The sequence below is a fragment of the Flavobacterium sp. GNP011 genome, assembly GCF_056428925.1.
In genome coordinates, this window is sequence record NZ_JBWJVJ010000003.1 from 1 (window position 1) to 115343 (window position 115343).

General features: G+C 36.5%; 79 protein-coding genes and 1 pseudogene. 34 read left to right on the plus strand and 46 right to left on the minus strand.

Features of this window, described 5'->3' with window-relative positions; translation table 11 throughout:
* The 7 genes and pseudogenes from AC061E_RS04015 to AC061E_RS04045 all read left to right on the plus strand — a co-directional run.
* Window positions 1-1037: pseudogene (locus tag AC061E_RS04015) on the plus strand (PorP/SprF family type IX secretion system membrane protein); the annotation flags it as partial.
* Between the two features lie 148 nt (window positions 1038-1185).
* Window positions 1186-26082 (plus strand): T9SS type B sorting domain-containing protein, encoded by a 24897-nt coding sequence (locus AC061E_RS04020; RefSeq protein WP_478285116.1) that lies wholly within the window; start codon window positions 1186-1188, stop codon window positions 26080-26082.
* Between the two features lie 39 nt (window positions 26083-26121).
* The gene (locus AC061E_RS04025) at window positions 26122-27084 is read left to right on the plus strand and encodes a PorP/SprF family type IX secretion system membrane protein (protein WP_478285117.1); all 963 of its coding nucleotides are present in this window, start codon (window positions 26122-26124) and stop codon (window positions 27082-27084) included.
* Window positions 27085-27323: 239 nt separating this feature from the next.
* Entirely contained in the window at window positions 27324-28508 is a 1185-nt protein-coding gene (locus AC061E_RS04030; RefSeq protein WP_478285118.1) for a phosphoglycerate kinase, read from the plus strand.
* Between the two features lie 297 nt (window positions 28509-28805).
* Window positions 28806-30818 (plus strand): lytic transglycosylase domain-containing protein, encoded by a 2013-nt coding sequence (locus AC061E_RS04035; RefSeq protein WP_478285119.1) that lies wholly within the window; start codon window positions 28806-28808, stop codon window positions 30816-30818.
* Window positions 30819-30865: 47 nt separating this feature from the next.
* Window positions 30866-31849 (plus strand): DUF4837 family protein, encoded by a 984-nt coding sequence (locus AC061E_RS04040; protein WP_478285120.1) that lies wholly within the window; start codon window positions 30866-30868, stop codon window positions 31847-31849.
* Between the two features lie 29 nt (window positions 31850-31878).
* Window positions 31879-32325, plus strand: coding sequence for a GNAT family N-acetyltransferase (locus AC061E_RS04045; protein ID WP_144893566.1), 447 nt, complete (start codon window positions 31879-31881; stop codon window positions 32323-32325).
* Window position 32326: 1 nt separating this feature from the next.
* On the opposite strand, the gene AC061E_RS04050 is transcribed toward AC061E_RS04045, so the two are convergent.
* Genes AC061E_RS04050 through rnpA form a run of 3 tightly spaced genes read right to left on the minus strand, consistent with a single transcriptional unit; the run spans window position 32327 to window position 35219 of the window.
* The gene (locus AC061E_RS04050) at window positions 32327-33964 is read right to left on the minus strand and encodes a S41 family peptidase (protein ID WP_478285121.1); all 1638 of its coding nucleotides are present in this window, start codon (window positions 33962-33964) and stop codon (window positions 32327-32329) included.
* Between the two features lie 4 nt (window positions 33965-33968).
* Window positions 33969-34796, minus strand: coding sequence for a DUF4349 domain-containing protein (locus AC061E_RS04055; protein ID WP_478285122.1), 828 nt, complete (start codon window positions 34794-34796; stop codon window positions 33969-33971).
* Between the two features lie 42 nt (window positions 34797-34838).
* Window positions 34839-35219, minus strand: a complete 381-nt coding sequence (gene rnpA, locus AC061E_RS04060) for a ribonuclease P protein component (RefSeq protein WP_478285123.1) — start codon at window positions 35217-35219, stop codon at window positions 34839-34841.
* 115 nt (window positions 35220-35334) lie between these two features.
* Here rnpA and AC061E_RS04065 point away from each other — a divergent pair, with 115 nt between their 5' ends.
* From AC061E_RS04065 to AC061E_RS04075, 3 genes are all read left to right on the plus strand, one after another.
* On the plus strand, window positions 35335-36069 hold the full coding sequence (locus AC061E_RS04065) for a lysophospholipid acyltransferase family protein (RefSeq protein ID WP_478285124.1): 735 nt from the start codon (window positions 35335-35337) through the stop codon (window positions 36067-36069).
* 10 nt (window positions 36070-36079) lie between these two features.
* Window positions 36080-37069, plus strand: coding sequence for an acyl-ACP desaturase (locus AC061E_RS04070; RefSeq protein ID WP_478285125.1), 990 nt, complete (start codon window positions 36080-36082; stop codon window positions 37067-37069).
* An 89-nt stretch (window positions 37070-37158) separates the two neighbouring features.
* Window positions 37159-37812: an HD domain-containing protein gene (locus AC061E_RS04075; RefSeq protein ID WP_478285126.1), complete on the plus strand. Its 654-nt coding sequence runs from the start codon at window positions 37159-37161 to the stop codon at window positions 37810-37812.
* A 139-nt stretch (window positions 37813-37951) separates the two neighbouring features.
* On the opposite strand, the gene AC061E_RS04080 is transcribed toward AC061E_RS04075, so the two are convergent.
* From AC061E_RS04080 to AC061E_RS04110, 7 genes are all read right to left on the minus strand, one after another.
* Entirely contained in the window at window positions 37952-38356 is a 405-nt protein-coding gene (locus AC061E_RS04080; protein WP_086452792.1) for a hypothetical protein, read from the minus strand.
* A 145-nt stretch (window positions 38357-38501) separates the two neighbouring features.
* Window positions 38502-39284, minus strand: a complete 783-nt coding sequence (locus AC061E_RS04085) for an enoyl-CoA hydratase/isomerase family protein (RefSeq protein ID WP_478285127.1) — start codon at window positions 39282-39284, stop codon at window positions 38502-38504.
* 9 nt (window positions 39285-39293) lie between these two features.
* Complete coding sequence (locus AC061E_RS04090) at window positions 39294-40766, minus strand: ATP-binding protein (RefSeq protein WP_370628696.1); 1473 nt, start codon at window positions 40764-40766, stop codon at window positions 39294-39296.
* Between the two features lie 53 nt (window positions 40767-40819).
* Window positions 40820-41368 carry a CopD family protein gene (locus AC061E_RS04095; protein ID WP_478285128.1) on the minus strand — a complete coding sequence of 183 codons (549 nt, stop codon included), beginning with the start codon at window positions 41366-41368 and terminating at the stop codon, window positions 40820-40822.
* Between the two features lie 7 nt (window positions 41369-41375).
* Window positions 41376-42710, minus strand: coding sequence for an MATE family efflux transporter (locus tag AC061E_RS04100; RefSeq protein ID WP_478285129.1), 1335 nt, complete (start codon window positions 42708-42710; stop codon window positions 41376-41378).
* Window positions 42711-43760 carry a ferrochelatase gene (hemH, locus tag AC061E_RS04105; RefSeq protein ID WP_478285130.1) on the minus strand — a complete coding sequence of 350 codons (1050 nt, stop codon included), beginning with the start codon at window positions 43758-43760 and terminating at the stop codon, window positions 42711-42713.
* Between the two features lie 98 nt (window positions 43761-43858).
* The gene (locus tag AC061E_RS04110; RefSeq protein WP_478285131.1) at window positions 43859-44734 is read right to left on the minus strand and encodes a helix-turn-helix transcriptional regulator; all 876 of its coding nucleotides are present in this window, start codon (window positions 44732-44734) and stop codon (window positions 43859-43861) included.
* A gap of 227 nt (window positions 44735-44961) precedes the next feature.
* Between AC061E_RS04110 and hemA the strand changes: the two genes are divergently transcribed.
* The 14 genes from hemA (at window position 44962) to AC061E_RS04180 (ending at window position 57066) form a co-directional block, all read left to right on the plus strand.
* The gene (gene hemA, locus AC061E_RS04115; RefSeq protein WP_478285132.1) at window positions 44962-46218 is read left to right on the plus strand and encodes a glutamyl-tRNA reductase; all 1257 of its coding nucleotides are present in this window, start codon (window positions 44962-44964) and stop codon (window positions 46216-46218) included.
* Window positions 46219-46282: 64 nt separating this feature from the next.
* Window positions 46283-47203, plus strand: a complete 921-nt coding sequence (hemC, locus tag AC061E_RS04120) for a hydroxymethylbilane synthase (RefSeq protein ID WP_478285267.1) — start codon at window positions 46283-46285, stop codon at window positions 47201-47203.
* Window positions 47203-47883 (plus strand): uroporphyrinogen-III synthase, encoded by a 681-nt coding sequence (locus AC061E_RS04125; RefSeq protein WP_478285133.1) that lies wholly within the window; start codon window positions 47203-47205, stop codon window positions 47881-47883. The genes hemC and AC061E_RS04125 overlap by 1 nt, the downstream gene beginning before the upstream one ends.
* Before the next feature lie 55 nt (window positions 47884-47938).
* Window positions 47939-48964 carry a uroporphyrinogen decarboxylase gene (gene hemE, locus AC061E_RS04130; RefSeq protein ID WP_478285134.1) on the plus strand — a complete coding sequence of 342 codons (1026 nt, stop codon included), beginning with the start codon at window positions 47939-47941 and terminating at the stop codon, window positions 48962-48964.
* Window positions 48965-48968: 4 nt separating this feature from the next.
* Window positions 48969-49313 (plus strand): 5-carboxymethyl-2-hydroxymuconate Delta-isomerase, encoded by a 345-nt coding sequence (locus AC061E_RS04135; RefSeq protein WP_478285135.1) that lies wholly within the window; start codon window positions 48969-48971, stop codon window positions 49311-49313.
* A gap of 19 nt (window positions 49314-49332) precedes the next feature.
* Window positions 49333-49869 (plus strand): GNAT family N-acetyltransferase, encoded by a 537-nt coding sequence (locus AC061E_RS04140; RefSeq protein ID WP_478285136.1) that lies wholly within the window; start codon window positions 49333-49335, stop codon window positions 49867-49869.
* Window positions 49859-50764 carry an oxygen-dependent coproporphyrinogen oxidase gene (gene hemF, locus AC061E_RS04145; RefSeq protein ID WP_478285137.1) on the plus strand — a complete coding sequence of 302 codons (906 nt, stop codon included), beginning with the start codon at window positions 49859-49861 and terminating at the stop codon, window positions 50762-50764. Before AC061E_RS04140 ends, hemF begins: the two co-directional genes overlap by 11 nt.
* 231 nt (window positions 50765-50995) lie before the next feature.
* The gene (gene tnpA, locus AC061E_RS04150; RefSeq protein ID WP_478285138.1) at window positions 50996-51454 is read left to right on the plus strand and encodes an IS200/IS605 family transposase; all 459 of its coding nucleotides are present in this window, start codon (window positions 50996-50998) and stop codon (window positions 51452-51454) included.
* Between the two features lie 99 nt (window positions 51455-51553).
* Window positions 51554-52552 carry a porphobilinogen synthase gene (gene hemB, locus AC061E_RS04155; RefSeq protein ID WP_478285139.1) on the plus strand — a complete coding sequence of 333 codons (999 nt, stop codon included), beginning with the start codon at window positions 51554-51556 and terminating at the stop codon, window positions 52550-52552.
* A complete protein-coding gene (locus AC061E_RS04160; RefSeq protein ID WP_478285140.1) occupies window positions 52552-52938 on the plus strand; it encodes a c-type cytochrome in 387 nt (128 codons plus the stop codon). The genes hemB and AC061E_RS04160 overlap by 1 nt, the downstream gene beginning before the upstream one ends.
* A gap of 169 nt (window positions 52939-53107) precedes the next feature.
* Window positions 53108-53578, plus strand: a complete 471-nt coding sequence (locus AC061E_RS04165) for a methylated-DNA--[protein]-cysteine S-methyltransferase (RefSeq protein WP_478285141.1) — start codon at window positions 53108-53110, stop codon at window positions 53576-53578.
* Window positions 53579-53659: 81 nt separating this feature from the next.
* Entirely contained in the window at window positions 53660-54373 is a 714-nt protein-coding gene (locus AC061E_RS04170; RefSeq protein ID WP_478285142.1) for a 3'-5' exonuclease, read from the plus strand.
* 127 nt (window positions 54374-54500) lie between these two features.
* Window positions 54501-55940, plus strand: a complete 1440-nt coding sequence (locus tag AC061E_RS04175; RefSeq protein WP_478285143.1) for a spore maturation protein — start codon at window positions 54501-54503, stop codon at window positions 55938-55940.
* A gap of 202 nt (window positions 55941-56142) precedes the next feature.
* On the plus strand, window positions 56143-57066 hold the full coding sequence (locus AC061E_RS04180) for a DUF4240 domain-containing protein (protein WP_478285144.1): 924 nt from the start codon (window positions 56143-56145) through the stop codon (window positions 57064-57066).
* Window positions 57067-57392: 326 nt separating this feature from the next.
* Here the strand turns inward: AC061E_RS04180 and AC061E_RS04185 are convergent, their stop codons facing one another.
* On the minus strand, window positions 57393-60149 hold the full coding sequence (locus AC061E_RS04185; protein ID WP_478285145.1) for a M4 family metallopeptidase: 2757 nt from the start codon (window positions 60147-60149) through the stop codon (window positions 57393-57395).
* Window positions 60150-60697: 548 nt separating this feature from the next.
* On the opposite strand from AC061E_RS04185, the gene AC061E_RS04190 reads away from it, so the two are divergent.
* Entirely contained in the window at window positions 60698-62299 is a 1602-nt protein-coding gene (locus tag AC061E_RS04190; RefSeq protein ID WP_478285146.1) for a fumarate hydratase, read from the plus strand.
* Between the two features lie 120 nt (window positions 62300-62419).
* Here AC061E_RS04190 and AC061E_RS04195 read toward each other — a convergent pair whose 3' ends face one another.
* The 17 genes from AC061E_RS04195 to AC061E_RS04275 all read right to left on the minus strand — a co-directional run bounded on the left by AC061E_RS04195 (window position 62420) and on the right by AC061E_RS04275 (window position 83785).
* Entirely contained in the window at window positions 62420-63079 is a 660-nt protein-coding gene (locus AC061E_RS04195; protein ID WP_478285147.1) for a 3-oxoacid CoA-transferase subunit B, read from the minus strand.
* Between the two features lie 98 nt (window positions 63080-63177).
* The gene (locus AC061E_RS04200; protein ID WP_221915978.1) at window positions 63178-63876 is read right to left on the minus strand and encodes a CoA transferase subunit A; all 699 of its coding nucleotides are present in this window, start codon (window positions 63874-63876) and stop codon (window positions 63178-63180) included.
* 160 nt (window positions 63877-64036) lie between these two features.
* A complete protein-coding gene (locus AC061E_RS04205) occupies window positions 64037-66346 on the minus strand; it encodes a penicillin-binding protein 1A (protein ID WP_478285148.1) in 2310 nt (769 codons plus the stop codon).
* Between the two features lie 9 nt (window positions 66347-66355).
* A complete protein-coding gene (locus AC061E_RS04210) occupies window positions 66356-66835 on the minus strand; it encodes a gliding motility lipoprotein GldH (protein ID WP_478285149.1) in 480 nt (159 codons plus the stop codon).
* Window positions 66819-68168 (minus strand): PSP1 domain-containing protein, encoded by a 1350-nt coding sequence (locus tag AC061E_RS04215; RefSeq protein WP_478285150.1) that lies wholly within the window; start codon window positions 68166-68168, stop codon window positions 66819-66821. Before AC061E_RS04215 ends, AC061E_RS04210 begins: the two co-directional genes overlap by 17 nt.
* A 186-nt stretch (window positions 68169-68354) precedes the next feature.
* Complete coding sequence (trhO, locus tag AC061E_RS04220) at window positions 68355-69722, minus strand: oxygen-dependent tRNA uridine(34) hydroxylase TrhO (protein ID WP_478285151.1); 1368 nt, start codon at window positions 69720-69722, stop codon at window positions 68355-68357.
* 407 nt (window positions 69723-70129) lie between these two features.
* Complete coding sequence (locus AC061E_RS04225) at window positions 70130-71608, minus strand: serine hydrolase domain-containing protein (RefSeq protein WP_478285152.1); 1479 nt, start codon at window positions 71606-71608, stop codon at window positions 70130-70132.
* Between the two features lie 106 nt (window positions 71609-71714).
* Window positions 71715-72278, minus strand: a complete 564-nt coding sequence (locus AC061E_RS04230) for a helix-turn-helix domain-containing protein (protein ID WP_478285153.1) — start codon at window positions 72276-72278, stop codon at window positions 71715-71717.
* A 215-nt stretch (window positions 72279-72493) separates the two neighbouring features.
* Complete coding sequence (locus tag AC061E_RS04235) at window positions 72494-72904, minus strand: BrxA/BrxB family bacilliredoxin (protein ID WP_086452817.1); 411 nt, start codon at window positions 72902-72904, stop codon at window positions 72494-72496.
* A 100-nt stretch (window positions 72905-73004) separates the two neighbouring features.
* Complete coding sequence (locus AC061E_RS04240) at window positions 73005-74156, minus strand: lycopene cyclase family protein (RefSeq protein WP_478285154.1); 1152 nt, start codon at window positions 74154-74156, stop codon at window positions 73005-73007.
* Between the two features lie 89 nt (window positions 74157-74245).
* Window positions 74246-74761 (minus strand): fasciclin domain-containing protein, encoded by a 516-nt coding sequence (locus tag AC061E_RS04245; protein ID WP_478285155.1) that lies wholly within the window; start codon window positions 74759-74761, stop codon window positions 74246-74248.
* Window positions 74762-75018: 257 nt separating this feature from the next.
* Window positions 75019-77280 carry a TonB-dependent receptor gene (locus AC061E_RS04250; RefSeq protein WP_478285156.1) on the minus strand — a complete coding sequence of 754 codons (2262 nt, stop codon included), beginning with the start codon at window positions 77278-77280 and terminating at the stop codon, window positions 75019-75021.
* Between the two features lie 151 nt (window positions 77281-77431).
* The gene (locus AC061E_RS04255) at window positions 77432-78784 is read right to left on the minus strand and encodes a DUF3526 domain-containing protein (RefSeq protein WP_478285157.1); all 1353 of its coding nucleotides are present in this window, start codon (window positions 78782-78784) and stop codon (window positions 77432-77434) included.
* 1 nt (window position 78785) lies between these two features.
* On the minus strand, window positions 78786-80234 hold the full coding sequence (locus tag AC061E_RS04260) for an ABC transporter permease (protein WP_478285158.1): 1449 nt from the start codon (window positions 80232-80234) through the stop codon (window positions 78786-78788).
* Window positions 80235-80243: 9 nt separating this feature from the next.
* Window positions 80244-82697 carry a TonB-dependent siderophore receptor gene (locus AC061E_RS04265; RefSeq protein ID WP_478285159.1) on the minus strand — a complete coding sequence of 818 codons (2454 nt, stop codon included), beginning with the start codon at window positions 82695-82697 and terminating at the stop codon, window positions 80244-80246.
* A 13-nt stretch (window positions 82698-82710) separates the two neighbouring features.
* The gene (locus AC061E_RS04270; RefSeq protein ID WP_478285160.1) at window positions 82711-83406 is read right to left on the minus strand and encodes an ABC transporter ATP-binding protein; all 696 of its coding nucleotides are present in this window, start codon (window positions 83404-83406) and stop codon (window positions 82711-82713) included.
* Window positions 83399-83785: a MerC domain-containing protein gene (locus AC061E_RS04275; protein ID WP_478285161.1), complete on the minus strand. Its 387-nt coding sequence runs from the start codon at window positions 83783-83785 to the stop codon at window positions 83399-83401. Before AC061E_RS04275 ends, AC061E_RS04270 begins: the two co-directional genes overlap by 8 nt.
* An 87-nt stretch (window positions 83786-83872) precedes the next feature.
* On the opposite strand from AC061E_RS04275, the gene AC061E_RS04280 reads away from it, so the two are divergent.
* The 4 genes from AC061E_RS04280 to AC061E_RS04295 all read left to right on the plus strand — a co-directional run bounded on the left by AC061E_RS04280 (window position 83873) and on the right by AC061E_RS04295 (window position 86326).
* Window positions 83873-84271, plus strand: coding sequence for a Fur family transcriptional regulator (locus AC061E_RS04280; protein ID WP_478285162.1), 399 nt, complete (start codon window positions 83873-83875; stop codon window positions 84269-84271).
* 124 nt (window positions 84272-84395) lie between these two features.
* The gene (locus AC061E_RS04285; RefSeq protein WP_478285163.1) at window positions 84396-85043 is read left to right on the plus strand and encodes a metal-dependent transcriptional regulator; all 648 of its coding nucleotides are present in this window, start codon (window positions 84396-84398) and stop codon (window positions 85041-85043) included.
* A gap of 2 nt (window positions 85044-85045) precedes the next feature.
* Window positions 85046-85864 carry a ZIP family metal transporter gene (locus tag AC061E_RS04290; RefSeq protein WP_478285164.1) on the plus strand — a complete coding sequence of 273 codons (819 nt, stop codon included), beginning with the start codon at window positions 85046-85048 and terminating at the stop codon, window positions 85862-85864.
* 45 nt (window positions 85865-85909) lie between these two features.
* Complete coding sequence (locus tag AC061E_RS04295) at window positions 85910-86326, plus strand: hypothetical protein (RefSeq protein ID WP_478285165.1); 417 nt, start codon at window positions 85910-85912, stop codon at window positions 86324-86326.
* A gap of 223 nt (window positions 86327-86549) precedes the next feature.
* Here AC061E_RS04295 and AC061E_RS04300 read toward each other — a convergent pair whose 3' ends face one another.
* The 4 genes from AC061E_RS04300 to AC061E_RS04315 form a co-directional block, all read right to left on the minus strand.
* A complete protein-coding gene (locus AC061E_RS04300) occupies window positions 86550-88778 on the minus strand; it encodes a TonB-dependent receptor family protein (protein ID WP_478285166.1) in 2229 nt (742 codons plus the stop codon).
* A gap of 100 nt (window positions 88779-88878) precedes the next feature.
* Complete coding sequence (gene feoB / locus AC061E_RS04305) at window positions 88879-90978, minus strand: ferrous iron transport protein B (RefSeq protein ID WP_478285268.1); 2100 nt, start codon at window positions 90976-90978, stop codon at window positions 88879-88881.
* The gene (locus AC061E_RS04310) at window positions 90978-91217 is read right to left on the minus strand and encodes a FeoA family protein (RefSeq protein WP_478285167.1); all 240 of its coding nucleotides are present in this window, start codon (window positions 91215-91217) and stop codon (window positions 90978-90980) included. The genes feoB and AC061E_RS04310 overlap by 1 nt, the downstream gene beginning before the upstream one ends.
* A gap of 146 nt (window positions 91218-91363) precedes the next feature.
* Window positions 91364-92029 (minus strand): SCO family protein, encoded by a 666-nt coding sequence (locus tag AC061E_RS04315; protein ID WP_478285168.1) that lies wholly within the window; start codon window positions 92027-92029, stop codon window positions 91364-91366.
* Window positions 92030-92256: 227 nt separating this feature from the next.
* Between AC061E_RS04315 and AC061E_RS04320 the strand changes: the two genes are divergently transcribed.
* On the plus strand, window positions 92257-94320 hold the full coding sequence (locus AC061E_RS04320; RefSeq protein WP_478285169.1) for a M13 family metallopeptidase: 2064 nt from the start codon (window positions 92257-92259) through the stop codon (window positions 94318-94320).
* A gap of 124 nt (window positions 94321-94444) precedes the next feature.
* On the opposite strand, the gene AC061E_RS04325 is transcribed toward AC061E_RS04320, so the two are convergent.
* The 6 genes from AC061E_RS04325 to AC061E_RS04350 are packed head-to-tail and all read right to left on the minus strand — an operon-like array spanning window position 94445 to window position 100921.
* Window positions 94445-94846, minus strand: coding sequence for a hypothetical protein (locus AC061E_RS04325; RefSeq protein ID WP_478285170.1), 402 nt, complete (start codon window positions 94844-94846; stop codon window positions 94445-94447).
* A 28-nt stretch (window positions 94847-94874) separates the two neighbouring features.
* A complete protein-coding gene (locus AC061E_RS04330; RefSeq protein ID WP_478285171.1) occupies window positions 94875-95804 on the minus strand; it encodes a DMT family transporter in 930 nt (309 codons plus the stop codon).
* Between the two features lies 1 nt (window position 95805).
* On the minus strand, window positions 95806-96609 hold the full coding sequence (locus AC061E_RS04335) for an SDR family oxidoreductase (protein WP_478285172.1): 804 nt from the start codon (window positions 96607-96609) through the stop codon (window positions 95806-95808).
* A gap of 10 nt (window positions 96610-96619) precedes the next feature.
* The gene (locus tag AC061E_RS04340; RefSeq protein WP_478285173.1) at window positions 96620-99013 is read right to left on the minus strand and encodes a M28 family peptidase; all 2394 of its coding nucleotides are present in this window, start codon (window positions 99011-99013) and stop codon (window positions 96620-96622) included.
* A 31-nt stretch (window positions 99014-99044) separates the two neighbouring features.
* A complete protein-coding gene (locus AC061E_RS04345) occupies window positions 99045-99395 on the minus strand; it encodes a hypothetical protein (protein ID WP_478285174.1) in 351 nt (116 codons plus the stop codon).
* Window positions 99392-100921 (minus strand): GNAT family N-acetyltransferase, encoded by a 1530-nt coding sequence (locus tag AC061E_RS04350; protein ID WP_478285175.1) that lies wholly within the window; start codon window positions 100919-100921, stop codon window positions 99392-99394. Before AC061E_RS04350 ends, AC061E_RS04345 begins: the two co-directional genes overlap by 4 nt.
* 185 nt (window positions 100922-101106) lie before the next feature.
* On the opposite strand from AC061E_RS04350, the gene AC061E_RS04355 reads away from it, so the two are divergent.
* Entirely contained in the window at window positions 101107-101430 is a 324-nt protein-coding gene (locus AC061E_RS04355; RefSeq protein WP_144893463.1) for a single-stranded DNA-binding protein, read from the plus strand.
* Window positions 101431-101549: 119 nt separating this feature from the next.
* Here the strand turns inward: AC061E_RS04355 and AC061E_RS04360 are convergent, their stop codons facing one another.
* The 6 genes from AC061E_RS04360 to metG form a co-directional block, all read right to left on the minus strand.
* The gene (locus tag AC061E_RS04360) at window positions 101550-102449 is read right to left on the minus strand and encodes a histone deacetylase family protein (RefSeq protein ID WP_478285176.1); all 900 of its coding nucleotides are present in this window, start codon (window positions 102447-102449) and stop codon (window positions 101550-101552) included.
* Window positions 102450-102499: 50 nt separating this feature from the next.
* Window positions 102500-103129, minus strand: a complete 630-nt coding sequence (locus tag AC061E_RS04365; RefSeq protein ID WP_478285269.1) for a CatA-like O-acetyltransferase — start codon at window positions 103127-103129, stop codon at window positions 102500-102502.
* 141 nt (window positions 103130-103270) lie between these two features.
* Window positions 103271-104527 (minus strand): OmpA family protein, encoded by a 1257-nt coding sequence (locus tag AC061E_RS04370; RefSeq protein WP_478285177.1) that lies wholly within the window; start codon window positions 104525-104527, stop codon window positions 103271-103273.
* A 232-nt stretch (window positions 104528-104759) separates the two neighbouring features.
* A complete protein-coding gene (locus AC061E_RS04375) occupies window positions 104760-105449 on the minus strand; it encodes an HAD family hydrolase (RefSeq protein ID WP_478285178.1) in 690 nt (229 codons plus the stop codon).
* Between the two features lie 122 nt (window positions 105450-105571).
* Window positions 105572-107011 carry a hypothetical protein gene (locus AC061E_RS04380; RefSeq protein ID WP_478285179.1) on the minus strand — a complete coding sequence of 480 codons (1440 nt, stop codon included), beginning with the start codon at window positions 107009-107011 and terminating at the stop codon, window positions 105572-105574.
* 115 nt (window positions 107012-107126) lie between these two features.
* On the minus strand, window positions 107127-109184 hold the full coding sequence (gene metG, locus AC061E_RS04385; RefSeq protein ID WP_478285180.1) for a methionine--tRNA ligase: 2058 nt from the start codon (window positions 109182-109184) through the stop codon (window positions 107127-107129).
* Between the two features lie 459 nt (window positions 109185-109643).
* Here metG and AC061E_RS04390 point away from each other — a divergent pair, with 459 nt between their 5' ends.
* From AC061E_RS04390 to AC061E_RS04400, 3 genes are all read left to right on the plus strand, one after another.
* A complete protein-coding gene (locus AC061E_RS04390; RefSeq protein ID WP_478285181.1) occupies window positions 109644-110774 on the plus strand; it encodes a mycothiol transferase in 1131 nt (376 codons plus the stop codon).
* Between the two features lie 77 nt (window positions 110775-110851).
* A complete protein-coding gene (locus AC061E_RS04395) occupies window positions 110852-111022 on the plus strand; it encodes a hypothetical protein (RefSeq protein WP_478285182.1) in 171 nt (56 codons plus the stop codon).
* A gap of 105 nt (window positions 111023-111127) precedes the next feature.
* The gene (locus tag AC061E_RS04400; protein WP_478285183.1) at window positions 111128-111667 is read left to right on the plus strand and encodes a DMP19 family protein; all 540 of its coding nucleotides are present in this window, start codon (window positions 111128-111130) and stop codon (window positions 111665-111667) included.
* 107 nt (window positions 111668-111774) lie between these two features.
* Here the strand turns inward: AC061E_RS04400 and AC061E_RS04405 are convergent, their stop codons facing one another.
* Both AC061E_RS04405 and AC061E_RS04410 read right to left on the minus strand, forming a co-directional pair.
* Window positions 111775-113382, minus strand: a complete 1608-nt coding sequence (locus AC061E_RS04405; RefSeq protein ID WP_478285184.1) for a T9SS type A sorting domain-containing protein — start codon at window positions 113380-113382, stop codon at window positions 111775-111777.
* Window positions 113383-113394: 12 nt separating this feature from the next.
* Window positions 113395-115215, minus strand: a complete 1821-nt coding sequence (locus AC061E_RS04410; protein WP_478285185.1) for a DUF1800 domain-containing protein — start codon at window positions 115213-115215, stop codon at window positions 113395-113397.
* Window positions 115216-115343: the final 128 nt, after the last annotated feature.

Genomic DNA, 115343 nt, shown 5'->3' on the forward strand with positions numbered 1-115343 from the left:
AATTAGCTGCCGATGCTAAAGCAAAAGCAGATGCAGAAGCGGCCAAACAAGCTGCTGATGCCAAAGCTAAAGCAGATGCAGAAGCTGCAAAACTGAAATTAGCTGCCGACGCTAAAGCGAAAGCAGATGCAGAAGCGCAAGCTAAGTTGGCTGCTTTGAATAAGCCAAAGGATGAAAATTCTAAATCAATGGATAAAATTGCAGAAACTCTTGACATAGCAGGTAAAACTCAGCAACAATTATTATCTCAATTGAACGAGAAAGTAAAACTGAAAGAAAAAGAACTTCAGGATTTAAAAACGGAAAACGATTTAAGTGATAAAGGAATTGCAAGTGCGCCAAAACCGTTTAAGAGTGCTGCTGCTCAAAATGCTGAGCTTGATAACTTAAAAGCAGAAATTGCAATAGTAAATCAAAATCAGAATCAATTATTGAGTAACTTTAAGGCATTGTATGAGGAGCGAATTAAAAAAGTGCCAAACAAGAACGATGCCCTTACTTTAAGCTACTTGCAAAGTATAGAGCAATTAAAAGCAGAGCAAGCGAAAGCGGAGTTGTCTAACAAAAACTTGTTAGCCACATTAGAACAAATTAAAGTAGATACAGAAATAGAGAAAAAACGCCGTATCAAGCGTGCGAATTTCCAAAATGAAGACGATCGTTTTGCCAAAGATCAGGAAACCTTAAAACGTATTAAGGAGACTACTAAAATCAGTGCAACACCATTGAAACCAGAAGATTTTGATTTTGGTAACGAGCAGTTGAACATGCAGATTATCAAGAACATTAAAAATGTTGAAACAGGATATTATATAGTATATGCGGTTCATGCAGACGTTGCAAAACGTGATGCTTTCTTAACCAAAACGGTTGCAGCAGGTGAAAATAAGGTGAATTTCTTCTTTGACGTGAAGTCTTCTAATTATTTCATTTATACCACACGTTTTGATAATTTGGATGAGGCAACTAAAACAATTGAGTCAAGAGGAAGTAAGCCGTACAATGCAAAAATGGTAGTTATAAAAGTTGAAAATTAATCGTAAATGAAGATTGGGATCTTTGGTTAGTAGAACAAATTAACTACCGTTAGAACATATTAAATTGGAATTTAAAAATAAATTCGAAGAATCAGTCTAGTAGCTTTCCCCAGAGCACTAGATTGATACTTTATCAAATACCACAGCCATGAAAAAAACTACTTTTTTAAAAGTAATCCTACTTACTTTTATGTTTTTGCAAAGTTTTTTGTCTATTTCTCAAAACGTAGTTCCTTTTACACGTCGATTTGATCAAGACATCAAAGGGGATATGTTACTGATTGGTAATAGTATTTTGAACCGCAACGATGGGAATAATAGAAGACCCAACAACGCATACAATGGCACTGGTTTAAATTCATCTTTTAGTATGGAGTACATCAACATTGATAATGGGGCTACTCCAGGAATTTTTAATTCTAGTAGTGCTAATCTAGTTGTTCCAAATCCCGTTGCTACTTCTGCGCCTTGTTATAAAATTGTATACGCTGCTTTATATTGGGGTGCTGTAACACAAGGAACTACTCCGGTAACCAATGTGAGATTTAGAATGCCAACAGGAGGTTACAATGATGTTGTAGGAACCGTTATTCATAATTCAACTACACCTATAGGAACCAGTTTGCCATATGCCTGTGTGGCTGATGTTACTAGCTTAGTGACTGGAACCGGTAATCCAAATCCAGAGGGGACTTATACATTAGCAAACGTTTCTACAGCTCAAGGTACAAATGGTGGTACAGGACTTTCGGCAGGTTGGTCTTTATACATTGTATATGAAGATCCTAAACTGCCTGCAAAATCCATCACTTCTTACGATGGATTTAGTGCGATAAGTAGTACGGTGAACCTAGATATTGCAGTTACTAATTTTAGAACAATCCCAGCGGGCCCAGTTCGAGGTAAATTTGCTTTCTCCGCTTTAGAGGGTGATGGTAATATTGCAGGAGATAACCTTTCTATAAATGGTACTCTTTTATCAGCTGCAAATAGTGTACCAACCGATATTCGTCCTAACAATAACTTTTTTAATAGCTCAGTAACTTTTATTGACCCAGCAACAGGGACCACTGAAAATTATCTCAATAGAACCCCCAACAGCTCCAATACGCTGGGTTATGATGCGGGTATTTTGAATATACCTAACAATGGAAATGTAATAATCAAAAATAACGACATCAATGCAACCATAGGTCTCAGGAGCAGTCAAGATGTGTATTTTTATTACTTTAATGCTATTGCCTTAGATATTATTGCGCCAAACATTGTTTTGACCAAGCAGGTGTTTAGTGATGCCTCTTTAACCAACGATGTTGGTAATCAAAGTGTAACTAGAGGTCAAGAATTGCATTATGCAATTGGTTTTCAAAATATAGGAAACGATAATGCCGAAAATTTTACTATTACTGATATATTACCTATAAATATCAATTTTGATCCAAATGACATTGTAGTACCTAATAATTCTGGAATTACTTATGTTTATACCGCTGCAACAAGAACTATTGTTTTTACAGTTCCTAAAAATTTAGTCGTAGTTAGTGCACCTAGATACAGAATACGTTTTAAAGTTCGTGTAGTAACAGAATGTAATGAATTAAGTGATGTATGTTCTAATTCAATTCAAAATCAAGCATTTGCTGATTATCAAGGAGAAGCCAGTGGTATTAGGGTTGACGATCAAAGAAGTTTAGCTACTTTTGGAGCTTGTTTTTTAGGAACTCCAGCTCCAACCAATTTCTTGGTAGGTCTTGATGATTGTATATACACAAGAAATTACCAGTTGTGTGGTGCCAGTGTAGTACTAACTGCAGCCAACGGATACGATGCTTATTCTTGGTCAACTAGTTCAACTGGAACTCCAGTTATAGGAACTACGCAATCTATTACAGTAACACAAACGGGAACGTATTATGTAACTAATTTTGCTACTGCTCCGTGTAGAACCATACGTCAAGTGGTTACGGTTTCTCCTGCAGGTTCAGCAGTTACTAATCCTGTAATTCCTTTTGCTACACAAACAGTAACCTGTCCTAACAACGGTAAACTTTTACCTAAAATATTTTTGTGTGGAGCCAATGCCAGCCGTTTAATCACTACAGGAGTTTCCGATGCTATTTCCATTCAATGGCAACGCTTGAACGAAGCCAGTTGTCCTCCCGTGGGTTCAGATGATTGTGCCAATGAACAAACCAGTTGTACTTGGACCACAGTAGCTTCAGGACAGAATTATACTGCCGATACTTCAGGGCAATTTAGGGTGGTATTTAATTATGCAGGAGGATGTTTTAATATCTTTTATTTTAATGTTTTTAAAAACTTATTAGATCCAACTGCAAATTCTAGAGATATAATTTGTAATACCACAGGACAAATTACGGTGGGGGGTGTTCCTGTTACGGGTTATGAATTTAGTTTAAATGCAGCAGGTCCATTTCAAACCAGTAATGTATTTCCAATTTCTACTCCTGGAGCTTACACCGTTTATATCAGACAACAAGGTGTGGTAACAAATCCATGTTTGTTTTCGGTACCAGGTATTGATGTTAGAAGACGTAATTTCACGGTTAGTGAGTTTGTAACGCAACCCCTTTGTAATGGAGATCGTGGAACCATAAGATTAGCTGCTAATGATGTGCGAGGACAATATTCATATATCTTAAGAAGGAATGGAACTATTGTAAACTCTTCTATTTTAACTAATAGTAACTTTTTTGATTTCCCTAATTTAACGGCAGGTACTTACACCTATGAAGTTACAACAGAGGATGGTTGTCGTGGGACTGGATCTATAGAAATAAGAGAGCCAGATATCTTAACAGCAACAGTTAGCCTTACTAAATCTCTTACTTGTGAATCAGGTGAGATTACCGTTGCACCAGTAGGAGGAACTTTACCTTATGCTATATATGTAAATGGGGCTACTACTCCACAATTTGCTTATCAAATAAATACGCCTACTGCGGGATTATATGATATATTGATTATAGATGCAAACGGCTGTAGAACCACAACCTCTATAACTGTTGCAAGAGTTCCTACACCAGTGTACAACACAGTAGGTACAAATGTAAATTGTTATGGTGATACCACTGGTGTTATTAATTTTAATATGACTGCTGACAATGGGTATACCGTAACCTATAGTATTGATAATGGTTTAAATTATTTAACTTCAGGACTAATTTCTGGTTTAGCTGCAGGGACTTACAATACCATCTTAAAATATACTTTAAATGGGGTAGATTGCGTGGAGCCTATGAGAACTATTATCATTACCCAACCAGCAGCAGCGCTAACCGCATCTGCAGGAGTATCTGAATTAGCAGGTTGTGGACCAAATGGAGAAGGAAGAGTGCGTATCACGAATCCGCAAGGAGGAGTTGCGCCATATGAGTTTAGTTTTGACAACCAAGGATCTTGGACCACTGTAAATAATGCTTTGAAATTGCCAGGCAGTTATATTTTGTATGTAAGAGACCGAAACAATTGTATTTTTCAAGCTCCTGTTACGGTTGATTCAGCTCCACCTGCACCGGCAATTAATGTAGCTACTCCTGTTGATTTTAATTGTGATGGTACAGCAACAAGTACAGTAACGGTTAATAATCCTGGTGGTATAAGTTATACATATGACTATTTTATTGATGGAGTAAGAAATACAAACACCCCAAGTAATGTTTTTCTAAACGTTACCCCAGGAACTCACGCTGTAAGAGTAGAGTATAATTTGAATACCGTAACAACATTCAGTAATTTATTGAATGAAAATTTTGGAAGAGGTGCTGATACTACTTCACCGGGTATTAACGCTGCTTACTGTTGGGAAAAACAAGATAATGTCCCTGATTGTATTCGTATCCCTGCTGATTGGCGACCATGGTTGATGAATGATGGAGATTATGTGGTAACTAGTGCATTACACCCAGACCATTTTGATAGTTTTAATTGGATTTTACCACAAGATCACACTAAGGTTTTAAACAATACCCCATCAATCACAGATGGAAGATTTTTTGCTGTAAATATTGGTTCAGCCATTCCAGTAGGTGCTGTGTTATATAGTATGCCAATAAACGATGTTATACCGAATCAGCCAATAAATGTGTCTTTGTACATGTTAAATTTATTAAAGAGTACTAATAATTTACCATCACCACAACTTACTATTCAATTATCTGTTGGAGGAAGTGTTATAGCTTCTCAGGTGATGCCAAGTATTCCAAGAGATGAAATTTGGCATTCTTCAACGGATTTAGCAGGAGGAACCGTTTTTACTTTAAATCCAGGTAACAATACATCTTTAAATTTCCAAATTGTCTCAAATAGTACTGTTATCAATGGTAACGATCTTGCTATTGATGATATTAGTGTTTATCAATTACCGCGTACTTGTATTTCTACTAGAGATTTTACTATCGAAGTACCTACAGGTCGTGCGTTTGAAGCTCAAGTTAATGGACAACGCAATGTGTCTTGTGCAGGAGGTGCTGATGGCGGATTTACCATCACGGCTCAAAATTTTGATGCCACTACTGGTTTTGAATATTCATTAAATAATGGTGGTGCATGGAGTACTGCCCAGTTAACTTCTCCTGTAGTAATTAATACCTTGGGTGTTAATTCTTATAGTGTTTTGGTTCGTCCTGTAGGTTCTGCAGTTACGGCTTGCTCTAAATCATTTACAGTAAACATCACTGCGCCTACTGCTGTTACAGCTGCTGCAGCAATACTTACTCCGGCAACTTGTACCACAGGAGCAACCATACGTGCAACTGGCGGAGGAGGAACTCCAGCCTATCAATATGAATTGCGTGCGGCCAACGGTACTACTGTAATTACCGCTTTTAATACTAGTAGAGATTTTGTCAACGTACCAGCGGGAGATTATACGGTATTTGTAAGAGATGCAAATGGCTGTACTAACCCAACAGGAGTTACAGTATCCGTTTTAGCTTCTCCTGCTGTTAATGCTGTACTGGCTACTACCACAGATTATTGCTATACCACTGCGGATCCAGCTACTCTAGTTGTAAATGTTTCGGGTGGAGTAGGTCCTTATACCTATCAATTAGACAGCAATGCAGGCGTGAGTTCAGTAGCAACTTCTTATTCTTTTGCTAATGTTGGGCCAGGAAGTCACACCGTTTTAGTAACTGACAGTAACAATTGTACATCAACAATTTCTAATATAGTTATTGCTCCACAGATTGCTTTCAATGTAAGTTTAATCAATGATTTAACGTGTTTAGTTGATGCCTCTATTGGTAATCCAGTTATTACAAACGGATACGGCCCAACTTATACCTACAGTGTTTCTTATAATTCAGGAACTTCCACTGCAGTGACTTCATTCCCATACACTGCCACACAAGCGGGTAGCTATGTATTCACGGTGACAGACAGCCGTGGTTGTCCTGCAACAAGTAATCCTATTGTAGTAACACCAAAAACAACTCCATCACATATTACTGCAAAAACAGACATTACGTGCAACGGATTGAATAACGGAACAATTACTGTTACCCCTTCTGGAGGATTTACTACTACTTATACTTATGCTATAAAATTAAGTACGGCTACTGCTTATACGACGCAAGCTACCAGCCAGTTTACCAGTTTAGCTGCAGGTACTTATGATATTAAAGTAATTGACAGCAAAGGTTGTGAGTCTACGCCAACGCAAGTAACGATTATAAATCCAACACCAATTGTACCAAACGCAAGTGCAACAGCATTTAGTTGTAGTCCTACTAACGTACCTCAATCGGCTACTATTACGGTTGCGCCTACAGGAGGAACTGGAGTCTATACCTACAGTTATAATAACGGTGTTGATTTTGGACCAAGCAATACATTGGTTGTAAATAATAATGGCAGCGTTCAAACCATTCGAGTAGTGGTTAGAGATGCAAACGGTTGTTTATCACCAGTTCAAATCATTACGTTACAACCATTAAATTCACCAACTGATTTAGCTTTTAGCAATGCAGCAGTAACGTGTACAGCAACCACTACAACGGTAATTGTAACGGCTACAAATGGAGTAGGAGCTTTACGTTTTGAAATCATAGGCACGACTTCAGCTACAACAGCTAGTAACTTTGGTCCAATAAACACTACAGGATCATCGTTAGCGGCCAATTTCCCTAATTTATTACCAGGAAACTACACGTTTAGAGTAACCGATGCCAATGGTTGTTATTATACAGAATCACACAATGTTGCAGCAGTTACGCCTATAGCCGTTGCGGCTAATAAAACCAGCGATGTATTGTGCCAAGGCGGAAGTACAGGATCAGGAACGTATACTGTTTCTGGAAATGCAGGTGCTTATACCTTTACAGTGATTGCAGGATCAATTCCTCCCGCAAGTTTAACCCAATCAGGTAATGTACTTACACTAAGCAATGCAACAGCAGGTACGTATACCGTACGTGTTAGAGATACTGCAACGGGTTGTGAGGCTGATGGAACCATCACCATCAACCAGCCAGCAGCACCATTAGCCATTACTAGTGCAGTTGCAACTAACTTTAATTGTAATAACGATAATGCACAAATAACTGTGTCGGCATCAGGAGGAACAACGGCTTACGGCTATGCAGCAGTACCAGCAACGCCTGTAACGGTACCAACTACTTTTGCTAGTAGCAATGTGGTAACGGTGGATACCAATAATGGAACTATTTTAAATTGGGTGGTTTACGTTCGTGACGCTAACGGATGTACAACAAGTACATCAGTAACCATAGCAGGAGATCCTGCACCAGCAGCTCCAGTAGTAACCGTACCAAATCAGTGTTCCGCAACAGGAAGCGGATTTACAATTACAGTAACTCCAGTATCCGGACCTTTAGGACCTTATACGTATGGAATTTCTGGAATTACAGGAGCTTTCCAAGCTGCTAATACTTTTAACGTAGCACCAGGATCATATACTGTTTTTGTGAAAGATAAAAACGGTTGTCCATCTACAGGAACAGCAGTAACAGTAGCACAGCGATTAACTGCTAATGCTGCTGTAACGAAACCTTTAGATTGTACTGCTACGCCAAATGCTATCATTACTACAACTATTAATGGAGGACAAGCCAATTATAATTATACGATAACAAATAGTAGTTCAGCTGTAGTTGATTCAGGAACAGGAATTACAGGGCCAACATTTACATACAGTCCAACAGTAGCAGGTACTTATACAATTGCAATTACTGATGCGAATGGTTGTACAACTACTGCATCAGCAACGGTTGCTGCTATTACCAACCCAACGGTTGTTGCAACTCCAACCCAAGTTTCTTGTTTTGGTGGTGCCAATGGAGCAGTTACCTTAGCAGGTTCAGGAGGATCAGGTGGATACTTATATAATTTTAACGGAAGTGGATTTTCAACAACTACAACTTACACCGGTTTAAGCGCTAACACGCCTTATTCTTATCAAGTAAGGGATAGTAACAGTTGCGTTTCTGTAAGTGGTTCGATCACACTGACACAGCCTGCGGCCATTGTACCAAACGCAAGTGCAACAGCATTTAGTTGTAGTCCTACTAACGTACCTCAATCGGCTACTATTACGGTTGCGCCTACAGGAGGAACTGGAGTCTATACCTACAGTTATAATAACGGTGTTGATTTTGGACCAAGCAATACATTGGTTGTAAATAATAATGGCAGCGTTCAAACCATTCGAGTAGTGGTTAGAGATGCAAACGGTTGTTTATCACCAGTTCAAATCATTACGTTACAACCATTAAATTCACCAACTGATTTAGCTTTTAGCAATGCAGCAGTAACGTGTACAGCAACCACTACAACGGTAATTGTAACGGCTACAAATGGAGTAGGAGCTTTACGTTTTGAAATCATAGGCACGACTTCAGCTACAACAGCTAGTAACTTTGGTCCAATAAACACTACAGGATCATCGTTAGCGGCCAATTTCCCTAATTTATTACCAGGAAACTACACGTTTAGAGTAACCGATGCCAATGGTTGTTATTATACAGAATCACACAATGTTGCAGCAGTTACGCCTATAGCCGTTGCGGCTAATAAAACCAGCGATGTATTGTGCCAAGGCGGAAGTACAGGATCAGGAACGTATACTGTTTCTGGAAATGCAGGTGCTTATACCTTTACAGTGATTGCAGGATCAATTCCTCCCGCAAGTTTAACCCAATCAGGTAATGTACTTACACTAAGCAATGCAACAGCAGGTACGTATACCGTACGTGTTAGAGATACTGCAACGGGTTGTGAGGCTGATGGAACCATCACCATCAACCAGCCAGCAGCACCATTAGCCATTACTAGTGCAGTTGCAACTAACTTTAATTGTAATAACGATAATGCACAAATAACTGTGTCGGCATCAGGAGGAACAACGGCTTACGGCTATGCAGCAGTACCAGCAACGCCTGTAACGGTACCAACTACTTTTGCTAGTAGCAATGTGGTAACGGTGGATACCAATAATGGAACTATTTTAAATTGGGTGGTTTACGTTCGTGACGCTAACGGATGTACAACAAGTACATCAGTAACCATAGCAGGAGATCCTGCACCAGCAGCTCCAGTAGTAACCGTACCAAATCAGTGTTCCGCAACAGGAAGCGGATTTACAATTACAGTAACTCCAGTATCCGGACCTTTAGGACCTTATACGTATGGAATTTCTGGAATTACAGGAGCTTTCCAAGCTGCTAATACTTTTAACGTAGCACCAGGATCATATACTGTTTTTGTGAAAGATAAAAACGGTTGTCCATCTACAGGAACAGCAGTAACAGTAGCACAGCGATTAACTGCTAATGCTGCTGTAACGAAACCTTTAGATTGTACTGCTACGCCAAATGCTATCATTACTACAACTATTAATGGAGGACAAGCCAATTATAATTATACGATAACAAATAGTAGTTCAGCTGTAGTTGATTCAGGAACAGGAATTACAGGGCCAACATTTACATACAGTCCAACAGTAGCAGGTACTTATACAATTGCAATTACTGATGCGAATGGTTGTACAACTACTGCATCAGCAACGGTTGCTGCTATTACCAACCCAACGGTTGTTGCAACTCCAACCCAAGTTTCTTGTTTTGGTGGTGCCAATGGAGCAGTTACCTTAGCAGGTTCAGGAGGATCAGGTGGATACTTATATAATTTTAACGGAAGTGGATTTTCAACAACTACAACTTACACCGGTTTAAGCGCTAACACGCCTTATTCTTATCAAGTAAGGGATAGTAACAGTTGCGTTTCTGTAAGTGGTTCGATCACACTGACACAGCCTGCGGCCATTGTACCAAACGCAAGTGCAACAGCATTTAGTTGTAGTCCTACTAACGTACCTCAATCGGCTACTATTACGGTTGCGCCTACAGGAGGAACTGGAGTCTATACCTACAGTTATAATAACGGTGTTGATTTTGGACCAAGCAATACATTGGTTGTAAATAATAATGGCAGCGTTCAAACCATTCGAGTAGTGGTTAGAGATGCAAACGGTTGTTTATCACCAGTTCAAATCATTACGTTACAACCATTAAATTCACCAACTGATTTAGCTTTTAGCAATGCAGCAGTAACGTGTACAGCAACCACTACAACGGTAATTGTAACGGCTACAAATGGAGTAGGAGCTTTACGTTTTGAAATCATAGGCACGACTTCAGCTACAACAGCTAGTAACTTTGGTCCAATAAACACTACAGGATCATCGTTAGCGGCCAATTTCCCTAATTTATTACCAGGAAACTACACGTTTAGAGTAACCGATGCCAATGGTTGTTATTATACAGAATCACACAATGTTGCAGCAGTTACGCCTATAGCCGTTGCGGCTAATAAAACCAGCGATGTATTGTGCCAAGGCGGAAGTACAGGATCAGGAACGTATACTGTTTCTGGAAATGCAGGTGCTTATACCTTTACAGTGATTGCAGGATCAATTCCTCCCGCAAGTTTAACCCAATCAGGTAATGTACTTACACTAAGCAATGCAACAGCAGGTACGTATACCGTACGTGTTAGAGATACTGCAACGGGTTGTGAGGCTGATGGAACCATCACCATCAACCAGCCAGCAGCACCATTAGCCATTACTAGTGCAGTTGCAACTAACTTTAATTGTAATAACGATAATGCACAAATAACTGTGTCGGCATCAGGAGGAACAACGGCTTACGGCTATGCAGCAGTACCAGCAACGCCTGTAACGGTACCAACTACTTTTGCTAGTAGCAATGTGGTAACGGTGGATACCAATAATGGAACTATTTTAAATTGGGTGGTTTACGTTCGTGACGCTAACGGATGTACAACAAGTACATCAGTAACCATAGCAGGAGATCCTGCACCAGCAGCTCCAGTAGTAACCGTACCAAATCAGTGTTCCGCAACAGGAAGCGGATTTACAATTACAGTAACTCCAGTATCCGGACCTTTAGGACCTTATACGTATGGAATTTCTGGAATTACAGGAGCTTTCCAAGCTGCTAATACTTTTAACGTAGCACCAGGATCATATACTGTTTTTGTGAAAGATAAAAACGGTTGTCCATCTACAGGAACAGCAGTAACAGTAGCACAGCGATTAACTGCTAATGCTGCTGTAACGAAACCTTTAGATTGTACTGCTACGCCAAATGCTATCATTACTACAACTATTAATGGAGGACAAGCCAATTATAATTATACGATAACAAATAGTAGTTCAGCTGTAGTTGATTCAGGAACAGGAATTACAGGGCCAACATTTACATACAGTCCAACAGTAGCAGGTACTTATACAATTGCAATTACTGATGCGAATGGTTGTACAACTACTACAACTGCAACGGTTGATGTGATATCAGATCCAAATTTAGCGATAGCCACTCAAGTTAATGTAAGTTGTAATGGTGGATCAGACGGATCAGTTACTTTAATTGGTTCAGGAGGTTCAGGAGGATACATCTACAGTGATGACAACATCACATTTGGACCAAGTGCTACTTTTTCAGGCTTAGCAGCAGGAACCTATACTTTTTATGTACGTGATTCTAAAGAATGTGATACTTCTATCATTGTTAACATCACGCAACCAGCAAATGCATTGGCAGCAACAGCTGATGTATTACCATTTGAGTGTAGCCCTTCTAATGCTCCAGTAGCTGGAACGGTAACTATAAATGTAACTTCAGGTACTGGAACTACTCCATATACCTACAGCTTTAACGGTGGTGCTTTTACCAATAATAACGTTTTAACCATTAATAACACCACGGCAGATGTACCTTATACATATGAAGTACGTGACGCAAGAGGATGTACCGTTAATGGAGGTGGAACTCTATTACGTTTAAATAATCCGGTGATAGGAACCATCACGAGTACACGAATTCTTTGTCAGCCAATATCAGCAACCACGAGTACAGTAACCGTTCCTGTAAATGCGGGTACTGGAGTAGGTACTTTAAGCTACACGATTGTTTCTGGTCCAGTTACCAACACATCAGGAGCTACAACGGGAATATTTGCAGGGTTAACATCTGGAAATTATGTATTTAGAGTAACGGATGCCAACGGATGTTACGATACGGAGTCGTATTTTGTGGCACCAGTAACGCCAATAGTAGCTACGGCTACTAAATTAACTGATGTTGATTGTAATGGAAACACAACAGGTTCTATTCGTTATACAGTGAGTGGTTTTGGAACAGGAAGCTATAGCTACACTATAAATGGTGTTGCCACAGCAACTGGACAAACAGCAGGAACTTTCGACTTGACCAACAGAGCTGCAGGAACCTATGCAGTAGTTTTCACAGACGATATTACTAGTTGTACTGCATCTACTTCTGTTACAATTACGCAACCAGCTCAAGCATTAGCAGCAACGTACACTACTGTAAATGCCAATTGTAATTTTCCTACAGCTAGTGTTACTGTTACAGCAACTGGCGGAACTTCAACGTACAGATATTCATTTGTTACTTCAAGTACTACTCCAGGAACGTATGGAACAAGTAATGTCGCTAATTTAAACCCAACAACAAGTACGAGTTGGTTTGCACATATCATTGATGCCAACAATTGTACTTTTATATTACCAATAACCATTGCATCTGACCCAATACCAACAGTCACTGCAACTGGTACAGGATGTTTAGGAACTCCAGGAGGATATACTATTACGGCTACAAACACTACAACTCCAGCAGCTGGAATTATTACTCCAATACGTTACAGTATTAATAATGGTGCTTCTTACCAAGCAACCAATGCATTTACAGTAACTACAGCAGGTACTTATACCGTTACAATGATTGACGGAAACGGTTGTATTGCAACAGCGCCATCAATTATAGTGGCACCACAGTTAACGCTAAATGCTTTTTTAAACAAAGATATTACGTGTGTACTAGGTGATGAGCCTGCAAGAATCACTGTGACACCTACAGGTGGATCAGGAAGTTTTACTTATGCTATAACGACACCTGCATCAGAAGCAACAAATGTAACCGGAGCAACTACTGGTGTTTTCACAACAAGTGTGCCTGGTAGTTATACTTTTACAGTTACTGATACTACTACAGGTTGTACATATACAACTACAGCGGCTATTCCTGTAACAACAGCAATTTTACCTGATATTACAAGTATCACACAAACCGCATTTATCAATTGTAATGGTGATGATACGGGTGCAATAAGAGCAAGTTTTAACGCTTCACTTGGTTTAGCACCATTTGAGTTTAGTAATAATGGAGGTCCTTTCCAAAGTTCAAATACGTTTACAGGACTTTCACAAGGAACCTACACCATAACTATTAGAGATGCTAAAGGTTGTACTGATTTCCAAAATATTACGATTACGGAGCCCGGTTTAATTGATTTTGATTTATCTAGAGTTCCAATTCAATGTGTTATGGGTACTAATACTTTAGGTTCTATAACAGTTGCTAATGTAAGCGGTGGAACAGGCTCATTTAGATATTTTATAACGAATAATTTTGGATCAGTGGTGACACCAAATCCATATGTTGCAACAAGTAATGAAGATTTTACATTTACAATTATCGATTTTGGTATTTACACCGTTACTGTTGTAGATGCAAATGGTTGTAGTTTGAGTAAGCAAATTACAATGACTTCGCCTCCAACTTCTTTGAATATCGCTGTTAACGTGACTACGCCTGATTGTATTTCTGGTGGTACAGCTACCGTTACGGTAGGAGCACCAGTACTTGGTAACAGTTATGATTTTGGAATTGTGAATAGTAATATTCCACCTTATACATCTACATTTAATCCTGCAAATAATGGACCGTATTCATACAATTTTACAGGATTAACTCCAGGGGTTACCTATAGTTTTGTTGTACGAGATAATGTTACGGGATGTTTGTTTGTAAATACTGCAGGTACTCCTATTAACCCTGCTTCAACAATTACTGCTGCATTAACTCGTAATAACGTAACCTGTGTTGGTGCAAATGATGGAAGTGTAACGATGACAGTATCTGGATTTACAAATACAGCAACAAGTATAGATTATCAAATATTTAGACAGCAAAGTAATTCAACAGTAGGAGGAGTTATTAATCAGCCAGTTTCAGGAGGAACACCTTTTACAGTTACTTATCCAGCTCCAGGCTCATTACCTGCAGGTCAATATTATATTGTTTACATTGAAAATGGTGGGGTAAATAATGGTTGTAAAGCATCTTTCCCATTTGAGATTAAAGAATCTTCAATTAATTTATCAGTTATAGCTACTGTTATTTCAAATGAAAATTGTAATCAAGGTGGTGTTATAAGTGCACAAGCTAGAGATGGTGCTGGTTCATACGAGTATTTAATCAATACGACCAATGCACTCCCAACTGCTTTAACAGCAGGATGGCAAACTGGAAATACCTTCAGTAATTTAGTAGCAAACACTTATTATGTATTTGCCAAAGATGCTTTTGGATGTATTCAACCAGCTATAGCAAGAGTTTTGACTAGAGATCTAGAACCTACAATAGCACTTCCAACACCTATTTGTTACAATGGTACTCCATTTACAATAGATTTAGTTGCAAATGCTTCGGCTTCGGCTACTATTTTACCAGCAACTTATAAAGTGGAACCTATTGCTAGTTTAAATACTGTTGCGTATCAAAATGGTTCTACTTTTACGTTCAATGCTGCTGGAACGTATAGATTGTACATCAAAGATGGCAATGGTTGTGTAGCTTTTGTAGATTATACTGTGTTGCCTCAGTTGCAGTTAAAACCTGAGTTGACTAAAGTATTAGATTGTAACTTACCTACACCAAATGCAACAGTAACCGTAACAGCAACTGGCGGAACGACAACGTATGCTTATACTATTATTTCAGGTCCAGTTGTAAATACTACGGGAGCAACTAGTGGTATTTTTACAGGTTTAGATGCTGGAAATTATACATTCGGAGTAAATGACGGTACATGTACTGCAACGACAACATTTACAATTGATCTAATTCCTGCTACTATTATTGCTACTCCTGTAGTGAAAGATGTAAGTTGTAATGGAGGAAGTGACGGAACCATTACGGTTACTGTAACTTCAGGCGAAGGACCTTATACGTATGTACTTTCAGGTACAACTACAAACACTAGTGGAGATGCTTCGGGTGTTTATACCGGTTTACCAGTAGGGAATTATGTGGTTACAGTTCGTAATGGTAGAGGTTGTTTACAGGCTTCTCCTTCAATACCAATTGCACAGCCAACATTGCTTACCGCTACAGCTACTGCAGCAGCAAACACCACTTGTAGTACCACTACTGTAATTACTGTAACTGCTAGTCAAGGAACTCCATCAACTGTAGGGACAGGTTATACCTATAGTTTTAATGGTTTATCATACACTAGTGATAATACCTTTACGGTAAATAACGGTCCAGTAGCTACCACTACAACAATAAGTGTAAAAGATGCTAATGGTTGTACACTTGCATTACCAGATGTAATTTCCCCAGCCTTAACACCGCCAACTAATTTAACTTTTGCAGTTACTACTGCACCAACTTGTCCAGCAAATACAGCAACGGTTCAAGTAACGGCAACAGGCGGTTTAGGTTCATTGGATTTTGATATTATTGAATTCAATAATGTAGCAACAACTTTATATCCAACGCAATCAACCGCAGGAAGTGGTACACCAACAAGTTTTGCTAATTTACCTCCGGGAGATTACATTTTCCGAGTAACTGACGACAATGGTTGTACGTACCAAGAATTGTACACCGTGGTACCAGTAACCCCAATTGCAATTGTAGGCGCGTTGGTAAACGATATTACGTGTAACCCAGCAAATGGAACTACAAATAATGGTTCGGCTCGATTTACGGTAACAGGATTTAGCAGTACAGGTAATTATTCAATAAATGTAACTAGCGTGCCAGCTTTACTGCCATTTACACAATTGCCACCAGTGGGAGATGTAATAACGTTAACAGGCCTAAATGCAGGAACATATACAGTAACCGTTACAGACAACACTACTTTATGTGTAGCTAGTGATGCAGTTACTATTACGTTGCCAAATCCAATAGCTTTCACAACAGCAGCTACCAAAGTGTTCTGTACACAAGACATTTCACAAATTACCGTAAGCGCAGTAACAGGCGGTTCAGGCGCATATCAATATGCGGTACTTCCTGGTGGAACCGTTACACCACCAGCAATGGGTGCTTACAATACCAATCCAGTTCTTTCAGTAGATACTAACTTGACTGCTTTATCATGGGATGTCTATGTTATGGATGCCAAAGGTTGCGTAGGCATGCAAAATGTAACCGTGGTAAGCAATGCTGCTCCAACTATTGTAGCGCCAGCAGCACAGTGTTACACAGGTTCGCCATTGACAGCGGATTTAAGTCCAAATACAATTACAACTACTTATAATAGTGTTAAAGCATATACGCTTAACGGAACGGCTTTAACAAGTTCTATAGCTACCTTCAATGGACCAGGAACTTATGTATTAGGAATTAAAGATGACAACGGTTGTGAAGCTTTTGTAAATTATACCATTACAAACCAACTTATTGGCGGAGCGGTGTTAGTTAAAGATTTAACTTGTTCATCTCCAACCGCCGCTAGAGTTGATGTTACTATTTCGGGAGGAATAGCTCCATTTACAGTTCAAACCTTAGTTGGAGGAATTCCAACAGGAGCAGCTGCAACAGGAGTTACAGGTCCAATATATACGGTAAACCCAACAACAGTAGGAATCTACTCATTTGTAATTACGGATAGTAACCCAGCTACATGTTCGGTAACGACTAATACGGTTGAAGTAACTACACCAGTAACGCCAACGTTCACAGCAGTAGCTGCCGATGCTACTTGTAACGGAGACAGTAACGGTACCATTACGGTAACCCCAACTGCAGGCGTGGCACCATTTACTTTCGCGTTAAGCGGAACAGGATTCAACACTACTGGAGATGCTACTGGAAACTACAGTGGTTTACCAGCAGGATCTTACACGGTTGTAATTACAGATGCTAAAGGATGTCAATCAGCAGCAGCTACAGCAATTGTTATTAATCAGCCATTTGTGGTGTCAGCTACAATTAGCGTAACCACACCATTGAGTTGTGGTACAGGTAATTCGACTCAAGCAGCAACAGTAACAGCTGTACCTAGCGGAGGAAATGGTTCGTACCAATACAACTTCAACAACCAAGGCTTTACACCAAACAACACGTTTGTGACTAATACAGCCGGACCAGTTAGTGTGATTGTGAGAGATACCAACGGTTGTTCCTTTGCAACAGCAGTAGGTACTACAGTAATTGCCTTAGATCCACCAACAAATATGGATATTTCAGGTTCATTGATTTATTGTGCACCAGCTACAAGTACAACAAGTACGGTAATCATAAACAGTGTAACAGCAGGTGTGGGTCCATTTACATATCAAATGCTATCGCCTTCTGTTATTAATAATTTTGGTTCCAATAGTTTTGCAGGTTTGACAGCAGGCGATTATACGTTCCAAGTAACAGATGCTAATGGTTGTACGTACCAAGAATTGTACACAGTTGCACCACGTGTAAACATTGCAATTGTAGGCGCGTTGGTAAACGATATTACGTGTAACCCAGCAAATGGAACTACAAATAATGGTTCGGCTCGATTTACGGTAACAGGATTTAGCAGTACAGGTAATTATTCAATAAATGTAACTAGCGTGCCAGCTTTACTGCCATTTACACAATTGCCACCAGTGGGAGATGTAATAACGTTAACAGGCCTAAATGCAGGAACATATACAGTAACCGTTACAGACAACACTACTTTATGTGTAGCTAGTGATGCAGTTACTATTACGTTGCCAAATCCAATAGCTTTCACAACAGCAGCTACCAAAGTGTTCTGTACACAAGACATTTCACAAATTACCGTAAGCGCAGTAACAGGCGGTTCAGGCGCATATCAATATGCGGTACTTCCTGGTGGAACCGTTACACCACCAGCAATGGGTGCTTACAATACCAATCCAGTTCTTTCAGTAGATACTAACTTGACTGCTTTATCATGGGATGTCTATGTTATGGATGCCAAAGGTTGCGTAGGCATGCAAAATGTAACCGTGGTAAGCAATGCTGCTCCAACTATTGTAGCGCCAGCAGCACAGTGTTACACAGGTTCGCCATTGACAGCGGATTTAAGTCCAAATACAATTACAACTACTTATAATAGTGTTAAAGCATATACGCTTAACGGAACGGCTTTAACAAGTTCTATAGCTACCTTCAATGGACCAGGAACTTATGTATTAGGAATTAAAGATGACAACGGTTGTGAAGCTTTTGTAAATTATACCATTACAAACCAACTTATTGGCGGAGCGGTGTTAGTTAAAGATTTAACTTGTTCATCTCCAACCGCCGCTAGAGTTGATGTTACTATTTCGGGAGGAATAGCTCCATTTACAGTTCAAACCTTAGTTGGAGGAATTCCAACAGGAGCAGCTGCAACAGGAGTTACAGGTCCAATATATACGGTAAACCCAACAACAGTAGGAATCTACTCATTTGTAATTACGGATAGTAACCCAGCTACATGTTCGGTAACGACTAATACGGTTGAAGTAACTACACCAGTAACGCCAACGTTCACAGCAGTAGCTGCCGATGCTACTTGTAACGGAGACAGTAACGGTACCATTACGGTAACCCCAACTGCAGGCGTGGCACCATTTACTTTCGCGTTAAGCGGAACAGGATTCAACACTACTGGAGATGCTACTGGAAACTACAGTGGTTTACCAGCAGGATCTTACACGGTTGTAATTACAGATGCTAAAGGATGTCAATCAGCAGCAGCTACAGCAATTGTTATTAATCAGCCATTTGTGGTGTCAGCTACAATTAGCGTAACCACACCATTGAGTTGTGGTACAGGTAATTCGACTCAAGCAGCAACAGTAACAGCTGTACCTAGCGGAGGAAATGGTTCGTACCAATACAACTTCAACAACCAAGGCTTTACACCAAACAACACGTTTGTGACTAATACAGCCGGACCAGTTAGTGTGATTGTGAGAGATACCAACGGTTGTTCCTTTGCAACAGCAGTAGGTACTACAGTAATTGCCTTAGATCCACCAACAAATATGGATATTTCAGGTTCATTGATTTATTGTGCACCAGCTACAAGTACAACAAGTACGGTAATCATAAACAGTGTAACAGCAGGTGTGGGTCCATTTACATATCAAATGCTATCGCCTTCTGTTATTAATAATTTTGGTTCCAATAGTTTTGCAGGTTTGACAGCAGGCGATTATACGTTCCAAGTAACAGATGCTAATGGTTGTACGTACCAAGAATTGTACACAGTTGCACCACGTGTAAACATTGCAATTGTAGGCGCGTTGGTAAACGATATTACGTGTAACCCAGCAAATGGAACTACAAATAATGGTTCGGCTCGATTTACGGTAACAGGATTTAGCAGTACAGGTAATTATTCAATAAATGTAACTAGCGTGCCAGCTTTACTGCCATTTACACAATTGCCACCAGTGGGAGATGTAATAACGTTAACAGGCCTAAATGCAGGAACATATACAGTAACCGTTACAGACAACACTACTTTATGTGTAGCTAGTGATGCAGTTACTATTACGTTGCCAAATCCAATAGCTTTCACAACAGCAGCTACCAAAGTGTTCTGTACACAAGACATTTCACAAATTACCGTAAGCGCAGTAACAGGCGGTTCAGGCGCATATCAATATGCGGTACTTCCTGGTGGAACCGTTACACCACCAGCAATGGGTGCTTACAATACCAATCCAGTTCTTTCAGTAGATACTAACTTGACTGCTTTATCATGGGATGTCTATGTTATGGATGCCAAAGGTTGCGTAGGCATGCAAAATGTAACCGTGGTAAGCAATGCTGCTCCAACTATTGTAGCGCCAGCAGCACAGTGTTACACAGGTTCGCCATTGACAGCGGATTTAAGTCCAAATACAATTACAACTACTTATAATAGTGTTAAAGCATATACGCTTAACGGAACGGCTTTAACAAGTTCTATAGCTACCTTCAATGGACCAGGAACTTATGTATTAGGAATTAAAGATGACAACGGTTGTGAAGCTTTTGTAAATTATACCATTACAAACCAACTTATTGGCGGAGCGGTGTTAGTTAAAGATTTAACTTGTTCATCTCCAACCGCCGCTAGAGTTGATGTTACTATTTCGGGAGGAATAGCTCCATTTACAGTTCAAACCTTAGTTGGAGGAATTCCAACAGGAGCAGCTGCAACAGGAGTTACAGGTCCAATATATACGGTAAACCCAACAACAGTAGGAATCTACTCATTTGTAATTACGGATAGTAACCCAGCTACATGTTCGGTAACGACTAATACGGTTGAAGTAACTACACCAGTAACGCCAACGTTCACAGCAGTAGCTGCCGATGCTACTTGTAACGGAGACAGTAACGGTACCATTACGGTAACCCCAACTGCAGGCGTGGCACCATTTACTTTCGCGTTAAGCGGAACAGGATTCAACACTACTGGAGATGCTACTGGAAACTACAGTGGTTTACCAGCAGGATCTTACACGGTTGTAATTACAGATGCTAAAGGATGTCAATCAGCAGCAGCTACAGCAATTGTTATTAATCAGCCATTTGTGGTGTCAGCTACAATTAGCGTAACCACACCATTGAGTTGTGGTACAGGTAATTCGACTCAAGCAGCAACAGTAACAGCTGTACCTAGCGGAGGAAATGGTTCGTACCAATACAACTTCAACAACCAAGGCTTTACACCAAACAACACGTTTGTGACTAATACAGCCGGACCAGTTAGTGTGATTGTGAGAGATACCAACGGTTGTTCCTTTGCAACAGCAGTAGGTACTACAGTAATTGCCTTAGATCCACCAACAAATATGGATATTTCAGGTTCATTGATTTATTGTGCACCAGCTACAAGTACAACAAGTACGGTAATCATAAACAGTGTAACAGCAGGTGTGGGTCCATTTACATATCAAATGCTATCGCCTTCTGTTATTAATAATTTTGGTTCCAATAGTTTTGCAGGTTTGACAGCAGGCGATTATACGTTCCAAGTAACAGATGCTAATGGTTGTACGTACCAAGAATTGTACACAGTGGCTCCACGTGTAAACATTGCAGCAACAGTAGCAACCATTACAAACGAAACTTGTTTTAACACCAATAACGGAACAGCAACATTTACGGTAAGTAATTCAGCTGGTTATATGGCAACACTAACAGTAGGTACTGGTTCCCCAGTAATTACTGGAAACACGGTAAGCCTTACAGCATTGGCACCAGGAAATTATAGCCTACAAGTTGTAGATACTACCACAGGATGTACAGCTGATGCACCATTTGCAATAGCTGATGTTGCTCAAGTACTTGATTTTAACAGCACGGCTACTAATATTAATTGTAATGTAGATACTGCAACGATTACGGTAACGGCTACAGGTGGAACCCCTGATTATAAGTATGCGGTAGCACTAGCTACAGCGCCAGCACCAGCAGTTACTGCTTATGGTTTGAGCAATTCGCTTGTAGTTGACACCAACAACGGTGCCGATATGAACTGGATTGTTTACGTAATGGATGCAAATGGTTGTCCAATCAACAAACCACAAACAATATCACTAGATGCTAATCCTACCATTGCTTCAGCAGTAGCTACGCAGTGTCCAAGTGCAACAGGAACGTATAACATTACTGTATCAGCATCTGGCTTTAGTCCAGCACTAAAATACAGTGCTGATGGTAGCAACTACCAAACTGGAAATGTGATTACAGTAAATGCGCCAGGCAATTATACCATTACGGTACGTGATGCAAATGGATGTATTTCAGCAGGTACTGTAGTGAATATAGTTAATCCTTTGATTTTAACACCAGTCGTTAACATTCCAGTATCTTGTACTGGCGGTGACGGACAAATAACGGTAAGCACTACAGGAGGTTCAGGAAACTTTGTGTACAATATTGATGGTGGCTCTTTTGCAGCAGTATCAGCTTTTAACGCAGTTGCGGCAGGAAACCACACTATTGGTGTTCGTGATACAACGACTTTATGTGAAGTATTTGTTCCGGTAAACTTACAAGCAGCTACTTTAGTTACTGGATTTGCATTAGATAAAACCAATGTAACCTGCAACGGTGGCAATGATGGAAAGATTACAGCGACATTTGATACTCCTGCACCAGGTATTAATGATAATCCAGTATACTTATACAGCTTAAACGGAGGATTGCCGCAAGCTTCTAATGTGTTTAATAATTTAGTTGCAGGAACGTATACAGTAACTGTTATTTCAAGTAGAGGTTGTGATGCTACAGCATCGATAATTGTTGATCAGCCAGTATTAATTTCGGTTCCAGCACCAACTGTGGTACAGTTTGGTTGTGCTTCAGGTAACATTAGCAATCTTGCTACTATTACAGTAACGGGTGTAAATGGAGGTTCAGGAACGTACTTGAATTACGAGTTTTTACGTAATGGCACACGCGTACAATTTGGAAACAGTAATGTATATACTGAAACGGTACTTACTGGCGGAAACTATACGGTAAACGTATTTGATAATCGTGGATGTGTGGGTAGCACTACAACTGCAATAAATATTGCACCTTACGTAGCACTTGATGCCGTATCGGTAGCTGTTAATCGACCTATTACTTGTGCCGTTCTAGAAAATATTACGGTATCGGTTACTACAATGGGTGGTACTGCTACTAATTTAGAATATACTATTGTGTACAAAGATCCAATTACAGGAGCTTTAACAGGTCTATATGCAACTACAACAAATACTGATGGTATATTTACTAATTTACCTATTGGGGATTACAACATTACCGTTCGCAACTTAGATACGAATTGCGAAATACGTACGGTTCATTTTGTAAACAATCCAAACACTTTTGATCTAGTGGTTAACGCTACTACTGATGTAACGTGTTTGAATGATACGAATGGAACAGCTACCCTAACACTAGTAGATCGCTTGATCACCACAACACCAGTAAATGGTAATGATGCAGGACCTTTTAGCTATACGCTTCAAAATGCTGCGGGCTTAAATGTAGGTAGTGGTACTGCTACTAACGCAGGACCAATTACTCTTACAGGTCTTGCAGCAGGAACATACACAATAAGTGCTACCTTGTCTCAAACCCCAGATTGTACGGTTACAAAAAACTTTACAATTGCGGCACCAGCAGCAGCACTTGATATTACCGAAACCCATACAGAGATTACTTGTGTAACGGGTAATAATGATGGTTCTATATCTGTTGCAGCAACAGGAGGTTGGCCAGGAAGCTATCAATTTGAATTGTTAGGTCCTACACCAGCACAAAGTGTGGCGTATGGAACCCAAACGGTATTCACAGGCTTAACTGCTGGTTCTTACACTGTAAATGTGAGAGACAGTAAAGGATGTGTGAACTCAGAAATTATAGTTCTTAATAATCCTACACCTATTGCTTTTGTAACAGTACCTAGTACTACTCTTGTTTCTTGTATTAACGATACAAGTGCTAGTATCACGGTAACTACAGGACCTACTGGCGGATCTGGAAGTTATTTATATACCTTGATTAGAACTAATGCAGCTGGTGTGGTTACTACTAATGGACCACAAATTTCTAATACGTTCAACAATTTAGGTGCTGGTACGTATCAAGTTCGAGTTTCTGATTCTTGGACGTGTAGTACGACTTCAGCAAATATAGTAATCAACGAACCAACAAGAGTAACGGCAGCTTTAACATTGGCTACAGCCAAAACATGTGCTACTGATGCCAGACTTACCCTTACAGCTGCTGGTGGAACGGCACCGTATACATACAGCACTACCCCTAATTTTGCAACTGCAACAGTAATGGTAGGTAACACAGCTACATTCTCTGTACCTGTAGGAACGCATAGCTACTACATTCGTGATAATAACGGTTGTGTAAGCTTCATCTCTAACGATGTTAAAATCGAAGAGGTTCCTACATTAACCCTTGAATTGGACATTCAAAATGCCACGATTAATTGTACAGGTGACAGGTCTGGTGTAATTGTTGCTTTGGCTCAAGGTGGTTTAGGTAACTATGTGTACACACTTTTAGATGGTGCGGGTAATCCACTAACTTTTGTGCCAACACAAACTACACCAGGTAACTTTACAGAGATTCCTGCTGGAAATTATGTAGTACGTGTAGTAAGCCAAGATTGTGCTGCGGTAACTTCTAGTATTGTACCTATTACTGAACCGTTATTACCACTTACACAATCTTACGCAGTTACAAATATTACTTGTGCAGGAGAGGGAGATGGTAGAATTACAATTACAGCTTCTGGAGGAACTGGAATTATTAAGTATGCAATTTCACCAGATTTGAATCAGTTCTTTGAATCGAATGTATTTGATAACTTAAAACCAGGTTTCTATGATTACATTGTACAAGATGAAAATGGATGTTTTGCATACATAACCGGAATAGAAATTAGAGAACCAGGATCTGTATTCGCTAATGTAATTCCTAACAGTGCGGTTCCAGAAGTATGTGCTGGAGATGCAGATGGTGCTTTTAGCTTGAACATTACTGGAGGAGTTGCTCCTTACAGTGTAAGTTTAAATAATAGAAACGGAACGTACACCACAGGAACGCTTACACAAGCACAGTTTGATTTCAGTGGTTTATCAGGAAATGAACAAATTGTTTACATTCGTGATGCTAATGGTTGTGAAAGTGATATTTCAATTTTACTTGGTCAACCAGTAACATTAAATCCAAAAGCTACGGTAAACTATGATTGTGTAAATAATAGTCAAGTTAATTCGGTAACCATTACAGTGGCTGCTGGAAACGCACCTGCAGATTTAGATTACTCTCTAGATGGATCAGCGTTCCAAGTTAGTAATGTATTTAATAACTTGAGCGCAGGTACACATACTGTTGATGTAAGACATACCAACGGTTGTATTAAGCAAGTAATCTTTGATGTAGATCAAATAAACCCAATCACAATCGTACTTTCTGATGGTGGATTGAACGAAATTGTTTCTACTGTTTCAGGTGGTTTTGGTAACTACCAATACAGCTTAAACGGAGAGCCTCAAGGAACTCAAAGTAATTTTATTATCTACAAATCTGGTGACTACACTGTTACTGTAACAGATGCTAATGGTTGTACGGCCACGGCTACGCGTTTCTTTGAATACATTGACATCAAGATTCCAAATGTATTCACACCAAATGGTGACGGAAACAATGATACTTGGGCACCAACAAATACAATCAATTACAAAGATCTAATCTTTGAAGTATTTGATAGATACGGTCGTAAATTGGGTACATACAGAGAAGGTCAGTCATGGAACGGTAAATACAACGGAAATGAATTACCTTCGGGAGATTACTGGTACATCCTTAGATTGAAAGATGTTAAAGATCCTCGAGAATTTGTTGGACATTTCACATTGTACAGATAATATAGGGAACTACAGATATTCTCAAAAAAATAAAGTAAAATGAAAAAAATCATCCTTTCAATGTTACTCTTGGTTGTGGGTTCAATCCACAGCCAAGAGTTAAACTTGCCCGTTTTTACGCAATATCTTGCGGATAATCCATTTGTAGTTTCTCCTACTTTTGCTGGTATTGGGGATAACTTGAGGATTCGAGCTAATGGCTTAACGCAATGGGTGGGTATTAAGGGCGCTCCTGATAACCAATCTATTTATGCTGATTTTAGAGTAGCTGATCAATCGGGTGTAGGAATTTCCGCATACAATGATAAAAATGGAAACACCATGCAACAAGGTATCAAAGCCTCTTTTGCACACCATATTATTTTAGATTATTATTCTAAGCAGTATTTGTCTTTTGGTATCTCGTATAATTTAAACACTTTTAAAATTGATGTTGATGCCTTACAGCCTATAAATAATGACCCAACGATTAACAACAATAGGTTTGTGGCCAATAATAATTTTGATGTGGGTTTCTTATACCGCAAGAAGGATTATTATGTGAGTTTCAATGCCAGCAACATTTTGGACAAAGATATTGATCAGTTTAGCGGTGTAGAGCCAAGCTTAGTTCGGAACTATCAAATTTATTCTGGATATGTTTTTAGAAGTAGAACTTATAACAGGTCAGAGTTTGAGCCTTCAGTATATTACCAATATTTTGCAAGTGATAAACGTTCCAGTACGGATGTCAACATCAAATACCGTAAATACGATCGTAATGATGATTATATTTGGGCAGGAGCCTCTTATAGATTCTTAAACGATCAAATAGGAAAACCGCTTAACGTAGGTCCTATGGTAGGATTTAAGAAATCAAGTTTTTACTTTGGGTATTCATACCAAGTAATTCTAAACCGTTTAGGAAGTTTCAACACTGGAACACACGTTGTAACTATTGGTTTAGATTTCCTTCAAGGAGTAAGTGATTGTCCGTGTACACAAAACCCAATTATTGATTAAAACAAAATATATAACATATTTAAAATCCGATTGTGAATAGACAGTCGGATTTTTTTGTGATAATGCTAAGGCTGGGCGCCAAAGATTCTCGTGCGATTATGTGTTTTTAGAAAAACGTCAAGAATGATAACGATTTCGTTAGTAACTAAAGTGGATTTTTTGGTTTTCACCAATTTGTTCCCGTGCTAAAAGTGCTATATTTGTTTCTCCATGAAAAAATAAACTTTAACAACATAACCATGAAAACTGTACATGATTTCGATTTTAAAAATAAGAAAGCGCTCATTCGAGTAGATTTTAATGTGCCCCTTGATGATCATTTTCAGGTAACCGATACCACCCGTATTGAAGCAGCCAAGCCTACTATTGATGCCATTTTAGCTCAAGGAGGCAGTGTGATTTTAATGTCACATTTAGGACGTCCAAAAGGAGTAGAAGCTAAATACTCATTGCAATACATTGTACAAACTACAGCTAAAATTCTGGGAGTACCAGTGCAATTTGTGTCAAATTGTGTGGGTGCAGAGGCGAAAGAAGCAGCTCAAAACTTGCCAGTAGGTTCAGTCTTGATACTTGAAAATCTACGTTTTCATCCAGAGGAAGAGGCTGGTGATCAATCATTCGCCAAAGAATTAGCTGGTCTTGGAGATATTTATGTGAATGATGCATTTGGTACAGCGCATAGAGCACATGCTTCTACCACCATCATAGCACAGTTTTTTCCAGATCACAAATGTTTTGGATTGTTGCTTGCCAAAGAAATTGAGAGCTTGAATAAAGTTTTGAAAAACAGTGAGAAACCAGTAACTGCGGTTTTGGGTGGTTCTAAAGTTTCTTCTAAAATCACGGTTATCGAAAATATTTTAGATAAGGTTGACCACATGATTATAGGAGGTGGAATGACTTTTACTTTTGTTAAAGCTCTAGGAGGTCAAATAGGAGACTCAATTTGCGAAGATGACAAACAAGACTTAGCACTAGAAATTTTGCGTTTGGCCAAAGAAAAAGGCGTTCAAATACACATTCCTGTTGATGTTGTAGCGGCTGATGCTTTTGCAAATGATGCTCAAACTCAAGTGGTGGATGTAAATAACATACCTGATGGCTGGCAAGGTCTTGACGCAGGACCAAAATCATTAGAACTTTTCAAAGAAGTGATCATGAAATCAAAAACGATATTGTGGAATGGACCTCTGGGTGTTTTTGAAATGGAAAATTTTGCAAATGGAACGATCACACTTGGGAATTATATTGCTGAGGCTACTGCCAATGGAGCGTTTTCACTTGTGGGCGGCGGTGACTCTGTAGCAGCTGTGAAGCAATTTGGACTGGAAGATAAAGTTAGTTATGTATCTACAGGAGGTGGAGCCATGCTCGAGATGCTTGAAGGTAAAGTACTTCCAGGTATTGCAGCAATATTATAATAATTGTCATAATAACAATTTTACAGTAGCAAAGAAACCTTTTTATAGTAGTTACTACGTGATACTAATTTAAGACTAGGCCTCAACAACAAAAAAGAGTTGTTGAGGTTTTTTATTTTTACTCCTAAATAAAATTATAAAATATCATTTTTTTTCTTAAATCGATAGATTTTCCTTATAAATGTATCAATTATTGCATTTTTAACAGTTTTTAATGACGTTTTTTAGAAAAAACCCGTTAAGTTTGTAAATATAGCTTTGTAATCATTTGAAATATAGGTCTTTGATCGTAAAAATATGAATATAAAAAATACCACAATTGTAATTTTCTCTTTGTTTTCGGCCAGCTTGTTTGCGCAAGTAGCAAGTGAAACCAAATCAATTTTAAAAATTGAATCTAAAATCTCGTACCTTGATTCCATCAAGAAAACTTTTGTTCATGATAAAGTTGCCTCTCGTGTAGACAGCTTGTGGATGAAAGAACTTACCGATTTGGATTTGTTTACTTCATTCTCTGATGATATAAAAAATACTAATCTTGATCTAGCCATAGACTTTGAATTGCCTACAGATTTATTAAAGCAAAGATTGGCTGCCATGGATGCAAAGTCACCTTTTAATATTGAGTACAATCCAGGATTAGAAAACTTAATCAAATCCTTTTTGAAAAACAGAAAAAAATCTTTTGAACGCCTTATGGCAGTTTCTGAATATTATTTTCCGTTAATGGAGGAAGCGTTGGCAAAGCAAAATGTACCCTTAGAAATTAAATATTTAGCGGTTGTAGAATCTGCATTGAACCCGAAAGCAATTTCTAGAATGGGCGCTACAGGATTGTGGCAGTTCATGTACCAAACTGGAAAACAATACGGTCTTAAAATAGATTCTTATGTAGATGAAAGAAGTGACCCACTGAAATCTAGCGAAGCCGCAACACAGTATATGACCAATATGTACAAGATATTTGGAGATTGGGATTTAGTTTTAGCAGCCTACAACTCTGGACCTGGAAACGTTGCGAAAGCCATCAGACGTTCTGGAGGACAACAAAATTATTGGAATATTCGAAAAAATTTACCCCGAGAAACACAAGGCTATGTACCTGCTTTTTTAGCAACTATGTATATTTATGAATACCACAAAGAACATGGTATTGTTCCTAATAGAGCCAAAGTAAAACACTTTGCTACAGATACGGTGATGATTAAGCGTCAAATGACGTTCAGACAAATATCGGAATTACTGGATGTGCCTGTAGCACAATTACAGCTTTTAAATCCGTCTTACAAGCTAAACGTGGTTCCTTTTTATCACGATCAAACCCATTTTTTAAGATTACCACAGGAAAAAGTTGCCGTTTTTGCCTCAAACGAAGACAAAATATATGCCTACGCACAATATGAAAAAGACAAAAGTGAAAAACCTTTTATGTTAGCAAAAACCACTGTGGTTAAAGACAGTCTTAGTGCTAATACTGCAAGTCTAGTCGCAACCAAAAGCGTGTACTACAAAGTTAAAAGAGGCGATAATCTAGCTAGTGTAGCTGAAAAATATGGGGTGACCATTTCTGAAATAAAAAGATGGAATCGAATTAAGGGAAATTCTATTGCTTATGGGCGAAGTTTAAAAATCAATACTGATCCTACTGCACTAAAGGAAATAAAGTCTGAATCTAAAAATACGGTTTCTAAAAATACAGCCCTTGCAGATGCTAAAGTAAATAAAGAGGAAAAGGCTGTTGATGCGTCAAACACCGCTTCAACTTATGTAGTACAAAAAGGAGATAACTTGGGGAGTATTGCAAAGAAACACAATTTGACAGTTACTGAGATTCAAAAGTTAAATGGGTTAACTACTGCTTCTGTGCAAGCGGGATTGGTTTTGCAATTGAGTCCAAAAGAAACGGATGCTAAACCAGATGCAGCAACAAGTCCGTTGCGTAAAGATGTCGAGTATGTTGTTTTAAAAGGAGATAATTTAGGTGCAATTGCGACTAAATTTGGCGCCACTGTTCCCGAATTAAAATCGTGGAATAACCTACCTGATAATACGATTACAATAGGAAAATCTCTTATTGTTGCCAAGGATGAAATAGCAATAAATACTGATAAAGCTACTGTAGATACTTTTAAAACAAAGAAAAATACATCTGCTGCGAAAACTGCTTCAGAATATTTTGTGAAAAAAGGAGATTCCTTATTTAGTATTTCTAAAAAATATCCAGGTGTAACCATCAATGATTTGAAAAAGTGGAACGGTATTAGTGGTGAAGATATCAAACCAGGTATGAAGTTAAAAATAAACGGATAATACGGCTTTGTTCTTTATATTTGGGTTTTACTAAACAACACCCAGCAATGCATCGATTTTATTGTTTCCTCATTTTTGCGACACTTTCTTTGTTTTCTTGTCAAAAGGATAACAGCTCGTTGCCGCGCATTACTACAGGTAAAATCAACACCATATCGGTTATTATTGAAGATCAGTTGTGGAATGGTGAAATAGGAGATAGCATCAGGAATAAATTTGCTGCGCCAGTAATAGGCTTGCCTCAAGAAGAACCTCTTTTTAACATCAATCAATATCCTGTGAAACTTTTAGAAGGTTTCATGACCGATACGCGAGCGATAATTGTGGTAAAAAAAACTGAGTTCAATAAATTTGAAATCAAGAAAAATCAATATGCGAGTCCGCAAAATGTTTTTCATATTTCAGGAAGAACAGTAAGTGATATTGTGACAATCATGGAGCAAAATGCACCCCAAATGATCTCCATGATTAAGAATGATGAAATTGCGGCTAGCCAAAAAATAAACAAACAATCTTTACTGGATCCTAAAATTATTGAGAACAAGTTTCATACGGCTATCCAAGTGCCTACGGGTTATGTGTATGTCTTGCAAAAAAGAAATTTCTTGTGGCTCAAAAAAGAATTTATTGGCGGAAACACTAGTCTCTTGCTCTACCAAGTTCCTTTAGATAAATATAGAACCGATAAAAACTGGAGTGCAAAGGTTATTCAATTGCGCGATTCTATAGGCAATTTGTACATCAGAGGTAAAGAACCGCATACCAACATGATTACAGAGGAAGCGTATTCTCCTTATTTTTCTAAGACAAAACTCAACAAATACACTGCTTATGAAACTAAGGGAACTTGGCAATTGAATAATGATTTCATGTCGGGTCCTTTTATCAATTATGCAATAGTAGATACCAAATACAACCGATTGCTAATTCTAGAAGGTTTTTGTTATGCGCCTTCTAAAGACAAAAGGGATTTAATGCACGAATTAGAATCCATTATAAAATCAGCGCGGATTATTAAAAAAGAGTCTTAAATTGCTTTAATTTGTATAAAAAACAGCACATGACACTACAATGGGAAATAAAAGCATTTGAAGCACTTACAGTTTTTGAGTTATATGATATTTTAAAGTTACGAAGTGAAATCTTTGTAGTTGAGCAAAACTGTGTGTACCTTGACTTAGATGATAAAGATAAAGTAGCCTTACACCTTATGGGCGTTTATGACGGTAAAATAGTGGCTCATTCTAGATTGTTTCAACCCGGAATAAGTTTTGATTTTGCCTCAATAGGTAGAGTTACTGTTGATGCTAATTACCGTGATCGCAAATGGGGACATGACCTTATGCGCGAGTCTATTGCGGGCATAGCGAAACATTTTGGCGAAAGCCAAATCACAATAGGAGCCCAGTTGTACCTAAAAAAGTTTTACGAAAGCCACGGTTTTGTACAAACTAGTGAGATGTATCTTGAAGATGATATCCCACACATAGAAATGCAAAAACAGTAAGTTACATTTTTAAGATAGCTTTGTAGGCAGCGGCATCGTTTAAGAGTGTCGTTGCTTTCTTGATTTCGATGTTGTTTTTGGTGTAATATTGGTACAAACCTTCTTGGTATTGAAAACGTTTGATAATTTCATCAACCATTAAACCCTTGATTTCTTTTTGATGTTTGTCTAGCAACGTATTTTCAGTTTTTTGCAAGGCTGTCAATAATTGCTGGTACTCTACTTGAATGGATTCGTCTAGCTTTTCTTTTTTGGCTACAGCCAAAGTATTTTTCAAAGCCAATTCGGTTTCTGTGTCAAAGGAGAATTTTTGAGCTTTTAAATAGTTTTTAAAATCAGCATAATCAGCATCATTGATCACCGGGATTTGATTTCCTAAAGATTGGTTTTTGTAATAATAACTGGTTACGTAGTTAAAGATTCCGTCGTTGCGAAGCAAGGCGTTTGTGATAGGACTAGATTTGGTTTCTTCTAAAACTACATCAGGTTGAATACCTCCGCCGTCATACACAGTTCTACCTTTTCGGGTTTTAAAAGCGTTAAAGTTCTTCTCTTCGGTCTTTAAAGCCATTCCGTTTTTGTCTTTTTTAGAATAATCCAATGCTTGAATGCATCTTCCAGAAGGAGTATAGTAGCGCGAAATGGTCACTTTGAGTTGGGTTCCATAAGTTAAATCAACAGGACGCTGTACCAATCCTTTCCCAAAACTACGACTTCCTACTACCACCGCTCGATCTAGATCCTGTAACGCACCTGCAACAATTTCTGAAGCGGAGGCACTACGGCCGTTTACCAAAACAATTAAAGGTATGTCTAAGTCTACAGGTTCTCTGGTGGTTTTATACGTGGTATTGTGTTTTTCAATTTTAGACTTTGTAGTTACAATAGTCTCGTTTTTGGCTACAAATAAATTGCAAATATTTACAGCTTCATTCAGTAACCCGCCGGGATTGTCTCTTACATCTAGAATGATGCGTTCTGCTCCTTCTTTTTTGAGTTGTTCTAGTGCTTCTTTGGTTTCAAAAGAGGCTTTTTTGTTAAAATGAGACAAGACAATGTAGCCCGTTTTATCATCGATTTTTGCAAAAAATGGTACCGATTTAATTTCTACTTCATCCAGTACAATTTGTGTGGTATTAGGCTTGCCTTGTCTGAGGTATTTTACTGTGATTTTGGTATTTTTAGACCCCTTGAGTAATTGCGAGGCATCATCCTTGAAATCTGATAAAAGCACATCACCTATTTGAATGATCTCATCACCTGCTTTTAAACCGGCTTTGTCAGCAGGGAAATTTTTATACGGTTCTTTTATGATTAATTTGTCTTCTTTGCGGGTAAGTACGGCACCTATTCCGGTATATTCACCCGTATTGTTAATTTTAAACTTCACGACATCCTGCTCATTAAAATAGACCGTGTACGGATCTAAGTTAGCCAACATGGCCTTAATGGCTTTGTCCATTAACTCGCCTGGATTAGTCTCATCTACATAATTGCGGTTCAATTCTTTGAAAAGCGTGGTGAAGATTTCAATTTGTTTGGCAATTTCGAAGAAATCATCTTTGAAACTGCTTCCAATGAATAAAAGTGCTGAAGCAACAACGGGTAAGATGAATTTTTTTTTGAGGAAAGAATACATGTTTTTATATTTTTTTTGACTTAAATCGTTTTCTAATAAAGTAACCTAAAGCAATCATAATGAGGATAAATGGCCAAATACTGAGTAAATTGATAAACAAACTCGAAAGACTATTGAATCCTGATTTGATGGCGGTCCAAATTTTTGTTCCATATGATTCGGTAGCGCCGCTAGCCTCTGCAACAGATTTATAAAATTCTATTGTGATGGTGCTATAAGAAACTTGGTTTTGCATGTAGTTCAATTGCCCTTCTTTGGCTTCAATTTCTTCGCGAATAGCCGAAAGTTGTTTTTCAATTTCTAGCATTTCGGTAACCTTGTTTGCTTTTTTCAAAAGTTCCAGATACCGGTTTTCCAATACTTTCTTTGCTTTTAATCGGGCATCAAGATCTATAAATTCAGCAGTGACATCCTGTGAAGTTATTTCTTTAGTGTCAAAATACGCAACTCCTTTTGAAATGGAAGCTATAAAAACATCAAAGTTTTGGCTTGGTACACGAACTGTTAGATTTCTAAAAACCGACTCGTAATCTTTGCCTTCATTGTCGTTTTGGATCGTTGCTTTACTATTTTTTACTGCATTTTGTATTTGGGTATATGTAGCTTCTAAATCATTGGTTTCAAAACGAAGGTTACCTGTTTTGATGATTTTTTGTTCTGTTTTTTCTTTTTCAGGCGAGTCCATTTTATCACCACTGTAGTTGCCATTTTGTCCAGATTCTCTTTTTGCAGGAAGTTTAATAGCTGTGATTTTCATATCTAATTCAGCTTCTTCTTTTTTACAACTCCCCAAACACAAGAGTACAAGAATAAATAAGAGTATTGACTTCATAAATAGGTTGTTTTAATGCTAAAAATACAAAAAATAGAATTGCTACTCTTCTTTTTTTATTTGTAGCAAAAACTTTTCAAACAATTGAACAGTTTTAGTATTGATTTCTTGGTAAGTCAAGCGATCTTTGGTTTGATAAAAAAACATGAAAGAGTACGGTTGGTCAAGATTATCAAGCAACAAATGTTTATTTAGGCGATAGGTTTCGCGAAGTACACGTTTGAAATAATTGCGGTCTACAGCTTTTTTAAAATTCTTTTTGGATACGGAAACGCCTATTTTTATTTTTTCACTTTCGCCAAAAGTACCAGCTTTGTATACCAATCGCAACGGATATTTGGATACGGATTTACCCTCAGTAAATAATAAACCAATGGTTATTTTGCTTTTTAGTTTTTCGGATTTAGGGTATTTGAAATTCATATATAGGGAACGTATTTTGGATAGCAAAGGTACAATTAAAGCTGTTTTTTGCGACTTTTTCTAGATGAAATACCGCTAAAAATATATTTATTACTTTTGCAGAAATTTTTGAAGCATGCAAAAAATAATTTCCTACCCCTTATCTGTTGTTTATTATCTCTGTTTTAGTCTAACATTGCTTGTTTTTCATCCTATTCAATGGGTTTGTTTCAACGTTTTTGGCTATCAAGCGCATAAAAAGAGTGTGGATTATTTGAATTTTTTCTTGGTAAAATGCACTAATTTGCTTGGAACTACGTATACTTTTACAAATAGAGATGTCATCCCAAAGGATGTACCCTTGATTTTTGTGTGCAACCATCAAAGTATGTACGATATTATTGCAATGATTTGGTATTTTAGACGTTTTCATTGTAAATTTGTGAGTAAGAAAGAATTAGGTAAAGGAATACCAAGTGTATCCTATAATTTACGCCATGGAGGTTCTGTACTTATTGATAGAAAAGATCCCAAACAAGCTATTCCTGCCATTAGAAGTTTGTCAGAGTATATAGAAAAGCACAAGCGTTCTGCCGTTATTTTTCCAGAAGGTACCCGAAGTAAAACAGGAAAACCAAAAGAGTTTTCACAAACAGGATTAAAAATGCTGTGCAAGAGTGCCCCATCGGCCTACGTAGTTCCGGTAAGCATTAACAACTCTTGGAAAATGGTAAAATTTGGTTTTTTTCCCGTTGGTTTAGGAAATCATCTTACCTTTGTAGTGCACGAACCGCTTGCTGTAAGCGAATATGATTTTGCTGATTTGATGGTGAAAACCGAAACAGCCGTTGTGAATGGAATAAAAATTTAATATATATAAAATGTCAATAAAAAACATTCGATTAGAAGTAATGCAGTTTTTAGAGAAAAATGTAGATAGCTTTGTCGATCAGTATCTTATTCCTGTTGAAAAGATATGGCAACCCACAGATTTTTTGCCAGATTCCCAGAGTGATACTTTTTTTGATGAAGTAAAAGAACTACGTGAAATTGCTAAAGATTTGCCTTATGATTTCTGGGTAACACTAGTAGGTGATACCATTACAGAGGAAGCGTTGCCTACCTATGAGTCTTGGCTTATGGATGTAGAAGGAATAGATAATGTGGAGCGCAACGGATGGTCAAAATGGATCAGACAATGGACAGGTGAGGAAAATCGCCATGGTGATTTATTAAACAAATACTTGTACTTATCCGGTAGAGTGAACATGCGCGAAGTAGAAATGACTACACAGCACTTGATTAATGACGGTTTTGATATTGGTACTGGTAGAGATCCTTACAAAAACTTTATCTACACTAGTTTTCAAGAACTAGCTACCTATGTTTCACATAACAGAGTAGCTCAAATAGCTAAAAAATACGGAGACAATAAACTTTCTAAAATGTGCAAAATGATTGCAGGCGATGAAATGCGTCACCATCATGCATATAGCGAGTTTGTAAACCGAATTTTCCAAATTGACCCAAGCGAAATGATGCTTGCTTTTCAATACATGATGAAAGCAAAAATTGTTATGCCGGCTCATTTCTTGAGAGAATCTGGTGAAAAAATAAGTACAGCTTTTGAACAGTTTTCTGATTCTGCACAGCGTATTGGGGTGTATACCGCAGTAGACTATGTTGAAATTATGCAAAAATTAATTGACAAGTGGGAAATTGATAAAATAGGTGGTTTAACAGATGAAGCTGAAAAAGCACGTGACTATTTGATGAAATTACCTGCTAGAATGGCCAAAATCTCTGAGCGTTTGGTAATTCCTCAAGAATCTCACATTTTCAAATGGGTTGAGCCTGCCTTAATACGCTAATTCACTCCTGCGAATACCCAATATAAATGTTGGATTTTAAAGTTTTAAAGCTTTAAAGTTCAACATTTTTTTTAAAAACAAAAGATACAATGACAAATCCTGATTTGATAAACAAGACAATTCTTTTTGTAAAAGAAGAATTAAAAAATGCCGAGGGCGGACACGATTGGTTTCATATCGAAAGAGTGTTTAAGAATACAGTACTAATTGCTAGCACGGAAACTTGCGATACTACTGTTGCCCAGCTTGGTGCGTTGCTACATGATATTGCCGATAGTAAATTTCACGATGGTGATGAAACGGTAGGACCTAGAGTTGCTCGAAAATTTTTAGAATCGGAACATGTTGAAGAGGAAATTATTTCGCATGTAGTTCAAATTATTGAAAACATATCTTATAAAGGTGGTAATGTTGAACGAAAGTTTTCCTCTATTGAATTAGATGTGGTTCAGGACGCAGATCGTTTAGATGCCATAGGAGCTATAGGAATTGCCAGAGCATTCAATTATGGAGGTTTTAAAAATAGAGCGATGTATGACCCTGAAATAGCTCCAAACACCAGCATGACTAAGGAAGAATACAAAAAGAATGATGCTCCAACAATAAATCATTTCTACGAAAAGCTTTTGCTCTTAAAAGATAAAATGAATACTGAAACGGGAAAGAAGATCGCTCAAGAAAGACATTGCTATATGGAGGGTTTTCTAGCTCAGTTTTATGCAGAATGGGAAGGGGAGAAGTAAGTTAACAGTTTTCAGTTTTTTGAGATTGTTATCCTTCAAAAAAATAAAACTCAGGCTTGAATGATATGTAATCCATTACGAGCTCTTTTTTAACGAATGCTGGTTTTCAACATGAAACCAGCATTCGTTATCAAAAATTTTATGCTGAAATCCCTTTTTCTTTCATTTCTAGAATCACATCCGATGCATTTTTAAAGGTAGGTGCTTGCTCAATGATAGTTCCGACTCTTTTTTTATTGAGTTTAAACGTTATGTCATTTTCTGTGGTGAAGAGTAGAGCCGTCAAAAAAGGGTTGTTCATATACGGAGCCAATACAATATACGCCTCATCAAGGGTATGGAAACTTTCTATTTCTTCGGTTTTATAACGCGCCGTTATAGACATACAAAACACATCGTTTTCTTGTAAAACAGGACGTACATAAATATTTTTCAATTCTGTATCACCAATGGTTTTGGCTAGGGTTAACTTTGCATACGTATAGTTATCGATACTTTCTTTTACTTTTTCCCAGAACAGATCAAATACAGGTTGGAAGGACATAATTAGAATTTAAAGAGTGAAATAATCACAAATGAAATGCAAAATTAAGCCTTGTGCAGCAAACAAATCCTTTTTGTGAAAAAAATTATTTAAAACAATATGTGTTTAAACTAAAAAAGAGAACCAATCTGGTTCTCTCTTATTTTTATTTCCCTGTAAAAACTGCTTTTCTTTTCTCTAAGAAAGCTGTTGTTCCTTCTTTAAAATCTTCGGTTCCAAAACATTTTCCAAAGGATTTGATCTCTGTTTCGTATCCGTTTTTACCTTCTTTGAAATTAGCATTAACTGCTTTTATTGCTTTGCCAATAGCGTAGGGAGAGTTCTTAATGATTTTATTTGCCATATTGGTGCAAAATTCAATTAGTTCGTTTTCTGGAACCACGTGGTTTACTAATCCTATTCTGTAAGCTTCATCCGCAGAAACCATTCCGGCAGTCATAATCATTTCCATAGCGCGGCCTTTTCCTACTAGTTGTGGTAGGCGTTGTGTTCCTCCGTATCCAGGAATCACTCCTAGCGATACTTCTGGTAAACCCATCTTGGCATTTGTAGATGCTACTCTAAAATGACAGGCCATGGCTAATTCTAATCCGCCACCTAGCGCAAAACCATTAACTGCGGCAATAACAGGTGTTTTTAAATTTTCGATAAAATCAAATAATTTTTCTTGACCTTCAGCTGCAAGTTGGGATCCTTGTTCTATGGAGAAATTTGCAAATTCTGAAATATCAGCTCCTGCTACAAAAGCTTTTTCGCCACTTCCTGTTAAAATAATAGCACGAATCTCATTGTTCTTTGACAATAATTTAAAGGCTTTGTTCAAATCAGAAATGGTTGCCACATTTAAAGCATTTAGCTTTGTAGGTCTATTGATAGTTACAGTTGCAATGTTTTCTTGGGTAGTAACCAAAATATTTTCGTAGTTCATAAGTGTTTTTTAAGAGTTTATGATGGGGAGCGACACAATGAATGTGGTTCCTTTACCAAATTCAGATTCAAAGATAATCGTTCCTTTGTAATTTTCGATAATGTTTTTTATAATTCCAAGACCAAGACCCATACCGCTACTTTTGGTAGTAAATTTAGGTTCAAAAATCCTATGCGCATCGCTAGCTTGTATTCCTATTCCGTTATCTGATACGGTTATGAGTACGTTATTGTCTTCTTTTTTTATTTTTACGAGAACCTTTTTTAATTCTTGTTGCTCCGGTATAGATTGAATAGCGTTTTTGGCAAGATTGGTAATAACTCGAATCAATTGTGTACGGTCAATTTTTGAAATAATCTCTGGAGATTCGCTTTGAAATTCAACATAATCTTCATTAAAAATATCCATGGTAAGTTCAACAACTTCAACTACATTCAGGGTTTCATTTTGTTGGGCAGGCATGGAGGCAAAGTTAGAAAAAGCCGAAGCGACAGCACTCATGGTGTCAATTTGTTGAATGAGCGTTTCAGAGTAGTCGTTCATTTTCTGTTTTACATTGGGATCCAATGGGTCAAACTTGCGTTGAAAGCTTTGAACCGTGAGTCTCATTGGCGTAAGCGGATTTTTAATTTCATGGGCCACTTGTTTTGCCATTTCTCTCCAGGCTTCTTCGCGCTCACTTTGTGCTAGTTTGATGGCGCTTTTCTCCAGTTCATCTACCATGGCATTATACGCCTTGATGAGTAAATTAATTTCTTTGCTATTGGCCTCCAAAACAATTTTTTCGTTTTTTTGGTTTAAACTGGTTTCACTTAATTTATCCGAAATGGTTTTCAAAGATTTTGTAATGTAGGACGATAAAAAGTACGCTAGCGCAAAGGCCATGAGCAGCATAAAAGTATACACTTGACCTAGTCTTACCAAGAAATTTTTAAGTTCATTTTCATAATATCCATCGTCCTCTACATAAGGCAAGTTTAAAATTCCGAGTGGCTTGAATTTGTCATCTTTGATTTGGCTAAAAGCCGAACGATTTTTTTTGCCGTCAATGGTTTTAATGTCTACATACCTTTTTTCAATGGAGGAACGCACCAGTTTCAAAATGTATTTGGGTACTGGTGGTGCAACTTTGTCAACCGAAAAAGATTCTTTGGAAGATTTTAATAACTGACCGTTAAGGCTGTAAATATTAATTTCGACGTTATGAATGTGTGCCAATTCATGAATTTTATCCTTAAAGATAAGATCTAGGTTTGCTGCGGTAAGAGGATAAGTAGTGGTTGAAAGAATAAAATTGATGTGTTGTTTAACCGCATTTTCGTTTCGTTCCAATCGCTCTTGGTGGTATTCTTTTGCTTCGTTTTTAAATTGAATGATCGAAATCGAAGCTAATATAACGGAGGCCATCAATATCAATACAATCATGGACAGGAAAATCCTAATCCGCAAGGAAAGCATTGCTATTTTGAAGCTTTTGAACATGGTTTTTAGTTTACAGTCTCAGTCTCAGTACCGGTTGGGAACTGAAAATACAGCTATTTTCTTTCTCTAATTTTTTTGTAAAACTGGAAACCCAGCATTAAAATGACAGAGAACAAAATGATCCCAATTACTCCGTAAATCCAATTGAATGCATTTTTTAAAATTACTAAAAACACTACGGCAAAAAGTATAATTGTGGCGCCTTCGTTCCATAATCGCATAATATTAGAGGTGTATCTAACTTCGTTTCGTTGCAATTGATTAAAGATTTGGTGGCATTTAGCATGGTACAAATACAATAAAAACACAAATCCTAGTTTGACATGCATCCAAGGCATTTGAAGCCACGCCCGACCTAAATCTGTAAAAAACAACATCCAAAATGCAAAGATACTGGCTAATATTGCCGATGGCCAAGTAATAATGTACCACATGCGGTACGTCATTATTTTGAATTGGTTTTGTAAAATCTCTTTTTCGGGTGAAAGTTTGTCTGCAGCTTCAATTTGGTAAACAAAAAGACGAACAATATTGAAAAGCCCCACAAACCAAGTGATCACAAAGATGAGGTGTAATGATTTTATGTAATTATAGTATTCCATAGTACCGTTATAGTAGTTTAGTATGTATTTCTTTTTTTAATAAATAGCCAGTCAATGCTGTTGATAAAACATCGGCAATAGGAAAAGCAATCCATACGCCAAAAATACCTAAAAAATTTGGTAGAATTAGCACAAGCGGGATGAGGAAAAAACCTTGTTTGCTCAACGTTAAAAGTAATGCTTTTTTGGCATTGCCAATAGCTTGAAAATAGGCAGCACCAATCAGTTGAATGGCAATAATAGGTGAAGCTGCAAAAACCCATCGTAAAGCATTGGGCGTTTGGGATATAACCTCGGGATCAGTGGTAAAAACAGATACAATTGGTTGAGCAAATACCAAGATGACTACAAAAATAATAGAAGCCAAAACCGCTGCGTATAAAATGGATAACTGAACACTCTCCTTAACACGAGCAAAATTAGAAGCTCCATAATTGTAACCCGCAATAGGCAAAAATCCTTGTGTGATTCCAAGTATAGGGAACAAAGCAAACATTAACATTCTGCTGATAATCCCATAAATAGCAACGGAATGTTCGCCGCCATAGGTGTACAATGTGTGGTTTAATAGTATGGATAAAAGACTAACGACACCTTGCCTGGAAAACGTAACAATGCTAAGGGAAGTTATTTGCTTGACAATGGATTTGTTGAATAAAAAATGTTTGAGTTGCAGTTGCAATTGGCTCTTGAAAATAAAGTACCACACTACAAATAGAAAACATGTAGTATAGGATATGGCTGTGGCCAATGCTGCGCCAAAAATACCCATGTCTAAGTATTTTATAAATAGAATATCCAGAGCAATGTTTACAAATGCGGGGATGATCATGGCTACCATGGCAAATTTTGCCTTTCCTTCAGCCCGAATGACATTATTGCCCATCATGCACAATGCTAGAAAGGGAACGCTGATGATAATAGGAAAATAAAATTCTTGCGCGGGTTTAAAAATGGCACCTTTTGCCCCAAAAAGTAAAAGCATTTCATCACTAAATACCAAACCTAATACCACAAACACCGAGGCTAGAACGAAAGTCATTGTTATTTGGTTCCCAAAAGTTTGCAGTGCTTTTTCCTTGTTGTTTGCACCTAAAGCACGTGACAAAACAGATCCGCCGCCCACACCAATAGCCATTCCTAATGACGAAATTAAAAAAGTAATGGGCAATACAACGGTTACTGCAGCAATTGCAAGTGAACCGATCCATTGCCCAACAAATATGGTGTCTATCAAAATATTAACAGACATAAAGAGAATCCCAATAGAGGAAGGAACCGCTTGTTTAATCAAGAGCTTTTTGATTGGTTGCGTTCCCAACTCATCGGTACTGGTATTCATTTATGCAGTAGTTTTTTCTAACGTAGCTGTTGTAGATACGCCTGTCCAGGTAGTAATCCAGTTTCCTACCGTCTCGCACCATTCATCATCGTCGTTTAAACAAGGAATGGCCATGAATTTTTCTCCACCATGGTGTAAAAATTCTTCATTGGCTTCCATAGCAATTTCCTCTAATGTCTCTAAACAGTCTGATACAAAAGCAGGTGTCACAACGGCTAGATTTTTAATGCCTTTTTTTGGCATTTTGTTAACTTCAACATCTGTATAGGGAGTCAACCATTTGTCGCCCGCTAAACGCGATTGAAACGTCTGGCTGTATTTGCCTTCTGGGATTCCTAACAATTTAACCACTTGTTTTGTGGTTTCGTAGCATTGGTGACGGTAACAAAATTCGTGTGCCGGTGATGGTGTATTGCAACAAGAGCCATCTATTTTACAATGTGATTTGGTGATGTCTGTTTTGCGAATGTGTCGTTCTGGAATTCCGTGGTATGAAAACAACAAATGATCGTAATCAAAACCTTCCAAATGTCCTTTTATAGAATCAGCTAGATTTTTCAAATAATCAGGTTTGTTGTAAAAAGCGGGAACAATTGTGAATTTCATTTCAGGGAAATACTTTTTTCGGTGTTCCTCTGCTAGCTCTAGAATAGTCGTAGTTGAAGCCATTGCGTGTTGCGGATACAATGGAAAAAGCAATACTTCGGTCACCCCTTTATCGTGTAATTCTTGTAATCCAGATAAAAGCGATGGATTGCCGTAACGCATGGCCAAAGCAACAGGAACATCCACGAGTTTTTGAACCTTTTCGTGCATTCTTCTTGATATTACTACAAGTGGAGAACCTTCGTCCCACCAAATTCTAGCATACGCTGCTGCTGATTTTTTAGGTCTTGTTTGTAAAATGATTCCGCGTACTAGTAATGCACGTAATAAAAACGGAACGTCAATTACATATTTATCCATTAAAAACTCATCTAAATAAGGTTTTACATCTTTTGGAGTTGGACTTTCGGGAGAACCTAAATTTACTAATAATACACCTTTCATCTTGTCTTTTTTTATGAAGCAAAAGTAACTAAACCTGCTTTTTTATACTTTGTGATTAACTATTTTTTATTTATTGTTTAATATACGAAAACAATTGTTTATTGCATATTAGGGTTTATGGACATCAAATATTTTTTGGGAGTGGTAGCAAATTTCTTTTTGAATGCTGTAATAAAATGGCTTCCGGTGCTGTACCCAATTTTTAATCCCACTTCGTTTACGTTGTAGGAGCCACTATCTAGTAGTTTTCGAGCAAAATCCATTTTATAGTCAAATAAAAATCCGTAAACAGTATCACCATAAATTTGTTTGAAACCCATTTTTAGTTTTTTTAAATTCAAACCTATTTCATCTGCTAGTTCTTGTAATCCTGGTGGTTCAGCCATGTTAGCAATAATGATTTCTTTTGCTTTTTTTATTTTGATCACATTGTCTTCGTCTATTAAAAAAGGACATTGCTCTGCATTTGGATCTTCTGTTCTATTGAAGTAGAGGCTTAATAACTCATACCCTTTGCCCTTGTAATACAAGTTTTTTATAGAAGGATGCAAGCTGTAATGAAACAGCTGTGATAGCACAATTGCCATTGATGGGCTAATGTTTCCTTCGTTATAATATTTTTTGTCTTTATTATCGGCGCTCAAAAAAGTAATATAATCTGCCTCGGTAGAGAATAGCGCATGGAATTTTTTGATTGAAATAATTACAGATATCACCCAAGAATTTGGAGCTAGTTCTAAGTTAAGCGGTAATTCTTTTTGTGGGTTGTATAAAAGCAACGATTTTTCTTCTTTGAGTTCAAGTGCATAGTTCCCTTGATTAAAAATAAATTTAGCGCTTCCTTTTAGTCCAAAATGAAACTGAATCAAGCCGCTGCTCACCTCGCGTTGTGCATGGAAAGGGTTAATACCATCATTTTGAAACCGAATTAGTGTAAAATCGTCTTCAATTTTTATAATTTCTTCAGAACCCATAGCGGTATTTTTTTAATATAAAAATCATATTCAGGAAACGTATTTATTTAGAACAACTCTAAATAAAGAGATTCAAAGCACTTGATTTCATTACAAAAATAAGTTTTTTTGGTTAATAAATACAATTAGAATCAAAAAATCATTAAGCGATACAAAAAGAACTTCTAGCGTTACTTTTATAAATACTATAGTGATAATTTTGTTCCACTTTCTTGAAAAGTGCAAATATGGAAAACAATAACACATCAAAGCATCAGTATTTTTACTCCGTTGGATTGAGCTATAAAAAAGCAGATGCCGAGATTAGAGGTAGGTTTAGTTTGGATGCCGCTGCAAAAATGCGTTTGTTAGAGCAAGCTAAGAATGAAGGAATAGAGAGTTTGATAGTTACTTCAACCTGCAACCGTACTGAGATTTACGGATTTGCAGAACATCCATTTCAATTGATCAAATTAATTTGTGAGAACAGTCAAGGTTCTGTTGAATCCTTTCAAAAGGTAGGATTTGTTTATAAAAATCAAGAAGCCATTAGTCATTTATTTCGAGTGGGAACAGGTCTTGATAGTCAGATTTTGGGAGATTTTGAAATTATCGCCCAAATCAAATCTAGTTTTTCACAGTCAAAAGGATTGGGTTTAGCCAATGCTTTTTTGGAACGATTGGTGAATGCTGTGATCCAAGCTAGTAAAAAAATAAAAACCGATACCGAGATAAGTTCCGGAGCTACATCAGTTTCTTTTGCCGCAGTGCAATACATAATCAAAAATGTTGAAGACATTGGTAACAAAAACATTTTACTTTTTGGTACGGGAAAAATTGGTCGAAATACCTGTGAAAACCTAGTAAAGCATACTAAAAACGAACACATAACCTTAATCAATAGAACTAAAGAAAAGGCAGAAAAACTGGCTGGGAAATTAAATCTTATTGTTAAGGATTACTCAGAATTGCATCTTGAATTACAAAAAGCGGATGTTGTTGTGGTTGCCACTGGCGCACAAAATCCAACAATTGACAAAGCAATTTTGAATTTGAAAAAACCACTGTTGATTTTAGATTTGTCAATTCCAAAAAATGCACATGAAAACGTGGAAGAACTGGATGGAGTAACCTTAATTCATATGGATTACTTGTCACAGTTGACAGATGAAACTTTGGAAAACAGAAAAAAACACATTCCAGCTGCCGAAGCGATTATCGAAGAAATTAAGGAAGAGTTCATCACTTGGACCAAAGGCAGAAAGTTTGCGCCAACAATTAATGCTTTGAAAGCAAAATTGAACGCGATAAAAGCTTCTGAACTTGATTTTCAAAGCAAGAAAATATCGAACTTCAATGAAGAACAAGCGGAAATAATAAGCAACCGTATTATCCATAAAATTACAACCCATTTTGCCAATCATTTAAAAGATGATAACACCATGGTGGATGAAAGTATTGAATGGATTGAGAAAGTTTTTAAAATAGGAGCAACGGCTAAATAAAGTTGACGCCATTAAAATCAAATCAAGAGATAACTTTATTTCTCATAGGTTTGAAAAAAGTAAAATAGTGAACAAAACGATACGCATAGGAACCCGTGATAGTGAACTCGCACTCTGGCAAGCCCACACTGTTCAAAATAAGTTAAACGATTTAGGATACAAAACTGAAATTGTTGCCGTAAAATCGCAAGGTGATATCATTCTTGATAAGCCACTTTACGAATTAGGAATCACCGGAATTTTTACCAAGACACTCGATGTAGCCATGATCAATGGAGATGTTGATATTGCGGTACATTCTATGAAAGATGTTCCAACTGCATTACCACACGGAATTGTTCAAGCTGCAGTTCTTGAAAGAGCCAACACACTGGATCTTTTAGTTCATAAAGGAAATCTAGATTTCTTAAGTAGTACCGGTACCATTGCCACAGGTAGTTTACGCCGTCAAGCACAATGGCTTAATAAATACCCCAATCATACGGTGGTTGATTTGCGCGGAAATGTAAATTCACGCATGAAAAAACTACAAGAAAGTGACTGGAGTGGAGCTGTATTTGCAGCAGCAGGATTGGAAAGAATCAATCTTAAACCCGAAGATTATATTGACTTAGACTGGATGATTCCCGCACCAGCGCAAGGAGCAATGCTGGTTGTAGCTATGGCAAATGATGAGTATTCTAGACAAGCACTACACGAACTCAATGATATTGATACTGAAATATGTACCCATATTGAAAGACAATTTCTTAAAACTTTAGAAGGCGGTTGTACGGCACCCATTGGTGCTTTAGCCGTTTTTGTAGCCGATGATATTGTTTTTAAGGGCGTTTTGTTTTCTATTGATGGGAAAGAAAAAATCGAAATTGAGAAAACAGTTCCCATGCAAGAATGGAAAAAATTAGGATACTTTTGCGCGCAAGAAATCCGTGAAAATGGTGGTGTAGCGTTGATGAAATCTATAAAAGAGAAATTAAAAAAATAATGGAGCAAATTAGTATTTTATCTACCAAAACACTTTCTGGAATTCAAAGAAAAGCAATACTAGATGCCAACTTTGATCTTTTGGAACAAGATTTTATCGAAGTAACAAACACTCCATTTTCCCTTCAAAATATTCAAGAAAATCTCATTTTTAGCAGTCAAAACGCTGTTTTAAGTCTTATAGAACAAGACGGTTGGGAAGGTTTGCGTACTAAAACTGCTTTTTGTGTAGGCATCAAAACCAAAGAAATACTGGAGCAAAATGGCTTTACGGTAGATGTTTACATGGATTACGCCTCAGAGCTAGCCGAAATTATCACCTTAATTTACAATCAAAACAGCTACACTTTTTTTAGTGGTAATTTGCGTAAAGAAACCTTACCGCAAGCACTAAAAGATGCTGGAATCATGTTTAATGAAATTGAAGTGTATCAAACTAAGTTGGCACCATTTAAAATTTCAAGTTTAGAAAATTTTGCAGGAATTCTCTTTTTCAGTCCATCGGGAGTAGAGAGTTACTTAAAAGAAAATAAGCTAAAAAAAGAAGTTTGCTTTTGCATTGGCGAGACAACTGCGGCGGCTTTAACAGGAAAAACAAATAGTATTGTGGTGGCCGAAGAGCCCACTATTGAAGATTTAATTATCGGACTCACTGAGTATTATACAACAGAAAGCGAATAACGCCCATCAAATAGATCAAAACAAACCCTCAAAAGAGGAATTAAAAAATAGAATTATGTTAAAAAATGACTTGTTTTTAAGAGCACTAAAAGGAGAAACTGTTGAACGTCCACCGGTATGGATGATGCGTCAAGCAGGAAGGTATTTGCCAGAATTTAGAGCTTTGCGAGACAAATATGATTTTTTCACTCGTTGCGAAACACCAGAATTAGCTGCCGAAATTACGGTGCAACCTATTCGTAGAATTGCTCCAGATGCTGCGATTTTGTTTTCGGATATTCTTGTTGTGCCTCGCGCTATGGGAATTCACGTGGAATTAAAAGACAATTTAGGACCAATTATCCCGAATCCTATTCGAACGATGGAGCAAGTAAACCAAGTGTTTGTTCCGGATGTAAATGAAACTTTAGGTTACGTTTTTGATGCGGTGAAGTTGACGAAAGAAATGTTGAACGATGAGGTGCCTTTAATAGGTTTTGCAGGTTCGCCATGGACTATTTTTTGTTATGCTGTTGAGGGCAAGGGATCTAAGAGTTTTGATACTGCCAAGGGATTCTGTTTCTCTGATCCAGTAGCGGCACACACTTTATTACAAAAAATCACCGATACTACTATTTTATACTTATTAGAAAAAGTAAAATCAGGTGTAAATGCAGTTCAGATTTTTGATTCTTGGGGCGGTATGTTGTCGCCAGTTGATTACCAAGAATTCTCATGGAAATACATCAACCAAATCATCGATGCCTTAGCTGAAGTAACTCCAGTTATTGTTTTTGGGAAAGGATGTTGGTTTGCTTTGAACGAAATGGGCAAAAGTAAAGCCTCCGCACTAGGAGTAGATTGGACTTGCTCACCTAGAAATGCGCGTTATTTGTCAGGTGGAAACATCACTTTACAAGGTAATTTTGATCCTTCTCGATTATTTTCTCCAATTCCAGTGATTAGGAAAATGGTTCACGAAATGATTGACGAATTCGGAAAAGACAAATACATCGTAAACTTAGGTCACGGTATTTTACCAAATATTCCGGTAGATCATGCCAAAGCGTTTATTGATGCGGTGAAGGAGTATCAAAAATAAATATATGCCACACTTTGTTATAGATTGTTCAGAGGATATTATTGCTTTAAAACAGCCCTTGGAAATACTCCAAGAAGTTTACAATACTGCTGATGAGTCAGGATTGTTTACAGAAGGAGATGTCAAAGTGAGATTAAATCCATATAAAAATTACATTGTAGGAGGAAAACAAGATAGTTTTATTCATGTTTTTGCCTTTATTATGGAGGGAAGAACAACAGAAGAAAAGTTTGACTTATCAAAGAAAGTAGTTGCCAAACTTAAATTTATGTTCCCTAATATTCCTATAATCTCTATTAATATTAGTGATTTTGAAAAAGCAACTTACTGTAATAAAACAATGGTGTAATCATATTTTTAATTTCAGGATGAGCAAAAAAAATACTTTTCTTATTAATTCTTTAGTTGAAAATGATGCAAATCAGTTGTATCAGTTTATGTTGGATAATAAGGAACGATTAAAATTATTTTTTCCAGTAACATTGGAAATGAATAGTTCTTTAGAAAAAACACAAGCCTATATTTCAATTAAAAACAAAGAAATAGAAGAGAATACAAATTTTACTTTTGCTATTCGAGATAAAAATAACCAACAAATTGTAGGTTTAATTATTATCAAAAAACTCGATTGGGATAAAAACCAAGGAGAATTTGCCTATTGCATTGGTTCGGAAATAGAAGGAAAAGGTGTTACATCTTATGCAGTAAAAAAAATGTCAAATTTTGCTTTTGAGAATTTGGGTTTGAAAACACTTCAGATTATTGCTCATAAAAGCAATCTTGGAAGTGTGAAAGTAGCTGAGAATAACGGTTTCGTTTGGCAAAAAACTTTACAAAATGAATTTACACCAACTAATGATAAGCCATTAGACATGGAATTATATGCATTGTACAATGAAAAATAAATTTTACACTTACATACAAAACCTGCAAGACCAGATTGTTGCGGGCTTAGAAGCTGTTGAAGGTCAAGCCAAATTCAAGGAAGATCTTTGGGAACGTCCAGAAGGTGGCGGAGGACGAACACGTGTAATTGAAAACGGAAATGTTATCGAGAAAGGCGGAGTCAATATTTCGGCAGTGCACGGAAAATTACCCGATTCGATGCAAAAATTATTCAATGTAGGTGAAGCTGATTTTTTTGCCTGCGGATTGAGTTTGGTAATACATCCTAAAAACCCAATGGCACCTACTGTTCATGCCAATTGGCGCTATTTCGAAATGTATGACGATAACGGAAATGTAATCAACAGTTGGTTTGGTGGCGGACAGGATTTAACACCCTATTATTTATTTGAAGAAGATGCGATTCATTTTCACCAAACCTGTAAAACTGCTTGTGATAATCACAATCTAGATTTTTATCCCAAGTTTAAAAAACAATGTGATGCTTATTTTTGGAACGCACATCGTAATGAAGCTCGTGGACTAGGTGGATTATTCTTTGATTACTGCAAAGAAACCGAACAAATGTCGATGGAAAACTGGTTTAACTTTGTAACCGAAGTTGGTAATTCATTTTTAACCGCTTATGTTCCAATATTAGAACGACGAAAAAATTTACCATATACCGTAGAACAAAGAACTTGGCAAGAAATCAGAAGAGGTCGTTATGTTGAGTTCAATTTGGTGCATGACAAAGGCACTTTATTTGGCCTAAAAACCAACGGAAGAATTGAATCTATTTTGATGTCATTACCACCACATGTTCAGTGGGTTTATGACCATCATCCAGAATCAGGAAGCGAAGAAGAAAAGTTGTTGATAGTGTTAGAGAATCCTGTTGAGTGGTTAGTTTAGCTCCGGAGGAGCGCTATATGTATAGGAAATTGTATTGTTGTGACGGAGCACCATCGGTGCGATATATTTATAGCAACCATCGGTGCGGTATATTTATAGAGCCGCGTTATATTTGGATAAATAATATTGTTTTGATTTAGCTCCTTAGGAGCGCTATATTTATAGCAAATAATTTGTGTAATTGAAATTGAATCCGGGCGGGATGACATCTTTAACAAACATCAATTTATAATGGCAAACACCTATTCTCAAATATACATCCAAATTGTCTTTGCCGTCAAGGGAAGACAAAATCTAATTTCTAAGAAATGGAAAGATGAATTGTTCAAATATATAACGGGAATTGTTACAAATGAAGGTCAAAAATTAATTGCAATCAATGGAATGCCAGACCACGTTCATATTCTAATTGGTTTAAAGCCAAATAAAGCTTTATCAGATTTAGTGAGAGATATAAAAGCAAATTCATCAAGATTCATCAATGAAAAAGCTTGGATAAATGGTAAATTTGAGTGGCAAACAGGATTTGGGGCATTCACCTACAGACATTCTCACTTGACAAATGTTATCAATTACATTCAAAATCAAGAAGAACATCATAAAATAAAAACATTCAAAGAAGAATATGTAGAATTTTTAAAATTGTATAATGTAGATTTTAAAAATGAATATCTTTTTGATGATGTTTAATTAGAGATTAATATATCGCCCTTAACGGGCTTAAATAGATCACGATAAAACAAATTACTATAAACATTACGCTCCTCTGGAGCTTGAAAAACTAAAGATATGTTCCCATTACAAAGAGGTCGCCGGTTAAGAATAAACGAATCCATTCGTTCGTTAGTTAGAGAAACTACATTAAGTCCAAGTGATTTTATGTTTCCTATGTTTATTGCCGAAGGCGAAAACGTACAGGTAGAAATTCTATCCATGCCAGGGATTTTTCGCCGTTCAATCGATTTAACGGTAAAGGAAGTGCAAGAATTATTCGATTTAGGCATTAGAGCAGTAAACATCTACGTTAAAGTCGATGAAAATCTAAAAGACAACGCCGGTACTGAAGCTTGGAACCCAAACGGACTCATGCAAAATGCCATTCGTGCCATCAAAGCCGCTTGTCCGGAAATGATTGTCATGCCTGATGTGGCTTTAGACCCGTATTCTATTTATGGTCATGACGGAATCATATCAAATGGAGATGTCGAAAATGATTCTACCAACGATGCTTTGGTAATAATGGCCGTGTCTCATGCTCAAGCTGGTGCCGACTTTGTAGCCCCAAGCGATATGATGGACGGTCGTGTACTACGCTTGCGCCAAGGTTTAGATGCTGCAGGATTTCACAATGTGGGAATCATGAGCTATTCTGCCAAATATGCTTCGGCATTTTACGGACCGTTTCGCGATGCTTTAGATTCTGCTCCAAAAGACGCTGATGTAGTAGTTCCAAAAAATAAAAAAACCTATCAAATGGATTATGCCAATCGTCTTGAAGCTATCAAAGAAGCACTTTGGGATGTTGAAGAAGGCGCTGATATGGTCATGGTAAAACCCGGGATTGCGTATTTGGACATCGTTCGCGAAGTCAAAAACGCCGTGAATGTTCCCGTAACCGTTTTCCATGTTTCTGGCGAATATGCCATGATCAAAGCCGCTTCCGAAAGAGGTTGGTTGGATCACGACCAAACCATGATGGAGCAGTTAATGTGCATCAAACGTGCAGGAGCAAGTTTAATTTCGACTTATTTTGCCAAAGAAGCCGCAATACTTTTAAATAAAAAATAATGAAAAAGATCCTTTGCTTAGTAGCCGTATGTTGCTTTTTATCTTGTAAAAAAGAAGAAACCAAAAAAGAATCCTTGTACCCAACAACTACTGAAGAAGTTGCTCAAACTCCAGTAGAATTAGGAAAAGAAATTTTTGAAGGAAAGGGAAATTGCATCGCCTGTCACCAAATTGACAAAAAGGTAATCGGTCCCAGCTTACAAGACATTGCGGGTATTTATAAAAGTAAAAATGCTGATATGGTCACCTTTTTAAAAGGCGAAGGCGAACCAATTGTAGACCCAAGTCAATACGAGGTGATGAAAGCTAACTTTGCACTCACAAAAGCCATGTCTGACGAGGAATTGAAAGCGCTAGAGGCCTACGTATATTCTCATGTAAAATAAAGTTTTTTAGGAGCTATATCCTACTATCCGCTATATCTCTTGTGTTCGCTAGCGCTACCACAAGAGGATGCCGCTTCTATCAGGGCTAAAAACAAAGACCATTCGCAAGTACGAATGTTTTTTTATGACCGTATGTAGTCTACAATGATTATTTTTTTACCTTTAAAAAATGGAAACAGTCTACATTAAAACTCCGTTAGGAATTGCTGCCATTACCGGTGATGTACATGGTGTTTCTGAAATAACAGTGTTAGAAGAGGGTGAAGTATCAGCTCAAATTCCCGACTTTTTACAAGAGGCGGTACAGCAACTTCAAGAATATTTCAATTCGCAAAGAACTCATTTTACCTTTAAACTCAATCCCAAGGGAACTGATTTTCAACAAAAAGTGTGGAATGCATTACTCGATATTCCGTTCGGTAAAACAAGAACGTATCTAGAACAATCCAAATTTATCGGCGACCCAAAAGCCATTCGAGCTGTTGCTTCGGCCAATGGGAAAAATCCGTTGTGGATTGTGGTTCCTTGTCACAGAGTAATTGGTAGTGATGGTTCATTAACAGGCTATGCAGGAGGTTTATGGCGCAAAAAATGGTTATTAGAACACGAAAATCCTTCCCCGCAACATAGTTTATTTTAGTTGGTTATGAATTTTTTTTTTATATTCGTTTAGGAATATCCGTGTAAATCTTTTAAATCTGCGTCATCTGCGTGCCATGCTATGATCGAAAAAATAAATCTCAACAACATTCTGTTTCTCGATATAGAAACCGTTCCTGAATCTGAAAATTACGATGCTTTAGATCCTGAAATGCAATCGCTTTGGGAACATAAAACCCAATACCAACGCAAAGAGGAGTTTTCACCCGAGGATTTTTATGATCGAGCAGGTATTTGGGCCGAGTTTGGTAAAATTGTGTGTATTTCGGTAGGTTATTTTACCATCAAAGGTGACATTCGTAATTTTCGAGTAACGAGTTTCTTTGGCGATGAGAAAAAAATACTTTCCGACTTTAATAATTTACTCAACAATCACTTCAATCAACCGCAGCATGTTTTGTGCGGACACAACGCCAAAGAATTTGATATTCCCTTTTTGGCTAGGCGAATGATTATCAACAATATTGCAATTCCAGACAAGTTGAATTTATTTGGAAAAAAACCTTGGGAAATTCCACATTTAGATACTCTAGAATTATGGAAATTTGGCGATTACAAACATTTTACTTCTTTGAAATTAATGTGTAAAGTGCTCGGAATTCCTTCTTCAAAAGGCGATATCGATGGCAGTCAAGTGGGTCATGTATTTTATGTAGAAAAGGACATTGATCGGATTGTAACCTATTGCGAGCGAGATACGATTGCTGTAGCACAAATATTTTTGCGTTTGCGTAGAGAAGAGTTGTTGATAGAGGAGGAGATTATTCATGTTTAGATTTTAATAGCAATGTCAAAAATCAAACGCAATAGAAATAAATCGTGATTTTAGTTATCGATTTTGAAATTGATTTTTGCAATTGTCATTGAATATTGATTTATTACATTTACAAAAATTATAAGTTATGGTATTGAGTAGATTTTGGTTGGTTATTTTTATTTCCTCTATTGTTTTTGTGGTGTTTAGTTTGTTTTCAGGAGACAATTATACCATTGACCACGTTTTGAACGGAAAGAAAGACGATCCTATTTTAGTTTCTGAACAATTTTTAGAAAAATTACCATCATTTATAAAAGACAGTATACAACTTGCCCCAGAGCAAACCATGATTGTCAATCGCGATACTTTAAATGCGGATACAACTTATGTTTTTAAAAACAAAACGGTAAAAATATATAGTGGCGTGCAAAAATCAGATGGTTTATTACCAACCTGTAAAAGTACTTTGCTCGATCTAGTATTGCCGTTGATGGCTTATTTGGCTTTCTTTTGCGGTTTGATGGAACTTTTAATTCTATCTGGTGCATCTGGAAAATTGGCCAAAGCCCTAAGCCCTGTTTTTGTAAAAGTATTTCCGAGTATTCCCAAAAATCACCCATCGATATCCTATATGACTTTGAATTTTGCAGCGAATTTTCTTGGCTTAGATTCGGCTGCAACGCCCTTTGGCCTTAAAGCTATGGAAAGTTTACAAGAAATAAATCCTGAAAAAGACAAAGCTAGTGATGCCCAAATTATGTTCATGTGCTTGCATGCCTCAGGGCTTACTTTGATCGCTACTTCAATCATTGGCTACCGTGCTGCCGCAAATGCCAGCAATCCTGCCGATGTGATGTTGCCTTGCATTATTACGTCCTTCATAGGGACCATTGCTGCTTTTTTGATTGTGGGTATAAAACAAAAAATCAATTTCAAGAGTGCTTCTTTAGTATTAGTTTTAATTACGTTAATAGCAGCTATAATAGGTTTGTTGATGTACGTGAATCAGTTGGATTTAATTGGTAAAAATTATTTTACTTCTAATCTTTCTGCTTTGATATTGATAGCTATTATCGCTTTTACGTTGATTTTTGCTTTCATAAACGAAAAGAAATTTACCGATGCAAGTACTACGGTATTTGATGCCTTTGTGGTAGGTGCTAACAATGGTGTTAAAACAGGAGTTACCATATTTCCTTATGTGTTAGGTATGCTCGTAGCCATTTCCTTGTTTAGAAACAGTGGCTTATTTGAAATAATTAGCAACTGGATTGCTTTTATTTTCTCTAACATGGGCGTAAGCAAAGAAATCACAGATGCGTTGCCAGTCGCATTATTGCGTCCGTTTAGCTCTGCGGGTTCTAGAGGATTTTTGATAGATTCTATGAATACTTTTGGTCCTGATTCCTTAACGGCTCGCTTGAGCAGTATTTTTCAATGCAGCGCCGAAAGTACTTTTTACGTAATTGCGGTTTATTTTGGTTCGGTTAATATCAAAAATACGCGTTACGCTTTAGGAACCATGTTACTGGTAGACGTTATATGTGTAATTACGGCTATTTTTGTGGCGAGCTGGTTTTTTTAAAAAATAGTTTCATCTACGTACTAAAATATTTTGCATACAGGTTTTTCTAAGATTTAAATAAAATCTTTAAAACCCTTTTTTGCCTTAGAATAGGATTGTATAAATAGTGCTTGAACAATATTCCCAATTTAGGTTTTAGGATGTTTTTAAGACAGTTAACTAGTTAGCTACAATATATCAAATAACTGCACAATATTATAAAATGAACGAATTAACTAAACTTGGAAAAAAGAAAACAATACTAATTTCAATAAGTATACTTTTTGTTTCAATTCACACAATCTATTTTTATCATGCACTCAGACCAGAAATTGAGACAAAAAAGCTAATCCAACAAATAGTAAGATTTTTATTAACTATTGGGCTTTTAGTAATGGTTTACAAAGGAAAGAATTGGGCTAAAATTGTTTCGTTAATTTTATTTACGTTAGCTCTTTTAGGAGCATTAGTTGGTTTTGGAACTTTAGAAGCTCCATTCTTTAATAAAATTCCGTTAATAATTATGATTATTGTTTATTCAATTGCAATTTATCATTTTGGTTTTGATAAAAGTTTTAAAGAGTTTTTTAATTATCAAAATAACCTTATTGAAGTAAGCGGATCCATTAAAGATCCAAAACAAATAATGGAAACAGATAGATTTTGGCAAATAATTGAAGTTTCCAAATCAAAAAGTAATGGAGATTATGAAAAACAACAAAATGAACTCGAAAAAGAGTTGCTAAAGCTTAGTGGAATTGAAATCTTAGAATTTGACAATAAGTTTAGAACATTAAGAGGAGAAATTTATAGTTGGGATTTTTGGGCTGCTGCATACATAATAAATGGCGGTTGTTCAGATGACAGTTTTTCTGATTTTAGAGGTTGGCTAATTGGACAAGGAAAAACTATTTATAATAGTGCAATAAATGACATTGAAACTTTATCTATTTTAAAAGAAACTAATAATGGGGACTGGGAGGGTTTGAGTTATGTTCCTACTGATGCTTACAAAAAAAAGACTGGTAGAGATATACCTGAAGGTATTCAAGAAAATTTTGAAATTTCTGGGCAAGAATGGGAAGAAAATGAAAATGAATTAAAAAGTAAATTTCCTAAACTATGGAAGCAATTTGGAATAAAATAATAGCTGATGTAACAAATGCTTCAAGTAATTTGGGCATTTAGCATAATGGAAAAATTGGTTTGTATTTATAGGATTTGGTAAAATCAGAATAATGGCCTTTATTTAGTCTCAAACTGAGTTTAGTGCTGTAGCGATAGGTTTGTGATACTAGTATTATTAGCAAGGAGATTTGTTTTGGAGCATATAACAAAATCATTTGAGCTGTAGATAATGCTTTATAGTGTTTCAGGATTATCTTTTTATCATGTAAATGTTGGTAGAAATAGAAATTAAAAAGGGGCTGTCTACAATAGACAGCCCCTTTTTTGGTTGATGAATTAGATAATTTATTCTTTAATGAATTTCTTGGTCATTGTTTTTTGACCATCATTTACTTCTAAAAGGTAAACCCCAGAAGCTAGTTTACTTACATTAATTGCATTCTCAGAAACTTTCCCTATTTCTACTTGTTTTCCTAATAAATTAAAAATGGTGTAACTAGCATTACGGTTGTCCATCATTCTTACATTTAAAAATTCTGAAGCAGGGTTTGGAGATATAGTGTAATCAAAAATATTGTTTTCATTTCCTAGACCATCTGCAATACTTGTAGTAAACCCTGCTATTGCAGCTCCACCAATGTTTACAGTATAGTCTTCTACTTCACCATATGAAAAAGTTTCACAAGCTGTTTGTGCTGCGTTGTATTTCATGGAAACTCTCATGCGGGTAGGTCCAGATAATGCTGTTGTAGGAACCGTAAAGGTACCAGTTAGGTTTGTACTACTTGACGAAGATCCAGAAACAACTTGTTCTGTGGTTTCAAAAACACCATTTTTGTTATAATCAATCCAGATTTTCCAATATTCAGTGTAAGCAGATCCACTGAAACCTGCACTAAAAGTGATCGTGTTTGATCCATAAGGTACATTTCCTGTCAAAGCTGTAAAGTTTCCGTATCCTGCATTTGCACCAGATGTATTGGCAATTCCTCCTAATGCAACATAATCAATGTATTCTGAAGTTGCATTACTTCCTTTAGATACACAATACGTTATAGTAGTTCCAGTTGTAGTAACGTTTGCTGCATTACTAGCTGCTGATAGATTTCCTGCGGCATCTTTAGCTTTTACGGTGAAAGTATAAGCAGTTGCTGCTGTTAATCCTGAAACGGTATAGGATGTTCCTGTAACAGTTGTTAGCAAGGTTGTTCCTCTGTACACATTGTAGCCAGTAACTGCAACATTATCCGTTGAGGCTGTCCAAGTTAAGTTGGTTGAGGTTGCAGTTGTTCCAGAAGCTGCTAAGCTTGCCGGTGCCGAAGGTGCAACAGTGTCAGCTGTGCCAGCATAAGCAGCTCCAATTCCTACAGCATAAAAGGCATTTGTTGTTGCTATTACTTCTGGTGAACCTGCTCCGTATAAATCTACTGCAGATTGAATTCCGTATGTTCTTGCATTAGCATAATTTGAATTTGCAGATAAGTAAACGCTTTCTAAACGGTATGCTATTTTTTCTGCTTTTGCAATCGTAATTCCCGTTACATTAAAAGCACTTCCGATGTCATTTGTACCAGATTTTCCGATAGATAAAATATAAAACCAGTGATTTAAAACTCCACTGTTGGTATGTACTCCACCTGAATCTGCGGTTCCTGCATACCAGTAAGTTCCTTTATAAGTATCTGGCTGCCCTTCAGCATTTGGATTACTCATTGAACGAAGTGATAAATGACCAGTTCTTCTTTCAATATCTTCTCCGATAAGCCATGTTGATTTTGTTGGTGCAGCTGAATACTCAATACATGCTCCCCAGATGTCTGAGAATCCTTCATTCATTGCTCCAGACTCGTTTTGATACGTTAAGTTAGCTGTATTGCTACAAACGGCGTGACCTATTTCGTGACCCGCTACGTCTAATGCTGTTAATACATCAAATCCGCCAGTACCACTTCCATCACCATAAGTCATCACTGAACCGTTCCAAAAAGCATTGTTGTTGTCAGGATATCCAGCTGCAATTAGGTTGTAGTGAACATAACTTTTTATTTTTGCTCCTGCATTATCATAACTATTACGTCCATGTTTCGTTGAAAAATAATCGTATGTTTTCTCTGCTCCCCAATGGGCATCTAGTGCTCCGTTATCCTTATTAGTATTGTTAAATTCTGCTGCAGTCCAGTTGTTATCTACATCTGTAAAATTAGTGGTAGGATAAGTGGCTGTTCTAGCTGAGTTATAAGTTTGAACTCCTAAACCTCGGGTAGCATCAGATAATATGTAAGATGACCCACTTAAAGCCGTCTGAATAGATTGAGTACCGCTATATCGTGTTGCAGCATTTGCAATTACAGCCGCACTAGAGGTATTTTTTGAAGTTGCTATTTTAGTAGAATTAGTCTGACGACCATGACTATATTCACCTAAATGTTTGATGGTAGCATTATAAAGCAAAACTTCGCCTGTAACGGCATCAATGTAAACATCTCCACGGCTTACAGGAAATGAAGCGTACATATCAAATTTGTAGGCTAATCTCAAGTTATTGCTTACTTGTTTTGATTTTGAATCAGCTGTTACTGGCAGGAAAACCAACTCTCCAGTAGGTTTTTCGTAATTCATCATTTTAGCATCTTCTGGTGATTCCCAAAGATATTTTTTAGCGCCTATTTTTTGTAGTGCTTTTTCAAAAGCTTGGTCATTGCTTAACGTAGCTGAACTGTTAGTTTTTTCCGGTGAATAAAAATCACCACTCATGGATTCTAATTTTCCTTCTTTAGAGTGCAAGGTGTACGTAGAGAATTCCACTTTTATACCTTGATGATATAATTGAAATTTTTCGTGTGAATATCCTAATTTATCAGTTTCTGAAGTCGTTTTTTTAAAATTAGAGTTGGTTTTTAATCCTAATTGTTCTGTAAAAACCTTTGTTGCATCTGATGATTTATAGGTTGATTGTTTATTAAAAACAATAAGCGATGGCTTTCCTTTATCATCTGTAGTTTTTTGTTTTACGAATTGTGAAGAGTCTTGTGCACGTCCTTCAATGGCTAAAAAGGAAACGGATGCAAAGAGTACAATTTTACCTAGTAATTTTGTTTTCATTGATTTGGGGTTTTGGTTAGTTTTTTAAAAGAAATGAATTAAACAGGAGGCTAAATTAACAAAAAAACAACACGATGTTTATTTTATGTTAAAAAAATGTAAAATAAAATCTTTTTATTGTTAATAATGATGTCGTATTTGTTTTTTCAAATTACTGATTAGAAAAAAAAACACTACTTTTTTTTATTCTAAAAACAATATTAGAAGTTACACATGGTAACTGAACGTAATTGTAATTATCGCAATATGCTTTTCGAAACATATTCATTTTTGTTTTGAATTTATTTGCTTTTAAATCACTTTCAACTGTTGAAAATAATTCTTTCAAAGAATACCTCTTTTTAATGGATTCTCTAACGATAAGTTAATCTCTTGTTTCTAATTAAATGTAAATAAGTACTTTTTTCACAATTCGAACAGCAATTTAAATAGTTACAATACACAAAAATCCTTTTATTTGTAATTATTCTAAGTCATAAGATGATATAAATTAATAATAGTTTCTGCCACAATTCTTATATTTGGATCCTAAAAAAAACAATAAAACAATGGACTTTATATACCAGGATCCCTATCCAATTTTAAAAGATGATACACAGTATCGAAAAATTACATCAGATTACGTAAAAGTAGAGAAATTAGGCGACAGAGAAATCTTAACCGTTGATCCAAAAGGTTTGGAATTACTATCGCAAGAGGCCATGAAAGACGTTTCTTTTATGCTGCGCACCTCGCATTTAGAAAAGCTGAGAGCCATTTTGGATGATCCAGAAGCAACCGATAACGACCGCTTTGTGGCGTATAATTTATTGCAAAATGCTGCAGTAGCTATTGATGGACAATTGCCATCTTGTCAAGACACAGGAACAGCGATTGTAATGGCTAAAAAAGGAGAAAATGTATTTACAGGTGTCGATGATGCCGAGTGGCTCTCAAAAGGGATTTTTAACACCTACCAAGAGAAAAACTTGCGTTACTCTCAAATTGTTCCTATCAGTATGTTCGAAGAAAAGAATTCCGGTTCCAATCTTCCAGCACAAATTGATATCTATTCTAAAAAAGGAGCTACGTATGAGTTCTTATTTTTAGCTAAAGGTGGAGGTTCAGCTAATAAAACGTATTTATACCAACAAACAAAATCGCTTTTGAACGAAAAGTCGATGGACGCTTTTGTACGTGCCAAAATTATGGATTTAGGAACTTCTGCTTGTCCACCATATCACTTGGCATTTGTAATTGGTGGAACTTCGGCTGAGGCCAATTTGGCAGCAGTGAAAAAAGCTTCTGCTGGATATTTTGATCACTTGCCAACTACAGGAAACATGGCAGGTCAAGCATTCCGGGATTTAGAGTGGGAAAAAAGGGTACAGCTCATTTGCCAAGAAAGCGCTATTGGAGCACAGTTTGGAGGAAAATATTTCACGCATGATGTACGTGTGATTCGTTTGCCACGTCATGCCGCTTCTTGTCCAGTAGGTTTAGGTGTTTCTTGTTCTGCTGATAGAAATATAAAAGGAAAAATTACCAAAGATGGTATTTTTGTAGAACAACTTGAGGTGAATCCCGGGCGTTTATTGCCTGCGACTCCGCCACATTTAGAACCTGCCGTTGAGATTGATTTGAACCAACCGATGGCGGATATTCTTAAAAAGTTATCACAATATCCAATTAAAACGCGTTTAAAATTGAACGGGACTTTGATTGTAGCGCGCGATATTGCACATGCTAAAATCAAAGAATTATTAGATACTGGTAAACCTATGCCAGAGTATTTTAAAAATCATCCCGTGTATTATGCTGGTCCAGCTAAAACTCCAGACGGAATGCCATCGGGAAGTTTTGGTCCAACCACGGCTGGTAGAATGGATGTGTATGTAGAGGAGTTTCAAAAAGCGGGTGGAAGTATGATTATGCTTGCCAAAGGAAATAGAACCAAACAAGTAATGGATGCATGTAAAACTTACGGTGGTTTTTACTTAGGTTCAATAGGTGGTCCAGCGGCTATTTTGGCTCAAGATAACATCTTAAAAGTAGAAGTAGTAGACTTTGAGGAATTAGGTATGGAAGCGGTACGTAAAATCACAGTGAAAAATTTCCCTGCTTTTATCATTACTGATGATAAAGGAAATGATTTCTTTGAAAATTTATAAAATGTAATTGCAAAGTTAGAAATGCAAGCTTAAAATTTAAAACCGCAAATTCACCAATTTTATATTTCAAAACTTTGAAATTTCAAAACTGTGAATCTGCGGCTACTTTTTTAAAAAATATTAATCTATTGCCATTTCTGGAATTTCTCCGTCAATTATTAGTGTTGCTTCTGTTGAGGCAATGATATGTTCTACAGTAACACCTGGCGCGCGCTCTAAAAGCTTAAATCCTGCTGAGGTAACTTCTAGTACCGCAAGCTCTGTTACCACCTTTTTAACGCAACCTACACCAGTTAATGGCAAAGAGCATTTTTTAAGGATTTTCGATTCGCCTGCTTTGTTTACGTGCATCATGGCTACAATGATATTTTCGGCAGAAGCCACTAAATCCATTGCGCCGCCCATACCTTTTACCATTTTACCTGGGATTTTCCAGTTTGCGATGTCACCATTTTCGGCAACTTCCATAGCGCCCAGAATGGTTAAATCTACTTTTTGAGAGCGGATCATCCCGAAACTTAAAGCCGAATCAAAAAACGAAGCTCCTGGCAAGGTAGTGATGGTTTGTTTTCCTGCGTTAATGATGTCGGCATCTTCTTCTCCCGCAAAAGGGAATGGTCCCATGCCTAATACGCCATTTTCACTTTGAAATTCAACTGAAATATCCGTGCGAACATAATTAGCCACCAAGGTAGGAATTCCAATTCCTAGGTTAACATAATAACCGTCTTGTACTTCTTTGGCAATTCTTTTTGCTATATCTTCTTTAGTTAAAGCCATAATTTTATTTTTGAAACTTGTAGTCAAATAAGTTTTTATAATTTGAGCATTCTTAAATCATAAAAATGAAGTCCATATAATTCTTTGCAAACTGAATACTATTTTTGTCTCACAGTTCGTTGTTCAATTCTTTTCTCAAACGTTTCTCCTTGAAAAATACGTTGTACCATAATTCCAGGAATGTGAATTTCGTTTGGGTCTAATGCGCCTACAGGCAAAAGTTCTTCTACTTCGGCAATAGTAATTTTTGCAGCTCCAGCCATGCTAGAGTTAAAGTTTCGAGCAGTTCCTTTAAAAATTAAATTACCTGCTTCATCACCTTTCCATGCTTTTACAATAGCAAAATCAGCTTTGTAAGCGAGTTCCATGATGTGCATTTTGCCATTAAATTCGCGAACTTCTTTCCCCTCAGCTACTTCAGTTCCGTAACCTGCTGGCGTAAAAAATGCTGGAATTCCCGCTTGTGCAGCACGGCATTTTTCCGCCAAAGTACCTTGAGGTGTCAATTCAACTTCTAGTTCGCCAGAAAGCATTTGACGTTCAAACTCGGCATTTTCACCCACATACGATGAGATCATTTTTTTGATTTGGCGCTTTTGCAAAAGCAATCCAAGTCCAAAATCATCTACACCGGCATTGTTCGAAATACAGGTTAAATCGGTTACGTTTTTTTGAACCAATTCGGCAATACTATTTTCTGGAATTCCACATAATCCAAAACCGCCTAGCATGATAGTCATGCCATTTTCAATGCCTTGAAGTGCATCTTGAACGGTATTTACTTTTTTGTTAATCATAAAAATAAGGTCTATTTATCGAATTTTAATCTATTGATGAATTGAGTTTTAAGTACGAATACCCTAGCCCAGATAGCAGTGAAAATCCTTTTTAAAAGCGATTTTTCATCGCTTTTAAAAAGATTGTAACGTATAGCTGGATTAGCTCCAAATGAAAATTTTACAATTCAAACTCTTCTGTATCTTGTTCTACTGTTGTAGTGTCTACCACTTTTTTAGGAACGTAGCAATCTACTTTTATAGATAAGTTAGCCGGTCTTTCAAATGGTTCTTTAGATACCTTTAGAGCAGGATCCTCGTAACACAGTTTCATGAAATATCCCCAAACTGGTAGAGCTGCCGTAGCTCCTTGACCGTACGTAATGCTTTTGAAACGTGCAGAACGGTCTTCACAACCTACCCAAACTCCGGTTACTAGATTTGGTACCATTCCCATAAACCAACCATCAGATTGGTTTTGTGTAGTTCCTGTTTTTCCTGCAATTGGGTTTCTAAAAGAATAAGGATAACCTGTCCAACGGTTGTCTCCATTACCGCCACCAGTTGTACGCAAACGGTCACCTGAACCACCTTCAGTTACTCCTTCGAGTAATTTTACTACTGCGTATGCAATGTCTTTATTCAATACATCGTGTGATTCTGGGATAGGCTCATAAATCACGACGCCACTTTTGTCTTCAATCTTATTGATAAATTGAGGTTTCATGTACACTCCTTGATTGGCAAAGGTACTGTACGCCGCTACCATGTCTTGAACGGTAATTTCTACGGCACCAAGTGCAATGGAGGGTTGTGTTACAATCTCTGATTTTACACCTAATTTGTGTGTTAAATCTATTACTGCCTCAGGACCTACTTTATCTATTAGTTTTGCAGATACGGTATTGATCGAGTTTGCCAAACCTCTTTTTAAGGTTACCATTCCGCGGTATTTGTTGTCAGAGTTTTTAGGTTCCCAATCTTCGGTTACGTGGTGACGCCCTTTACGAATCATAAACGGACCATCGACAATAGAGTCACATGGCGACATATTCAATTGTTCAATTGCGGTTGCGTATACGAAAGGTTTGAAAGTAGATCCTACTTGTCTAGCTCCCTGACCTACGTGATCGTACTGGAAATATTTGTAATTGATACCGCCTACCCAAGCTTTGATGTTACCGGTTTGTGGCTCCATGGCCATTAACCCAGCTTGTAAAAAGTGTTTGTAATAACGGATAGAGTCTAGAGGAGTCATGATAGTATCGCGTTCCCCTTTCCAAGTAAAGATTTTCATTTTAGTTTTTTCGTTAAAAGACTTTATGATTTCTTCGTCGGTTTTATCCAATGATTTCATGATAGACCAGCGGCTAGAAGATTTCATGGCTTGGTTGATAATACGCTGCGTTTCTACAGTTGAAATGTTTACAAATGGTGCGTTTTTATTATCTTTTGATTGAATAAAAAATTCCTCTTGCAAGTTTGCCATGTGTTCTTTTACAGCTTCTTCAGCATGCAACTGCATTCTAGAATCAATAGTGGTATAAATCTTAAGACCGTCCTTGTAAATATCGTAATCAGTACCGTCTGGTTTTTTATTTTCTTCAACCCATTTCTTCATGTAATCACGCAAGTACTCTCTAAAATAGGTAGCAGTTCCGTCTTTGTGTGTTTCGAGTTTGAAGTTTAATTTTATAGGTAAGCTTTGCAATCTTTGTTTTTCTGATGAAGAGATGATGCCGGCTTTTTCCATTTGCAAAAGCACTACATTTCTGCGGTTTGTCACACCTTCTGGATTTCTGATAGGATTGTACAAACCAGAGTTTTTAAACATTCCAACTAATATTGCTGATTCGCTAATGGTTAAATCCTTTGGCTCTTTAGAAAAATACGTTTTGGCAGCAGAACTTACTCCAACAGAATTATTTCCAAAATCATACACATTGCAGTACATGGCAATGATTTCATTTTTTGTGTATTGTCTTTCCAGTCTGATGGCTACAATCCATTCTTGTGCTTTTTGTATGATTCGAAAAGGTAAGAATTTAGATCCCTCACCGTGTAACAATTGCTTAGCAAATTGCTGAGTCAAAGTACTTGCTCCTCCGCTGGTTCCAAAACTTGAAATAGCTCTCAAGGTTCCTCTACCATCAATTCCAGAATGTTCGTAAAAACGAGCATCTTCAGTAGCTACTAGGGCTTGAACTAGGTTTTTTGGTAAATCAGAGTATTTTAATTGAGACCTGTTTTTTTCAAAATATTTACCTATAACCACACCGTCAGCCGAAATAACTTCGGTAGCTAGGTTAGAATCTGGATTTTCTAAGTCTTCAAAGGATGGCATGGCGCCAAATAATCCCCAAGAAGTGAAAAGGAAAAACAAGCCTATGCTTCCTAAACCTATGAAGAATATTTTCCAAAATTTCTTTTGATAATACGCGATGCTTTTATCATCGTTTCTTGTTGGGTTGTTGTTTTTTTTGATAGCCATAATACTAATTTATTCTTTTTTTTCAATTCTAAATCCTACTTCGGTAATTCCGTTAAGGGCTGTTACACCAGGAACTTTTCCGTTTTCTCGTACGGCTTGCTTAATTTGTACTTTGTATTTTGATCGCAATCGAACATTTTCTTTATAAAAAAGTTTACTTTCCTTAATATCCGAAAACCCATCTCCTAAAAGTGTTCCATCAACATCAGCCATTTGGTATTCTAGTGTATCAACTTTGGTAAATCCATTAGGCAATTCCATTGCAACAATCAAAAACAAATTATTGAATTGGTAATTGTTATTAGCCCTCAAGTTTACAAATAAGTTGTAGCGTTGCGTAGAGTCAAGTATAGGTAGGTTAAAGGTAACAGTACTGTCTTTATGCCATGCGTTGCCCACTGAGTGGTACTCATCAAAACTCCTTTTTTTGTCACAAGAAAAGAAGAGTATCGTAACCAAAAAGAGTATGGTGCTATTTCTTATCCACATTTTTTGTAATAATTATTGGTTTGCGGGGTTCTGCTGGTTTTTTATCAACAGGAGCAGGACGGTTGTTGTTAGGTCTTGCCGTGTTTGCTGGTTTATTACTATTGTTTTTATTGCTCGTAATTTTGTTAGCTGCGGGCTTATTGTTTGTTATTTTATTGGCTGCAGCAGGCTTGTTTGCATTGGCAACAATGGCATTTTCACCAGTAGGCTTGCGTTTTTTATTATTTTTCTTCCTTGGTTTAGGTTGGTCAAATCGCGTTAAACTTTCTTGACCCATAGCATTGTTAAAGTTTTTCTCAGGCTCAACAATAACTTCAATTGCATAATCTTCTAAGCAGGAAACTTTGTTTTTCAACTTGTTTTCGGCAATGATTTCTTTGACTTGATCAATTTTTAGTACATGCCAATTAGCAAAATTATTGGTATAGGCAAACCACATAAGCCCTTTAAAGATGTCCTGTTTTTGGCAAATGGCATCTCCTTTTTCAGTAACTAGTTTCGTGTCAAAATCAGGAAAATGCTTTAAGGCATCCATGTAAGTGTCTAGCTCATAGTTCAAGCAGCATTTTAATTTACCGCATTGTCCTGCTAGTTTTTGTGGGTTCAAGGACAGTTGTTGGTAACGTGCAGCTGAGGTATTTACACTTCTAAAATCAGTCAGCCAAGTAGAACAACACAATTCTCTTCCGCAAGAACCAATTCCGCCCAAACGAGCTGCTTCTTGACGGAAACCTACTTGTTTCATTTCAATACGCGTGCTGAATTCTTTTGCGAAATCTTTGATTAATGCTCTAAAATCAATTCGATCGTTTGCGGTATAATAAAACGTAGCTTTTGATCCATCCCCTTGAAATTCAATATCCGAAATTTTCATTTCTAGTTTTTGAGCAATGGCAAGTTCACGTGCGCGAACTTTCATAGGCTCTTCGCGGTCGCGAGCTGCAGACCAAATATCAATATCTTTTTGAGATGCTTTTCTATAAATTTTCGGAATTTCGTTGCTGCTAGGATTCGCTCCTTTTTTCTTCATTTGAATGCGAACCAACTCACCTGTTAGTGTTACAATTCCAATATCATGTCCTGGAGAAGCTACCGTGGCAACAATATCTCCCATGCTCAAGGTTAATTTTTCAGTATTGCGGTAAAATTCTTTTCGTCCGTTTTTGAAACGTACTTCAACACAGTCAAAAGGGGCGTCGCCATTAGGCAAACTCATATTCGAAAGCCAATCAAAAACCGTTAATTTATTGCAGCTATCGGTGCCGCAAGTCCCATTATTTTTACAACCCTTTGGTGCGCCACCGTCAGAAGTTGAACAACTTGTACATGCCATAATCTTATATGTAGTGTTGTGACGAGCACAACTTAAGTTCTTAAAACGTTTAATGTGTAAAGATAGTATTTTTTAATTTTATGGAACAACGCCAATTTAGAGCAATAATTCATAAATTTTATACTAAAAAACCCATCACAATTTAAATTGTAATGGGTTGGTAATTATTCAAATAGCGTTTGTGAATTACTCTAAAACGCGGTATAATTTATCTGACAATCGAATTCGGAAAGGGAGTTGAAACGTGCACGTATCGCCAGCAACGGCTTTTTGTTGTGCGGTGTCATTGACCATCATTTTCTCGATTTTTAGAATTTGTTCTCCAGTAGTGCTCCCTTTTATCAATACCGTATCGCCTATTTTCAACTCATTTTCTTCAATGAAAAATTGTCCAACATTAGACTTCGGGAAAAAATGAGCGCCTTTACCAAGATATTCTTTTTTAATTTTCACTGCTTTTTTTGCAACAGGTTTGCGTTTTGCAAGTTCGGTCAAGTCGGGAATAGCTGCCAAAGGATCTGCATTATTTTTGAAAAGGAGCTTTTCAGATTTTCCTTTTTTGAAAATCTTATTTCCATTTTTAACTCCTCTGCGTATGGCTTTTTGCTCCTCTTCTGGCAAATGAATAATCGTAGCACATTCAGCAGAACAGCAGCCGTACATTTTTTCTTTGCAAGATTCACACTGAATAAAAAGCAAGTGACAACCTTCGTTTTCGCAATTGGTATGCACATCACAAGCGGTGCCACATTGATGGCATTGCGAAACAATATCATCTGTAATGCGTTCGCCCAAACGATGATCAAAAACAAAGTTTTTACCTATAAATTTGCTCTCTAGATTTTCTTCTTTTATTTGCTTGGCGTAGTTGATAATACCACCTTCCAGCTGAAAAACATTCTTAAAACCTTGGTGTTTAAAGTAAGCCGATGCTTTTTCGCAACGAATACCGCCCGTGCAATACATCACCAAGTTTTTATCTTCCTTAAAGTCTTTTAATTGTTCGTTGATAATAGGTAACGATTCTCTAAACGTATCTACATCAGGAGTGATGGCGCCTTTAAAATAGCCTATTTCACTTTCGTAATGGTTTCTAAAATCGACTACAATTGTGTTGGGATCATCAAGAATTTCGTTGAACTCCTTCGCTTTTAGGTGTACACCTATGTTGGTTACATCAAAAGTTTCATCGTTCAAACCGTCGGCAACAATTTTGTCACGCACCTTAATCGTTAGTTTCAAAAACGAGTGATCGTCATGCTCTACCGCAATATTCAAGCGCATTCCTTGCATGAAATCGTATGCTTCAAGCGTGTCCTTGAAGGCATAAAAATTATCAGCAGGCAATGATAATTGTGCATTGATACCTTCTTTGGCGACATAAATTCGGCCTAGAACTACTAAAGGATCCCAAGCGCGGAATAAATCGTTTCGAAATTGAGTTGGATCTTGAATTTGCGCATAAGCATAGAACGACAAAGTGAGTCTTTGTTTTCCGGCATCATCAATCATGATGGCTCTTTCCTCTGCGCTTAAGGTGTTGTACAGTTGCATGCTATAAACAGTTTAAGTGAGAAATATATTTTTTGCAAAAGTAGTCAAAAAGGTTCAGAGGCGCAAAGTTTTGAAGGGGCTAAGGTTCGCAATCAATAAATAGATTCTCAATTTTCTTTTAAGTCTTAATGGTTTGTTTTTCTTGGAGCTATTTCCAGCTTTCCGCTATATCTCTTGTTTTCGCTATCGCTACAACAAGAGGATGCCGCTGCAATCTGGGCTAGGGGAGTTGTGGTGTATTGAAGGTTACGTTTTCCAAAATCGTATTTATGGTTTTGAGCAATAGAAAAAGATTTGCGATAGTTTATGGAACTTCAAAGTGCAAATGTTTAATAGAACTCCAAATTTTTAAATTTAGCATGAAAGTCCTGCTTTCTCATTCCATTTGCTTGTTCGCTATAATGTGTTTATTTTGTTTCTATTTCAAATATCTGTTTTCCATAGTCACCTAAATAATGAAATAATAATTTTTCGTACACTTTATAACCATCATCAACGTTTGTGAAAATTAGTAATCCCTGTTTTGTTTTTGGTAAAACAAATGCAATGGCTTGTACGCCTTTGTCTGCACCACCGTGCGTAAGTGCGATGTTTCCATCATCAAAATTGTATATTTCAAAACCAAGTCCAAAATGTTTTCCTTTTGAGCTTGCTACTTGAGGCGAAATCATTTCATTAAAAACTTTTTGTGTCAATCCATCGCTATTCATTACGCTGACTAAAAAATTTCCGTAGTCCTCAATGGTTGTTAATAAATCATCCGCTGCATTTGGTACTCTATTTTTAACCATTTCGTAAGTACTTCCATCTTTGGCATAACTTATAGCAAATCTTGATGTATCGATTTTTTCACTCCATACATATCTGGTGTCATCCATTTTTAGCGGTTGAAAAATTAGTTCGTCGGCTAATTGTTGTAAAGATTTTTTAAATTTTTTCTCTATTGCTTTTCTGAGATATTCTAAGCCTTCTCCTGAATATTGGTATTTCGTTCCAGGCTCAAATTGAAAACTGAGTTTTTTGTTATCACTCATCCATCGCCAATTAGGAAAACCTGTTTGGTGGCTTAAAATATGTCTTGTTGTTAATTTTTTAGTGTAAGGATCGTGAGTAATATCTGGGTCTGTCCAATATTTATAAATAGGTTCATCTAAATTCCATTTACATGAACTAATTAGTTTCAAAGTTACCATTGCTGTAACAGGTTTTGCTAATGATGCCACATTGAAAATAGTATTGTAAGGCGCTGATATTCCTTTTGTAATTTCTCCGAAAACTTTTATTTGTTTAAGTTCTCCGTTTTCAATAATTCCCAATCCAAGTGTTGGAATGTTGTTTTGTTTCAACCATTTTTCAATTTCAACATCGTTATCAAAAATTGGATTTTCTGTTGTTTTATTTTCATAGGCTTGATGGTCGAAACTAAATGAGGTCGCTAATTTCCATTCCCCGTTTTCCAATTGCCAAACGTTGGTAAACTTTGCAATACCGGATTGACTTTCTCGTTTTTCAGAAAATATGTGTTCTCCATTATGAACAGCACCATAGAGAATTCCATTTTTATAAAGCGGAAAAATTTCGGTACTTTCTTTTACTAAAAATCTTTTTACTTGGCGAGTTTCTGGACTTTTACAAAGTCCGTTTTTTAAGTCTAAAAGAAATTTTGTTTTATCAGATATTCCGTCTTTGTCGTGATAAAATTTGAGGTGATCACTCAATAAAATTTCAAACTTTTTTATGTTGCAGGTGTTAAAACCAATATTAAATAGTAGACTGTCTTTTGATAGTATTGTTTTATAGAGGTATGAATTTTTGTCAACTTGAGCGCTGCTGTTTGAACAAAAAGTGATAGCAATTATGAAGCATAAGAGAATTTTTTTTGTCATAATGGATTTTATTTAAGCTATGATTATTTTGAGACAAAGGTGTGAATCTCCCCATTTTTGGCCAAAAAATCTACCCGACAATAACCCGACAAACCCCAGACAATTTTTATAACATGCTAAATTTTAGATTGTAACGAAGTTTTTTAGACCTGTCTATTTCTATTGCATTTCGAAGGACAATGAAAACATTAGATAAAGCAATGAGTATTATAAGAATTAGTGTGAATTGATTCCCAAGCTTTAAAAAAATCCCTAGTATAAATACGATAGGTGCAATTATTGTCCAAAGGATTTGAACAGAAATGAGTTCTTTTGTTAATACATTTTTTTGTTTCAACACAAGCATCAGAACAATTGGAACGATGATATTAAATGGCGGGATTATTATAAATGGAAGTGATGAAAGGTTGATTAATTTTAGTAAGGAATAGTTAATTAAATTCGCTTCTTCTGATTTTTCAGTAATCGTGGTGTTTTCTGCTTCAGTTTTTAAAGTTTGCAGTTCGCTTTCTTCTACTTCTAATGCTTTAGCTAAAATTCGAAGTGTATAACCTTTGGGTTCTTTTCCTGTTTCTATTCGCTGAATGGTTCTTTCTGAGATTCCTGATTTTTCAGACAACTCTTTCTGAGTCAGATTTTGGAAGTCTCTTATAAATTTTAATTTTGACATAAGATGGTTGTGAAATTACCGCTAACATTTAATAGTATCAAAGATATGTAACTTATCTATTTACTGGACTAAATATCTTTTAGCCCAGATAGCAGTGGAAATCCTTTTTTATCCGCTTTTTAGCGGAAAAAAAGATTGAAACGAATAGCTGGAAGTAGCTCCAAATAAAAAAACCACGCCGAAACGTGGTTTTAAAATCTATACTTTATCAGGTATTAGCAATACTCGTTGAAAGCGTCTTTTAGGTTTTCAGCAATTAGTTCTGCTGGGCGACCTTCAATGTGGTGACGCTCTAGCATGTGTACTAATTCTCCGTTTTTGAACAAAGCCATACTTGGCGATGATGGAGGAAAAGGGAACATGTGTTGTCTTGCAGCATCAACAGCATCTTTGTCAACTCCTGCAAAAACAGTAATTAATTGATCTGGTTTTTTACCACCTTCTAAACTCATTTTTGCTCCTGGGCGTGCATTACGTGCAGCACAACCACAAACCGAGTTTACAACTACAAGCGTTGTTCCTTCTGCTTTTAATGCGTTTTCTACTGCTTCTGCACTATGTAAATCTTGAAAACCTGCTGCAGTAAGTTCTGCTTGCATTGGTTTTACCATTTCTTCTGGATACATATCTTTTATTTTAAATCATTAGTAATTAAGTCCTGCAAAGTTACAAAGTTTACCATCAAGAACAGAACTTCAATTATAAAGTTTTGTTATAGTTTGATTGTTATTTTAAGGCTTTTGCTGCTACGTGAAAAATGGCTTTGATAAACAACATTTTCGGACATTTTAAAATAACCTGAATATCTTCTTTTAGTGAGGTTTCTTCATCCAAAAATTTAAAGATCACCGTTGGATTTCCTTTTTTGAACATCGAAGAAAAAATGTGAGAACCCAATTCGTTTTTTCTATCTAATATGTCTAATAAAAGCAAATCATAAAACCAGAATTTTGTTTTTTTATGAAATTTAGTAAAGTCGGTTTCTCTTTGTAAAAAGGCTACCAATTCACTTGATTTTTTATCTGAATTTTTGAAAGTGTAACCCGTACTCGCCTTGGTCCAACCGCCAGAGGTACCAATGTTGATCACGTTTTTAGTATTCGATTTCCAAAAAGGGTAACAGGTCATCGGGATGCTGCCTTGTTCTTTTTCAACGATTTCGTAGTTCGTAATCCCCAGCTTTTCGATGTATTCTTGGATTTCGTTTTCGTATTCTTCTTTTTTTAAATGTTGGTGCGAAAACAAAGTGTATTCCAGTAAAGCTTCGGTTTTTGAGGTAGGCAAGACGTACATGAAACGGGTATTTCCTTTTTGTGCTACCGAAAAATCCATGAACGTGGCTTGCTCATTATTGAAAACAGCCTGCTCACTTTTGATAAACCAACCTATAAAATGCTGTTGTAAAACGGGATATTTAGTTTGGTTTTCCGCTTTTTGTTTGTGGTAAATACTATTGAATAATTTGGAGCACGAAAAAGATTCGCTTTCCGTTTGTACTAAAATTATAGTTTCGGATTCTTCAATAGTCAAGACTTTCTGATTCAAGAAAGTGACGTTTGTTTGTTTCGAAAGCAAGTCAAAAACTTGGTTGTAAAAATCCAAGCCTTTCACCATATTGTAATGATAAGGTTCCAAGTCTAAATCCCTGCGGAAAGCTGCATTGGCAAACAAAGCCGAATCCCATTTTTTAGAAATAGCCGGTTCCCAAAGTGAATCGGTTGTTTTCCAGAAGCACCAGGTTCTATCATTGGTTTTTTTGGCGTTTTCATCCAGTAACAAAATACTTTTATCCTTAAATTTCCCAGATTGCACCATTTTATAAACGGTCATCAAAGCCGATAATCCTGAACCAGTAAAAATATAGTCGTAGTGTTTCACGTTACAAATGTAATTTTTTAGAGTCAATTATAAAAAAAACAAACCACGCTTTGGCGTGGTCTATAGTTCAATTGTGGCAACGTACTTTACTATTTATGCATTAAAACAGTGTCGATTACATGAATTACACCATTTGATCCCTTTAAATCTACTGCTGTAACGGTTGCAACTCCCCCTTTTTCATCCGTAATGATTACATTTTTGCCTTTCAGTGATGCGGTAAGTACGCCACCTTGAACGGTTTTTAAAACTGCTTTTCCTTTTCCTGCCTTGATAGCAGCAACAACAGCCTTACTGTCAATATTACCTGCTACCACGTGGTACGTTAAGATTCCTTGTAATGTTGTTAAATTTGCTGGTTCTAATAAAGTCTCTACAGTTCCTTTTGGTAAATTAGCAAATGCTGCATTGGTAGGTGCAAAAACAGTGAACGGTCCTGCTCCAGACAAAGTTTCCACTAAGCCACCAGCTTTTACAGCGGCAACTAAAGTAGTATGATCTGCAGAGCTTACAGCTACTTCCACTACATTTTGAGCAAACGAGTTAATTCCTGTGAACAAGGCAATTGCTAAAATTGTTGACGATAAAATTTTCTTTGTTTTCATATTATTTTTTTTTATAAAATTACAGCGTTTTGTAAATGTTGGCAGTGTAATTTGTATAAGTTTAACTATTGTTTATTTATTACCTTTGTGGATAAAAATTTAGTAAAGCATTGATTTATATCGCTTAAATTGAATTTTTTAAAATATTAGTACAACTTATTTTTAAAAAAATTATAATTTGTTGATTAAAAACAATGAAACAAAACTGATTTGTTTTGAGTCCTTTTCTAATGGTTTTTAGGTAACTATAAATTTTTTTAATCAAAATGATATCGCAGTCCCAGAAATAGGCGGCGTCCTTGATTGGGTCCGTACGCATAGGTAGGGTCAAAAGTGAGCGCGAATGGATTATCGGTCGTTGGGATCACAGATCCTGAATTGTCAACTTGTACATTGGAATCAAAAGGATCATTGGCGCGAGCTATCAAGAATGGATTTCCACGATTGGGTGTCCAATTAAGCAGGTTTTTGATACCTGTGTATAATTCTAGATTATGAATTTTTTTGAAAGTCATTTGTATGTTTTGAATGCTGTATGGTCTTGAAATTTCCCGACGCGGGTCTAGTTCGCCTAGCAACGGCAAACGCATGGGTCCAGTTAGATTTCCTGTAAAATCAAAAGATAAAAACCAGTTTGAAATATCATAACTAAAGCCCCAGTTTAGGCTGTATCTTTCGGTAAATAATGGTCGTAAACTAATGCCATCTTGTGTGGTCATGGCATCAAAGTAACTGGTTCCAAGATTGGCTTTGAGCCCAAACGGGCTAACCCAATCAGCATTGGCGCTGAGCCCGAAAATAGTTGAGTTGCCGTTTAAATTATCATAAATTATTTGATTGGGGTTTAGGTCATAATTTGCAAAAATTCGGTTTGTGAAATAAGTATACCAAGACGAAAGTTCGAGATTAACCACGCCCGCATTGGTAAGTTTGAATTTTTTCAGGTAATTTACGTTCAGGTTGTATGAGGTTTCTGGTTTCAAGTTAGATTGTATCACGACTTCTCGAGCGCCAGACAAGGCTTGATGATCCTCGGTAAAAAGGTTGACAATTCTAAAACCCGTTCCAAAATTGAATCGTAAGATATCTGTTGGCGTTGGTTTGAATTTAAACGCAAAACGAGGTGTAAAAATGGAACCGTGATTGTCATTGTAATCGTAGCGCAAGCCCAAGAGTGTGCTGGTTTTTTCGTTGTGCGTGATTTCATCTTGAGCAAAAGCACTGTAAATTTTAGAATGATTCGAGGTTGCTTTTGCGGGCGTGTTGTCATTATAGAATTGATATCGGAGTGCTGTGCCAAAAAGCACCGAGTGATTGCTCCAGTTTTTGTCCCAAATGAATTGGCCAAATGCTATTTTTTGATTGGCCAAAAAAGTAGAATTGCCATAAACGGAGTTTTGGTCGTGACCAATAACTGAAAATTGAAAGAACATTTTTTCGGCTACGGGAAGCTCGTATTTCCCTAGAAATTCGTAGCGCGAAGTGTAAATGCTTTCGCCATACACTTGGTCTCCGCCTCTAAAACTCTTGTTCCATTGCATTTCTCCGCCCCAGCGGTCTTCATAAAGGTAGCGAGATACAAGGCTAAGCTCTTTTTTTGAAGTTCTGTTGATGTTTATTTTAGAGAAAAAAGAAGCTCTGTTTTGCAAAGAAACATCGGTAAAATTGTCCTTGTTGTTGTCAATGGGATTGTTGTAAGTGAAGTAATTTACACCAAATAAGGTAGTAGCCTTTGGACCAATATTGGCTTTATAACCAAGGTCAACATTCGTTTCGAGCCAAGATGTAGTAAAAACATCGGCTGTAAATAAAGGAACTGCAAACGGTTTTTTAGTAATAATGTTAATCAAACCGCCTACCGCCTCGCTGCCGTATAGTGTAGATGCCGCGCCTTTTACCACTTCTATTTTATCAATCATAGCATTTGGAATACCTGAAAGGCCATAAACGGTACCGAGAGCGCTCACAATAGGCATCCCATCAATAGTGACCATGGTGTAAGGGCCGTCAAGTCCGTTAATGCGAATGTCACCGGTATTACACACATTACAATTGTTTTGAGGTCGTAAGCCGTTTACGTTTTGCAAGGCATCTAAGACATTGCTGGTTGGGTTTTGTTTTAAAAAAGCAGCCGAAATAATCTCAACAGGAACGGGATTTTCAAGTCTTTTTACGGGTTTGAGTGTTCCTGATACTACCACTTCGTCTAGTTGATTTTCAATGCTAGTAAGTTCAAAATGGAGTACTACTTCTTGTTGGTTTTTTATGTTAACGGTTTTGTTTTTTGTTTGAAAACCATTTGCCATTACTTGAATGGTATAATTACCATTTGGAATTTCAGAAAAAAAATACTGTCCTAAACTATCAGTTTGAGTGACGAAAGTAGTTTTTGGCAAGGCAACTGTTGCGCCAGGTATCGGTTGATTGTTAGAGGTTACCGTTCCCGATAGGCTTTTTTTGTTTTGACTGTAGCCGATAAAAAATAGCAACAGCAGGCATACGGTAATAGTATTTTTCATAACAATTAAATTAAATTTTAGACAAATCTAAAAATAATTTTTTAAAAAAGCGGTTTGTCATGACAACAAACCGCTTAAACCCCCAATTATTAACCAAAACGATCAGGATTTAAAAAGTGATATACTTTATGTTGATGCTAAATTGCTAGAATTACAGCGCCGTTTTTCTTAGTTTAAAAGTGTACCAACCTATTAGTAGCAATATTGTACTAAATAGTAACAATGGCAATGCTATTTTTATAAAATAAATTGGTGAACGGTCTTGATAGTGCTCTACTTTAAACTTTGACCAATCTTCTTTATTTACGGGATCATTATTAAAGATTTTTGGGTAAAAATAAAGGCGTAGCTTTTCGTGAAATCGGGAGGTTGCTTTCCAAAAATTCATTTGGTTTGCAAGATCTGCTTGTGCAATTTCATTAAGTCGTATTTGTGCATGTAGCGTAGGGATGAACTGTGCAATCTCTTGACTGGCTATATTTCTTTGCGTGAGCTTAGCCATTAAATCAGTTGATTGTTTTTTAGATTCGTCATCACTCATTTGTTGCATGGCATAATACCAAAGCCAACTAAACTCGGTATTAGGCAAAGGATACGATTTAAATTGAGGATAATGGTTGTAAAATTTGTCTAGAGTTGTTTGCTTGTCCATATACCATTTCTCATGATAAGCATTGCGTTGTTTTATGGTGAGTTCAAGCGCCTCAGGAATAGGATATTTATGAACGAGATACGTATTGATACATGCAGGTAGCACTACTATTAAAAAAAGCCATGTGGTAAGCAATACTACTGCGTTGTAATTAGAATTTTTTTGTAAGGATACAATCAAAAAACAGCATGAAAACCAAAAAAGAATATACAAAACACTGATGCCATAATAAGCAAGTAAAGTGCTGTTGAAAGGGATGTTTAAATAAAAAGTACTCATAAACACAATTGCTGTATAAAGCGCTAATAGTGTGCTTATCCTTATGTAGAATAATTTGATAATATGCAGTAAAATATTTTTACTTTGAATTGATACAATTTTCCAAGTTCCACTTTCTTTTTCTTCAGAAATGATGTTGTAAGTAAATGCAATAATCAATAGCGGAAATATGTAAATTAAGACAAAACTTAAATCGATATTTCCTAGCAATAAGGTGTTGGGATTATTTAATTCGGAGTCATACTGTTGACCTTCAAGTCCGCGTATAGTCACGGTTTGAATCGATGGATTTACATCGCGCTGTCCTATTGCTAAACTATTGATGGGCAAAGCAGTGTTAACCAATGAAAATTTAATGTAATACAACAACAATCCCATTTCATCGGGGTGAAATTTTACGTTACGCGCATGATGCTCTTTTTGATATAAAGCTGCGTCAACAGCGTTTTTTTGCTGTTTAACTTGGTATTGCTTTCCAACCATAAGACTGATGAGGCAAAGTATCAGTAAAAATACCAAGCCAGCTTTTGTCCCCTTGGAACGCATAAAATTTTTAAATAGTAACGCATTCATATTATATCGCTTTTAGTTTTTTAGAGGCTACCATCAGTAGCGTGTATAAGATTACTAACCATAGTAGTAGGGCAGCTATGGCGCTCATTTCATTTTTTAGAACTTGAAAAACAGTAGGAGGTGAATAGTGAAACTCGGTTACTTCAGCCCAATGTTTTTTATCAATTACATACGGTTTGTCAGTAGGGTTTTGTTTTTTATTACTGATGTACTTGATTTGTAAGGTATTCATTTTTTGAGCCATGCTATAGCGATACGCTTCAGCTTGTTTTTGGAAAGTTACATAGGAATCATAATCTGTATTAGACAATCCCATGGCAATATTTTTTATTGCGATGTACGGATTAAGAAATGAAACAGCTCTTGAAAAATGGTTTTGTTTATCATAAGTTTGTAATAGTGTATCTAAGTGTTGGTTGTATATCCTAGAGCTTATTTTTTCGCCTTCGAGCATGATGTAACCTTTGTAGTTGAAAGGGAGTTCATCAACAGATTTTATTTTATACACCGTAAGCAAAGAGTCTTTTATGCCTTTAAAATGAAGGTCATCAGGATTGTGGCTGTCTCCAACTTTTAAAATATCTTTTTCAATGGCACTGTTAAAATTAATCTTTGAAGGAGTAGCGTATAAGTACGATCCCAGTGCTTGTGTTCCTCGAGGTAAAATGATGGTACACAATAACCACAAACCAATCAAAGATACCAATGCTTTTTTTGAAGTTTTGCTTACCGCTGACACTAAGACAACAATGACACAAAAAAACAAGATGTACAGCAGATGAAACAATACAAAAAAGGTCATTTTTAGACCATCATCTGCCGTGATAATAAAGTTTTGCAAAAACATCCAAATGAAAACGATGACAATCATTGCTGGAATAAAAAACAACAAAACGACTCCTGCAATCCCTATCATTTTTCCAGCTAAAAGTGTGGTCCAACTAATGCCTTGGCTCAAGTGCAACTTTAATGTTCCGTTTTCGCGCTCTGCTGAAATGGCATCATAACCTATGAAAAATAGCAACAAAGGGAGTAGAATTTGAAAAATCATGGCAATGCTGATTTCCCCAAAACGCAACAAACTATTTGAAAAACTAGCTTCTGAGAAATTTGCTGTATTTTGTTTGTGAGCCTCTAGAAAGATGGCATTTCCAAAATAGGATTCCATCCCAAACTCCATCATGCTAAGCGGGCTACTTTCTCTAAAGGCAAAATTCCCATAGTGAGCCATTCTGTGTGGATTTTTATCCGGGTTTTTAAGCCAGTCCTCATGGGATTGATTTTGGTATTTTTCGCTAGTCTCATTTTGGGTTACGTAATTTGACCATCCTAAAAAGGTAGCGTAACTTAGTAAAGTGATTAGAAAAAAAGCAAGTATAACAATGGCTTTATTCCTAAAAACTGCTTTTTTATAGTTGTTAGCGACTAAAAATAGTACTTGAAAGGACATAAGAGAATTTTAAAATTTATAAGTCATGGTAAGATTTGCATTTCTTGGTGCACCAGGAAAAAGACGTAAAAAGTTTTGTGCTCCAAGCCAGTACGTTCGGTTGAATATATTTCCTGCATTAAGAGCAATTTGCACGTTGCTTTTATTAGGTTTGTAATAAATGGCCGCATCAAAAACTGTAAAATCAGGAAGTGTAAAAGCTCTGGTAAACCAAGGAATCCTGTTGCTTTGATATTGCATCCCAAAACCAAATCCCAAGTCTTTCAGCGCTGAGTTTGCAGCAAAGTTGTAACGTGTCCAGAGATTAGCGCTATTTTTAGGGGTGTTTTGCTTTCGAGCACCAATCAATGAGGTATTACTATCTGAGACTATTATGGCATCGATAAAACTGTAAGAAGCGTTTATTTGCCAGTTTGTAGTAATGAATCCTGCCACATCACATTCAAACCCACGACTGCGTTCAGCTCCTCTTGTTACAAGTAAGTCTGGTTGCGCTGCATCATTAGCATTCATTAAAATATTGCGTTGTTCTATTTCATAAACAGCCGCATTAAAGTTCATGCTGTTGTTAAAAAAACGGGTCTTTAATCCCAGTTCTTTTAAAGTACTTGATAAGGGTTCAAAAAGACTTCCAGCAGGAAGTGAACCTGTTTGAGGCATTAAACTAACGGTGTTTGATTGTGGTTGATAACCCTCTAAGTAGGTGGAGTACACGTTTAGCTCATCGGTTACGGCATAAGTAAGTCCTATTCGTGGTAATAGCGCTTCTTTTTTTACGGTGATTTCTCCTGTTGATTTATAATTTGTAATGTCTTGAAACCATTCTTTTCTCAAGCCTAGCAATAATTTAAATTTATTCCATTCTATTTGATCTTGTACATATACTGCAGTAGTGGTAGTTAAAGCAGCAGGCAACGCGGTTCTAATGTTCAAAGTATAATCTTCTACATTTCGTATGGTGTAGCTAAGATTAGTAAGGTTAAAATAGGAAACGTTAGGCACGGGTACTACTACTCCGTTGATAGTTGTGGTTTGATAGTTAGCGGCATTTGCTGGATTGTAACTTCCTGCCACAGTTCCATCTCGCAAAACATAACCTCGAGCAGCATTTTGTCCGCCTCCTTGGGTTTTATGCCAACTGCTATTGTCATTTCCTATCAGTAATTTGTGTTGTATTGGTCCAGTGGTAAGGTAAAAATTAAAATAGGAGTTCAAGTTATCAATGTTCCAGTATTGCTGGCGTTGCACAAATTGCATCATGGCAAGACTAGGCACAGCTGCATTATTCATGTCTACTGCAAATGTGTTTGTAGTTCTGTGTTCTTGTAAATCTTCTGTCCATGATTGTTTCATGTACGACGTATTAAAACCGATTTTCGAAGTGAATTTATGCGCTACTTGAGTCATAAACATAAACTCTTTGGATTTAAAAAAATCATTTGGAGCTGCTAGATTCAAACTGATAGGACTGCTATTTAAATTAGTAACCCCAGCAACAGCCCCAAAAATAGGTTGCCCTCTATCTAAATTTCCCCTCATGTTACTCCATATCAACTCCGTATTAATGGCTGTTTTATCATTGGGCACATAACTAAAAGAGGGTGAAAGCAAAAAAGAGGTGTTGCCTACCATATCCCTAAATGATTTGGCTTCTTGATACGCTCCATTAAAACGGTATAATAAAGTTTTAGATTCATTTAATGGCCCAGTAAAATCTACGCTTCCGCGAAATGTACTAAAACTTCCAGCGCTTAAACTAACTTCTTTTCGGTCTATAGCCAATGGTTTTTTGGTAACAAGATTGATACTTCCACCTGGATCTACAGATGAAAATGAAGCGCTTGAAGGTCCTTTTAAAACCTCTACACGTTCTACATTGCTAATTAAAGGTTGTAAAAAGTAGTTTTGTCTTGTTCTCATTCCATTGACAATTTGTCCCTCTTCATTTTGGCTAATACCTCGTATGGTATATTGATTGTAAAAACTACTTGGGATCACACCACTAGCCATTTTTACAGCATCAGCAAGATATATGGCGCCTTTATCTGCCATGAGTTCTTTAGTAATGGTTGTTATAGCTTGCGGAACATCTTTATTAAGTGTTGCGGTTTTTGTTGCTGAGAAAGAGTAATCACTATTGTATTTTCTTGAGGATCTACCTAGGATTTCAACATTTTGCAACTCATTTAAGATAGGTTCAATGACAATTTCTAAAAATTTAGAAGTCGTTTTCACTTGTATCGTTTTATATCCCGAAGATGCTATTTCAATAGTTCCACCTTTGTTTAAAGAAAAACTTCCGTCAAGTAAAGAAATAGTTTTTTCGCCTGTTTCTAGATTGACAATAGTAACTCCTGCAACAGCATCACGAGTACTAGCGTCAGTAATTTTTCCTAATATTTGCTGAGCTTGTAGGCTTGTGAGGGATAAAAATAGGAATAGGATAAAGTAAAATATTTTCATGTTATAGTGTGTTTTATACGGTTTGCAAATACAATTGTTCTAGTTCATTTGCCGAAATAGCATTACTGTTTATCACAGATACTAAATTGCCTTGCCTCATGATGCCTATTCTATGTGCTACTTCCTTAGCTCTAAAAATATCATGTGTTGCCATAAGTATTGCCGTTCCTTCGGCGGCTAGTTCTTGTATAATTCTTGAAAATTCGTTTGATGCTTTTGGGTCTAAACCACTCGTTGGTTCATCTAGCAGTAATGCTTTTGCTTTTTTGGCTATAGCTATCGCTATTCCTACTTTTTGGCGCATTCCTTTGGAGTACGTAGCTAATTTTTTGGAATGTGCTTCGTCCTGCAAGTTTACTTTTTGTAAAAAACCTTTTAGCTCTTCTTTTGTATATTTAAATCCTGCTAATGCTGAGAAGTAGTTTAAATTTTCTAAACCGCTTAAATTGGGGTAGAGCATGACGGTTTCTGGAATGTAGGCAATGTGTTTCTTGGTTTGGGTTTCATTTTCTAATACAGGAATTCCGTCAATGGTCAAAGTTCCGCTAGTAGGCGTGACAAATCCTAAAAATAAGTTGATTGTAGTTGTTTTTCCCGCACCATTTTGTCCCAATAAGGCAAATATTTCGCCTTTGGGAATGGTTAAGTTTAATTCTTTTAGTGCAATAGTATCACCGTATTTTTTTGTCAAATTAATAGCTTCAAGCATGGTTTTTGTCGTTATGTGAATTGTTATTTTGTTGATTTAAGTTGTTCATTTTATAATTAATAGCGTGACCTATTATCATGCCTACGCCGCCTAGAATCATTACATTTGTATGAAAATCAAGGATTAGGGTTGCAAGTACATCCACTATAATTAAGCTTATCGATAAGCATAGTATGATGAGAACAGGTAGCTTTGCCGTTTTGATAACTTTGAGAACCGCTAGTAAACCTATTCCTGAAAATGCTAAGTCTACAAAAGGATTATGGGTTTGACTCAATGGTAAAAATGTAAGGAACGGAACTATTAGGCAGTGAATTAAGCATAATGTAGCGCTTGAAATTCCTAAAATATCTGGTTTTAATACGTTTGTCTTATTCATTTTGTATATTTGCTTAATGCAATTGTGTTGCAAATATATAATTTTATTTATAAACGCAACATTGTTGCATTATTATTTTTTTGAATTATGAAAACTACCCGAAATACAACAGCAAAAACAACTATTTTAGAGATTATAAAAAATGCTTCAGTGGCTTTATCACATACTGAAATTCAGGCGTTAAGTCAAAACGTATGCGATCGGGTTACTATTTACCGAGTTTTGGATCGTTTGGTATCCGAGGATGTGATTCATAAAATTGTAAATCATGATGGTACCATAAAATATGCAAGTTGTCATCATGGGCATGAGCACGATCATGATGTTAAACACTCACATACGCACAATCATATACATTTCAGTTGTACTAAATGTTTAGCAGTGACTTGCCTTGATGAGGTGAAGCCCGTATTTAGTCTTCCGGATAATTATTTGGTACACGATTTTAATTTCACATTATCAGGTCTTTGTCCTACTTGTTCTTAATAGTTTAGTCTTGTCTAAAAATATCTTTTATATCAACTTTTTTATGTAAGTTTGTCAATACCGAGGTTTTGTGCTTTTTATGCATTTGAGCAAAAAAGTTGTAGCAATGCCTTAATTGTTTGTTATGACTTTATCCGAAGAGAATTATTTAAAAACTATTTACCATCTTTCTGCACATTTAAATTCCGCAGTGAGTACGAATGCCATTGCTGAAAAGATGGACACCAAAGCATCATCTGTCACGGATATGCTAAAGAAATTAGCCGAAAAGAACTGCATTAATTACATCAAATACCAAGGAGTTTCTTTAACTGATACAGGAAAGTTAGCAGCTAAGATGATTGTTCGAAAGCACCGTTTGTGGGAAACATTTTTAGTCGAAAAACTCGATTTTGCTTGGGATGAGGTACATGAATTAGCTGAGCAATTAGAACACATCAAATCCGAAAAGCTCATCAATAAACTGGATGATTTTTTAGGTAATCCTACCGAAGATCCCCATGGTGACCCAATTCCAGATGCTCAGGGTCGTATTCTTAAAATAGAAAAACAACTGCTTTCTGAATGTGAAAAAGGTAGAATTGGAATTTGTGTGGGTGTAAAAGATACTTCGTCTGATTTTTTAAAATACCTCGACAAGCAAGAAATTGCTTTGGGTTCTCAAATGGAAATTATAGAAAAAGAAAGTTTCGATGCTTCTTTGCGTATTCGTGTGGGCACGAATGAAATTACTGTATCTCAAAAAATTGCTAGTAACATTTATATTCAATAATTATGTTTCAATCGTTAGTTGATTATTTTACCAGTATTGATCCTATTTTGGCTGCGCTCTATGCCAGTTTATTTACGTGGTTTTTAACTGCATTAGGTGCTTCGTTTGTTTTTTTATTCAAAACCATGAACCGAACGGTGCTTGATGGCATGTTAGGTTTTACAGGTGGTGTAATGGTTGCGGCCAGTTTTTGGAGTTTGTTAGCTCCAGCAATAGAAATGACAGGTGGAGAAGGTTTTGCAAAGGTGATTCCTGCTGCTTTTGGTTTTTCGCTTGGTGCACTTTTCATTTTTGGAATAGACAAAGTATTGCCTCATTTGCATATTAATTTTAAAGTTTCCGAAGGGGTGAAGTCCCCTTGGCAACGTACCACATTGTTGGTTTCGGCGATTACGTTGCATAATATTCCCGAAGGTTTGGCGGTTGGAGTTTTATTTGGCGGAGTTGCTGCCGGAATTCCTGAGGCGTCTATAGCGGGTGCTGTTACGTTAGCGATTGGGATTGGAATTCAAAATTTTCCAGAGGGAATTGCCGTTGCTATGCCCTTGCGACGTATGGGAATGAGCCGCTGGAAAAGTTTTATGTATGGTCAATCCTCTGCACTTGTAGAGCCTATTGCTGCTGTTTTAGGTGCTTTTGCAGTTACTTTTTTCACTCCAATTTTACCTTACGCTTTGGCTTTTGCCGCAGGCGCTATGATTTTTGTGGTTGTTGAAGAGGTAATTCCAGAAACGCAACAAGATAAAAATACTGATATTGCCACTTTAGGTTTCATAGGCGGATTTATTGTGATGATGGTGCTGGATGTGGCACTAGGTTAAGAAATAATTATTTTAAAAATAATCTTTTTAAATTTATAATTGCAAATGAAAAAGTCAATTCTATTCCTTTTTATGATGTTCAGCGGTCTAGTTTTGGCGCAAAGCCCAAAGCCTGCTAAAGTAAAAGTAATTACTGTTAAGCAAAAAGTATGTCGCAGTAAAAAAGGCTTTCAATTTGTTTTAAAAACGATTGAAAATGACTCGCGTTGCCCTAAAGGAACCACTTGTATTTGGGCAGGAGAGGTAAGTGCTGTTCTGCAAGTCTTTGATGGACAAAAACAAGTTGAAGAAACAACTTTGGTTTTTACCGAAAAAAATAAAGAAGCTAATAAAAAATGGTTCGCAAAGTATTTACCATTTGAAAAGCAAAAAATTGAAAGCTTGCGAGTCACTCCATATCCCGTTGAAGGTTCGTCAATAAAACCTGCGGATTACGCCATACAAATAGGCTACATAAAATAGTCTAATTGCAGCCACAGTCAGAACTTCCACAATTTTTATCCTTTGCTTTCTTTTTGAAAAAGAATTTTTTGATTAAAAAAGCGACTGCAATAATTAAAGTAGTAAATGCTACTATTTCTTGAATATCCATATTGTAAAGATAAGAAAAAGCAACCTGTTGAGGTTGCTTTCTTGTTTGTAATCACTTTCTAATTAAAGAGTGTGTATTATTTGTTGTTTGTTATTAAAAACGAGCTCCTAAAGATACAAAGAATGTTCTTCCTTCACCTGGTAAAATACCTGGTCCAGGATATCCACCTGCTCTTCGAGTAGCATAATCTTTGTTCAATACGTTATTAATTCCAGAACGAACATTGTAGCGTTTTAAAAACTTGTATTCAGCTGATAAATCCATTACTTCATAACCATTTAGTAATCCTATTACACCATTTGCTGAAGGCGCTACTGTGTTGTTAGCATCTGTAAATACTTTACCTGAAGTCTTGTATTGTAAGGTAGTCGAAAAGTGGTCAGTACTATAGCTCAAACCTACATTGTGAATGTAACGTGGCGCGTTTTCAACACGATTACCTTTTAAGTTAGTCGTTGCAATAGCCGATCCAGGTCCAGAAGGTACTTGAAAATCAGTATAACGAGAATCAATAAAACTAGTAGTTACAAAAAGATCTACGTTTCCGAAAGTTTTTTCGACACCAAAATATTTAGTGATGTTTACGTTTACAAAGCCTTCAATTCCTTTGTTTACCGTTTCACCTAAGTTGGTTCTGAATAAGAACGTACCTTGAGTTGGGCTATCATTATTTATAAATTGTCGTATGCCGCCAATACGGTTGTTGTAGCTCAAGTAAAACACACTAAAATCGAAGTTCAAAAATCCTTTCACAACACCACGGTATCCTAAATCAGCATTATATCCTGAGGCGTCTTTTAAGTTTGGGTCAATCACATCAGTTACAGCAGGTGGTGTAATATCTGAGAATAAAACAGGTCTAAAAGCTTGTGTGATATTTCCATATAAGTTCGTTGCGCCGAATTTATATTCCATTCCTAATCCAAACAAAGGTTTGTTTCTAACCATTTGTTTGCTTTCAAACGGAACATCATTTCCAGAACTGATTCCAAAACGACCTTCTCCCTCAGCAGTGATGTGTTCGTAACGAACACCTGGAATAACACTCCATTTATCGGTCACTTTAAATTGATTTTCGGCAAAAAAAGCAATGTTTTGAGTTTTAAATTGCAAGTCTCTCGGATATTTTGCTGAAGTATTTAAGTCGAAATTAGACCCTGCAGTACCTGCTCCTTCTTGTTGTCTTTGCGTTTGTGCTTGGTAAGCGCGAACTCCAAATGCCAAAGTGTTTTTATTTTTTCCTAAGTTGTACGTATAGGTGTTTCTGTTTTCGATTCCGAAATTTTTGTAAAAATCGCGGTCAACTCTTCTATTGCCGTTAGTGTCAGTAATGTTTGGTGTTGCGGTATTTCCAACACTATTTCTTTCTCCAATTAAACCAAAAAGTTTAGTATTCGATTTTATAGAAGGAGATAATTGCGTGTCTAGTGTCAAAGCAAACAAATTCCAAGGAGTTCCAAACCAGTTTCTTTCTCTAAAAGATTGTCTTGAGTTTTCAGCAAATTGCGCATCTGTCAAACCGCCTGCTTGTTGCATTTGGTAATCCATATTAGTGTATTCTGCTGCTAGTTTAGTTTTTTCTGTAAAGGCATATTCTAAAAATACGTGTGAGTTACGTACTTTGTATTGGCTGTTTTCTCTCCAACCATCGGCACTACGAGAGTGGTTGTAGGCATAATAAGAAAACTTGTTTATTTTACCCCCAATAGCGTTGTAACTGCTCATTAAGTTATAGCTTCCGGCTGTGTTTTGAGTTTCAAAGCTGAATTTTTTGTTTTGCTCGCGTTTTAAAACGTAGTTCACCATTCCGCCAAACTGAGGGCCAAATTGCAAGGAAGCGCCACCACGAACTAGTTCAATGTTTTCTACTGCTTCCAAAGGTGGGTTGTAATACGCTTCTGGGTATCCAAAAACATCTGATGAGATATCGTAACCATTTTGTCTAGTGTTTAATTCCCAGCTGCGATTAGGACTTAAACCACGAACTCCAATGTTAATTTGTATTCCAGATCCTTCGTTTTCCCAAACCGTAACACCTGGAACACGTGAGAAAACCTCGCGCGCATTATTGGTAGTCAAGTTAGATGTAAATGCAGATAATTTTAAAACTTCGTTCTTTTTTCCTGAAAAAAGAACGGTTCCTTTTACTTCTGGTTGTCTTTCTGGGCTTTGTTTAAATGGGGTAACTTTTACTTCTTGCAAATCAACTATCAAGGAGTTAGCTCTTATAATACTGTCCTTTTGCGCTTGTGTATGTTCTTTTTCTTGAGCAAAAGTAAATACCGAGGTAAGTATTGCAGCTGTTACTAAACTGTTTCTCATTTTTATTTAGATTAATTCTACGGTGCAAAGGTAAAATGCAAATCTTATTTAGACAAATTAAGAATAATAAAAAATAGAAGTTTAACGTTTGTTGAATATTTTATTTTAGGATCTGATAGGCTACTAGTGCAACTAAATAAGCAAAACCCGACATGAAAATTAATTGTCCCGCAGGCCATTTCCAGGAATTGGTTTCTTTTTTAGTTACTGCAAGCGTGCTGGCGCATTGCATAGCAAAGGCGTAAAACAATAGTAATGATATTCCTGAGGCAAAGTTAAAGATCTTTTCTCCAGTCACGGGATTCATTTCGGCAGCCATTTTGTTCTTTATGGTGACTTCGTTTTCGCTACCGCCTACGCTGTAAATGGTGGCTAATGTTCCCACAAAAACTTCTCTTGCTGCAAACGAACTGATAATGGCAATACCTATTTTCCAGTCGTATCCTAATGGTGAAATGGCAGGTTCAATAGCTTTTCCCATGATTCCAATATAAGAGTTTTCTAGTTTTTGTGATGCTACAGCATTTTCAAATTCAGCTTCCGGTAATGGATTATTTATCGTATTCTGAGTAATAATTTGTTCCGCATTACTGAATTTTTCTCCGGGTCCGTAAGATGCTAAGAACCACAAAACGATCGAGATTGCTAATATGATTTTTCCAGCTCCAACTATAAAAGCTTTGGTTTTCTCGATAACATTGATGCCCACATTTTTAAACAAGGGTAGTTTGTAATTTGGCATTTCTACTACAAAATACGTTTTACTTTGTATTTTCAGAATTTTATTCAAGATGTAAGCCGAGAAAATAGCCATTCCAAATCCTAACAAATACAGCAACATCAAGGTCATTCCTTGCATGTTCAAGAAACCAAACAAGCGTTCGTCAGGAATAACAAGTGCAATAATAATGGCGTAAACGGGTAGTCTAGCCGAACAAGTGGTAAACGGTGTAACCAATATAGTGATCAATCGTTCTTTCCAGTTTTCTATATTTCTAGTAGCCATAATTGCAGGAATAGCACAGGCTGTACCCGAAATAAGAGGTACTATACTTTTACCTGATAATCCAAATTTTCGCATTATTTTATCCATCAAAAAGACCACACGGCTCATGTATCCACTTTCTTCAAGGATGGAAATAAACATAAATAAGAATGCGATTTGTGGAATAAAAATAAGAATACCGCCAATCCCGGGAATAATTCCTTGCGAAATTAAGTCCGTTAAAACTCCAGCTGGCAACTGCTCTGCGGCGAGCGAACTCAAAGATGCAAAAGAAGCATCAATGAAATCCATTGGAATTTTTGACCATTCAAATATAGATTGAAAAATGACAAACAAGATTAAAAAGAAAATTACGTAACCCCATATTTTGTGAGTAAGTATGCGGTCCAGTTTGCTGCGGTAATCTCTGGCAATACTAGTGTCAATTTTTAACCCTAGTTTCAACACATCGTTTATAAATTGATAGCGTTTGATGGTTTCTTTTTGTTGCAAACGTTTTAAATCGGAATGTGATTTAGTAAACGAACTTCTAATTTCATTTCGTTCTAAGTTCAAGAAGTTGACATCCTGTGTAATAACCAGCCATAATTTATATAGCAATTGGTTCGGGAAGGCTTTTCGTAAGCTGTTAAAATAATCTGGGTCAATTACCGAAGCGTTTAAACACGGTTCGCTCGAAATGGTTTTGAAGCTCACAATTAGTTGCTTCAGTTCCTCGATGCCATAACCTTTTCTAGAACTAACTAGAGCAATTTTAGTCTTTAAATGTTGCTCTAAGTATGGAATATCAAGTGAAATTCCTTTAAATTTCATTCTGTCAGCCATGTTAATGACTAAAATAGTTGGAATTTCTAAGTCTTTTATTTGGGTAAAAAGCAGTAAGTTTCGTTTTAAATTTTCCACATCTGTAACCACAAGTGCTACATCAGGATATAACTTATCATTTTTATTGAGTAGTAATTCTATAACAACATTTTCATCAATAGAACTGGCGTTTAAACTATATGTTCCCGGAAGATCTAGGATATTAGCTTTAATATTATTGGGTAATTTACAAAATCCTATTTTTTTCTCAACTGTAATTCCAGGATAGTTTCCTACCTGCTGGTTTAATCCTGTGAGCTGATTGAATACCGAGGTTTTCCCAACATTAGGATTGCCTATCAATGCAACATTAATGTTTTGTTTGCTTATCATAAGTTGGTTTTTATAATGTCAACTTCTATTTCTCTGGCTGTTTCAATCCTTATGGCTACATGTGAACCATTGATATCTAAGAACAAAGGGTCCCCAAAAGGAGCAATTTGTAATAATTCGACCGTATTTCCTGGCAAGCAACCCATTTCCAATAATTTTAAAGGAACTGCATCGATGTCAAAATCTTTTATGATGGCCTTGTCGCCTTTCTTTAATGAATGAATTGTTGTAAGCAAAACTTATTTAGATTGAATTAAGATTGCAAAAATACACATTTTACAACAAACACAACTTATTGAAGCAACAATTATAAACCCTCAAGAGATTGTCTAAAACAGTTGTATTAAATGTATTGTGTGTATAAATGTAAGATTGATTAAAATTATTCTTGGATTAAAAAATGAATATCTTCTATCAAGCGCTTCATATCCTCTTTATTAGTGCCGTCATAAAAGCCTCGAACTCTTTTTTTGGTGTCAACCAAAACAAAATTTTCAGTGTGTACCATATCATACAGCTCGCTTGGCTTACCCATTTTTACAGCTAAATAGGATTTTCGTGCCATAGCATAAATTTCTTTTTTATCACCCGTAACTAAATTCCACTTGGCATCGATTACATTATGTTTTTTGGCGTAAGCCTTAAGTACAGGAACGCTATCCGTCTCTGGGAAAACGGTATGTGAGAGTAATTTAACTTTAGGATTGTTGGCGAAAGCTTTTTGAATTTCCTCTAGATTCACTGACATTTTAGGACAAATAGAGCCACAAGTTGTAAAAAAGAAATCAGCTACATAGACTTTTCCTTCATAATCTTTTTGAGTAATGGTTTTTCCATTTTGGTTTACAAATGAAAAATCAGCTATGGTGTGGTATTTACTTTTGTATTGTACGGTACTATCTACCAACTCTGGATTCACATCAGCTGGATTGTAAATGGGAAGTGACTTTGCAGGCTTTAATGCCGAGTAGAAAAGGGATAAAATAATGACCGAAAGCACACCGAAAATTCCTAGAAACAAACGGTATTTTTTTAAGATTTCTAACATAGTACTATTTTGGTGCAAAAATACGCAAACGCAAATGGTTTTGTATTGTAATTAACAGACTTTTATTTTTAGTGGAATCGTGTTTTTAGCTTAAAAAAAAGATTAAGGGTTTAAACCTTTTTCCTTTTTTTGTGTCAAACAGAAATGTTTTGTGATAATCTGGGAAAACTTAAATTGTCAATAAAATTATTAATAGCTTTGTTTACTTAACTAAAAAACTAACTAAAATGAAAAAAAACAACAATAAGCAACTGCTTTTTGTGATTCCTGCAATGATGGCTTTTGCAGTGGGTCAAGCCCAAAGTAATCCTGCGGCTAAGGAGCCAGGGATTAATGTGAATTACATGGACAAAAAAGTGAAGCCAAGTAACGATTTCTTTCGTTACGTAAACGGAACTTGGTTAGACAACACTGCCATTCCAGCGGATAGAACCCGTTGGGGAAGTTTTGATGAATTGCGTCAAAGAACAGATGCGGATGCTTTAGCTATTTTAAAAGAAGCAGCCACAAACCCAACTTACAAATCAAATACAGATCAAGGTAAAGCGATTAATTTGTACAAGTCTATTTTAGACACAGTTGGTCGTAACAAAATGGGTATTGCGCCATTAAAACCTTTCCTTAAAAAAATTGATGCGGTTAAGAACGTGAAAGATCTTGAGGCATTATTAATCGAAATGGAACCAATCGGTGGTATTGGGTTTATGGGAGCCGGCGTAGGTACCGATGCTAAAAACAGTAGCCGAAATGTAATTAATGTAGGTCCAGGCGGAGTAGGTTTGCCAGACAGAGATTATTACGTATCTGAAGATGCCGACTCTAAAGAAAAACGTGCAAAATACGTGCTTCACGTTGCTAAAATGTTACAGTTTCTTGGCGATAAGCCAGCGGTAGCTCAAGCAAATGCTGAGAAAATTTTAGCGCTTGAAATCGCCATGTCTAGACCAAGGTTAGACAGAGTAGAGCGCAGAGACCGTCGTAAGTCATACAACCCAATGACTTTGGCGGAGTTGAGTAAATTAACACCATCAATAAACTGGAATACGTATTTTACTAAAATTGGTTTAACCAAAGTTGATACTGTAATTGTATCACAACCAAAATACATGGTGGCGCTTGAAACGATGTTGAAAGAAAACAAAGTTGACGAGTGGAAAGCTTACATGCGTTGGAGTTTATTGAACAGAGCTTCAAGCCAATTGTCTACCGATATTGAAAACGCCAACTTTGAGTTTTACGGGAAAACCTTAACGGGTGCGGTAAGCCAAAGACCACGTGATGAAAGAGCACTTCAAACAATCAATGGAACGGTTGGTGAAGCTTTAGGAAAATTATATGTAGAGAAAAAATTTCCAGCTGAGGCAAAAGCCAAAGCAGAAAAAATGATCAAAAATATCTTCCGTGCTTTCGAAAACAGAATCAATAATTTGTCTTGGATGTCTGCTGAAACTAAGGTTAGCGCCTTAGCTAAATTGAATAAATCCAGAATAAAAATTGGGTACCCTGACAAGTGGAAAGACTATTCTGCTTTGACCATTAAAAGTCCGCAAGAAGGCGGTAGCTATTTTACAAATGCTTTGAGCATGGCCAAATGGCGTTTTCAAGAAAACATTGCTGAGTTAAACAAACCAGTTGATAAAGAGCGTTGGGGCATGTCACCACAAACTGTAAATGCGTATTACAACCCATCAAACAATGAAATTGTTTTCCCAGCAGCTATCCTACAACCACCGTTTTACAATTATCAAGCTGATGAAGCTGTGAATTATGGCGGAATAGGTGGCGTTATTGGTCACGAAATTTCACATGGTTTTGACGATTCAGGATCGCGTTACAACGCTGACGGAAACTTAGTTGATTGGTGGACTGCTGACGATTTAAAACAATTCTCGGCTTTAACAGGAGCTTTGGCTGCACAGTACAGCGCATTGGAGCCAATTCCAGGGACTTTTGTAGATGGTAAATTTACATTGGGAGAAAATATTGGTGATTTAGGTGGTGTAAATGCGGCTTATGACGGTTTACAATTGTACTTGAAAGAAAACGGAAATCCAGGCTTGATTGATGGTTATACACCGGAGCAGCGTTTCTTCATTTCTTGGTCAACGATCTGGCGTTCTAAAATGCGTGATGAGGCTTTGAAAAACCAAGTAAAAACAGATCCGCACTCTCCAGGAATGTACCGTGCGTATGTGCCTTTGCAAAACATCGATACTTTTTATCAAGCTTTTGATATCAAAGAAAATGATGGTATGTTCATTGCACCTGAAAAGCGTGTAAGAATCTGGTAATTCAGTATCTAATAAATGCAAAACCCATTCGTGAAAGCGAATGGGTTTTTTTATGCCTAAAAATCAAATTTTAAGGAATGGAAAGGTGTTGTTTTTTAGGAGCAGCACTTTTTTGCTCCGTACCCTACTCGTCCCGCTGTACGCTATATTCCCGATAAATAAAAACTACGGCAAAAAAGCCTTGTTTTTCTAAATCGGGAGATGCCGCTTCCATCGGGGCTACGATAGTTCGTTTTATTTTCATTACAAAATCAGCAACTGGGATTTGTACAGACCTAACAGGTTTTAGAAACCTGTTAGGTGTCTTAGCTTTCGTACCTAAGCATGGCCTTCGTCGGATATTGTATCGTGTGATTGTAAGGTGCTTGGATTTAGTTAAGTAATGAAAACCGATAAGATCTTTATAGCCCTGATGGCAGCGAAAATCCTCTTGTGCCAGTCCCGAAACTTCGGGATGGCACAGGAGATTGTAGCGTACAGCAGGACAAAACGACTGGATAAGATGCATGCCTGCTCCTAAAATCAAGAATAAGTGTTGTAAATTATTGGTGGTTTTATTCTTTTGCGCGTGCTTTTCGCAAGGCGTAATTTACTAAATACAACCCAAATAAAGTTACGCTACCACCTATGGCAATGGCGGCATTTAGGGTTTCCCCAAAGATTATAGCGCCAAGCAATACGGCAATAATTGGGTTAATGTACGAGTAAACACTACTGATAGATGCCGGTAAATGTTGCAGCGCATAAATAAAGGCAATAAAAGTAAGTACCGATCCAAAAATAACCAAATACGCAATAGACCACCATGAAATTGCTGGTATCTCATGCAATGGGACCGATATTCCTGCTGCACCCGTATAAGCAAAAACTAAAATACTAGACAATAACATTTGGATTCCTAAACTAAAGTACGGATTGAAACTAGCTGCTTTCTGTTTCGTATACAAGGTTCCAAAAGCCCATGTTAAAGTGGAAATGATGGAGATTATGATACCAAATTTAAAATCGGGAATTAAAAAATCTTCTAAGTGATCATAAAAAATGACGCATACGCCACTAAAACTAATTATTAAACCTAGAATAGAAAACTTAGACAAGCGCTCTCCTTGAAAGAAAGAGATAATGACAATCCATAATGGGACACACGCCCCAATAATGGCACCAAGACCACTGCTGATGTACTTCACGCCCCATGTGCTTAATGCATTGCTCAAAACAAAGTTTAAAAAGCTCAGGATGATGATGGTTTTCCATTGTTTTCCCTTGGGCCATGGCGTTTTTTTGAACAAGAAATAAGAAATATAAAGGAATCCTCCCAAAAACTGCCTTATGGCTACTAGTTGCAGGGCGGGCATGTGTTTTACGCCTTCTTTTGAGGCTATCCAGGTAGTCCCCCAAAAAAAACTGATCCAACATAAGGCCAAAATGGGCAATCCAATAGCGTTTACTCTTGACGAAAAAGCGTTCTTAATTTTAGTTTTCACATTATAAATTTGGTTGTGCAAAAGTATACTTTAAAACCGATTCGGTTTTAGAACTTGAAATAGTTTTTCCAGAAATTAGACCTTGTTGATCAAATTTTGGCAAAGCCAAATCATAGTCTACAGCTTTTTGAGTGTAATAGTCCTTTCTGCTAGGATGATATGGTGTAACTGCATTAAAGGTTTCATCCCAAACCTGTTGTGACAAAATAGCGTTGATAATCCCTATGCAATCCTCTTGATGAATTAAGTTTATGGGAGCATCTGGGTTTTCTAAATTTTCTCTGCCCGCTAGGAATTTTATGGGATGACGATCAGCACCAATGAGGCCTCCAAAACGAATTATGGTAGTTTTAAAATCAATAGAACTTTGTAAAAGTTGTTCGGTTGCCAGCAATTGCTTGCCGCTTTCTGTGTCTGGATGTGCAATAGTTTCTTCAGTGACCAGTGTGTTTTGGTCCCCGTAAACCGAGGTAGAACTAATAAAAAGAACGTTTTTTATAGCAGCTTTTTCAATATAAGGAATTAGATTTCTAATTTTAGAAACAAAATTTTCGGTTCCAGCTCCTCTAAGCTTAGGAGGAATATCTAGTATTAAAGTAGAACAATCTTGCAGTAAACCAGCAATGTCACCAGATATAGAATGCACATGGAGCGATATTAAAAAAGGATTTATTCCAGCATCTGCCAGAATTTGTAATTTCTCTGCGGATGTTGTTGATCCATTTATCTCATAGTTTTTTTTCGATAAGGCTTTCGCCAAAGGTAAACCGAGCCAGCCGCAACCTAAAATGCTAATTTTTGCCATGATTTTGTGCTTACTTTATTGTTAAGCTGTCTTGTAAGGATTGTTTTTTGTATCGGCTGTAGCCAATAGGTGTTTTGAGTTTCACCGGCGGAACTACAACAACAGGACTAGGTTTTATTTTTTGTCTAATGACAACTGCATCATTCAATACAAAAGGTGTAGGCATCATCCGGTTCTCTCTTTTTGCTAGTTCAAATAATGGGTTTGTGGTTAAATCAAAAGAGCTTTCTAGCAATTCCATATCAAATTTATTTCCAGATTCTATCTCAAATTGCAGTACTAGCGGAGCATTGTTTACTACATAATAGCTAACAATTTTTTTGCCTTTTCGTTCGTAATTTCCTTTTTTGTGATCGACTGCTGTTGTTCCATTAGCTATAAAGTTCTTGATTTTCATACCTTCATTGGCAAACACATCGTAGCGGTTTACATTTCTATTTGGAGCTATTTGGATTTTTAAATACCTTTTGGCACCAATAGTTCTATCATAAATAAAAGTAACTGTAGGTGGAGCAATTTTTTTTACGGGAGCAGTAGCCGTGTATGTGAAACCAGAGTTGTATTTACTAAATAATGGAAGTTCATTAAGTGTTGAAGCTATTTCTGGATTATTGCCCAAATACGTTTTGGTCCACGAGTCAAGATTGCTGTCATAAGTGGCCCATTTAGCTGTTTTTTTATCAGAATCATATACATAAAGTAAACTGTTTGATTTGGCTTTGCCAAATTCATAACCAGAATCATAATGTGCTTTGGCAAAAAAACCAACAGATACCATCAGAAATACTGCAGCCCAAATTCCTTTTTTGGCGTAAGTCCCAAAAACAAAATAAAGAATACCTACCGCTAATACGGTTAACACTGCACTGCCAAAAAGTACTTTTAATCCCAATCCCACCGGAAACATTTGGATAAAAGGAGTAATGATCAATAAAGCTGGAATACTCAATAGTAAGTTGACTGTTTTATTAGATTTTTGAGTAAGAACAAATATTCCAAAAACGAGCAGTCCAAAACAAACAGGAACTATTAAAAATCCTGCACCTGGTAAGTATACCGCTAGTAAACCATTTATAATAATCCATAGTGTAAGTGGTGCTACATAATGACTCATGGTGATTTTAGTACTTGAAAACCGTGCATAAAACGCCATGGTTATAGCCATTGATAGGCAAACAAATGCAGCAATGTATTCATGACCGTTATACGTAAATCCGTTAAGCAAATCGTTGTATTGAGGATAGAATATTAGGAGAAGTTTCCAACCTAAAAAGGTAACAAGTCCTGCTGTAAGCAGCGATCCAAAAAGAGGAATAAATCCTTTGCTAATATCTTGAAATGTTAATAGATGTTTAGCCCTTCCTATGAATATAAAAAATACCAGCATCACAAAACAACCTATGACCACTGGTATAGTCCAGCTAAATGGGTAATAAACAAAAGTGTAAGGCAAACTAAAATAAACAAAATCCTCTTGAGATACTGGTTTGTTTAAATTTGTATTGGAAAAATGTTTTAGCAAAGGCATCAAATACGTACCTTGGTGGGCAAGCGTGTTTATATCAAGATGGGCAGTGTCATCTTGAGCTGTGTGGTAATTGTAATGATCGTCTATAAAAGCAAAATTGTACCCTTGTATGTTTCCTTGTTCTCTAAACACAGTCAAATCAGTATCGTTAGGTAACATTTTATAAATGCTGTACATTAAAGAGTTTGATACTGGAAATGTGGTTTTGGCCTCGGCAAATTCTTTTACTAATGAAGCATTGCCAGCATTGGTTTCCATGAGTATATAACTTGGTCCTGATGTACCTCTTGCTTCAAAGTTTAAAACGACTCCTATATCTTTGGCCCATTTATGTTGGTTTACAAAAAGTGCAGCGCCGTTAAGCCCTAATTCTTCTCCATCAGAAAACATGATGATGATGTCGTTTTTATGAGGTGTTTTGGTATACAAAAAAGCTCTAATTCCTTCAATAATAGTTGCTACTCCTGATCCGGCATCACTAGCGCCTGGGGAGTAAGAATGTGGTGCACTATCATAATGAGAAAGCAGCAAGAGAGCTTTAGAGTTTGAAGAGCCTTTTATTCGTGCTAAAACATTTTTAGAATATACAAGATTTCCCCAATCACTTAGTGTATAACCTTCTTGAATGGTGGTTTCTAGACCTAAACTTTCAAGCTCTTGTTGCAAATAATTGGCAACTATTTCATGGTTTTTGGATCCTACATAATGCGGTTTTTGAGCGATAGCTTTTACTTGTTCAAAAGCCCGTGTTGCAGAAAAATCAACTAGTGATGTGTCCTTGTTTGAAGTAAATTGCGGCATCATTGTGTAGTATAGTGCCGCAAGTACTATAAGAATAAAAACACTCATGTAAATTGAAGAAAAATCTTTTTTCATTTTTGGTTAATAGGTTTTGGGGTTGTGGTATTTAGATGTCTTTTTTGACAAGCATATAAAAATCATTGTCTAAGACCATGTATCCTTGGTCATATAAAAAATAATAAGTGTTGCCCGTTTTTGTATTAAGAATATTGGTAAAGTATTCAAAATCAAAACCTTTACTTGCGAGTTTTGAACGTGTAGTTTTAGATTTTCCTTCGGTATTTAGTTCTGATAAAATGCGATAGTTTTTGCGCAACCTGTTGTTGATGTTGCGCATGTAATTGGTACTATCCTTGTTTATTTTATTATTGTAAGCATTGCGACAACCATCACTACAAAATTTCTTGTCCTCGCGTCCCACAATTTTTTCTCCGCATTCTAAACAGGTTTTATTCATGGATTTATTTTTTTGATGTCGTATAAGTCAGTTCTACGGTCTTTAAGGATGCGAACACTGCCGTGCTCATGCAATTCTTTTAGCAAATCTAAGTCTACATCTACAATAAGGGTCATTTCGGTATTTGGTGTCGCTTCGGCTTTGATTCCGTTACTAGGAAAAGCAAAGTCTGAAGGAGTAAAAACGGCCGATTGTGCGTATTGAATATCCATATTATTCACTTTAGGCAAATTCCCTACACAACCTGCAATGGCAACATAACATTCATTCTCTATAGCTCGTGCCTGCGCGCAATGCTTTACACGGGTGTAAGCGTTTTGTGTATCGGTTAAGAAAGGAACAAACAAGATGTTCATACCTTCATCAGCCATCAAGCGGGAGAGCTCTGGAAATTCCACATCATAGCAAATCATGATTCCTATTTTGCCACAATCTGTATCAAAGGTTTTAATGGTAGAGCCGCCCGTCATTCCCCAATGCTGTACTTCATTAAGTGTAACGTGGATTTTGGCATACATTTCAGAGGTTCCATCTCTTTTACACAAGAAACCAACATTATATAAAGTACCGTTATCCAGGTATGGCATACTACCCGTAATGATATTGATGTTATATGAAATAGCTAATTCTTGAAAGCGTTTGTGAATGGGATCAGTATGTTTGGCAAGTTCTCGGATGGCTTCGGCCTCAGATAAATGATTGTAATCGGCCATTAAAGGAGCCGTAAAAAGTTCTGGAAACAATGCAAAATCACTACCGTAACCGGATACAACATCTACAAAAAACTCACATTGTTCAAACAAGGCTTCAAGATTATTCAATTGGCGCATTTGCCATTGTACAAGTCCTAAACGGATTACGCTTTTTGCAAGATTGATTAATTTTGGGCTTTCGTCATAATAAATGTTGTTCCACTCCAGTAAAACAGCAAATTCTTTGCTATCTGTATCGCCTTCGAGATAATTTTTCATGACCCGGATTACGTGAAAATCATTGCTTAATTGAAAAGAAAGTACTGAGTCGTGCATTTCTTTTCTTTTTACTTTATCAATATAATCTTTTGGACTAAGTGTGTCGGCGTGTTTTCCGTAATTAGGTATTCGCCCTGCAAAGACAATAGCTTTTAGATTCAATTGTTCGCACAGCTCTTTTCGGGCGTCATAAAGTCTTCTTCCCAGTCTGAGACCTCTGTAATTGGGGTGAATAAAAACATCTATTCCGTATAAAATATCGCTTTTCTGATTGTGGGTTGAAAAGGTATATTTTCCGGTAATGTCTGAGTAGTTATGATTTTTATCGACTAAATTTTCATCAACGATAAGGGATAATGCAGAGCCAACAACTTTACCGTCAACCAAAATCACGAGCTGACCTTCTGGGAAAATACTCAATAATTTCTCGATGTGATGTTCTCGCCAGTAAGAACCCGTCATTTCTGGATAGGACTCTACCATAGATTTTTTAAGTTCTTTGTAGTCGTCAAATTTTAGATTTCGTAATTCTACTTTGTTAATTTTGGCCTGCATAATAAATTGATTTACAACAAATATAACTTTTTTTTTAACATTTACAAACGGTTACAAATAGTTACAACCGAAAGTAAATAGTTAGCAACCGATTCTTGTTTTGAAACTGTCGCATCTTTGCCCTGTTGATTCGAATGAACGTTTTGACAAATAAACATACACACCAATAATTAAATTTACACGCCATGAAAAACAGAGTACAATTAATCGGAAGAGTAGGTCAAGATCCAGAAGTTAAAACACTTGAAGGAGGAAAAAAATTAGCCACCGTGAGCATCGCTACAAATGATGTGTATTACAAAGAAAACGGAGACAAGGTAGAGCAAACAGAGTGGCACCGAGTTACCGCTTGGGGTAAAACTGCCGAGATTATTGAAAAGTTTGTTACCAAAGGCAGAGAAATTGGGATTGAAGCAAAATTATCCCACAGAACTTACGAGGATAAAAACGGTGAAAAGCGCTATATTACTGAAATAGTAGCTAGTGAAGTATTACTTTTAGGGAAATAGTATTCTTAATATTTAATAAAAAGCACGGATCTCATAATTGAGGTCCGTGCTTTTTTTGCTTTAAAGTGAAATATTGAAAACAGAATATTGAAAGAGGTGTTTGCTTTTTTGTAGTGCGTTTAAAAAATATCTTTCGCCACTCGATAGGTATTGGCATGGGCTTCAATAATGGTTTTTATATCGGGAGAGTAGCCGCCACCCATTGAAACTTGTACTGGAATTTGGTATTTGGAACACAATTCAAAAACCAATTCATCTCGTTTTTTACAACCATCAAGGGTGCAGCCTAATTTTCCTAGTTTATCTGTGGCCAAAATATCGACACCCGCCAAATAAAATATGAAATCAGGTTTTTGCGTTTCTATCAATTGCGGAATTACAGTTGCAAGGGTTTGCAAGAACACCGCATCGGATGTTTCATCGTCAAATGCAATGTCTAAATCTGACGTTTCTTTCTTGAACGGATAATTTGTCTTGCCATGTGTAGAAAACGTAAATACTTTTGAATTGTTTTGAAAAATCTCAGCAGTTCCGTTACCCTGATGTACATCTAAATCAATGATTAAAATCTTTTTGGCGAGTTTAGTGTCCAATAAAAATTGTGCTGCAATGGCTTGGTCGTTTAATAAACAAAATGCTTCGCCATGATCCGTGTAAGCGTGGTGCGTGCCTCCTGCAATATTGAATGAGACTTTCGTGTCAAATGATTTTTGTGCGCCAAAAATAGTTCCTTGTGCAATGATGAGTTCACGTTCTACTAGTTCTCTGGAGAGGGGAAAACCAATTTTACGAACTGCTTTTGCGTTTAAAGTGAGTTCTAATAAATCTGTGACATATTCTTTTTGATGAATAGCTAAAACGGGAGCTAAATCGCAAATTTCGGGTTTATAGAAGTCAGTTGGCAATGCGGTTCCTTCATGCAATAATTGTTGTGGAAGCAGTTCGTATTTAAGCATGGGAAATCGATGCCCTTCTGGCAATGGATGCTGGTAAATAGGATGAAATGCTATTGGGAACATGGCGGAAAATGACTTTTAGTTAAATGTATTAAACTCAAGCGATGCTTAGCTTATTGGTTCATCAATTCTTGAAAGTAATCTACAAATTGGCCAAGATGTAAACCGTCGATTAATCCGTGGTGAACGTGTATGGACATGGGCATGGTTTTTTTTTCATTGCTGTCAATTGTCATTTTTCCAAAGGAGATTTTTGGACAACTGTCAGGAAAACTAAAACTTCTAGCATGTGATAAAGAAGTAAAATCCAACCAAGGAACCGCCGAGAAATGGATAACATTATCATCATTAAAAGTCCGGGTAAAAAGTCCAGTGGTGGTTTGAATACGTTCAATTTCTGTTGCGGTACTGGTTTCAAAAACAGTATAATCTGGGTCGAATTCAATCAAAGAAAAGCCAAAAGTCCCGTCCTCTCTACCTATTGTTGCTGATGCATTGATGTGATTGTGTATTACAACGGTTTCCCCGTCAATGCGATATCTGAAAGGTTCTATGGCATTTACAGCCATAAGTGTTTTGTGAAGGTAGTAGCTAAAAAAGGAGGTGTTTAGCATTTTAGCTTTGGCGTAAGCCAGTGAACAATCAATTTGTACAGTTGCTCCAAAAAAGGGCTCTTCAAATTGTTTAAAAAATTGAAAATGTTCTTTACGCGCCCAATTATCGATGTCTAAAAGTTGTTTCAAAGGGAATGGAATTAATTTATTTTTCAAAAGTATTGCTAATTTTTAATTCAGCCATGCACTTCTAATTTCTTTGATTGTTAAATATAAAAAAAGCCCTAAAAGAATTTCCTTTAGGGCTTTTAAGCAATTATAAGTGGAGAATTATTTTACTCTGAAAGTAACTCTTCTTACTAATTTTCTAGCTGCATCTGAATCTTTTGCTACTGAAGCATCTTCACCAGCTGCAACAACGTTCAATCTTGAAGCATCAACATTAGCTTTAACTAAAACGTCTTTTACGCTGTTAGCTCTTGCTGTAGATAATTTATCATTGTACTCAGTTCTTCCTAACTCGTCAGCATGACCAATAATGTCAACTGATGCAGATGGGTTGTTTCTTAAGTAAGTCAAGATAAAATCAATTCCTTCAGTAGAAACGTTTGTTGGAGTAGATTTATTATAATCAAAATAAGTACTTACGTAACCTTCGTTGATTAAGTTTTTGATTAATGTACTGTTGTTTACGATAGCTGATTTATCAGTATTGTTTCCGTAAGTTTTCAATAAATAGCTTTCTAATTCGTCAGGAACATTGTTGTTGTTCAAGTCAATAGATTTACCTTTAGTATCAACCATTACACCACCAATAGTGTTAGGCTCTTGATCTAAATAATCAGCAACACCATCTTTATCTGTATCTAACATAGAAGTTTCGATATCAGCAATTTTTTGCTTTAATTTGTCAATTTCGCTGTTGTTATCAAGTACCCAGTCAGCATGTTTTTCATTTTTACCTAAGTAAACTGTTAAACCTACAGTACCGTTAAACATCAATCCAGAGAATCCTCTTGCGTTTGAAGTTGAAGAAGCATCAAAAGTTGCATCTTGTGCAGCATTAAGGATAGTTGTAAAATCACCTGTAAGAGCAATTCTGTTAGATAATTTAATTTGACCTGTAACACCTGCCATAAAATTACCCATTCTGTCTTTTAAAGCAGAATTTTGATCTTCTAATTGTGCTAAACCAAAACCAGCATGTCCTAATAAACCTATTGTATTAGTCCAAGTTTCAAAGCTCATAATTCTACCTAAGTTTGCTACTGCTTGAAGATTAGCTCTGTAGTATTTTGTATCAAAATTAGCAGAGTTACTTTTTCCTTCAAAACTGTTGTATCCAAAATCAGCTTTCAAACCAAATTTATTGTTAAACATGTAACGTACACCTAGATCTGCAACATAAGGGCTTGGAGTTGAAGTGAAGTAACCTGATCCTAATGGTCTTTGTGGTTTGTTAACACCACCAGCTAATTCAATAGACCATTTGTTGTAATCTGTATTTTTTACTTCTTTAGTTTCAGTTTGAGCATTTACAGAAGAAACTGCACCTGCAAAAACTAATGCAAACATTAAATTTTTCATTATTTTGTGATTTTTAAATTCTGTGCAAATTTACAACATATATTTAAATGAGAAATTTCAATCAGTTAATTATACAATATTTACTTTTAATTCTATAAATTGCGGGGTATCTTGAGAAATCAGCAAAAATTTAGCTTTAAATTTTTAGCATGTTTTTTTATTTAACTCGAAAAAAAGGAATCAATAAGCTAAAACAAAGGGTTGTTAATTTAAAATATGGATATTTTAACACTTACAAAGCTATGAATTCTAAGATATCGGTAAGTTTTTCAATGGTTTTAAAGTTTTCATGCACTACTTGATGATCAATTTTTTCATGTGCCCAAGTAGTGTGAAAGGGAATATGAACGGCATATCCGCCTATGGCCAAAACAGGCAAAACATCCGATTTTAAGGAATTGCCTATCATGAAAAATTCAGAAGGTTGAATGTCTAATCGATGAATCAAGTCGGTGTAATCAATTTCCTGCTTGTCTGACATCACCTCAATATGATGAAAATAATGACCTAAACCTGAATTGTGTAGTTTACGGCGCTGGTCTAATAAATCGCCCTTTGTGGCCACCACTAGTTTGTATTTTCCGTGTAGTGCTTGCAAAGTTTCTTCTACGCCCTCTAAAAGTTCAATAGGTTTCTCTAAAAGTTCTTTGCCGTACTGAATGATTTTTTCAATAATTTCAATCGGAATCGTTTTGTTCGAAATTTTCATTGCAGCCTCAATCATCGAAAGGATGTACCCTTTGATACCATAACCATACAATTTCAAATTGGCTATTTCTACCTTAAATAATTCCTGCGAAAGTCCTTGATGTGATAAATAATCACTCATCAGGGCACAAAATTTCTCTTCGGTTTCTAGAAAATAGGTTTCGTTGATGAATAAGGTGTCATCTGCATCGAAGGCAATTACTTTTAGGTTCATTGTTAATTGTGTAATACCACAGATTCGCAGCTTTAATTAATGAATCTGCGAATCTGTGGTTATTTTTTTAATTGATTGTTTCTCCATTCTCTACACCATCCGTATCAGGATTTCAAAAAACATTAATCATTGAATTTTCTAAAAATATATTCTTTTGTTGTATTGTCATAATAGCCTAAATAATAAGCATCAGTTTTAAACAGTGTTTGTGATGAAACATCTTTATATTCATCAAAGAAAGTTCTTATTTTATCAAATGCTAAAGGCTTTAAATCACCTTTGATATGATTTCCTTCTTTGTCAAATAATCCGTCTGTCTTTACCACTTTTCTATTGGCATAAGAGTTGAAATTTTCTATAACGGGATTGTAAACTGCTACAGAGAAAAGGACTCCCATTGAGCCAAATTGCCCCATGCCAATGCCAAAGCCACCTGCGGACTGTTGAGCTGGAGACACACCTCCATAAGTAATTAAAGTGTTTTGACCTAAAGAGTAGATACTTAAACCCAAATAAAGATTGTTAATTTTTCGAATGAATTGAGAAGAATTTTCTAAAACTCTCTTTCCTCCAAAATCTCCACCTTCTAGTTGTACCTCCGAATTTTTAAAATATATGGGTTCAGATGATGTAGCAGAATGTTCTTTTAAAATGTTTCCTTCTAAGTCATTCACAGTAAGATATAATAATTTAGATGAGCTTTTTAATTGATACAACTTATTATCAAAATAAAAGGAGTTCGAGCTTAAATACATACGATCTTCTTGAATATCGTGTGTTTTTATTTTCTTTTCGGAAACCTTAAAATCTTTTAAGTCAATGGTTATAATCTGTGTAAACTCAATATTTGTATCAAGTGTTATTAGGATTTTATTGTTTTGGAAATAGCATTTTCTTTTTTTGGCACTATCAGTTAATGAGGTAGGATTCTCAACTGCAATATTTTGTAAAGAGAAAGGCGCTTCAAAAGGAAGTAAGTTCTCACCTAGCACTTCAGATAGGGTTGAAGGCATATACTCTGAATTATATAGGGTGATCGCGTCTAAATTTATTTTTTTTTCTATGTACTCGCCTTCTTTGTCAAAAATGTAGAGTTTCAAATCATTACTTTTTTTTACAACAGTCAATAAGTAAAAGAAATCTTTGTCACTAAATTTTTGTAAAATTTTCTCGTCTTTCAATGCAAGAGAATGTTGCTTTGTCGAGGTTTTACGGTTCTTGAAATCATATACCTCCGTAAGTATTTCCTTGTAATTGTTTGATGACCAAAAAAGCGCATTGTTTTCTTGATTTGTAGTGTAACCAATCATTTGAGAATATGTTTTAGTATCGGGTCTTTCAGACGAAATACTATCCACAATTTGCATTTTTTCATCAAGTTGAAGGGCTTTTACTTTTGTTTTATCGCTAATAAATAAATTGATTTTCTTAGTGTCATAATTAACAGTTTGAAAAACATCACGGTTTTTTTTTAAGTCAATAGGTATAGACGATACTTTTTCTTGAGAGAAAGAAATGAAATTACTCAAAATTAAAGTTGCAAGAATTGTTTTTCTAAACATTTTTAGTAGTCTTGATTTTTTTAAATGTACTTTTTAAACTCGTGTTTTAAATTAAATTATTTTACCACAGATTCGCAGCTTTAATTAATGAATCTGCGAATCTGTGGTTATTTTTTTAATTGATTGTTTCTCCATTCTCTACACCATCCGTGTCTGGATTTACAAACACTAGTTTTCCTTCGGTATTTGTAGTCATCAAAATCATACCTTGACTTTCTACGCCACGTAAGTTTCTTGGTGCCAAGTTTACTAAAACAGTTACGCGTTTCCCAATGATATCTTCTGGTTTAAAACTTTCGGCAATTCCCGAAACTATCGTTCGAATATCAATTCCAGTATCTACCTTTAAAATCAAAAGTTTATTGGCTTTTGGCATTTTTTCTGCCTCTAAAATGGTTCCTGTGCGGATATCCATTTTGGCAAAATCCTCAAATTGAATAAGTTCTTTTTGTGGTTCAGCTACTTTATTCTCGGCTTTGTTAGCCGTTTTGGTTGCTTCTAGTTTATCTATTTGTTTTTGAATTTCTTCATCTTCAATTTTCGAAAACAGTAATTCGGCTTGACCAATTTGGTGACCAGCGGGTAATAAATTCCAATCTTCAAATTCCAAATTCCAATTGTTGATGTTGATGTTCAACATTCTTGACAATTTTACAGAAGTAAAAGGCAAGAACGGCTCACAAAGCGAACCCAAAGCAGCAGCAATTTGTAAGGCCACATACATTTGAGTTTTTGTACGTTCTTCATCAGTTTTAATCATCTTCCAAGGCTCTTCATCGGCCAAATATTTATTTCCGAGTCGTGCCACATTTATCATTTCGCCAAGCGCTTCTCTAAATCTATATCTTTCGATAGAACTTGAAATTACTGATGGATAGGCTTTCAATTCAGCCAAAGTTTGTTCGTCTACCTCAGATAATTCATTAGGTGTAGGAACAATTCCGTCGTAATATTTATTGGTTAAAACTACCACACGATTAATGAAATTTCCAAAAATCGCCACTAGTTCATTGTTATTTCTAGCTTGAAAATCTTTCCAAGTAAAATCATTATCCTTCGTTTCTGGAGCATTTGATGTTAAGGCATAACGCAATACATCTTGCTGATTTGGGAACTCTTCTAAGTATTCGTGCAACCAAACGGCCCAGTTTTTAGACGTAGATAATTTATTGCCCTCTAAGTTCAAGAACTCATTGGCAGGAACATTATCTGGTAAGATATAACTTCCTTCGGCTTTTAGCATTGCCGGGAAAATGACGCAATGAAATACAATATTGTCTTTCCCAATAAAGTGAACCAGTTTTGTGTCTTGATCTTTCCAGTACGGTTCCCAATCTTTTCCTTCGCGCAAAGCCCATTCTTTCGTAGCCGATATGTATCCAATAGGAGCATCAAACCATACGTATAATTTTTTACCTTCGGCGCCTTCAACAGGAACATCAATTCCCCAATCTAGGTCACGCGTTACCGCACGAGGTTCTAATCCGCCGTCAATCCATGACTTTACTTGCCCATACACATTTGGTTTCCAGTCATTTTTATGTCCTACCAGAATCCATTCTTTCAAGAAATCTTCGTAGCGATCCAAAGGCAAAAACCAGTGTTTCGTTGATTTCATGATAGGAGTTTCGCCTGTAATGGTTGATTTTGGATTAATCAAATCGGTAGCATTCAGCGTAGAACCACATTTTTCGCACTGATCGCCGTACGCTTCTTCATTGCCACATTTTGGGCAAGTTCCCATTACAAAACGATCTGCTAAAAACTGATCTGCTTTAGCATCATACAATTGTTCGGTTACTTCTTCAATAAAATCGCCTTGTTCATACAATTTTTTGAAAAATTCCGAAGCCGTATCATGATGAATTTTAGCCGAAGTTCTTGAATAATTATCAAATGAAATTCCAAAATCAGAAAACGATTTACGGATAATTCCATCATATTTATCAATTACTTGCTGAGGCGTAATACCTTCTTTTTTAGCTTTCATCGAAATCGCCACGCCGTGTTCGTCGCTTCCGCAAACAAACAAAACGTCTCTTCCCTGCAATCTTAAATATCTAGAATAAATGTCTGATGGCACGTAAACACCCGCCAAATGGCCTATGTGAATGGGTCCGTTTGTATACGGCAATGCCGCTGTAATCGTATATCTTTTTGGATTCTGTATCATGTGTTACTAGTATTGTTTTTTTATTTGTCACATGTAATTCGCCTAGAAAAAGGGATGTATCACCCATTTTATGCATCGCTCCTTTCATGATTCCATTTTATTGAGTGCAAAAATAAGCAATAGAATTTTATTTGAAGCTATTTAGCGCCGTTGAATCTGTCATGTCCTTGTATCCGTTTCAAACAAAATTCATTGAGCTCCACTGTCTAAATAACCAAAGTTGAAGTAATCCTTTTTTAGTGCTGTAAATGGAAATAAAATTTAGGTCGAAAATGAATTGAATTATGCTAGTCTTTTTGTCTTTAGTTTTTTGTCAGTTACAGTATTGCAATTTATTCATAATAGTTTGTAAAGGTTCCATCAAAAAACTATTTGTATCAAATGGTTTGCAAATAAAATAAATAGTATTTTTACACCTGAAATAGATTATACGATCATTAATATTTGATAATTTAAAACATGAAAAAAGCATTTATAGTAGCTCTTACATTTATTTACGCTTCGATTTATTCGCAAACCAATAGAGAAATTTCAAGAGATTGGACCTCTTTTAATCAAACAATAGATGTTCAAACAGCTACTCCAAAAAAGTTCAAGGTAATAGCTTATGTAAAAGTAGACACTCAAGATTCACATGCTTGGGCTGGTGTATGGGCTAGAGTAGATACAAAAGAGGATAAAATGGGTTTTTTCGATAATATGAGCGATAGGTCCATAAAACTTAATCAATGGCAATCTTATTCCGTAGAGGGAACCATTGATTCCAACTCAAAATCGCTAAGTTTTGGTGGCTTGTGTTCATATAATGGAAAATTCTATTTTGACAAGTTTGAATTGTTCATCGAGAATGATAAAGGAGTTTTAACAGCGGTGCAAATTCCTAATGCTAGTTTTGAGATGCAAACAAAGAATAATGAAATTCCAAAATGGAATTTAGGTACTAGAAACAATCAAAATATTAAGGTTAAAGAGTATAAAATCAGTTCTGAACCAGATAAGAAAGATGGTGTTGCCAGTTTACTAATTGAAGGTAGCGGTATTAAATTTATAGAATCGGGAAAAATAGGTGGCGTTGAGGGTGCTTCTCCTCAAATTGGGGCTATGATATCCATGTTGGAGGATTTAAAAAACCGAGTAGAAAATACAGTAAAAAATATGAGTAAATATGAAGTAGATTATTTACTAGATAAGGATGCAAATAGAATAGGAGCTTTAGTAATGCATTTGGCTGCAGCTGAGGCCTATTATCAGGTTTTTACATTTGAAAATAGGGAGTTTAATGCAGAAGAAGAGAAAAAGTGGGGCGCAGCATTAGCTTTGGATCAAGGGGGTAGAGATGATTTCAAAGGCAATGATATTCAATATTATCTTGATATTTATAATGAGGTAAGAGCAAAGACTATTAGTGAATTAAAAAAGAAAGACGATGCTTGGTTTGCTGAGGTACAAAAAAAATATGGAATTAGTAATCAATATTGTTGGTTTCACGTCATGGAGCATCAATCTAGCCACTTGGGTCAAATTTTATTTTTGAAAAAACGTATAAAGCCAGAACTAGAATTAAAACTAGACAGTAAGATTAAAAATTAAAGTTTTTTTGTTTTTAATGCCCTACATGAAGATTTTAATACATAAGGTTTTTAGCTGAATCAAAATAATATAAAACCATGCCAAAAGGACCCGAAAAAAACACTAAAAACAAAGCGTTGCACACCAAACTCCTCAATAGGAAAAAGGCAAAATTGCAAGAAGAGAAAGCATCAAAAGCAGCACGCTTGAAGGCATTGGTAACCAAAATGAATCAGAAAAAGAACAATAATGAATCTGATGTGAGTTAAATGCTGACGCTAAAAAATTTGTGTTAATCTTTGGCTAAAATAAATATTTCGATTCCTCAATCTTTTACCCGAAATTTGCAACCTATAATATAAAACGCAACTCAAATGGAATTCGGAAAAATTATCATCTCAGAAAACGCTGCTCAAAGTGAAAACCCACAAGACATTATTAACTCAAACATTTCAGTAATCAACTTAATGCGTGAGGAAAAAATCGATGACGATTTGATTCACGAAGATGCGTTGATGAGTTATTATTTGGATTTTTACGTAGCGCAACATGTTGATGGAAATTTTGCGCAATTTGTGCACCGCTCCGGATGGAACAAGGAATTAAACGAACTTATTGAAGAAGGTTTGGCTTTGATTGAAGCACCTAAACATCTAGAATTATTCCAGCAACAGTCTAAAAAAGTGGGTTTAATGAGTAGTGTGAAACTCAATAAATTTTTACAAGGAAAATTAGAAGGAGTTAATCCCACTAGAGACGCCCTCAATACTGATGCTTTTTTCGAAATAGAAGAAAATATAGTAGAACTTAATGCTGCTTTTTTAATGTCTCACCCAGATCTTGAAGTGCTTTCTATAGATGATATGTTTGCAACTCTTGAAGATTTTGTAGGTCACGAGATTAAAAGGGAGTAATTATTTTCATAGAAAAAACACAAAGGCACGCGGGGTCTTTTAAAGTAGAACGTATCGAATCTCTTTGTTTTACCTTTGTATTAAGTTAAAGTTCTATTCTTAATCTATCAAGAAACAATCACTTTGGTGTGGAATTTAAAGTTGTTATATTCTATTTCCAAAATGTAGATTCCAGATGCCAAGATATTATTTGGTGAAAATGTTAAGGTATTACTGTTTACTCTGAACGATTTTTGGAATATTTTTGTTCCTTGAATCGTAAACAACTGGACATTTATGAAATCATTTAAGCTCTCTTTAAAATTTATATTGATAGTATTGTTTGTAATTGGATTGGGATAAACAACAAAAAAGTGCTCATTGTCATAAGAAACGGTATCTAAAGTTGCGGTTTTAAATAGGGCTAATTTTGTAAAAGTGCCACCCAAAACTTCCGCAGTTTGTGCTTCACTCATACACAGCCAATCTTGCATAATCGAAGAATAAATTTGTCTAAAGTCAAATTGCATCGCAACCTGGTCTGAAACGGTTGGGTTTAAAGGTATGTTTGGTGAGCTGCCTATCATACCTGAAACTGGATTTTGAGCAGTTATGGCACTAGATCCAGTATTCAAGGCGGCTCCAAAGAAAATTACAGGTGCTCCAGCTCCATGATCGGTACCAAGGCTTCCGTTGCTTTTAATTCTTCGACCAAATTCACTAAAAGTCATTCCTGTTACTAAATTTGATTTCCCCATCAACTCTAAATCTTGTTGAAATGCATGTATTGCCTGCGATAAAATACTGAGATTCGTAGCATGAGCACCTTTGGTCTTATCAACAACATCCACTTGACCACTGTGTAAATCAGATGTGTTAGGGTGATTGACAATGTAAATAGGGGTTTGTAGTCCGCCATTGATTAATTTGGCAACAATTTTTAATTGATCACCTAGTTTATTAGCACTAGGATATGTTGCGGTTTGTGACTGCGCGGTGTTAAAAGCAGTTTGTATAGCAGTGCGGTATACATTGCTTTGGTCTTTCATTAAACGTAAAAAAGTCAACTCTGTTCCGTAGTCAGAATTAGGTGCGGGATCAGTAATTTGATTGATGACGTTCAAAAGTGTATTGGGATCCGGAGCATTATATCCCATGTTAATAGTAGGTCCTTGTAAAGAAAAAGGCAAAGTAGAACCTATTTGAATAGCCAATGGATCAGGCATGTCACTATTAGGATAACCAAGAGGGAAATTAGGATATATGCTATCTAGTGATCGTCCTAGCCAGCCACTATCAAGGGTTTGATTGCTATTAGAAGCTGTAAACCAAATATCAGTTGCTCTAAAATGACTGAAACTTGGATTGGGATAGGAAACCCCTTGAACTATCATTAATTTCCCATTATCATGCAAAGTTTTCATTTCAGACATTGCAGGATGTAGGCCAGTAGTAGTATTATTAGCCAGTGGCAGAACAGAACTTTGGTTCATCAATATATTGGAACGTGCGTTATTTAAATTTGTCCATTTATCTAAAGGGAAAACGGTATTTAATCCATCGTTACCACCGTTCATTTGAATGATAACCAAAATTTTACCGCAATTTACCGCTGCATTTGCCAAAACATCTAGTGCATTACTTTCAATTGAAGCTGATGCCATTACAGGAATTCCATTCAAAGCTAAGGGGATGGAGGCTAATGCACTTGTTTTTATAAAACTTCTTCTTTTCATAACTTCAAAAAATTACATTAATTGGTATTCAGCAAGTTGAGTAAGAGTCACAAGTAAGGATTTAAGTCGTGATTTCACACTATTTTTGTTAGTTGTATTTGATGTGTTATTGAGGTAAAGTGTCCACGCTGTGGTCCAGTAATCATTACTTGTTTGATTGGAAAGCAACGATTGTATTTTTATTTGCTCTTTTTGTGTACTACTAATATCAATGGGTAACAAGTATAGTATACATTCAGCAACTAATAAATCTGGATTAGCACAAATAGTAGGGCTAAATTGTTGAATAAAACCTATTAGATCTACCTCTATCCGGGTTGTGAGCGAGTTGTAAGTAAGATTGTAACCGTTGAAAATTCTATTTAAGAAATCGAACCTTTTTTGAGTGGTACTGGAATTGATCCAATATTCATGAAAAGACGGATTTTGATAAAAAGCAACCCAACCGGAAACATTTGGGATTTTGCCCATAGTTTGCTCTAAACCGCTTAAAACAGTATTGTTAAAGTAATTCCAAACTCTATATTGCGCTTCAAAATTAGTTGTGTCTGTCACCGTATAATTCAAGTTAAAAGTCCGTAAACTACCAATGACCAGATCAAAAGGTGATTTGATGTAAACGCCTCTATTGGCCATGTCATAAAAATGTTGGCTTTTGAATAGTTGGTTTAATACAGGTTCGATTTCCCAATTGTTAGCCACAAATGTTTGTGCTAATGGAATAATGATGTTTGATTCTATCGTGGCATCAATATCATAATAGATAAAATAGCGGTATAATCGGCGGCAAATATATTCTGAAACTACTCTTGATTTTGTGAAAATCATATCAATCAAAGCATCTAACTCTGAAGCGCCAGCATTGCTAATGACGGTATTGTTAAAAAAAGAGGAGAACTGCTTATTGCTCGTATCGTGAAAATTTGTGTCAAAATTAGTGCTTGGTGTTGCTGTATTTAAATTTACCACTCTCCATCCTGTTAAAACTTTTGCTGCTTGTATCACGTCAACTTCCGTATACTGGCTTAATGGGTCTTTTCCTAAAGTAAAAAGCTCCATGAGCTCTCGTGCAAAATTTTCATCGGGAGACGTTTTTGTATTGGCTTGATTGTTTAAATAGTACATCATAGCGGGCTGTGTAGCCATTTTTCTGATGAGTGTCTTGTAATTTCCAAGCGGATTATCTCGGAACATTTTTAGGTAGGAGTATAATATGCGACATGAATTACTTCCCGCGTGCGAAAATGGAGCACTGCGTACGGTTTCAAAATCTACTGGAATAAAATGATACCAAAACCATGTCATTTTTTCCTTAATAGTCAAATTTTGATTGCAAGCTAAACCAAAATTCCACTGTGATAAAGACTCAATTCTTCTCGAGTTAGTGGTATTGGTTCCCACAGGTAATGGGTCATTTGTCCAGTCAGCTCCATAGGGTAAGTTGCTCTCATCTGGCGAATAATTATTGTATGAATTTACGGGAGGCGCAGGAGCAGTAATGTTGATGTTCAACACGGCATTGACCGCATTTGTCATATTTAAGGCGAGTAACGCATCAACGTCTGCTTTTTTAAAACCATAACCAGTACGTTTTAATAAATGCAGTACTTCTTGCTTGCCCCAACTGCCGCTGTAGGGATTTAATCCACTACTAACAGGAACTACTCTATCGGTAAAACCCGATTTTGTAGCACTTTTAACGCTTTGATATCTTCTGCCTTTAAATATTTTTCGGGAATATTTTTCAAATAAAGGATCTTTAACATCCTGATTTATTTTTGATTTATTTAATAGTAAACTAAATAAATTTCTTCGGTTAATAGTATTACTCATAACGATTTCAAATTTGATTTGTATAATCGACTCTCTACTATTTTATTATTTTCTACTTAGTTAAAATAGCTACTCAAAATTATGTTTTTTTACAATACGTTCAACGTACTATGAGTCTTGTAGTTAAA

Excerpts from the sequence above, each read along its gene's own strand:
- AC061E_RS04020 (WP_478285116.1), top strand. The coding sequence starts at position 1,186 with ATGAAAAAAACTACTTTTTTAAAAGTAATCCTACTTACTTTTATGTTT.
- AC061E_RS04025 (WP_478285117.1), top strand. The coding sequence starts at position 26,122 with ATGAAAAAAATCATCCTTTCAATGTTACTCTTGGTTGTGGGTTCAATC.
- AC061E_RS04030 (WP_478285118.1), top strand. The coding sequence starts at position 27,324 with ATGAAAACTGTACATGATTTCGATTTTAAAAATAAGAAAGCGCTCATT.
- AC061E_RS04035 (WP_478285119.1), top strand. The coding sequence starts at position 28,806 with ATGAATATAAAAAATACCACAATTGTAATTTTCTCTTTGTTTTCGGCC.
- AC061E_RS04040 (WP_478285120.1), top strand. The coding sequence starts at position 30,866 with ATGCATCGATTTTATTGTTTCCTCATTTTTGCGACACTTTCTTTGTTT.
- AC061E_RS04045 (WP_144893566.1), top strand. The coding sequence starts at position 31,879 with ATGACACTACAATGGGAAATAAAAGCATTTGAAGCACTTACAGTTTTT.
- AC061E_RS04050 (WP_478285121.1), bottom strand. The coding sequence starts at position 33,964 with ATGTATTCTTTCCTCAAAAAAAAATTCATCTTACCCGTTGTTGCTTCA.
- AC061E_RS04055 (WP_478285122.1), bottom strand. The coding sequence starts at position 34,796 with ATGAAGTCAATACTCTTATTTATTCTTGTACTCTTGTGTTTGGGGAGT.
- rnpA (WP_478285123.1), bottom strand. The coding sequence starts at position 35,219 with ATGAATTTCAAATACCCTAAATCCGAAAAACTAAAAAGCAAAATAACC.
- AC061E_RS04065 (WP_478285124.1), top strand. The coding sequence starts at position 35,335 with ATGCAAAAAATAATTTCCTACCCCTTATCTGTTGTTTATTATCTCTGT.
- AC061E_RS04070 (WP_478285125.1), top strand. The coding sequence starts at position 36,080 with ATGTCAATAAAAAACATTCGATTAGAAGTAATGCAGTTTTTAGAGAAA.
- AC061E_RS04075 (WP_478285126.1), top strand. The coding sequence starts at position 37,159 with ATGACAAATCCTGATTTGATAAACAAGACAATTCTTTTTGTAAAAGAA.
- AC061E_RS04080 (WP_086452792.1), bottom strand. The coding sequence starts at position 38,356 with ATGTCCTTCCAACCTGTATTTGATCTGTTCTGGGAAAAAGTAAAAGAA.
- AC061E_RS04085 (WP_478285127.1), bottom strand. The coding sequence starts at position 39,284 with ATGAACTACGAAAATATTTTGGTTACTACCCAAGAAAACATTGCAACT.
- AC061E_RS04090 (WP_370628696.1), bottom strand. The coding sequence starts at position 40,766 with ATGTTCAAAAGCTTCAAAATAGCAATGCTTTCCTTGCGGATTAGGATT.
- AC061E_RS04095 (WP_478285128.1), bottom strand. The coding sequence starts at position 41,368 with ATGGAATACTATAATTACATAAAATCATTACACCTCATCTTTGTGATC.
- AC061E_RS04100 (WP_478285129.1), bottom strand. The coding sequence starts at position 42,710 with ATGAATACCAGTACCGATGAGTTGGGAACGCAACCAATCAAAAAGCTC.
- hemH (WP_478285130.1), bottom strand. The coding sequence starts at position 43,760 with ATGAAAGGTGTATTATTAGTAAATTTAGGTTCTCCCGAAAGTCCAACT.
- AC061E_RS04110 (WP_478285131.1), bottom strand. The coding sequence starts at position 44,734 with ATGGGTTCTGAAGAAATTATAAAAATTGAAGACGATTTTACACTAATT.
- hemA (WP_478285132.1), top strand. The coding sequence starts at position 44,962 with ATGGAAAACAATAACACATCAAAGCATCAGTATTTTTACTCCGTTGGA.
- AC061E_RS04125 (WP_478285133.1), top strand. The coding sequence starts at position 47,203 with ATGGAGCAAATTAGTATTTTATCTACCAAAACACTTTCTGGAATTCAA.
- hemE (WP_478285134.1), top strand. The coding sequence starts at position 47,939 with ATGTTAAAAAATGACTTGTTTTTAAGAGCACTAAAAGGAGAAACTGTT.
- AC061E_RS04135 (WP_478285135.1), top strand. The coding sequence starts at position 48,969 with ATGCCACACTTTGTTATAGATTGTTCAGAGGATATTATTGCTTTAAAA.
- AC061E_RS04140 (WP_478285136.1), top strand. The coding sequence starts at position 49,333 with ATGAGCAAAAAAAATACTTTTCTTATTAATTCTTTAGTTGAAAATGAT.
- hemF (WP_478285137.1), top strand. The coding sequence starts at position 49,859 with ATGAAAAATAAATTTTACACTTACATACAAAACCTGCAAGACCAGATT.
- tnpA (WP_478285138.1), top strand. The coding sequence starts at position 50,996 with ATGGCAAACACCTATTCTCAAATATACATCCAAATTGTCTTTGCCGTC.
- hemB (WP_478285139.1), top strand. The coding sequence starts at position 51,554 with ATGTTCCCATTACAAAGAGGTCGCCGGTTAAGAATAAACGAATCCATT.
- AC061E_RS04160 (WP_478285140.1), top strand. The coding sequence starts at position 52,552 with ATGAAAAAGATCCTTTGCTTAGTAGCCGTATGTTGCTTTTTATCTTGT.
- AC061E_RS04165 (WP_478285141.1), top strand. The coding sequence starts at position 53,108 with ATGGAAACAGTCTACATTAAAACTCCGTTAGGAATTGCTGCCATTACC.
- AC061E_RS04170 (WP_478285142.1), top strand. The coding sequence starts at position 53,660 with ATGATCGAAAAAATAAATCTCAACAACATTCTGTTTCTCGATATAGAA.
- AC061E_RS04175 (WP_478285143.1), top strand. The coding sequence starts at position 54,501 with ATGGTATTGAGTAGATTTTGGTTGGTTATTTTTATTTCCTCTATTGTT.
- AC061E_RS04180 (WP_478285144.1), top strand. The coding sequence starts at position 56,143 with ATGAACGAATTAACTAAACTTGGAAAAAAGAAAACAATACTAATTTCA.
- AC061E_RS04185 (WP_478285145.1), bottom strand. The coding sequence starts at position 60,149 with ATGAAAACAAAATTACTAGGTAAAATTGTACTCTTTGCATCCGTTTCC.
- AC061E_RS04190 (WP_478285146.1), top strand. The coding sequence starts at position 60,698 with ATGGACTTTATATACCAGGATCCCTATCCAATTTTAAAAGATGATACA.
- AC061E_RS04195 (WP_478285147.1), bottom strand. The coding sequence starts at position 63,079 with ATGGCTTTAACTAAAGAAGATATAGCAAAAAGAATTGCCAAAGAAGTA.
- AC061E_RS04200 (WP_221915978.1), bottom strand. The coding sequence starts at position 63,876 with ATGATTAACAAAAAAGTAAATACCGTTCAAGATGCACTTCAAGGCATT.
- AC061E_RS04205 (WP_478285148.1), bottom strand. The coding sequence starts at position 66,346 with ATGGCTATCAAAAAAAACAACAACCCAACAAGAAACGATGATAAAAGC.
- AC061E_RS04210 (WP_478285149.1), bottom strand. The coding sequence starts at position 66,835 with ATGTGGATAAGAAATAGCACCATACTCTTTTTGGTTACGATACTCTTC.
- AC061E_RS04215 (WP_478285150.1), bottom strand. The coding sequence starts at position 68,168 with ATGGCATGTACAAGTTGTTCAACTTCTGACGGTGGCGCACCAAAGGGT.
- trhO (WP_478285151.1), bottom strand. The coding sequence starts at position 69,722 with ATGCAACTGTACAACACCTTAAGCGCAGAGGAAAGAGCCATCATGATT.
- AC061E_RS04225 (WP_478285152.1), bottom strand. The coding sequence starts at position 71,608 with ATGACAAAAAAAATTCTCTTATGCTTCATAATTGCTATCACTTTTTGT.
- AC061E_RS04230 (WP_478285153.1), bottom strand. The coding sequence starts at position 72,278 with ATGTCAAAATTAAAATTTATAAGAGACTTCCAAAATCTGACTCAGAAA.
- AC061E_RS04235 (WP_086452817.1), bottom strand. The coding sequence starts at position 72,904 with ATGTATCCAGAAGAAATGGTAAAACCAATGCAAGCAGAACTTACTGCA.
- AC061E_RS04245 (WP_478285155.1), bottom strand. The coding sequence starts at position 74,761 with ATGAAAACAAAGAAAATTTTATCGTCAACAATTTTAGCAATTGCCTTG.
- AC061E_RS04250 (WP_478285156.1), bottom strand. The coding sequence starts at position 77,280 with ATGAAAAATACTATTACCGTATGCCTGCTGTTGCTATTTTTTATCGGC.
- AC061E_RS04255 (WP_478285157.1), bottom strand. The coding sequence starts at position 78,784 with ATGAATGCGTTACTATTTAAAAATTTTATGCGTTCCAAGGGGACAAAA.
- AC061E_RS04260 (WP_478285158.1), bottom strand. The coding sequence starts at position 80,234 with ATGTCCTTTCAAGTACTATTTTTAGTCGCTAACAACTATAAAAAAGCA.
- AC061E_RS04265 (WP_478285159.1), bottom strand. The coding sequence starts at position 82,697 with ATGAAAATATTTTACTTTATCCTATTCCTATTTTTATCCCTCACAAGC.
- AC061E_RS04270 (WP_478285160.1), bottom strand. The coding sequence starts at position 83,406 with ATGCTTGAAGCTATTAATTTGACAAAAAAATACGGTGATACTATTGCA.
- AC061E_RS04275 (WP_478285161.1), bottom strand. The coding sequence starts at position 83,785 with ATGAATAAGACAAACGTATTAAAACCAGATATTTTAGGAATTTCAAGC.
- AC061E_RS04280 (WP_478285162.1), top strand. The coding sequence starts at position 83,873 with ATGAAAACTACCCGAAATACAACAGCAAAAACAACTATTTTAGAGATT.
- AC061E_RS04285 (WP_478285163.1), top strand. The coding sequence starts at position 84,396 with ATGACTTTATCCGAAGAGAATTATTTAAAAACTATTTACCATCTTTCT.
- AC061E_RS04290 (WP_478285164.1), top strand. The coding sequence starts at position 85,046 with ATGTTTCAATCGTTAGTTGATTATTTTACCAGTATTGATCCTATTTTG.
- AC061E_RS04295 (WP_478285165.1), top strand. The coding sequence starts at position 85,910 with ATGAAAAAGTCAATTCTATTCCTTTTTATGATGTTCAGCGGTCTAGTT.
- AC061E_RS04300 (WP_478285166.1), bottom strand. The coding sequence starts at position 88,778 with ATGAGAAACAGTTTAGTAACAGCTGCAATACTTACCTCGGTATTTACT.
- AC061E_RS04315 (WP_478285168.1), bottom strand. The coding sequence starts at position 92,029 with ATGTTAGAAATCTTAAAAAAATACCGTTTGTTTCTAGGAATTTTCGGT.
- AC061E_RS04320 (WP_478285169.1), top strand. The coding sequence starts at position 92,257 with ATGAAAAAAAACAACAATAAGCAACTGCTTTTTGTGATTCCTGCAATG.
- AC061E_RS04335 (WP_478285172.1), bottom strand. The coding sequence starts at position 96,609 with ATGGCAAAAATTAGCATTTTAGGTTGCGGCTGGCTCGGTTTACCTTTG.
- AC061E_RS04340 (WP_478285173.1), bottom strand. The coding sequence starts at position 99,013 with ATGAAAAAAGATTTTTCTTCAATTTACATGAGTGTTTTTATTCTTATA.
- AC061E_RS04345 (WP_478285174.1), bottom strand. The coding sequence starts at position 99,395 with ATGAATAAAACCTGTTTAGAATGCGGAGAAAAAATTGTGGGACGCGAG.
- AC061E_RS04350 (WP_478285175.1), bottom strand. The coding sequence starts at position 100,921 with ATGCAGGCCAAAATTAACAAAGTAGAATTACGAAATCTAAAATTTGAC.
- AC061E_RS04355 (WP_144893463.1), top strand. The coding sequence starts at position 101,107 with ATGAAAAACAGAGTACAATTAATCGGAAGAGTAGGTCAAGATCCAGAA.
- AC061E_RS04360 (WP_478285176.1), bottom strand. The coding sequence starts at position 102,449 with ATGTTCCCAATAGCATTTCATCCTATTTACCAGCATCCATTGCCAGAA.
- AC061E_RS04370 (WP_478285177.1), bottom strand. The coding sequence starts at position 104,527 with ATGAAAAATTTAATGTTTGCATTAGTTTTTGCAGGTGCAGTTTCTTCT.
- AC061E_RS04375 (WP_478285178.1), bottom strand. The coding sequence starts at position 105,449 with ATGAACCTAAAAGTAATTGCCTTCGATGCAGATGACACCTTATTCATC.
- AC061E_RS04380 (WP_478285179.1), bottom strand. The coding sequence starts at position 107,011 with ATGTTTAGAAAAACAATTCTTGCAACTTTAATTTTGAGTAATTTCATT.
- metG (WP_478285180.1), bottom strand. The coding sequence starts at position 109,184 with ATGATACAGAATCCAAAAAGATATACGATTACAGCGGCATTGCCGTAT.
- AC061E_RS04390 (WP_478285181.1), top strand. The coding sequence starts at position 109,644 with ATGAAAAAAGCATTTATAGTAGCTCTTACATTTATTTACGCTTCGATT.
- AC061E_RS04395 (WP_478285182.1), top strand. The coding sequence starts at position 110,852 with ATGCCAAAAGGACCCGAAAAAAACACTAAAAACAAAGCGTTGCACACC.
- AC061E_RS04400 (WP_478285183.1), top strand. The coding sequence starts at position 111,128 with ATGGAATTCGGAAAAATTATCATCTCAGAAAACGCTGCTCAAAGTGAA.
- AC061E_RS04405 (WP_478285184.1), bottom strand. The coding sequence starts at position 113,382 with ATGAAAAGAAGAAGTTTTATAAAAACAAGTGCATTAGCCTCCATCCCC.
- AC061E_RS04410 (WP_478285185.1), bottom strand. The coding sequence starts at position 115,215 with ATGAGTAATACTATTAACCGAAGAAATTTATTTAGTTTACTATTAAAT.